Raw genomic sequence first — 115,343 nt, 5'->3', positions numbered from 1 at the left:
AGGAAGGTGACCACCCTGGGGTCCCTGTTGCACCGCCTCGAGGTGATGCACGCTGGTGGGGAGACCCGCAGTGGGGAGGCGGACCTGCAGAGCACAGCCCGAGGGGGGCCAGATGAACACGTATTTCGACTCGCAGCAAACCGGCGGCACGGCATGCGCCTGCCCGGAGCGACCCACACCCGCCCGGCCGCACGTGGCCGTCCTGCAACGTCCGCTCGCGCCGCCGGCGCGTTCGACCGCCGGCGCCTTGCCGCTGACCGCGGCGCAGCGCTCCATCTGGTTTGCGCAGCAGCTCACGCCGGACGTCCCGTACGTCATCGCCCACTACGTCGAGCTGAACGGGCCGGTCGAACTGGCTGCCCTCCGCGACGCCACCCGTCGCGCGAACCGAGAATTCGGCTGGGGATCGGTGCGCCTGGTGGACATCGACGGACAGCCGCATCAGGTCGTGGATCCGGCCGTCGACGATCGGGTACCCGTCACCGATCTGGGCGGGGAGGTCGATCCCGTCGACGCCGCGCACCGCTGGATGCGGAACGACCGGACCGCACGCACCGACATGTACGACGGTCCGCTCCTGGTCTCGCACATCCTGCGGCTGGGCGACGATCACTACTACTGGTATTCCCGCGCCCACCACATCGTGTCGGACGGGTACGCCGCGATGATGCTGATGAGCCGCACGGCCGAACTGTACGTCGCCGCCGTCGAGGGCAGGGAACCCCCGGATTGCCGGATCGACGGACCGGAACGTCTCGTGCGGGAAGACGCAGCCTACCGCGCCTCCACCCGGTTCGCCCGCGACCGCGACTATTGGCGTGAACAGGGCAGCGGCCCGGCGTCGGTCCTCGGCCTGAGCGGCCGCACGGCGCGACCGGAAGTCGACGCCCGGACAGCGACCGGGCACACGCCTGCGAGCGGCAGCACAAGGAATCCGACGGCCGTGACCGTCGCCGCCTTCGCGTCCTATCTCGCCAGGATGACCGGCGCCGAAGACGTGGTCCTGTCCCTGCCCGTGTCGGCGCGGACAACGGCCTGCCTCAGGCATGCCGGCGGCTCGGTGTCCAACGTGATCCCGTTGCGGCTGAACGGAATCGGCTCCTCGGCCGTGGGCCGTGCGGTCGACACCGCGGAGGCGTGTTTGGCGGCGGCACTGCGCCGGCAACGCTACCGCCGCGAGGACATCGGCCGCGACCTCGCCTCGGGTGGGGTCGAACTCCTGCATTTCGGGCCGGTGGTCAACGTCATGATGTTCTCGAAGGAGATCACGCTGGGCGCCGTGCAGGGGACCGTCCGGGTACTTACCACCGGTCCCGTCGCGGATCTCGCCGTCAACATCTATCCCGGGTCCGAAGGAGCCGCCGCCCGCATCGATTTCGAGGGAAACCCGGCACTGTACGACGACGCCGAACTGGCCGGGCACCATGCGCGTTTCCTCGCGTTCCTCGACCGCTTCACCGCAGCGGTCGAGTCGGACGCGCGGGTTGCCGACCTCGACGTCTTCTTCGCGGGCGAACGCGCGGAATTCGCACCCGCGCGCGGCCTTCCGGATACGGACGCCGTCACCCTCGATCGTCTCCTGACGGGAACCGTCGCGAACGACCCGGCGGCGATCGCGATCACCGACCGGGGGCGCGCACTGTCCTACGGCGACCTGGACCGGCTCGCCACCCGGCTGGCGCGCCTCCTGACAGTTCGGGGTATCGGGCCCGAGGACGTCGTCGCGGTGTCCGTTCCACGGTCGATCGAGTCGGTGCTGGCGCTGTGGGCGGTCGCGAAGGCCGGTGCGGCGTATGTTCCGATCGATCCCTCACATCCGCAGGCTCGCATCGCGTACACCCTCGGCGATTGCGGCGCGACGGTCGGGCTGACGGTCCGCTCCGAGCGCGCCCGGCTGCCCGGTGACATCGAGTGGCTGACCGCCGATGTCGATGAACTCGAAATTCTCTGTCGGAGCGACTCTTCCGACGTCTCGGCCGTCGTGGAACGCACACGCCCCCTGCTCGTGGACCATCCCGCGTATCTGATCTACACGTCCGGTTCGACCGGAACACCGAAGGGGGTCGTCGTCACCCATCGCGGTCTCGCCAACCTGGCCCAGGAAATCCGGGACAAGTATGCGGTGTCAGCGCGGTCGCGGATCCTGCACTTCGCTTCACCGAGTTTCGACACGGCGCTGGTCGAAGTACTCGCGGCCTGTATCGGTGGCGCGACGCTCGTCGTGACCCCGCCCGGTGTGTTCGGTGGTGACGAGCTGTTGCGACTGCTGCGTGACGAACACGTCACCCACCTTCTGACGACGCCGTCCGCGCTGGCCGCGATCGACTCCGGCGCGACGAACGACCTGGAGTTGGTGCTGGTCGGAGGGGAATCATGCCCGCAGGAGTTGGTGCGGCGGTGGGCAGGCAGGCAGGACATGCGCAACGCGTACGGTCCGACGGAGACGACGTGCAGCGTCACCCTCACCGATCCGATCTCACCGGACGAGCGAGTGACGATCGGCTCCCTGATGCGCGGCGTGGACGCGGTGGTTCTCGATCACCGCCTGCGTCCGCTGCCGCCGGGCGCCGTCGGTGAGCTCTACCTCGCCACCCCGGCACTCGCACGGGGCTATCACCGGCGCCACGGCCTGACCGCCGCACGGTTCGTTGCCGACCCGTTCGGCCGCCGCGGGTCCCGGATGTTCCGCACCGGGGACGTGGTCCGGTGGACGAAAACGGGGACGCTCGAGTTCCTGGACAGGGCGGACGACCAGATCAAGATTCGCGGATTCCGTGTCGAGCTCGGCGAGATCGACGCCGCGCTGACCGCGCAACCGGGTGTCGCGTTCGCGGCGACGGTGCTGCACCGGAACTCGGCAGGCAACCCGAATCTCGTGTCCTACATCATGGTCGAGCCGGGCGCCTCGATCGATCGTGAAATGCTGACAGCGCAGCTGGCACGATTCCTGCCCGACTACATGGTTCCGAAATCGATCATGCTGCTGAATTCGATCCCGCTGACACCGACGGGGAAGCTCGACCGGGCTGCGCTCCCGCTGCCGGAGTTCGGCTCGGACTCGGTGCCTCATCGCGACCCCGAGACGCCGGCGGAGCGTCGGGTCGCGCGTGCGTTCGCGCAGGTTCTCGGTGTCGACGCGGTCGGTGCCGACGATTCGTTCTTCGACCTCAGTGGCGACTCGCTGTCGGCGATCCGGGTGGTCGCGCGGATCAACGCCGAGCTCGGCACCGGCATGGGCGTGCGCGACCTCTTCGACGCACCGTCGGTCGCTGCACTGGCACTGAGGGTCGCGGAGGCCTGCGCACAGTCGCCGGCCATCCGCCCGCAGCGCGGGCCGAAGCTGGGTGCCACACCGTTGCCCGCCCTCGTGCCGCTGTCCCCGTCGCAGTTCTTCATCGACCGCACCGTCGTGGAACCGGCTCTCCACAACATCCCCTTCACCGTGCGCGTGCGCGGCGAATTCGACGCCGATGCCCTGCGCTCGGCGATGGCGGACGTCCTGGGCAGGCACCGGGCCCTGCGGACCGTGTTCCCCGACTCGCCGTCGGGGCCGTACCAGCACGTGCTCGACGTGGCCGACGCGATGCCCGATCTGCGCCCGGTGGTGACGAGCCCTGCGGAAGCGGAGGCCCGGATGACGGACCTGCTGTCCGCGGGATTCGACGTGCGGCGGGACCCGCCGCTGCGCGCCCGGCTGTTCCGGCTCGGCGACCGCGACCACCTGCTCGCGTGCGTCGTCCACCACATCGCCGCGGACGGCTGGTCGCTCGCGCCGCTGGCACGGGATCTCGCGGACGCCTACGCTGCCCGGTCTGCAGGTGGGGTGCCCGACTGGGAGCCGCCGGCCGCGACGTACACGGACTACACGGTGTGGCGGCGGGCGTTGCTGGGCGACGAGGACGACCCGGCGGGTGTCGCGTCGAAGCAGATCGCCCATTGGACGAAGGAACTGTCGGGGCTGCGCGGGGAGCTTGCGCTGCCCACCGATCGCCCCCGGCCGGAGCAGTGGACGTACCGGGCGGGGCGACTTCCGTTCTCGCTCGACGAGCATGCGCATCGAGGCCTGCTGGCCACCGCGCACGAGCACCACGCCAGCCTGTTCACGGCGCTCAGGTCGGCAGTGGCGATCCTGCTCGCCCGCCTCAGCGGCGATCCCGACATCGCGATCGGCACCCCGATCGCAGGTCGGGGAGACCCGGCGCTCGACGACGTGGTGGGCATGTTCGTCAACACGCTGGTTCTGCGGACCCGGGTCGACCCGAGCATGACGCTGTGCGACATCGTCGAAGGATCCCGCGGCGTGGAACTTCGCGCTCTGGCGAACGCCGACGTGCAGTTCGAACGACTCGTGCAGGTACTCGACCCGCCCCGGTCGCCGTCGCTGCACCCGCTGTTCCAGGTTGCGCTGTCGCTGAACAACTTCGCGCCCGCTGCCCTCACCGTGTCCGGGCTCGACTTCGAGGTCACTCCGCGTCCGCTCGACATCGCCAAGTGTGATCTGCACTTCCACTTCACCGAACGTCACGACGTCGACGGGAGGCCCGCCGGAATCGATGCCGAACTGGTGTATTCCGCCGACCTCTACGACGCATCCACCGCACAGGGTTTCGTCGACACGCTGCACACCGTCGTCGACCCGATCGGTAGGTGAGCGGACATCGGACGTGGTAGAGATGCCTGATGAGAGGCTTCCGGAGATCGATTCTGGTGTCACTGGTCGGCGGCGCCGTGCTCCTCGCGCCCGTCGCCTGCTCCGACCGGTCCGGCACGGCGGTGAGCGAGCCGTCGACCGTGTCCGACGCGGGACCGTCCACGACCGACCCGTCGACCGGTACCGCGACACCCGCGGGTGCGCCGTACACGGAGGCCGAACTGCAGGTCACCGGTTCCACCGGACGCGTCCGCTACGACGTGCTCATCCCGCAGATCGAGGGCGGCGACCCGGCGGTCACCGCCGAGTTCAACGAATCGATGCGCGCCGCGCTCCAGGACCAGATCGACGGCTCGGGCACCGACGCGTTCACGCTGAGCAGCCAGGAACACAGCGTGGCGCACATCGGTGAGCACGTGATCAGTGGACTGCTGGTGACGTCCTGGAACGCCGATCCACCCGGGGCGCATCCCACGCCGATCGTCGCGACGGTGGTGGTGAACTCCGACACGGCCACGCCGATCACGCTCGGCGACCTGTTCCCCGACCTGCCTGCCGGGCTCCAGGCGCTGTCGGACAGTTCCGCGCGCCTGCTCCCCGAGACGGTCGCCGGATCGGACTTCGATCGATCGGGCATCGAGCCGACCGAGGCGAACTTCGCCAACTGGCTGGCCACCCCGGCGGGCATGGAGATCCACTTCAACGACTACCAGGTGGGACCGCACGCCATCGGACTCGTCACCGTCACGGTGCCTTGGGAGGACCTGGCGGACGTTATCGACCCCGAACTGGCTCCCGTCGTGTCGAGTTAGACATCGCAGGGCTGTAAGTCCCCTTCTCTGCGTGGCGCCGCGCGACAAGTTGTTCGAGGGAGTGGCGTTGGTCGGGTGAGAGTTCGCGAGCGGTGATGGTGCCCAGTATCCGGGTGAGGTTTGCATAAAATTGAGCGGAATCCATTCCGAATGTGACCCATATTTCGCCGGTGGGGACACGGCCGTAGGGCGCCCAGCGTCGGGCGAGATTCAGTATCGCGATGTCGTCGGAGCTTGTTCGTAGCATGTCGTTGTCTCCTCGGGTTCAAGGAACGGGTCGTGTCAAGGTCGCGCGGTGAACGGAGCTGTTCGCGCTTGCCGGGGAATGCGCGGGTGGCGTAGTGGGCGGCGCCGATTCCTGAGCTGTCACAGTGCTCGGAAACAGCGTCGGTCGACTACACCGCTGTGCCCCCTCCTGCGCATCGAGGTGGTGCACAGTGCACACGCCGACGCCGTACTGCCGTGGCCAGACGGCTCAATGGTGCAGTGTGTTGCATCGGTGGCGGCATGTGGTGCACCTCGGCGTAGCGATCGGCTTCGACATCGCGCGAGTCTGGGACCGCACGAGATTCAGGTCACACGCAAGGAGAGGCCATGACCGTTCGCGACCTACTGTTCGCGGTAGCAGACCTGTGGATGATTGCCGTCGGGCTGATCTACGGGGTCAAGTTCATTCGGAACCATCAGAACTATCTGATCGGGCTCGAGTGGATCATCATGGGGGTGTCCGGGACGAATTTCCTCGTCTACGGCATGGTCAAGGCGGGCCACGATTCGCCGATGTTCCACATCGCCTACTTTCTGGACGCGTTCTCGCGGTCCATCGGCTTCACCGTGATCCTGGTATTGGGACTGTTGGCGGTCACTCACCGGTACACGCCGTCGATCGCCGTCGAGGTCGGTGCGTTCGCCGTCGGCGCTGTTCTCGGTGTGATGCTGTCCGAGTTCGCGGAGGAGATCGGGACCCCGGGGAAGGTGTTCTTCCTCGTGGCCGCGCTGGCGACCTCGCTGTTTCTGTGCTACTTCGCGTGGCGACTCTGGGCTGTCGGCGAGCGCATTCACGCGGTGTCGATGGGCGTTGCGACCGCGCTCAACATGGTCATAGCGTGCATCTACGATTTCTGGCCCATCCCCGGCGACGACGCGAACCACACCATCTTCTACACCCTGGCGCTGTTCACCTGGGGGCTGGCGATGCTCGTCATCTACAAGGCTTACGCAGCCTTCGACGCCCACAACCGGCGGGTCGACGTCGGTCCGAACGGCATCGCAGCTCCCGCCACGACCCATGGAGCCGAATTCGCATGACGACCACCTCGAACACGGTGTACAGCACCTTCACCGGGTGGATCGATCCGCCCACCGATGTTCGTCCGCCGTTGACCGAGGACCTCACCTGCCGGGTCGCGGTCATCGGAGGCGGCTTGGCGGGTATGTCGACGGCGCTGCGACTGGCCGAGCGCGGAGTCGACACCGTTCTGTTGGAGGCGGAATTCTGCGGGTACGGTTCGGCCTCGCGCAACGCCGGCCAACTGGCGAGCGCACCGGGCGGCGACATCCAGTTGCTGAACCTGTTCTTCCGTAAGCGGATGCCTGCGATCATCCGTCTCACCGAGAACGCGGCGCACCACGTCGAGGACCTGATCGAGACGCTCGGCATCGACTGCGACTACGAGCCCACCGGCAACGTCTTCACAGCGGTCTCGCGCGGCCAGATGGGGCGCGTACGCCGCGTGGCCAAGATTTTGCGCGGTGCGGGTGCCCACGTCGAAGAGGGTTCGAGTCGGGAACTGGGCGTCCCGCACGGGTTCGTCAACGGATTGCGCGAGGTGCACGGCGGAATCATGAACCCCGGCAAGTTTACTCGCGGACTGCGCGGCGCCGTGCTCTCCTCGTCTGCGCGGGTCTTCGAACAGTCGAAGGTCGCCGACATCGCGCGCGACGGTGCCGGGGTCGTCGTCTCGACTCCGCGTGGTGTGGTCCGTGCGCAGAAGGTGGTGCTCGCGACGAACGCCTTCGCCGGTGAGTGGGACATCGCGCCCAAGCGTCTCTCGTCGCCGATGTGGGTGGTCGAGGTGGAGACCGAGCCGATCGACCCCGAGCGGTTGGCGGCCCTGGGATGGACCAGCCGCTCCGGGCTGGTGACCCAACACAACATCATGGAGAACTACCGCCTGACCTCACGGAACACCATCGTGTGCGGGGTCCGGCGAATCGAGCGGGGCAAGAGCTACCCGCTACCCGAGAAGAGCCCCGACCCGGCGTTGGTCGCCGAACTCGCGGACGCTTTCGCAAGACGCTTCCCGACCCTGGCCGATGTGGCGGTGGACCGCGCCTGGGGAGGATGGATCGCGATCACGTCGACCTGGCTGCCGATCGCGGGGAAGATCGGCGACGACGTCTTCTACTCGGTCGCCTGCAACGGCCACGGGCTCGCCCAGGCTCCCTACCTCGGGTCCCTCATCGCGGACCTGATCGTGACCGGCACGCCGGCCGACGATCTCCGCACCGTCTGGATCGAGGAGCCGAAGTTCGCTCGCCCGATGATGATGGGCCGATTCGGATTACGAACGGTCTGGGCCGTCGACCGCGTCAACGACCTGATCAACGGAAGTCGACGGAACGCCCGAAAGGGTTTCACCGCGGCGCAATTCCGTCGACTGCCTTCTCGACCGTCCTGACCGAGCTGGATAAGTGGTGCATCGTGTGGCGCTACAGTGCGACAGTGGACTCACTGTGGCCGCGACCGAGCCGACGCATCGCTGAGCTGATGCGCGACATCGCCGAGCGCCTGCTGGCCTCGACGAGCGCGGCGGTCGACGCGGTGCTGGCCGCTGCCCACCAGGGTGCCGAGTACCGCGCGCCGGTGGAAGACCCGCAGCTCGCGGCGGCCGACCGTCATATGAGCAAGGCCTATTTCAGGCACTGGCTGTCGGCCATCCTGCACGAGCCTGGGACGCGAGTCGCGCCGTGCCTGGACCCGGAGGTCCTGCAGTTCGCCCGCGACCTGGTGCGACGCGGCCTGGACATGCACGACCTCGGCTCGTGGCGCGGTGCCCAGCACGCCGGGTGGGACCTGTGGGTCGACGCCTGTTTCGAGGCGACCGTCGACGTCGTGGAGCTGCGCGAGCTGATGAAGGTGTCCGAGCGGTCGCTGGTGACCTTCATCGACGATTCGATCGCTGCGCTCGACGAGTACGTCGTTCAGGAACGCGCTGACCTCGCGCGGGGCGCCAACGCCGAGCGGCACTCCACCGTCCAGCTCTTGCTCGAAGGTGCCCCGATCGGCCGGGCGCTGGCCGAATCGCGTCTCGGGTACGCACTGACGGGCGGCCACGTCGCCGCGATCATCTGGAGCGACTTCGCCAACGAGGCCACGGGTCTCGACGCGGTTGCCGAGGCGGTGATGAAGTTATGCGCGGCCCCGCGCCGGTTGACGCTGACCGCGAGCGCGACCGCGCTGTGGGTGTGGATGCCGGCGGACACGGTCCCGCCTGCCGAGACCGCGGAGGACGTCCTGTCGGCCTACCCGGGGATCCGTGTCGCGTTCGGGCGTTGCGGCCGGGATCTCGACGGATTTCGCCGTAGCCACATGGACGCCGCCACCGCGCAGCGATTACTGACGCGGATGGGCTCGGCACACCCCGTCGTCCGGTACGAGGACGTCGCGTTGGTGTCGGTGCTCACCGCCGACATGGCGCAAGCCGATCAGTTCGTCACCGACACCCTGGGTGACCTCGCGACCGCCGACCCGGTGCTGCGGCAGACGGTGCTGACCTACGTCCGGGAACGATTCAACGGCTCCGCCGCCGCGGAGCGGATGTTCACCCACCGCAACACGATCGAGCGACGGCTCGCCCGTGCCGATCAGCTGCTGCCCGTGCCGCTCGCCGACAACGCCGCCAGTGTGGTCGCCGCGCTCATGCTCGTGCAGTTGCGCGACTGACGGACGGCGTTCTGTCTTCTCCCTCTTCGGTGGGGGATGCCTCGACAGCACGTCGTCCGCCAACGGCATCCCCCGTTCCCCACCTAGGGGTGGGAACCGAATACGCCAGAAAGGGGCCGCGGGTTGCTGTAGGCCCTGGTCAGGCGTCGTTGTCGGCGAGTGCCCGGTAGAGCGAGGCGACCGAGGGATGCCGGCCAGCGTTCTTGCCGGTCTTGATGGTCAGGTTCTTCACGATGTCGGGCATCGGGGTGCCCTTCTCGCGTAGCGCGCGGGCGAGGAGCAGGTCGTCATCGTCGATCACCTTCGGCCGGCCGCCGTGGTTGCCGCGGGCGGCGGCGGCCTGCTGGCCTTCGAGGGTCTTCTCGCGGATGTAGTCGCGGTCAAGCTGGGCGGCGACGGCGAGCACGGCGAAGAGCATTGATCCCATGCCGCGCGGGTCGTAGATCCCGGTCAGCGGCCCGGTCAGCAGCTCCAGTTGCACTCCGCCGCTCTGCAGCTGGGCGGACAGGGTCATCAGCTCGGCGGCGTTGCGGGCGAGGCGTTTGAGCTCGTGCACGGTCAGGACCACCGGCTGGTCCGGCGCGGCTGTCTTGATCTCGTGGGCGAGGGAGAGTGCCTTCTCCAGCTCGGGGCGGATCTTGATGCGGGTGCTGATCTTCTCGGAGAACACTCGCGTGCAGTGCGCGGCCGCGAGCGCGTCGAGCTGGCTCTGCAGCTCCTGCTGGGCCGTACTGCAACGGGCGTACCCGATTCGGATCGGCGCCCCGGTCGTCTCCGGCGTCGCCGATCCGACCTGCGGTCGCTGTGTCCACTTCTTGCCGGGGCCACGGTCGCCCGGGACAGCGACGGTGAGCTCGTCGCGCAGCGACGGCACGAGGATGAACCGGGCCGTGTGGTACTTCGCGGCGGTCTTCCCGGCCCGTGTCCGGCACGGGTTTCCCGCCGGCGCCTCGCACTTGGGGCAGGGATGGCGTTCGACCGCGGCCGCGGCCTGTTCCGGGGTCAGGTCCATTCCCGATTCTCTCAGAACTCCCTCTCACAACACCGAGGTTGTGAGAGGGATTGTGCGAAGCTCGACCTGCACGAACGCGGCACGGTTCGGGTCGTTCGCAGAACTGTCACATCCGGTCATTTATGAGAGACACACGGCAGGTCCGCGACATGCAACCCCCAGTTGCCGAGTGTGGCACAGTCCGTCATCGGAATTCAGCCGGGCTAGCGACCGAGAATACGCACGCATACCGCATCGCGATGACGTAATACGCTGAATAACAGGATATCTCCCCGTTTCGGCGACACGCCGAGCCGCTATTGGTTCCCCTGCGGCAGCCATCCTGCGAACCTGCAGGTCACCGCTGGCGCTCGATCGCCGTGCCGAATTTGGGGCTTCTGGGGCTGATGTTTCCTGTGAGATTTCTGAGCGACATGGTTTACGTTGCGAAGGAGCGTCGGGCCCGCCGCTGACCGAAGTCCCCTCACAGAGACAGGTGTCAGATGGCTAACGCAACACAGAGTGTGGTTTCGCCACGCCCTAAACGTGGTTCACCGCTGAAATCCCTGATCGTCGCATCGTTAGCGGTGGGGATGATCGCGTCAGGCGGAGGGGCAGCGACGGCTCAACCAACGACTTCGCCCACACCGAGCACGAGCACCCCTGCGCCGGCGCCGGAACCAGCGGCGCCCGGGTCCTCGACAAGCACAACCACGCCGCCATCGGCGTCGTCGTCGACCACACAGGCCACGGCGCCGTCCTCGTCGGAACTCGAACGCAGTGCCGCACCAAGTGAGGCTCCCTCACCGAGCGCACAGGCGGAGAGCAGTACGCCGACGACGACACCACCGGAGTCTGCTCCGAGTACTACCTCCGCCGCACCGGCGGCCGGGAAGAAGATTCCCTACACGGGCAAACCGACTGAGAATCCCAACGAGACCCTGGTCCCGGGCAAGATGCGCTCGGACCGCGAAGAACTGCCGGAGGGTTGGACCAAAGAGCAGGCCGACAAAGCCGAGATGAAGGAAGCCAGGCTGCAGAAGGAGGCCCGGACCGGCCTGCAGGCGCGAGTCGCCCCGGGATGCCAGCTGTATTGGCCCTCTGAGTTCGAAGTCTGCGGCGCAATCCGCGACAAGTACAACTCCCTCGGCGCACAGTTCAGCTTCCTGCTCCTGCCCACGACCCCTGAGCTCATCAATCCGGACGGATTTGGCCGTCGCAGCCACTTTCAGAATGGACCCATCTACTGGTCCGCCGCCACCGGCGCGCACCCGGTCGTCAACGTCTTCCACCAGAAGTGGGGCGAGAAGGGATGGGAAGGCGGTTTCCTTGGCTACCCCAAGACCGACGAAGTCGTTCTCAACGGAGGCCGACTCCAGGACTTCACGGGCGCGACAATCTACTGGAGTCCCCTCACCGGCGCACACCCGGTCGGCGGAGCGATCCGCGACAAATGGGCCCAAACCGGTTGGGAAGGCGGAACCCTCGGATACCCCACCACCGATGAAAACGTCCTCCCCGGCGGTCAGGGCCGCATGAATGGGTTCCAACGGGGTGTCATCTATTGGTCTCCCAACACGGGGGCATGGGTTGTTCAGGGGAGGATTCTCGACATCTGGGCCGAAGCAGGCTACGAGACAAGTATCTACGGGTATCCGACAGGCGACCAAACTGCCGGGTCCTTGCCTGGATCAGCGAAACAGGCCTTCCAGAACAAGTACACAATATCCGACTACGGTTTGAAGAAGTTTGCGGACGATCCCCAAGGTAACGGTGAATATGTGTACGCAAATGGTTTGAAGGAAAAGGAATACACAGATTCAGTCGCTGACAACGGGATTCTTTGGACCAATGTGATTTATCCCGGTGACCTGCCTGCAGCGGACCCGTCACTCCCCGATCGTACCGACCATCCAATGGATTGGAAATACAACATCGCAGCTTCTGTGCAGTCTGTAATTGGCAACGCTGCAGTGGACTGCAGAGCAAACCGCTATTTCCGAGCCACTGGGCAGAAGGACAACACGCCACCCGGGTATAACTACGACGACCGGAACAAACCGGCGAATTACTCGTTCCATTCGCGCACAACGGGGCATCAGCTGGGGACCAGCTACATCCTCCAGATGAGGTGCACCTGGACCAGGGATGTCAGCCCGCAGGTCCGAGAGCGTGGGGAGACTGGATTCGAACTGAGATATAAGATCTACGACTTCAATCAACAGCCGTAGGGTTCCGCTGAATTGGTGAGGCCCCGGCTTGGCCGGGGCCTCACCAAGATGCAGCGCCTTCCGCAGGGAGGTGTATCAGGACGGACGTTATCCGGGGCAGAGATTCCCCATCAGGGCCACCGTATTTCCTTTTTTGTCGACCCAGCAAGCGGCGCCACGAACGATCCTGGAATAGAGGAGGCCAGTCTCATCATTCCAGGGCCATGCACATGCAAAATTAGTTCCAACTCGTGTTTGAACTACTTCTCCAAAAGCCTGAGTTGCCTCCGAGACGGATGCATCAGATTGAACTGCCACAGACTCGACTGTTCCAGTTCCCGATTTTCCATTTCGAAACTGTTGGAAGCCAGCACTCACATTTTCGTACTCGTCAATTTCTAAGATGAAGTGCAGATCAGAAACCTGCACAGTGCTACTGAATTGCCAGCAAGCTAGGTCGCGTGTGACAGACTTCATCGCAGATACCCAGGGGCTCGGTATGTCAGCAAACTCTCGCCCGCCTCGCAGGTCATCTGTAGGTATCACCCACTTCGTCATTGTCGACTCACCTTCTTGATCCTTAATCCCGCACTAGATTCCATCCGAGGCGGGAAAATGTATATCCGACAACGCCCCCCATTAGCGTATAAGCAAGAATGATTATCGCTACAAATGTGGGCAAATTTAGACCGGCAACGGTTACATGAACTTCTGTCCATGTCGAAAAGGCTCCAGAGGTACCACTCCGGTCACCGACGCCCTGTGGCCACAGCAATAACACCACGCCCGCCGCGAACAATCCAGCAATAAGTCCGACTGCACCAGTCAAAGCGACCATTTTGCGCATACAGCATTGTAACCCCGTATTTGCGTGGGCGATTCTTGTTCCGCCTGAAGTCTCGACCGAAGTGGCTGACGCAGCGTTTGTGAGACACCGACCGCGTGCTGCAAGGGCGCTGCTTGGCCGCGGCCGGGGGCCTGAACTGCGTCGCGTCGAGGACTATCGACGTCGCTGTATCGATGCTTAGCCCGGGATACGAGATTGTGAACGTCATGATCCCATCGGGGAGCGCGTGAACCGTGTGAAGTCCAGCCTGATCGAGGATGCACGGTCAATCCCGATCTCCCGGTACGAGATCGTAAGGACGGCCTCGCTGGAGCGTTCTGGCGTAGGGCTCAGAGAGTAGGTTGCGCCGGTTTCGGATTGGCGGCTGTTGTCTTTTCGCCCCTGTGGGTCCACAGCAGGCCTCGGCGCCTGACTCCAGCGCTCCGACCCTGTCCTAGGCTGTATCGAGATGCCCACGTCCCTGGCGACATCGTCGCTCGAAACCAAGCTTCGGGGAGTACCGGGCCGAGTCGGGAGCTCACGCGCGTGATCCGAACAGCACTCGCGGTTCCAGGTCCAGCCGGGTGACCGGCGCTTGTTCGGGTGGGGACAGATTGAGCACGAGGTCGCCCATGCGGCGGATGGTGTGCTGGATGTACGGGGTGATGGTAGCCAGATCGTCGGTGTCGACGGGATAGCCCTCGGCGGCCAGGCCGTTGGCGACGTCGGTGATGTCCAGCGCGGTCGAGTAGATCGCACAGTTGGCCAGCAGTTCATTGAACTTGACCACCCGTTCCTGGTGGTCGGGGTCGTTGTGGCCGATGAGCCTGCCGCCGATCATCAGCCATTCCGCGTAGCCGTGGAACGCCTCAGCCTTGTTGGTGACCGCCGTGATCTGCTCCCGCAGCCCGGGTTCGGAGAGGTACCGCAGCAATGTCACAGTCCGGATGACGCGGCCCAGTTCGCGGAACGCCCGGTACAGGCGGTTCTTGTGCGAGTGGTTCCCGAGGCGCCGCAGCAGCGTCACCGAGGACACCCGGCCCTCGCGGATCGAGATCGCGGTGCGCAGCAGGTCGGTCCAGTGCCGCTCGATCAGGCCCCAGTCGATCGCGTTGTCACCGAACGGCTGTCGATGTGGGAGTACCGGGTGGCCGGGTCGGAGCGGTAGAAGTTCAGGTCGTGCCAGTTGCGGATCCGCGGCAGCAGCTCGAACCCGAGCAGCGCGGCGAGCCCGAACACCGGCAGCGACTGCCCCTGGGTGTCGGCGTGGATGGTGTCCGGTTGGACGTCGGACTCGTTGCGCAGCAAACCATCGACGATGTAGACGGCTTCCCACGCCCCGCACGGCACGAAATGGGAGAACAGCGCGATGTAGGAGTCGGACACGAACCGCATCGCCAAACCCCCGTAGCCGCCGTAGCGGATGTGGGACTCGGCGAGCAGGTTGTTCTCCCAGGTATCGATCTGCGAGCCGTCGACGGCGACGATCCGCCCGTCGCCCCACATCCCGGCCACGTCCAGGGTGGTGAACGCATTGATCACGTCCGCCGAGCACCGGTGTACCTTGTCAGCGGTGGAGTGCTTGTTGCCCGCGGTGTAGAGCTCGTGGGCGGACACCTGGCCGCGCATGTGCCGGGCCACCTCGGTCGCGCCGAGGTTCGCGCCATAGGCGTAGGCGGTGAGCACGTACCGGCCCAGCACGTCGCCGCGGATCTTCGGGTCCGACCCGGACGCCGGTCCCAGGTGCCGCGGCCACCCGGTCAAATAGGCGGCGCGGGTGAGGATGTCGAGCAGGCTGCGCTCGGGCAGCCGCTGGTGCACCGCCTGCTCCAGTGCCAGCGCGGACGGGCGCCGGTCGACTCCCTTGCGGCGCTTGAGCATCGGCTTGCCGTCCTCGAGGAGCAGATCGGTGTTGGTCGGGTAGCCCGCGTCGACCGCGGCCGCGGTGCCGGCGAGCTGGTGGCGGTAGAACTCGACCAGCGCCGGGGCCTCGGCCGGGATGCCGGCCTGCTCGCAGAACTGCGTCGCCAGCGGTGCGCATTCGTCCCAGCTCATCAGCTGCGCGCCCAGGTCGGCGTAGGAATCCGACCCGACCACGGCGACATCGCCCGACCGCAACTCGGCGGCCAGGTGGGAGAACACGCACACCTCCAGGTGCCGCCGCGACAGCATCCCCGGCCGGTTCTTCCCGTCTCGCAGCACCTTGCGCCACATCACGCTCGCGAACGCGTCGACGTCCACCGTGACCGTGTGCTGCTGCCCGTCGCGGATGTGGGTGGTCGTCTCCTCGATCCAGTCACCGCGCCGGTGCCGGTTAGCGCGGATGAACTCCACCGCGTCCAGCACGCTGTGGTCCGCTGTCGTGGGCACCATGTCCAGGGCGTCGACCAGGGTGAACAGCGCGGGACGGTGCGAGCGGTAAAAGCCTTCCAGCAGCGGCAGGTAGTTGTCGCCGTGATATGCCGACACCGCCTCCTGCGCCGCGGACAGCTGCTCCAGCCCACCGGCGGATTCGAGTGTCTTGAGCAGCAGCCGCCCGGCCCGCTCGGCGACGTCGACCTCCGCGCCGGCGGCGGCTGCTGCGGGCGGCGGGCTGTCGCCGGGGTTCGGCTCGGGTGGGGTGGTCGCCTCGCGGGCGCCGGCCAGCACGTCGCCGAGCACGCCGATCAGCCGCTCCGTCTCGGAGCGGTGCGCCTCGCGCAGCTCCTCGAGGCGGTCGCGGCCCTTCTTGTGCAGGGCGGCCATGCGCTTGCAGAACATGGTCACCACCTCGTCGCGCGCCTCCACCCGCTGCTGATGCACCAGGGCGCCCAGCAACGTCACCCGCTTGGCCTCGCCGGTCTTGCGCATGTCATCGACGCCTGCGAGGCGCGCCTCACTGGCGAAGTGGGCGACCTTGCCCGGCGGAACGCCGTCGAGCCACGCCTCGGTCGGTCCGATCGCGTCCAGGGCCTGCACATGCGCCAGGCGCGCCTTGAACTTGCCCAGCGTCGCCGCCCGCGCCGGGGTCTTGATCCGGTCGAATTCGCTGCGCCGCGTCGCCGGGTCCACCACCAGCAGCCGGTCCAGCCGAGCCCGCTCGGCCCACGCCGGCCGCCCCGACACCAGGGCGAAGAACTCGCCGTTGACCTCCGCGCGGATCGTCGCGGCCATCGCATCCAGCGTGGTGTACCCCGGTAGTTCGCAGCGGGCCCGGACCAGTTCCTCGAGCGCCACGTTGATCAGATCGGCCGGGTTGTCCTTGGTCGCCGCCGCTACCCGGATCGCCTGTTCGGCGACCGCCCGCACCTTCGCCGCCTCGTACCTCACGCCCAGGTACTCCCGGACGAACTGACGGTGCCGTTTCGCGGTGCGGTCCGCGTCCGTCTCCGGGCTCACACCGCCGGGCAGGTCCAGCACGCCGCGCACGGTGTCGACGACCACGGCCGGGATGTCATCGAGCTTCGGGAAGTACCCGAGCCGCTGATATGCCTTCAGCCGCACCGCCAGGGCAAGCAGGTGAGGATCGCTCTGCGTCTTCTCGCGTGCCCACGCGACCTCGTCAGGAGTCGGCGCGAACGCCTCTGCCAGCTCCTGCGCGGACACCACCCGCTTGAACCGCGGGTAAGCGGTCCGATCGATCGACGCCACCCCGACACCCCAGCAAGATCACCATCCGGACCGCAAAACCTTATCCACACCCGAAACAGCCACAGCAGACCGCACCCGACCAGGACCTCCACCGGGCCGCGGCCCCTTTCCGGCGTATTCGGTTCCCACCCGACCTACATCGGCAGATCCGGCGAGTCGACGCCGACGACCCGATCTCCGCAGAACACCCGCACCGATTCCGCCGGACCGTGCCCGCCGATGCCGGACGGGCCCCAGAAACTCTGGGCGGAGTCGTCGCCGAGATCGGCGAGCTTCGCGCCGTTGACCCGCACCTCGCCGGACATGACCCGGGCACCGATCGCAATCGCGCGGTCGGTGTCGGTGCCGAACACATACGCGTCCAGGCCGGACGGGTGGGCGTTGGCGGCGTGCAGCGCGTCCTCGTCGGAATCCACGCCGTGCAAGGAGACGACCGGCCCGAACAGCTCGGCCGTCGTGCGGTCCGGGTCGGACCCGGTGGCTACCGTCGGCGACAGGAAGAAGCCCGTCAGGCCCGGCAGGTCCCCGGTCTGATCGATCTCGGCGCCGAGCCCGCGCAGGCCCTCGATCCGCTCGATCAGGGTCCGGAAGTGCGGCTCGTTGGAGATCGGGCCGATGTCGGATTCCTCGTCGAGCGAGTGACCGATCCGTAGCCGCGCGATGCGTTCACCGAGGGCCTCGCGTAGCGGCTGCACCAGCCGGTGCGGTGCCAGGACCTTGCCCGGCCCCTCGCACCATTGGCCGTTGAGGGTTGTCATGCCGGCGAGGATCCCGTCGGCGGTCACGTCGAGGTCGGCGTCATCGAGCACGAGCACGGGGTTGTTGCCGCCGAGCTCGAGCTGCAGAACCTTGAAGTCCTCGGCCGCGTCGCGGGCGATGGCCCGCCCGGCGCCCGGGCCGCCGGTGAAGGACACCACCTTGACCCGGCGGTCGCCTGTGAGTGCGGCGCCGATGTCGCCCGTGCCGTGGACGAGTTGCAGTGCACCGTCGGGTAGGCCGGCGTCGACGAAGCACTCGACGATCAGCTGTGCGCTGGCGGGGGCGTGCTCGGACGGCTTGAGCAGCACCGGGCATCCCGATGCCACCGCGCTGGCTACCTTTGCCGCCGGGATGAAGCTGGGGCCGTTCCACGGCGTGAGGATCGCGGCGGGCCCCCACGGGATGCGGTGCAGCCGGACGTCTCGCCCGCCCGCGGCGAGCGCGGTGACACGCGGGATCCTGCGGGCCTCGGCGGCGGCCCCGCGGATTCGGGCCGGGAGGAACGCGGCGAGTTTGCGGGTGGCGGTGATGGCTGTGCCGCTGGTGATCGCGTCGGTGCGGGCGATTTCCTCGAGCCGGTCCTCGACGTTCGCGGCGGCCCGTTCGAGCGCCTCGGCGCGTTCGAGCCGGAACTCGTCATCGGCCCAGTTGAGCGCTTCGTAGGCACGCTGGGCGTGCTGCAGGGCCCGCTCCAGGTCGGCGGGCGACGTGGTCACCATGCGGTGGACCGGTTCGCCCGTGTTTGGGTCGACGTTCCATCCGTCGAGCGTCTGGCAGGACACCCACTCCCCGGCGATGTAGCTCACCGGCTGCGCGAGGGACGTTGTCGGCGTCGCGGCGTTCATCGAGCCTCCTCCACGGTGGGGTTGGCGGAACAGATCGGCATGGCGACGACGATGCGGGTCACCTCGCCGGACTTCATCGCCTCGAACCCCTCGTTGATCTGGTCGAAGTCGATGACCTCGGTGACCATCTCGTCGAGCAGCAACCGGCCGTGCTGGTACAGCCGGGCGAACTGGGCGATGTCCTCGCGCGCTTGCCCCGACCCCATGTACGAGCCGATCAGATGTTTCTCGCTGAAGAAGAAGTCGGACGCGGGCAGGGTCAGCTCAGTGCCCGCTGCAGCGATGCCGACGAGGCAGGTCGTGCCCGTGGGGCGCACCACGTCGAGGGCCGCTGCCGCGGTGCGGGCGGATCCGACGGCCTCGAAGGAGTAGTCGACGCCGTCGCCCAGCAGGGCGACCACCGCGGCGGCGAGGTCGTCGGTGGCGCCGTTGAGGGTGTGGGTCGCGCCGTAGCCGCGGGCGGCGCGTAGCCGCTGCTCGTCGAGGTCGATCGCGACGATCGCGGATGCGCCCGCGAGCCGCGCGCCCTGGATGATGGCCGAGCCGACGCCACCGCAACCGATCACGGCCACCGTGGCCCCTGGCCGCACCCGCGCCCCGCGGAACACCGCGCCGACACCGGTGACGACACAGCACGACAGCAGGCAGCCGACCCGGGTGGACACGCCCTCGGGCAGCTTCACAGCCGCGTTCGCGCGCAACAGGATGTGCTCGGAGAACGCGCCCAGGTCGCCGAGCCGGGCGACCGGTGTCCCGTCGGGCAGGGTGTACGCGGGCCGCGGACGGCGCCGGATCTCGTCGAGCCGCTGGCACTGGGTCGAACGGCCGGCGTTGCAGTTCGCGCACTCGCCGCACGACGGGGTGAGCGCGCCGGTGACGTGGTCGCCCGGACGCAGGTCCGTGACGGCCGAGCCGACGGATTCGACGATGCCCGCCACCTCGTGCCCGACTACCACCGGCAGCTCGGTGGGGACGGTGCCGGTGATGTAGTGCAGGTCGCTGTGGCAGAGCCCGACGTGGGTGACGGCGATCCGCACTTCGTGCGGTTCGGGATCGTCGATGTGGATGTCGGTCAGGTGCAGCGGTTCGCCCAGCTTCGTGAGCACGGCCGCGCGGGTGGTGATCATCGGGTCTCCTCGGTGGAGCTGGTGGGTTTCTTGGCGCTCCAGAAGCCCTCGATCCCAGCGGTGAATGCGCCGCTGTGCCACGACGCGTCGGCGGCGGCGTCCTCCAGGACGAAGGCGCGTTCGATCTCTTCGGACGAGGGCCGCAGCAGCGCGAGGTGCAGGGCGGTGTTGTTGCCGCCCTCCGGCGTCCAGGAGTGGACGAGGTCGATCGCGTGGTCCAGCAGCTGGTCCGGCTCGACGATCTGGTCGAGCAGACCGATCCGCAGCGCCTCCTCGGCGCCGATTCGCTCGGAGCCCAGCACCATCCGCATCGCGTGATTGCGCACGATCCGGGTGAGGAGCACGCTCGACGCGTTGGAGATCGTGAGGCCGCGGGCGTTCTCCGGCTGGAAGAACGTGGTTTGTGGTGCGCCGAGGCGTGCGTCGCAGCACAGCGTGATCTCCGAAGCGCCGCCGACGGCGATCCCGTTGATCGCGGCGACGACGGGCACCTTGGTCTCGATCACCGCACGGGTGACGTCGTGGAAGGTCTCGAAGGTCTCGCGCATCTCGGCGAACGTGGTCGGTGGCGCGCTGAGGTCCTCGCCCGCGCTGAACGCGCGGCCCGTGCCCGTGATCACGATTCCCCGGGCGCGCTCGCCGGTGCCGTACTCGCGGATGAGCGCGGCGAGGCGCAGGCGCATCTCGACGGTCAGCGCGTTGAGCTTCGACGGCCGTCGCAGGGTGATCACGGCGATTTCGCGGATCACCTCGACGAGCACGTGCTCGGCCGCCATGTCCGACGGCGATGTGTCGGTCGATGCGGAGGCACCCGAGGTGGTCCGGTCGCGCAGATCGAAGGTAGTGCCGGGAGCTTCGGCCGCCCGAGCCTTCAGCGCGGGCTTCGACACCCGCTCCGACGGTGTTCGGGGGAAGTCCGCGACGAATTCGACATACCGCGGCACTTTGAACCGCGCGAGCCGCTCGGCAACCCGGCCGATGATCGCCTCGGCCGTCGCCCGGTCGCCGGTGCAGCCCGCCGCGAGTTGGACGAAGGCCTTGACCTCTTCTCCGAGCACCTCGTCGGGCTCGGCCACGACCGCGGCCGCGACGACGCGATCATCGGTTTCGAGTACTGCCTCCACCTCGGCGCTGGCCACGTTCTCGCCGCCGCGCCGCACCATGTCTTTGATGCGGCCGACCAGGCGGACCTCGCCCCGGTCGTCGGCGACCGCGAGGTCGCCGGTGTGCAACCATCCGTCCCGGAGCGTCCGCGCGGTCTCCTCGGGCCGGTTCCAGTAGCCGAGCATCATCGGCGTGCCGGACACGGTCAGCTCGCCCGGGGTCCCTGCGGGGACCTCGGCGCCGTCGGCGTCCACGATCCTGGCCCGCTTGGTCGGCACGGGCCGTCCGATGCTGCCGCTGCCGACGGTCGCGGCGTCGTCGAGTGGGCTGATCAGGTCGATTCCGCTCTCGGTCATGCCGTAGAGCTCTCGCCACGGTGCACCCCAGCGGTCCTCGAGCTGGGTGTGCAGCGCCGCGGGGATCGCGGAGCAGAACACCGCGCGCAGGTGGTTGTCCCGGTCGTCGGCGGCGGGCGGCTGCTTGAACAGCAGCGTGGGCATCGATCCGAGGACGTAGCAGAAGGTCACCCGGTGGCGCCGCACGTCGGCCATGAACCCCGACGCGGAGAACCGCGGCAGCACCACCAGCGGTGCGCCCGCAGTCAGGGCGAGCACCGTGTTCCACTGCGGGTCCATGTACGAGAAGGGCTGCGCCGTGAGCAGCACGTCGTCGCCGCCGAGGCCGGCCGCCCCGGCGCAGCCCCACGCGATGCGGGTCCAGTAGTCGTGGGTCAGCATGCACGCTTTCGGAAATCCCGTTGTGCCCGAGGTGTATTGCAGGTTGGCCAGTGTGTCCGGGGTGATCGCGACATCGGGGGCGGTGGCCGGGAAACTGGCGTCGGCTGCGTCGGCCACGTCGAGGATGCGGATGCCCGCGAGGGCGTCGTCGCCGGAGACCACCTCACGCACCAGCGGGAGGTGCTCGGCGTCGGTGACGATCACCCGCGCGCCGGAGTCGCGCAGCACGAACGCCAGATCGGCCGCGCGGTAGGCCGAATTGACGGGCACGGCGACGGCGCCGGCCTTGAGCACCGCGAACCAGGTGAGCGGCCACTGCGCGACATTCGGCAGCATGATCGCGACGCGGTCGCCCGGGGCCACGCCGTTGGCCTCGATCAGGCGGTGTGCCAGCCGCGACGACGATGCGTCGGCCTGCGCGTGGGTCCACGAAGCGTCGCCGAAGCGCAGCAGCTCGGCGCCGGGGGTGCGGGCGGCGCCGTCTGCCAGCAGGCCGGTGACCGTGCGCACCCGGGGCGTTGCCCCCATCTGGTCGTGGGTGACGGCGGGGCGCCGCGGTGTTTCGTCCCAGATCGTTGTCGCGGTTGTTGCGTCAGTGGACATACTCGATCTCCTGTCGTTTTCTCGATTCATCGACGATCCAGGCCATGGCCGGGTCGTCGCGTTCCATCCACTCGGGGTGCCACTGCACACCGAGGATCGGCGCGCCGGGCACCTCCACGGCCTCGACGACCCCGTCGGGCGTGCGGCCCGTGACGACAAGGCCCACGCCGCACCGGTCGACGGCCTGGTGGTGCCACGAGTTGGTGACGGCGCTGTCGCCGAAGATCCGCGCGGCCGTCGAGCCGGGTTCGAAGCTCACGCGGTGCTCGGCGTCGCCGTCGGTGGGCGCGGCCAGCGCCGACAAGTGCGGCACCGGGCCGGGCGGCAGGTCCGCGACGAGTGTTCCGCCCAGTGCAACGTTGAGCAGCTGCATCCCGCGGCACACCGCGAGCACGGGCAGGCCGCGGTCGATGGCGGCGCGGGCCAGGGCGAACTCGTAGTCGTCGCGTTCGGGGTCGTGCGCCTGGGGATCGAGCCGTGGGTCGACGCCGCGGACCACGGAGGTGTCGCCGCCCCACCGGGCCGGGTGCACGTCCTGCCCGCCGGTGATCACCACGCCGGACAACCACGCGCAGGTGTCCAGCGGATCGGCGTCGTACGGCAGGTGCACGGGCACGCCGCCCGCCTTCGCGACGCGAGTGGCGAAGGCGGACATGAACGAATCCATGCACGCCGCGCCGTAGCGGGCGTCCGCCCCGGCGATCAGGCTCAGCCGGAACCGGCGGCCGGTGATCCCGACCAGTGGCTTGCCGCTCACGGGAACTCGAAGTAGCGACGGGACTCCCACGCGGAGAGTTCGGCGTACGGGTCGCCGCCCTTGGTGTGGAACTCCATCCATTCCCACCGACGCGAGGCAACCCAGAAGTCGACGAACTCCTCGCCCAGGTACTCGCGTAACACCTCGTCGGCGTCCAGCGCCGCGATGGCCTTGGTGATCGAGTCCGGGATCCGTTCGACCCCGGTGTCGTCGGGCAGGCACCACGCCATGTCGTCGACCTGTGGCGGGGCCTGCATCCGCCGTTCGATACCGGCGACGACCCCGGCCAGCACCCCGGCCAGGGCGTAGTACGGGTTGACGTCCGAGCCGGGCAGCCGGTATTCGAGCCGCGAGTACTTGGGGTGCCCGACGATGGCTCGTACCGCCGCGGTCTTGTTGTTGACGCCCCAGGAGATGGTCGTCGGTGGGCCGCTGATGTCGACGAGGCGCCGGTACGAGGTGATCTGTGGCAGCGCAAGCAGGGTGTTTCCCGCCATCGTGGCCAGCAGCCCGCCGACGGCCTGCAGCATCACCTCGGACGGTCCGTCGGGGGCGAAGAACTGGTTCTCGCCGTCTCGGTGCAGCGAGAGGTTGATGTGGGCGCCTTGACCGAACCCGGCGGTCGGCTTGGCCATGAACGTCACCGTCCGGTCCTGTTCGAACGCGACTTCCCGCAACACCTGTTTGGTGCGCACCCAGGAGTCGCCGAGCGCCACCGGATCGGTGGGCGCGAGGTTCAGTTCGGTCTGACCCGGAGCGGCCTCGTCGGTCCACGCCTCCCAGGTGATGCCGAGCTCGTCGAGCCGGTCGGTGACGGCGTCCATGTAGTCGACCCAGTCCTTCGACCTCGCCAGGTGGTAGGTGGCGCCGGTGTCGCCGCCGAGGGGGGTGAGTTCGCGGTAGCCGCGCGCCCGCGCCTGCTGGACGGACTCCTCGAACAGCGTCGTTTCGATCTCCACCGCGACCGTGGCGGTGTAGCCGAGCGTCCGCAGGCGCTCGACCAGCCGGCGCACCATGTTCCGCGGACAGATCGGCACCGGCCGCCCGTCCCGGAGCCAGTAGTCACCGATGACGGCGTCGAGGCCGGGCTTCCACCGCACCAGCGTGTCCATGTCGGGGATCATCGAGATGTCGTAGAGGTTGCCGCGCCAGTCCGGGAAGGCGTCGCCGAACACGAGCCCCTCGCCCAGGTCGATCGCGAACAGGATGTCGGCGAAGGCGAAGCCCGACTCCTTGCCGGACGCGAACTTCGCCGGCGTGACGGTCTTTCCCAGGAAGCTCCCGTCGTGACCGGTGGCCTCCAGGCGGATCGCCTTCGTGAGCTCAGACATCGAAACGAACCTTCCACGAGGCGGCCGTCATGACCGACACCTGCGAGAGCGTCCCTTGGACCCGCAGGCCGGAGTCCAGGGAGGTGAGGAGATAGTCGGCACCCGTGAACACCCCTGCGAGCGCGTCGGGCGTGCCGACCATTCGGTAGGTCGTCGGGCCCGACCCGAACCGGGCCTCCTGGGGGCCGTCCGGCCCCTGCGCGACCGCGACGAGGACGTCGGGGATTCCGCGGATGCCGCGGGTCACCTCCCAGAAGCGCTCGGCGCCCTCCTGCCACGAAGGCAGTGGGTGCTGCAGGGCGCGCAGTACCCCGTCGGCCAGTTCCGCGTCACCGTCGGGGTCCTCGGTGAGCGCGAAACGGGCCTCGAGATCGACGACCAGCGTCGCGTCGGCCGGCGCGAAGACGCCACCGGTCACGGTGACGGCGCCGTCGCACAGCGTGACGCCGGCGGCCTGCGGGGTGTTGTGCGAGCGGACGGCGACCGTCCCGATGCCGCGATCGAACACCTCGGGCAGATGGCCGAGCCGGACCGCGTCGCGCAGGGTCCGGCCGAGCAGCCGGACGATGGGAGTGGCGTCTTCGTCGATCTGGATCCGGGCAGGCGCGCGCTGCGCCGCCGGGCCCGGTGCGATCGTCGGGGTTTCGGTCATGGTCATACCTTTCTTCGGTGGCGGGTGCGGTGATTTCGGGGCTGCGGACGCGACGGTCATTCGAGGGCGGAGTAGGTCTGCCGCCGACGCCGACGCAGGAGCGGCGCCCATGCGAGGCCGCTGGCGAACGCCCCGGCGATGACCGCGAGGAAGACGTAAGCCCCGGTGCGCGACCCGATGAGGAGCTCGAAGTTGCCGATGACGAGCACGAGGATCGCCCCGAGCGCGGCCAGCGACAGGACGGGGGCGACGGTGCCCGTCCACGCCGCGGCCGTGCCGGTCCTGCGGAAGTGCACGACGATCGCCGCGGAGGTCAGGGCCAGCAGCACGATCAGCCCGAGGGTTCCGGCGCCGCCGAACCAGGCGTAGATCTCGACGACGGGGTCGAGTCCGGTGATCGCCGTGGCCGCGAGCAGTGTGCCGATCACCCCGGAGGTCAGCAGCGAGGCCACGTGCGGCGACCGGTGCGTGGGGTGCGCCGAGCCGAGCGAGACCGGCAGAGCGCCCTGGCGGCCGAGGGCGAACAGGTAGCGGGCCACCACGTTGTGAGCGGTGAGCACGCAGGCGAAGAAGCTGCTGACGAGCAGAACCTGCATGACATCGTGGGCGGCGTGCGACAGGTAGCGGGTGGCGAGCCCGGGTGCGAGTCCTTCGGGGTCGTCGGCGGCGAGGTCGACGGCACGCGCGACACCGAGATCGTTGATCATGGCCCAGGACGAGAAGGCGTAGATCAGTGCGATCAGGACGACCGCGATGGAGGTGGCCTTCGGGATCGTGCGATCGGGGTCCTTCGCCTCGGATCGGAAGACGGCGGTGGTCTCGAAACCGACGAACCCGAAGACGGCGAACATGACCCCGGTACCTGCGGCGCCGGTGGTGAACGCGTCCCAGGTCAGCGGCTGCGCCGAGAGGCCGTTGTCGCCGCCGCGCAGCACGATGGCGAGGTCGACGAGGGCGACGATCCCGACCTCCGCGATGAGCAACGCGCCGAGCACCCGCGCGCTGACCTCGACGTTGCGGTAGCCCAGGTACCCGATGGCCGCGAGCCCGACGGCCGCGAGGCACCACCACGGCACCGACACGCCGGAGAACGTCACGAGCACGTTGCGCGCGGCAGCCCCGAGGTAGGCCGAGACGGCGACCATGAGGAGCACATAGGTGACCAGGGCGAGCGCCGCGGCGCCCAGCCCGGCACCGGTGCCGAGGCCGCGCTGGACGTAGGAGTAGAAGGCACCCGCGTTGCGCACTTCGGGAGTCATCGCCGAGTACCCGACGGTGAACAGCATGAGCACGATTCCGACGAGCACGAAGTCGACCGGGGTCCCGATGCCGTTCCCCGAACCGAGCATCAACGGGATGAGTCCGGCGAACACCGTCAGGGGCGCGGCCATCGCCACCACCATGAAGACGATCTGCGGGACGCCGAGCGTCCGGTCAAGGCCGGCCGGGACCTCCTGGGCCCGGTCGTCGCTCTGTTGACTCATGTCAACCACTCCATTCTGTGAAAACGGAAACGAATGCTCATGGGGCGGTGACGGACCGACGCCCGGATCGGTCAGCGTGGTCGCTGGGTTCGCCCGCGACGGACCCGCAATTCAGCACCTCCTGGACCGCGCGCTCCGCGGCGCGGACGGCACCGTCGAGGTAGCCCTGGTTGATCGTCGCGGTCTCGGTGCCTGCCCAGTGGATCCGCCCGACCGGCCGACGGTCGGCATCCGTGTACTGGGTCAGCGAGCCCGGGGCGCGGGAGCCGACGCAGCCGCTGATCCATGGCTCGTGTGCCCAGTCCTTCTCCAGGTACCCGGTCGGGTTCGCCGCTTGCGCCCCGAACAGCACGGTCAGGTCGCCGAGGAAGGCGGCGCGTCTCGCCGCGGGGTCGTCGAGGATCGCGTCGGGCCAGTGTTCGCCGCACCCGGCTCCGGCGGTGCCGAGGAAGGTCAGCAGGATCCCGACGCTGCCGTCGGGCGGGGAGTTGTCGACGACGTATTTGGCCACCGGCAGGTCGGTGACCGCCTGGCCGCTGAGACCCTGCTCCCGCCAGAACGGGCGGTCGTAGACGGCGAAGAGCTTGCTCTCCGCGCCGATGCTCCAGCGCCGCTGCAGCATCGAACGGCGGGTGGGCAGGTCGGGCGTGACGCGGATCCGGGCGGCATCCGCCGGCGACATCGCGACGATCACCCGGTCCGCGCGGACGTCGACGCGCACCGACCGGACCGAGACCCCGTCGGCGTCCTGCGCGACCTCGACGACGGGCGAGTCGACCACCACGGCGTCGCCCAGATCCTCGGCCAGGCGCTCCGCGATCCGGACCGTGCCGCCGACCACCCGCGACTCCTGCGCCCCGTCGGTGATGTTGACGGTGTGGTCGATCCCGCCTGCGCCCCGGATCCGCGCCAGCTGCACGAGCAGCGACGTGGAGTGCAGGCTCTCGGCGTTGGTCACCGAGAAGGCGGCAGTGAACATTTCCCTGGCCTCCTCGGTCATCGCGTTCGCGTCGAGCCAGTGTCCGAAGGTCGTGGCGTCCCAGGTGCGGGCGCGGCGCGCGGTCCACGGGGCGTCGAGCGGCACGGTCCTCGCCATCCGTTCCAGCCGCAGCTGCACCTGGGCGAAGTCGATGAGAGCGAGCGGGCTCAGCGGCGGGACGGTGCCGTCGTACCGTTTCGAGCGGCCGCGCCGGTGGTAGATCGATTTGCCGTCGACGTGGGTCTTGAAGGTGTCCAGCCTCAGCTCGTCGAGCATTGCGAGGATCCGGTCCTGGCCTGGTCCGACCCATTGGCCGCCGCCTTCGGTGATCACACCGTCGGCGACGTCGAGGTTCATCGTGCGGCCGCCGACCCGGTCACCGGCCTCGATGACCACGACCGACTGCCCGGCCTGCGCCAGCCGCCGCGCCGCGGTCAACCCGGAGACCCCGGCGCCGATGACGACGACGTCTGTGGTGCGTAACTCGGTCATACTGATGCCCTTTCGAGGTGTGCGACGACGTGGTCGGCGACGCGCAGCGCGAGCGCGTCGGGCAGGTGATGGCCCATGCCGGGAATCACGACGTGCCGCGTACCGGGAATCGCGGCCGCGATGGCGTCGCCCCCGGACGGCGCGACGATGAGGTCGCGGTCGCCGTTGATCACCAGGGTCGGGGCCGTGATGCGGGCGATCTCGGCCGTTCGGTCGCCCGAGGCCTGGATGGCCTGCACCTGCCGGGCGGTCCCCGCCGCACCGTCGCCGGCGGTGCGGTTCCACGTTTCGACGGCGTGACCCGCTTCTTCGACCTCGTCGATCGGGAACCCGGTGCCCGCGAGGTGCGCTGTCATGCGGAGGTGCGCGCGGACGGCCTGCACCCGGTTCCGCGGCGGCGGGGCGGCGATCAGCGCGATGGTCGACGCGGCAGGCTGCCCGACCTTCGGATCGCCCGTGGTGGAGTACAGACAGGTCAGCGACGGGGTGAGTTCGGGGTACCGCGCCGCGACGGTCTGCGCGATCATCCCGCCCATCGAGCGCCCGACGAGGTGCGCCGGTCCCAGTCCGAGGTGCTCGATGAGCTGCGCGGCATCGGCCGCCATGTCGGCCAGCGTGTACGCGTCCGGACGGGGTCGGGCGAGCAGTTGCCGCAGCGTGCTTGGTGGCGGAGTGCTCGCGTAGGTCGAGCGGCCGCAGTCCCGGTTGTCCATCCGGATCACCTGAAAACCGGTCGCGAAGAGCGCGGAGACGAATCGCTCGGACCACGTCGTCAAGTCCTCGGCGAGGCCGGCGAGGAGCAGGACCGGCGGGTCGGCGGGGTCGCCGTCGATTCGGTAGCAGACACGCGTGCCGCCCGCAAGGGTGACGAGGCGGTCCTGGGCGTCGTCACGCATGGAGCGCCTCCCCTGCGGTCGAGCGGGCACTGTCGTCGGTGCTGGAGCCGAACTGCAGCGCGTCATCGAGCAGCGGGCCGCGGAGCAGCTTGGCGTCCTGCGGGTACGACATCGACATCTGCCACATGCCGGTGCCCTGCTTCGGAGTGCTCTCGCGGGCCCGTTGCGCGTAGCCCGCGCTGAGGTCCATGACCGGGCGCGTCTCCATACCGGGATCGGCCTCGACGACGACACGGTCATAGCCGAAGGCATCCATGTGCTTCACCAGGTTGCAGAAGTAGCGGCACAGGATGCCGACCTTCAGCGTCCACGACGAGGTCGTGTAGCCGATGGCGATGGCCAGGTTGGGGATCCCCGAGAGCAGGGTGCCGCGGTAGACGACGGAGTCGGCGACGTTCACCGGCACGCCGTCGACCGCCAGGTCGATGCCGCCGACCAGCCGCACGTTCAGGCCGGTCGCGGTGATGATCACATCGGCGTCGAGGTGATCGCCCGATTCGAGCCGGATCCCCGACTCGGTGAAACGCGAGATCCGGTCGGTGACGATCGAGGCGCCGCCGTCACGCAGTGCGGCGAAGAAGTCGCCGTCGGGCGACAGACACAAGCGCTGATCCCACGGGTCGTAGGGCGGGTTGAAGTGAGTGTCCACGTCATAGCCCTCGGGCAGCAACTTCTTGTTGATGCGCCGGATCAGCGCGCGACCCAGGCGAGGGAACGTGCGCAGCGACTTCACCACGCCACGATCGATCCAGATGTTGTTGAACCGGGTGATCGCGTAGCCGCGTCGTTCGCCGAAGAGCCGGTTGAACAGGAGCGCGAGGGAATCGACCTTCGGCCAGGGCATCACGTAGGTGGGGGTGCGCTGGAGCATGGTCACATGGGCGGCGGCGCGCGCACCGGTCAGCATCGACGGGACCAGCGTCACCGCGGTCGCGCCGCTCCCGATCACCACGACCTTCTTGCCCGCGTAGTCATAGCCCTCGGGCCACTGCTGCGGGTGGATGATGTCGCCGGCGAAGTCCTCGCGACCCTCGAAGTGCGGTGTATAGCCCTCGTCGTAGCGGTAGTACCCGGTGCCCGCGAAAATCCAGTTGGCGGTGATTGTCTTGTCGCCGTCGGCGGTGTGCACGTCGATCGTCCAGCGCGCGTCGGCGCTCGACCATTCCGCGCGCTGCACGCTGTGCCCGAGGCGGATGCGCCCGCCCAGATTGTTCTCCTCGACCGTCTCACACAGGTAGTTCAGGATCTGGGGGCCTTCCGCAATGGCGGCGCGGTCCTTCCAAGGCTTGAACTCGTAGCCGAAGGTGTGTAGGTCGGAGTCGGATCGAATGCCGGGGTACTTGAACAGATCCCAGGTGCCGCCGATATTGTCGCGCCCCTCGAGCACGACGACGCGCTTGCCGGGAAAAGCCTCGACAATGTAGCGCGCGGCGCCGATGCCGGAGACGCCGGCGCCGATGATGACGATGTCGAATTCCTCGGGTCGCTGCTTCGATGCGTTCATCGTCGGGCCTTTCAGTGGGGGTCACGTCGGTGTGTGATTCCACGGTGCCCGCCACGGCGACCCGCGCTCTACGCCGCGGTGCCCCGTCCTTCAGCGTGACGTGGTGCACAGTGCACTGCCCGCGCCCTTCGAGATGCCGATCGCACGGCCACGTGGTGCAGTGTGTTGCAGGTGGCGCTACACGTGGTTGCACGTCGGCGGAGCGGGGGACCTCGTGGGCACGCCACTGTATCGGTCGCAGCTTTTGTGCTCGGACTCATCTGGGCGCAGTTCGTCCGCCTCGATGAGTGCGGTGTGACGCGTCTTCGGCTTCGATCGCGGCTTGCGTCCGATGCTGCCGTGGGGATCGGACGGCCACGACGCTGAACTTTGAAGCGGTTGGGCAGCAGAGAGTTTCGAATCGATGCTCGGGATTTGTTCAGACGAATGGGTGCCGGCAGTGGGATACCCGCGGCGGAGCTGCGGATACGCTCCGCCGCGGTCTTGCGTCGCTACGTGTTCGTGCTGAGCTCTTCGGCGGCAACGCCTTCGAGTGAACGGTTGGTGGTGCGGGGTCCGAATGCCGAGACGACGAGTGCGAACGCGATGTAGCAGGCCGCGGCTGTGATCATGACGCCGCCGAGACCCCATGCGCCGTAGAGTGCCGCACCCAGGACGCCCGAGACGGCGCCGCCGAACCGTCCGACGCCGATGATGATCCCGCTTCCGATGCCGCGCGCTCCCGTGGGAATCGCTTCGGGGATGTAGGCGTAGAACACGGTGAGGACGAGCCCGGTGGTGATGGCTGCGGCGCCGCCCGCTGCCGTGACGATCCAGCTGCTGGTCGATATGCCCAGCAGCATGAACGGAAGTGCGCTGACGAGGGAGGTGACGAGGATCAGGGTTTTGCGTTCCACCTTGTCCATGACCAGGAGTGCCACCAGGGGGGTGACGCAGTAGACCACGTTCCAGATCAACTGGACTTCGTACGCGCGGGTTTCGGAGTAGCCGAGACCGTTGATGAGCGCGTAGAGCGCCCAATTGCCGAACAGGTAGTAGCCCAGGGTGGCACCGAAGTAGCCCAGGGATACGACGGTGATGACGCGGAGCACCCGCCGGTTCCCGAGGATCTGGCGGAGGGACTGCTGCTCGGTGTCGGTGCCGACGACCACCGGCGGGTCACTGAGCGGTCCGCGGCGGCGGGCGCGGGCCTCGAGTGTCTCGACGATCTGTTCGGCCTTGTCGATCTGTCCGCGCGAGATGTACCAGCGGACCGATTCCGGCAGGACCAGTCGCGCCAGGGGAGCGATCAGCAATCCGACACTGCCGATGATGAACAGATGCCGCCACGTGTCGGGTCCGCCGCCCGGGATCGTGACCAGGGCGAGCAACGCGACGAGCGGGGCGACGATCACGAATCCCGTGGTCAGGATCGATACGAACCGGCCACGTGTCTTGCTCGGGAACATTTCGGCGACGTACACCAGCAGGACCGATGTCGCTGCCTGCACACCGACCCCGGTGACGAAGCGCGCGAGGATCATTGCCTCGAAGTTCGGTGCGAACGCGGTCGCGAGTGCCCCGAATGAATAGAGGACCGTGGACCACACGAGGACCTGCCGCCGGCCGAGCCGGTCGGACAGCCACCCGCCGGCCAATGCGCCCGCTACCATCCCGACGAAGAAGGCGCTGCTGACGGTCCCGAGCTGTCCCAGGCTCAGGCCGGTGCTGTCCGCGATTGCCGGCATGGTGTAGGCGAACAGGGCGTTGTCGTAGTACTCGAGTGCCAGATTGACGGCGAGTATCGAAATCCAGACGATGTGTGGCGCCATGACCGGCAGGTGGTCGAGCCGGGCAGGCACGTCCAGAGATTTCCTCGTTGGGACATTTTTGTCCGCAGAATCCAACAGATCCATTGTTCTGCCTTTCGTGCGACGGCATTTCGCCCTTGCGGACGAGGAGAAGGAGGAGAAGGAGGAGGAGGTGACACGTGCCTCGTGGCGCGGGAAGCGTTGTATCCGATCGACTCGGTTCGAGGCCGTCACGTCAGAGTGACACGGATCACCGTATCCCCGGAGGATGTTTTGCACAACGGATGTTCTGTAAAATCTGTGACACAATCGGAGAGTGCTGAAGAAGCAGATCGGACAGGTGAGCGGCAACGGCGACACCGAGTTGCCGTCGCGGCGGGGCCGCCCACCGGGGGACCCAGAGGTGAAGCGTGCAGAGTTGCTGAAGGCGGCGACATCGGTGATCGCGCAGGAGGGCTACGCCAGCGCATCGCTGCGCAAGGTGGCCCAACGCGCGGGGTACACCACCGGGGCGGTGACGTACTACTTCGCGAACAAGGAAGAACTGATCCTCGCGTTGGTCGAGAGCCGGTTCGACCGCTACGACGCGATGATCGACGACATCCAGGCAGACACCGCCATCGAAGGGCTCTTCGAACGCTGGCTGCGGCTGACCACCGGTGACCCGGAGTTCTGGCCGGTGATGTCGGAACTGCTCGCGCACGCACGGCACGACCCGAAGCTCGCTGCGGTCTACAAGCAGCGCTACGCGCGATTCCGCGATGTGTACACCTCGATCCTCGCTGCCGGGCAAGCGCGGGGCACCGTCCGGGACGACATCCCCGCGGACCTGCTCGCCGACCAATTGAGCGCCATGGGCGACGGCTGGGCGCTGCTGTTCCCTCTCGAACCGGAGAGGTTCACTCCGAGCCGGGTCAAGGAGCTCGTCGCCGCCGCCATCGCTTTGATCGCCCCGGTCCCCGGCACGCGGCGCTAGCCGGGTGCCCCGGCTGGTGCGGTGACCGCCCGCACCAGCCGGATACCGCGCTTCCGGTGTCGACGTCTATGGGCTCCGATCAGCGTGGTGCGTTGGCCAGTGCTCGTGCGATCTCGCGGGCTGTCCTGGTGCCGGTCTCGATCGCGCCGTCGATGCCGCCGATACCGATCTCGGCGATGTCACCGCCGGCGAAATGGATGTGGCCGTGGGGATCCCGCATCCGCGGCACCGCCTGGGTGAGGTTCCCCGGTCGGTGGTGAACCCACGCGCCCTGGGAGAACTCGTCGGCCACCCAGTCGTGACAGGCGGTGTCGACCACCTCGATGTCGGGGACGAACAGCCGGAGCGCGTGTTGCACCGCTTCGCGATCTCGGCCGTCGATAGCCGACGCGTCGGAGCAGAAGCACACGACCAGTGTGTCACCTTCGTGCCGGTACTCCACCCGGGCGGTGTTGATCGGATGCTGCCCGGCCGGGGCGAGGGCGGCGAAGGCTTCGATCTCACCCTTGACGCGCGCCCAGATCTTGAGATTCTTCATCGGGTGCTTCTGATCGACCATCATGCGGACCTGCTCGGTGAGCGCTGGGGTGATGGTCACATCGCCCAGCGTGTTGAGCGGGACCGCGGAAATCACGTACCGTGCGCCCAGTGTGTCGCCCGCACGTGTGGTGAGCACGACTCCCCATTCGGTATCTTCGATCGCCGTCACCGGAGTGGACAGGCGCAACTCGGCCGTCGACTCACCGTTGATCGCGTCGAGCAGCCGTTTGGTCCCGCCCACGATCGGCCAGTGGCCGGCCGCTTCCTTGAATGCGTCCCAATGGCCGCAACTGATCGAAGCCCACAACAGGAACTGCGCAATGCCTTGCTCGCTCTCGGAGTGGACCAGCGACGACATCGCGCCCGCGAGCACATCGCGATCATGGGTGGACAGGTTCAACGAGTCGATTCGGTCGGCGAGTGTCTGCTTTTCGATCACACCGGCATCTGCGGCAGTATCGCCCGGTCGCGGAAACCACTCCCGCGAATCCCACAGGCAACGAGCAGTCAGCGGGTCGGCGACGCCCGCGTACTCGGCTGAGGTTCCCGAGTGCACGACTCCATCTGCGAGCCAGTAGATCTTCGCGAGTTCCAAGGGTGTGGCCAGGCCGAGGCCGTAGCGCCTGAGTTCGTGCCAGACGTGCGCCTGAGTCCAGTGCACATAGGTGCCACCGAATTCCACCGACCGGCCGAACGCATCACCGAGAAACGTTCGGCCGCCGATTCTGTCGCGCGCCTCGAGCAACACGACCGAGTGGTCCTCGAGGCTGAGATCCCTGGCCGCGGTCACACCGGCAAAGCCGGCACCGACTACTGCAACGTCGAAAATTTCCTTCACGAGAAACCTCTCAGGGTTCAGGCACCAGATGGTGACGGGATGAGCGGACTCAGCCGCGACGGTCGGTGAACCGATCTGCCAGCCATGCCAGCTTGATTGTGTGCGAGTTAACCAGTCCGGGAGCGAATTTCGGTTTCGCCCGCCACACAGCTCTCAGGTCGTCGTGCATGTCCTTGCCGCAGATGTAATCGGCCACAAGACTTCCGAGATACGGTGCTTGAGCCAAACCGTGGCCGTTGCACGCGCTGTTGTAGACGACCCGCGGAGACGCATATCCGGCTACCGGCAGGATCGACGGAGTCATGCCGATCCATCCGGCCCACGCCTTCGCCGGCTGGACATCGTGCAATGTGGGAAACCGTGTGCGGAACGCCCGTACCAGGTCGGCGACGATCGCTTGATCAGGTTGGCGGTCGTCGATCTTTCCACGCGTCGTCTGCAGCTTTCGGGTGGTGACGACAATCGTGCCGCGGGCTGTGGTTCGATAGCTCTCCATCACCATGTGCCTGGTCACCATCGGGGTACGGCTCGTCCAGCCGGCCGCATCGAGGAGACTGGGCGCCACCTGCTCGGTCTCGATGGCGGTCACCCGCACGGGGGTGGAGAGCCATCGTGGGGTGATCGACAATTCGTTCGCGTGAGCGTTGTTCGTCAGCACCACCTTCTCGGCGTGGACGAGACCATCGGACGTGTCGAGCGTGACCGAGTTGCCCGTGTCTGTGACGTCGAGGACCCGACTCTGCTCGAACGTCGTGACATCCGATGCCAGGACCGCATCGCGGATCCCGAGAGCGAACGTGCCCGGATTCATGATCCCACCGATGCGCGCGTAGATGCCGCCCAGGAAGGCATCCGGAACGCTCATGTCACGACCGTCGACAATCACCGAGTCCATGCCGGCGTCGATGAGTAGCCGGGCGCCGGCTTTCACCGCCTCGAACTGGGACGGTGTCACGGCAGAAGCGAGAATGCCGGTTTGCTCGTAGTCACAGTCGATCGAATGGTGGTCCATCAGGTCTTCGGTGAAGCGAACCGCAGAGTCGGCGAAGCGCACCAAGCCGCGGAAACGATTCCGGTAGTACTTCGCGAGGATGCGTGGGTCGCTTCCCACGGCGCTCGACAGGTAGCCCGCATTGCGTGCGCTCGCGCCCCAGCCGCAAAGGTCGGATTCCAGTAGGGCGACGTCACGACCATGTTCGGCCAGTCGTAGCGCCGTGAGCATCCCGCCCACGCCACCACCGACCACGGCGATGTCACAATGGTGCTCGCCCTGAACGGGCGCCTCGAGACCCGTGGGACGGTCGACCCAGCCCGTGTGCGGGTAGTACTGCATCGGCGATGTGAGAGTCTTCATCGCGTTCCGTGCGTTCTGCCCAATTCGTGCTGCTGCCGGGCCGCGACGGCGACGACGCGGATCTCGACGACGAACTCCGGCCGGGCGAGCTGAGTGACGCCGACTCCGGTCCACGACGGGTACGGTTCGCCGATGTACTGATCCTTCACCTCCCCGAAGCCCGGGCCGTCCCCGTGCAGATCGGTGTGGAAGGTCGTCAACTCGACGATGTCGTCCAGAGATGAACCCGCCTCTTCCAGAACCTGTTTGACACCTTCGAACGCCAGTCGTGCCTGAGCCTGCGGATCTTCGGGAATCTCGCCGGTGGCACGGTCGAGACCTACTTGCCCGGACACCCAGATGAGGTTTCCGGCCCGGGTCGCCTGCGAAAAGTGCAGCCGCTCGTAAGTGGCCACGGTGGTGTCGAGATTGATCGCTTCGCGCTTCATGGTCTTTCGTGTCGTCCTCTGCTCGCGGGTGGTCATCGGAGCTGGCGGAAGATCGGCGAGCGGAACGGGTCGCCGTCGTTGAGCTTGGCCATCTCCTCCTTGAACAGCGCCCCGTTACGGGCGTAGTGCGGGTTCGATTCGGGCAGAACACGGAACGTTGCGTCGTCACCGAAAAATCGGAGGACCAGGGTGTGGCGCGTCGGGGTCTCGTGATCGACGCCCGCGCCGCCGTGCAGCGACGAGGGGTGCAATGCGACGATGTCGCCTGGTTCTACCGTCCACGACATGACATCCCAGGAATTGGGGTCCTGGACGAGGTCGCGGTCGATGTGCGGCAGGCGTGGCAGCGTGCCGTCGCCGAATGCCGGGTCGGTCGGATCGTCCGGGTTCGAGAAGCTCGCGCCGTCGTACCTGACGCCGTGATGGCTCCCACGAATGATCTCCAGGGAGTTCTTCTTCGGGAGATTCTGAAAGCTGATCCAGGCGTTGCCCCAATGCTCGCCCGCCAGGGGCATCACGGAGGTGTCCTGGTGCCAGGGACCGCGACCGCTGGCGCCGCCGTCCTTGAGGAACACCTCTTCGGCGTAGTACCAGACGTGCTCGGAACCCCAGAGTTCGGCATACAGGTCCGCGAACGGCATCTGGGACACCAGCTGGTCGAACTTGTCCTTGGCGTGGGGGTTCGCATTGTCGATGTGCGTCTGCAACTCGGTGCCGTCGAGCCGGTTGAACACGTGTGGACCGGGGTTCGCGACGTTCCACAGAAATGCGTCGTGGAGTTCGCCCATCTGCTCTGGGTTCAGCCAGTTCTTGATCAGGGTCGCTCCGTCTTCGCGGAACTGCTGCTTGGTTGCCTCGTCGATCATGGTTGCTCCAACCCGTGGTTGATGTGGTGACGAGCGTCACGGTAGGGGATCGGCGCGATTAACACAACGGTTGTTGTGAGAATTGCGGGAGATTCTTATAACGACCGTTGTCTGAAAAGGATCGGGATCGTAGACTGACGTACGCCCCTACAGGGCGGAGAAGACGCCCGCGGTTCGGCGGCACGGTGGTGAGGGTCTGGCGTTCCCCGCGGACGGCTCGTGTGGACGGCATTCACGGCGTGGGCGTCGGCTAGTTCGGTGGAGGAGATGCGTCCGCGCTGCCCGACCGCTCACCGGGAACGAACCTGTAGCTGCCCGGGTGCTCCGACCTACCGTCCCAGACAGGCCTTTGCTGCCGAAATGTGTCTGTCGAATGGGAGAGGAGCGCGCCCGTGAGTGCACGCACCGAAGTTGATGCTCGGGCGAATCGGATCGGCGACGTGGACGCGGTCGTCGTCGGCGCGGGATTCGCGGGGCTGTACGCCGTCCACAAACTGCGGAGCCTGGGCCTGACGGTCCAGGGTGTCGAGGCCGCGGGCGGCGTCGGCGGAACGTGGTACTGGAACCGCTATCCCGGCGCCCGGTGCGACGTGGAAAGCGTCGACTACTCGTACTCGTTCTCGCGGGAACTCGAGCAGGAGTGGGACTGGAGCGAGAAGTACGCCACCCAGCCGGAGATTCTGGCGTACATCGATCACGTCGCGGACCGGTTCGACCTCCGCGACCGTTTCCTGTTCGGCACCCGCGTGATCTCCGCGGAACTGGACGAGGACACGCTGCGGTGGGAGGTGCGCACCGACCGCGGCGACGTCCTGTCCGCGCGGTACTGCGTCTTCGCGACCGGGGCGTTGTCCACCGCGAACATGCCGAACATCCCGGGGCGCGAATCCTTCACGGGCGATACGCATCACACCGGGCACTGGCCGCACGAGGGTGTCGACTTCACGGGCCGGCGGGTCGGGATCATCGGCACCGGATCCTCGGGCATCCAGTCGATTCCCGTCATCGCCGAGCAGGCGGATCACCTGTACGTGTTCCAGCGCAGCGCCAACTACAGCGTCCCGGCGGGCAACGAGACGTGGGACGACGAGATGCGGCGCGCGATCAAGGCCGGGTACGACGAGCGCAGGCGGCTGTCCCGGGAGAGCGGCGGCGGGTCGCCGTACAACGCGTACCCCAAGTCGGCGCTGGAGGTGTCCGAGGAGGAACGCCGCGACGCCTACGAGACGCGCTGGAAGCTCGGCGGGGTGCTGTTCGCGAAAACCTTTCCGGACCAGACGAAGACCGAGGCCGCCAACGCGACCGCGCGGGCGTTCGCGGAGGAGAAGATCCGCCGCCTCGTCGACGACCCCGCGGTCGCGGACAAGCTGATCCCGAACGATCACCCCATCGGGACCAAGCGGATCGTCACCGACACCCACTATTTCGAAACGTACAACCGGCCGAACGTCACCCTGGTGGATCTGAAGGCGGCGCCGATCGAGTCGATCACCCCGTCGGGGATCACCACCGCCGACGCCGATTACGGACTCGACACGCTGGTGTTCGCCACCGGGTTCGACGCCATGACCGGAGCCCTCGACCGCATGCGGATCGTGGGCCGGAACGGCGTGTCCCTCGCCGAGTACTGGAGTGAGGGACCGAAAACCTATCTGGGTCTGGGTGTTCCGGGGTTCCCGAACCTGTTCGTCGTGACGGGGCCGGGCAGCCCGTCGGTGCTGGCGAACATGGTGCTCGGCGCCGAGCAGCACGTCGACTGGATCGCGGACTGCATCGCGCACCTGTGGGAGAAGGACTACGACGCGGTCGAGGCGTCGGTCCCGGCCACCGAGCAGTGGGTGGAGCACTGCCGCGAGCTTGCCGCGCAGACCCTGTTCCCGCTGGCGAACTCCTGGTACATGGGCGCCAACATTCCGGGCAAACCCCGCGTGTTCATGCCGTACATCGGGGGCTTCGGCGTGTACGGGCGGATCTGCGCCGACGTCGCGGAGGAGGGATTCCGCGGGTTCGAGTTCAGCCGGTCCCGCACGAGGCTCGCCGACCCGGTGGGGTAGTCGCCCAGACATTGGTCAGCCGCGCAGGCAATTGCCTGCGCGGCTGACCAATTTGTAGGAAACAGGTCATTCGTGGGACAAGGGCAGCGCGTACGTGGCCCAGGCCCGGGCGAGCACGTCCCCGTCGAGCGTGCACGTGACGGTGACGTCGGTCATGCGCACACCGTCCTGGACGTACGTCTGCTGCAGCGAAGACGTGAAGTCCGCCTCGGCCGGCACGGCCCGCCGGATGCGGGTGCGGAACCTGCGGAGGTCGCCGGGGAACTGCTCGGCGCAGTGGCGTTCGAGCAGGTCGGCCGACCGGTCGTCCGGTGTCGCGGCACCGGTGAAGCTGTTCGTCCAGAACTCGAAGACCAACTGCTCGTCGCGGTTGCGGAAGCGGATCAGCAGGTCGTGATCGTCCGCCCTGCAAACCTGCGCGAACAGGGCGTCGTCCGCGGTCGGGTGCGGTCGGAGCAGCAGGAAGTCCTGCTCGACGGCGGCACCTGGTTCGGGGGCGACGACCATCCCGTCCGGGACGGCGTCGGCACAGAGCCGGCGGATCTCCGCTGTGTGCGCCTGAGGCTGCGAAGAGATGAGTGCGGCCATCGTTCCTCCCAAATCACGGGGTCTGTAATCCGCACGGTAGTCGCCGCGGCCGGGAAACGGGGGCCGTGGTCCCTGTGATCGGGACGCAGAAAAACCGCCGTGGCCACTCGATACGAAAGCCTCTCGCTCAGTGGGAGAGTCGGGTACCGGAACGGACCGTGTGCGCCGACTATGAGCTACACCACACCCCGAGGGTGTTCTTGACGTACAGCGAGGCGGAGGTAGACATGGCGCGCAACAGTGCCGTTGACGGCGACGAAGTCCGGATGATCGAAGTGGGGTCGGCACCAACGCGTTTCGCGCGAGGGTGGCACTGCCTGGGTCTGGCGAAGACCTTCAGGGACGGCACCCCGCACCAGATCGACGCGTTCGGCACGTCGTTGGTGGTGTTCGAGACGTCCGACGGCACCCTCAGCGTGCTCGACGCCTACTGCCGCCACATGGGCGGCAATCTGGCGCACGGCACCGTGAAGGGCGACTCCATCGCCTGTCCGTTCCACGACTGGCGCTGGGGCGGCAACGGGAAGTGCACCGGAATCCCGTATGCGCGCCGCGTCCCGCCGCTGGCACGGACCCGGGCGTGGACGACCATCGAGCGCAACGGGCAGCTCTACGTCTGGAACGACCCGCAGGGCAACCCGCCGCCCGCCGACGTGACGATTCCCGAGATCGAGGGATTCGGCTCGTCGGAATGGACCGACTGGACTTGGAATTCACTGCTCGTCGAGGGTTCGCACTGCCGCGAGATCGTCGACAACGTGGTCGACATGGCGCACTTCTACTACGTCCACTTCTCGTTCCCGCGCTACTTCAAGAACGTCTTCGAAGGGCATGTGGCCACCCAGTACATGCAGTCGACGCCCCGCCACGACATCTCGGTGGGCACCAGCTACGACGACCCCAATTCCACGCTGCGCTCGGACGCGTCGTACTTCGGCCCGTCCTACATGATCGACAAGCTGTGGAGCGAGGCGAACGGCATGATGATCGAGACGGTGCTGATCAACTGCCACTACCCAGTCAGCGCCGATTCGTTCGTCCTGCAGTGGGGCGCCATGGTGAAGAAGCCCGAGGGGCTGTCGGACGAGATGGCGAACGGCATGGCGGCCCAGTTCGCGGAGGGCGTGGAGCTCGGGTTCAAGCAGGACGTCGACATCTGGCTGAACAAGTCGCGCATCGACAACCCGCTGCTGTCGGAGGAGGACGGGCCGGTGTATCAGCTGCGCCGCTGGTACCAGCAGTTCTACGTGGACGTCGAGGACATCACCGAGGACATGACCAAGCGCTTCGAATTCGAGATCGACACCACCAGGGCGGTGCAGAGCTGGGAGGCGGAGGTTGCCGACAACCTCGCCAACGGCGTCGTCCCGCTCGACACCAACGCCTGAGCCGGCTCAGAGAAGAAGGACACGACAGATGACCCACGAGGTTCTCGACAACATCATGGCGATCGCGGACCAGCTCCGCGATCAGGCGCCCGAGGCCGAGCGGATCGGCCGGCTGCCCGACGAGACGGCGAAGAAGCTCCGCGAGGCCGGCCCGATCAAGCTCCTCCAGCCGGGCACGTACGGCGGATTCGAGGCGCATCCGCGGGAGTTCGCGGAGACGGTGATGGCCGCGGCGTCGCTCGACCCGGCCACGGGATGGGTGTGCGGCATCGTTGGGGTGCACCCCTGGCAGCTGGCGTTCGCCGATCCGAAGGTGCAGGAGGAGGTGTGGGCGGCCGATTCCGACACCTGGATGGCCTCGCCGTACGCACCGACCGGGATCGCGACCCCCGTCGACGGCGGCTACCTGTTCAGCGGACGCTGGCAGTTCTCCTCGGGCACCGATCACTGCGACTGGATCTTCCTCGGCGCGATGCTCGGCGACAAGGACGGCGCCATGGCGCTGCCGCCGAAGATGCTGCACATGATCCTGCCGCGCAGTGACTACGAGATCGTCGAGGACTCGTGGAACGTCGTCGGGCTCAAGGGCACCGGGTCCAAGGACATCATCGTCCGGGACGCCTTCGTCCCCGACTACCGGGTGATGGACGCCGACGAGGTCATGAACGGCACGGCGGTGCAGAAGTTCGGGCGCACCGAGACCCTGTACAACATGCCGTGGTCGACGATGTTCCCGCTCGGAATCTCCTCCGCCGTGGTGGGAATCGCGGAGGGCGCCCTGGCTGCCCACCTCGACTACCAGCGCGACCGTGTCGGTGCGCAGGGCACCGCGATCAAGGACGACCCCTACGTGCTGTTCGCGGTGGGTGAGGCGGCGGCCGACATCAACGCCGCCCGGCAGGAACTGCTCGCCAACGTCGACAGGATCTGGGACCTCGTCGAATCGGGCAAGGAGGTCACGTTCGAGGACCGCGCGGCGGGACGCCGCACCCAGGTGCGGGCGGCGTGGCGGGCGGTCACCGCTGTCGACCAGATCTTCGCCCGCTCGGGCGGCAACGCGCTGCGCATGGACAAGCCCCTGCAGCGGTACTGGCGGGACGCGCACGCCGGCCTGGCGCACGCGATCCACGTGCCGAGCACCGTGTACCACGCATCGGCGCTCAGTTCGCTCGGCCTCGACCCGGCCGGCAACCTCAAGTCGATGATCTGACCGCCGACCGATCTCGAAAACAGCAGAAGGACAACACATGACAGACATCAAGGGCCTGGGCTACGTCAAGATCCAGACCAACGACCTGGAGCGCTGGCGCACGTTCGCATTCGACGTCCTCGGATTCGCCGAGGGGTCGGGACCGGACGAGGACGCCCTCTACCTCCGCATGGACGAGCGGGCGGCGCGCATCGTGATCGTGCCGGGGGAGACCGACGAGGTCGTGACCATCGGGTGGGAGGTCCGTGATCATGCGGGCCTGGTCCGCGTCCAGGAGGCGGTCGAGGGCGCAGGCATCGCCGTCAAGCCGCTGTCGGTGGAGGAGGCCGACGCGCGGCGCGTCGAGGAGGTCGTCACGTTCCAGGACCCGACGGGCGCGACGATCGAGATCTTCCACGGCGCCGTCCTCGACCACAGCCCGGTGGTCACCCCGTTCGGGGCGAAGTTCGTGACCGGGGCGCAGGGCCTCGGCCACGTCGTGCTGCCGGTGATGGACTTCGGCGGAGCGTTCGACTTCTACACCGAGGTGCTCGGCTTCCTTCCCCGCGGCGCGTTCCGCATCCCGGCGCCACCGGAGTTCGGGCCGATGCGGGTGCGCTTCCTCGGCGTCAACGAGCGGCACCACAGCCTGGCGCTGTGCCCCGCACCGCACGGTGGTGCGCCGGGTCTGGTGCACATCATGGTGGAGGTCGACACGCTCGACGCCGTCGGGCAGGCGCTCGACCGCGTCGTCAAGGACGGGTTCTCCGTCTCCTCGACGCTCGGCCGGCACACCAACGACAAGATGGTGTCGTTCTACGTGCGCGCGCCCGGTGGCTGGGACGTCGAGTTCGGCACCGAGGGCATGAAGGTCGACGAGAAGTACTACTCCGCGGAAGAGATCACCGCCGACAGCTACTGGGGCCACGACTGGTCGGGGAGTGAGCCGCTGGCGGCGATGTAAGGGGTGTCCGGGCCCGGTGTGCGTATCCACTCGATGCGCGCACCGGGCCTTTCGGCTGTTCGGGGGCTGTGCCACGAAGCACTATTGCAAATAGGTATATGCCTATTTATAGTAAGTGTCGCCAGTCACACAGCGCGGCGCCGCACCGAGCAACGCCGCTACGGAGGTCCCCATGACGACGACACTCAGCCCCACCCCCACCGCCGGCCTCGATCGCGCCGCCCTTCTCCTCGACGCCTTCGACGGCCCGGGCAGGCTCACGCTCGCGCAGATCGTGCGCCGCACGGGGCTTCCGCGATCCTCCGCGCACCGGATGCTCGAGCGTCTCGTCCAGCTGCGGTGGCTCCGCCGGGAGGGCCGGGACTACGAACTCGGCATGCGGCTGTTCGAACTCGGGTCCCTCGCCGTGCACCAGGACCGCCTGCACCGGGCCGCGCTGCCCTTCCTGCATGAACTGCACCGCCTCACCGGGCACGCCGTGCACCTCGCGGTGCTGGAGGGGATCGACGTCGTCTACCTGGAGAAGATCGCCGGACGGTTCGGCGTCGGGCTGCCGTCCCGCGTCGGCGGCCGCCAGCCCGCGCACTGCACGAGCGTCGGCAAGGTGCTGCTGGCCCACGCACCCGAATCCGTGGTCGACCGTGTCGTCGAGGCCGGTCTGCCGCGCAGCACACGATTCAGCATCGACTCACCGGCCGCGTTCCGCGCCGAACTGCAGAAGACCCGCGAACGCGGGGCGGCATACGACCGCGAAGAGGATCTCGTGGGCGTCAGCTGCGTCGCGGTGCCCGTGGGCACCGACGACAACGTCGTGGCCGCCATCTCCGTGTGCGGTCCGAGCAGTCAGATCAAGCTCGATCACCGTCTGACCGCGCCGATTCGCATGTCCGCCAAGGGCACCTGGCGCAACTACATGTCGACCGCGACCCCCGCCGGCGGCCGCGCCGACCGGTACTCCGCCTGAGACGGGACCGAGGAGCGCAGATGCCGCTGGACGAGCAGGCCGAGACCATCCTCCGGGGACTCAACGAGAACTTTCCCCGGGTCGAGACCATGACCGGCGCCCAGGCTCGGGCGGCGACGAAGGCGGGACGCAAGGCCGTCGCCGACCCCGAGCCGGTCGGTGAGGTGCGCGACCGAGAGATCCCCGGTGGGTCCGGATCGATTGCGGTACGGATCTATTCGCCCGCCGGGACCTCCGCCGGACCCTGCCCCGTCGTCGTCTTCTTCCACGGCGGCGGGTTCGTGATCTGCGACCTCGACAGCCACGACGGCTTCTGTCGCGCGATGTGCAACGGGATCGGCGCCGTCGTCGTCTCCGTCGACTACCGCCTGGCCCCGGAATCGCCGTGGCCGGCCGCGGCGGACGACGCCTACGCCGCGACGTGCTGGGTGGCGCAGCATGCGCCCGAGTTCGGCGGCGATCCGGACCGTCTGCTCGTCGCCGGTGACAGCAGCGGGGGCAACCTCGCGGCCGTCGCGGCGCTGATGTCCCGGGATCGGGGCGGTCCCGCCGTCGCCGGACAGGTGCTGATCTACCCGGTCGTGGAACCGGACTTCGACACCGAGTCCTACGTGGAGTTCGCGGAAGACCACTTTCTCACCCGCGCTGCGATGCAATGGTATTGGGACCAGTACCTGCCTGCCCACCGCGAGACGGTGCCCACCTACGCGGCCCCGGTCCGGGCCGAAGACCTCGGCGGTCTCCCGCCCGCGGTCGTGATCACCGCCGAACGCGACCCGCTCCGATACGAGGGGGAGAAGTACGCCGCGGCGCTTGCCGACGCCGGCGTTCCCGTGCAGCTCGAGCGGGTCCCGGGAATGTTCCACGGCTTCCTGACGATCGACGCGATGACCGCGGCGCAGCGGGTGCGGGAACAGCTGTGGCCGCAGCTTCGGAATCTGGTGGCCGAACGGGTGCACACCCCGTCCGACTAGGTCTCGGTCTCGTCGCCCGAATCCTGCGCCGCCTTCATGGCGGCCTGGTACTCCTGCTGCGCCGCCCGGGAACGCCGGATCGAATGCGATCCGGTCGGTTTCGGCACACCGGGATGTTCCGGCGTCCCTTCGCCGTGCATCCGCTCGACGGCCTCGTCGATGTCGGCGAGCATCTGCTTCGCGAGTTCGCTCTCGGCGGCGTAGTAGCGCTCGGACCATTTGTTGACCATGTGCGCGAACGCCCACTCGGGTTCGACGGCGGAATCGCGGGCGTCGAGCGCGGCCTGCCTGCTCATCCCCTCCACATACGAGATGTGTTCTTCGAGAGCCTCTTTGAGCTGCTCCGGCTCCGTCAGGTGGCCGAGCCACATGCGCAGCATCACCCCGTGCTTGAGGACGGGCGGATCGATCGGCGCCTCCCGCGCCCAGCTGCGCATGACGGCCATACCGGCGTCGGTGATCTTGTACAGCCGCTTGGGTTTCACCCGCGCCTCGTCGTCGACGACGGTCCGCGACGTCACGTATCCCAGGTCTTCCAGCTTCTTCAGCTCCGAGTACACCTGACTGAACGACGGGCTCCAGTAGAAGAAACGCACACTGTACGAGGCCCATTTCTTGAGGTCGTAGCCGGACAGTTCCTCGCCGAACGACAGGATGCCGAGTACCGGCCAGCTCGTGGATCGGAGGCCGGCGAACCCGGAGCTCTGGGTGGGGTCGGACGAAGGCATTTCCCGAGCCTATCAACCGTGCGCCGCCGGCCGGTCGGCGCGAAACCCTGCCGCTGGGCGGGACGGGGCATTTCCCGCCCGCACGTGCCGCGGCCACGCTGAACGCAACCCGTCGATCCGAGGAGACACGATGACCCGAACCGAAGAACCCGCGCCGCCGGTGGTGCGCCGCATCGACCCCGCCGACCTCAAGTCGGTGCTCGGGCACTTCTGCACCGGCGTCACGGTGATCACCGCGCACGACGGCGAGACCCCGCACGGCTTCACGTGCCAGTCTTTCGTGTCGCTGTCGCTGGACCCGCCGTACGTGTCGTTCAGCCCCGCACGGACGTCGACCAGCTGGCCACGGCTGCGGGCGAGCGAGCACGTGTGCATCAACGTCCTCGCCCACGACCAGCGGGACGTGTGCGGGGCGTTCGCGACGAGCGGCGCCGACAAGTTCGCCGGCGTCGGGTGGTCGCACGCCGGCAACGGCGCCCCCGCGCTGGACGGAGTGCTGGCCCGGGTGCAGGCGACCGTCGAATTCGAGCACGACGCCGGCGACCACACCATCGTCGTCGCGCGCGTGACCGGACTGGACGTGCTGCGGGACGTGCCGCCGCTCCTGGTGTACCGCGGCGGGCTCGGCATCTTCACCGCCGCCACGTAGCCGATCCTTCTCCCGCTCGGCGTCGGTGCCGTTGTCTCCCGCTCCGCGTCGGTTCCGCCGTCTCCCGCTCCGCGGGAAGGGCTGTGGGAAAGAGCAATTGACACCGGCAGGATGTGATCGAGACCACTTCGGAAGGTGTGCACGATGAGCGTAGACGAGCAGAACTGGGACCGGGAGGTCGATCTCCTGGTGATCGGCAGCGGTGCGGGCGGCATGACCGCCGCCCTCGCCGGGGCCGAGCGGGGACTCGACACCCTCGTCGTCGAAAAGTCCGGCGTGTACGGCGGTTCGACGGCGCTGTCGGGCGGCGCCCTGTGGATTCCCAACTCGCCGATCCTCGTCCGTGAAGGCCGCGCCGACGACCCCGCCGACGTCCGGAAGTACCTGGAGTCGATCGTAGGCGACAGTGTGCCCGGCGAACGCCTCGACGCGTACATCGAGCAGGGCCCGGCGATGATGCGGTTCTTCGAACAGCACTGCCCGCATCTCCGCTTCTCCTGGTGCGAGGACTATTCCGACTATCACCCCGAGAACGTGGGCGGACGGTCGAAGGGGCGGACGGTCGAACCGCTGCCGTTCGACATGAACCAACTCGGCGCCGACGGCGAACAGCAGCGCCCGAACTCCCTCGCCATGCCGGGCGGGCTCTACATGACGTCCACCGAGTTCCGGCACCTCAACATGTTCTTCCGCACCTGGGCCGGCCGCAGGACCGCACTCGGTGTCGGCTGGCGTTCGGTGGTCGCGATGGTGCGGCGCAGGCGGATGGAGACCCTCGGGCAGGCCCTCGTCGGCCGGCTGCGGCTCAGTCTCCAGGAAGCCGGCGTCCCGCTGTGGCTGAACTCCCCGCTGAAGAGGCTGATCACGGACGAGTCCGGGGCCGTCACGGGCGCGGTCGTCGAGTCAGGAGAGCGGGAGTTGCGCATCCGCGCCCGCCGCGGCGTCATGATGGCCACCGGCGGATTCGAGCAGAGCGAGGAGATGCGGAAGCGGTACCTCCGGGAGGGCGGCAAGGACAACTACAGCGCCGGATCGCCCGACAACACCGGCGACGGAATCGTGGCCGGCGAGCAGGTCGGTGCCGCCGTCGACCTGATGGACGACGCCTGGTGGATGCCGTCGTTCCGGCGCCCGGACGGCATCATGCACGTCCTGGTGTCGGAGCGGTCGATCCCGCCGTCGCTGATCGTCGACCAAAACGGCAAGCGGTTCACCAACGAGGCGTCCCCGTACGTGTCGTTCGTCCACGACCAGATCGCCGGCGGGCACGATCCGGTGTGGTTCGTGTTCGACTCGAAGGCCAAGAGTCGTTACCAATTCGGTGGTGTGATGCCCGGGCAGAAGTTCCCGGCCGAATGGTTCTCCACGGGACTGATGCTGCGCGCGGAGACCCTCGGCGAACTGGCGCAGAAGATGAGCGTGCCCGCCGACGCGCTGTCCGCCGAGATCACCCGGTTCAACGGGTTCGCCCGGGCAGGAGTCGACGCCGACTTCGGTCGCGGCGACAGCGCGTACGACCGGTACTACGGCGACCCGGGGCTGCCCAACCCGACCCTGGACGAGGTGGATAAGGCCCCGTACTACGCGGTGCGGATGGAGGCAGGCGACCTCGGCACCAAGGGCGGACTCGTGTGCAACGAGCACAGCCAGGTACTGACCGGCAGCGGCGAACCGATCCCCGGGCTGTACGCCACCGGAAACACGTCGGCGTCCGTGATGGGCAACGACTACGCGGGCGCCGGCGCGACGATCGGCCCCGCCATGGTGTTCGGCTGGGTCGGTGCACGGCACGCGGCAGCCACTGCAGAGGCGGTGAGCTGAGTGCTTCCCGTCGAATGCCGGCGCTGCGGTAACGCGGTGCTCGTGGAGAAATACAGCGAGGCGCACACGAGCGTGCAGTGGCTGGGTGACGCCGAGCAGACCTGCCCGGAGTTCGCGCTGCGTGCGCAGGAGGGGGAGCACTCGATGTTCGTCCCCACCTGCGGCGCACTGCGCCGATCGATCGACGACGCGGTGGAGGACGGGCGGGTGGGGCTCTCCCTGCGCAGCTACCCGACCCCCGGCCGCCTGGACTAGAGGGGACAACCGATGTCACGGATGGCAGGCAAGGTCGCCTTCATCACCGGTGCCGGAAACGGCATGGGACGCAGTCATGCGGTCCGGCTCGCGGAGGAGGGCGCCGACGTCGTCACCGTCGACCTTCCTTCGGCCGCAACCGATCTCGACGAAACCCGAAGGCTGGTGGTCGAACTCGGCCGCCGGGCGGTCGTGGCCCACGCCGACGTGCGGGACCCGTCGGCGCTGCGGGCGGCCGTCGACGCCGGAGTCGCCGAACTGGGGCCCCTCGACGTCGTCGTCGCGAACGCCGGTGTCTGCGACAACCCCGGCCCGGCCTGGACGATCGACGACGAGATCTGGAACCGGTCGCTGGACGTCAACCTCACCGGCGTCTGGAACACGGCGACCGCCGCGGTCCCGGCGATGCGCGACGGCGGCGGATCCGTCGTGATCGTCAGTTCGACCGCAGGCATCAAGGCGGTGGCCGGGGCCGCCCACTATTCGGCGTCCAAGACCGCCGTGGTCGGGTTGGCCCGGACCCTCGCCAACGAACTCGGACCGCAGTTCATCCGGGTCAACGTGCTGCACCCCGGTGCCGTCGGCACCCGCATGACCTTGAACCCGGAGACGATGGCACGGCTGCGGCCGGACCTCGAGAACCCCACCCGCGACGACGTCGTCCCCGTCCTCGCGGCCAACCACGTCCTGCCAGTTCCGTGGCTGGACTCGCGGGACGTCAGCAATGCGCTGCTGTTCCTCGCCTCGGACGAATCGCGATACATCACCGGCACACAACTCGTGGTCGACGCCGGACTGACCCAGAAGGTGTAGAGATGACAGGTCGAGTGAACGGAAGAGTCGTCCTGGTCACCGGTGCCGCGCGCGGGATCGGCCGGGCGCAGGCACTGCGGTTCGCGCAGGAGGGCGCGGACGTCGTGGCCGTCGACCTGTGCGGGCCGGTCGGCACGGTGGTGACGCCCCCGGCGAGCCCGGAGGATCTCGAGGTGACCGCGAAACTGGTCCGGGACACGGGCCGCCGGATCGTGACGGCGCAGGTGGACGTACGCGACGGAACGGCGCTCGCCGACGCGGTGACGGCCGCGGCCGGGGAACTGGGCGGGCTGGACTTCGTGTGCGCCACGGCGGGCATCACGTCCTCGGGTGCTGCGCTCGAACTCGATGTGCAGACGTGGCAGACGATGCTCGACGTCAATCTGACGGGGGTGTGGCAGACGTGCAAGGCGGCGGCCCCGCACCTGATCGAGCGGGGCGGCGGGGCGATGATCCTGACGAGTTCCATCGCCGGTCTGCGCGGACTCGTCGGCGTCGCGCACTACACCGCGGCCAAGCACGGCGTGGTGGGCCTGATGCGGTCGCTGGCCAAGGAACTCGCGCCGCACCGGGTGCGGGTCAACAGCGTGCATCCCACCAACGTGGACACGGACATGATCCAGAACGACATGGTGCGGCGGGCGTTCCGGCCCGACCTCGAGCACCCCACCCGGGAGGAGTTCGCGGCGGCCGCGGTGACGATGAACATGCTGCCGATTCCGTGGATCGAACCGGTAGACGTGGCCAACGCCGCGCTGTTCCTGGCCTCGGACGAGGCGCGGTACATCACGGCGGTCGCTCTGCCGGTCGACGCGGGCAGCGTCAGTAGATAGCAAATCCCCGAGTCCGCCCCGACACCTGCCGATCCGTGGTAGAACAGGTGTCAGTTTTGGGGGCGGACGAAGGGTGAATGCCGTGGATCTCGAGGCCGTCGTCGCGATCAGTAGGCTCAAGTACACGTATCTGCGGGCCCTGGACACGAAAAGCTGGGACGAGTTCGCCGACGCCCTCCTTCCCGACGCGACCGCGAACTACGGCGAGCATCTCGCGTTCGAGTCGCGGGACGCGCTGGTCGAGTTCATGAAGTCGAATCTGGGGCCGCAGACCATCACCGAGCATCACTGCGGCCACCCGGAGATCGACGTCGACGGCGACACGGCGACAGGGCGGTGGTTCCTGTCCGACACCGTGCTGATCCCGGAACACGACATGGTGCTGCGCGGGGCGGCATTCTACTCCGACCGCTACGTCCGCGGGCCGGACGGGCAATGGCGGATCGCCCACACCGGCTACGAACGCACATATGAGGCGGTGATGTCGCTGGCCGACATTCCCAGCTTCCGGCTGACGGCCAACCGGTGGGCAGCCGACACGGAATCAGCGAGAGGGGACGCGTGATGGGGACGCTGGACGGCAAGGTCGCGCTGATCACCGGCGCCGGTCAGGGCGTGGGTGCCGGGATGGCGTTCGCGCTGGCCAAGGAGGGTGCGCGGATCGCGGTGGTCGGGCGCACGGAGGCGAAACTCGTCGACACGTGCGCCGCCATCGCCGACTTCGGCGGCGTGGCCGAGCCGATCGTCTGCGACGTCAGCAAACGCGATCAGCTGGGTCCGATGGTCGACCGCGTCGTGGAGGTCTTCGGCGGGATCGACATCCTGGTCAACAATGCGAACGCGAGCGCGCTCGGACCGCTCCTGGAGATCACTCCGAAGCTTCTCGACCGCGCGATGGCCGTCGGACCGGTGGCCACCCTGTTCCTCATGCAGCTGTGCTACCCGCAGCTCAAGGCGCGCGGCGGCGGCTCGATCATCAATCTCGTCAGCTCGTCGGCGGTGCGCTGGGACACGAGCGGCTACGGGCTGTACGCGGCCACCAAGGAGGCGATGCGTTCGCTCACCCGGACCGCGGCCAGCGAATGGGGTCCGGACGGCATCCGCGTCAACGCGATTGCGCCGCACGCACTGTCCCCGGGCCTGAAGTGGTGGACGGAGACCAATCCGGAGGAGGCCGCGGAGTTCGTGAAGTCGATTCCGCTCGGCCGGATCGGTGATTGCGAACGTGACATCGGGCGCGCCGTCGTGTTCCTCGTGGGTCCCGACGCCGGTTACCTGTCGGGGGCCACCATCCCGCTGGACGGCGGTCAGGCGCGTTGGAGCTGATCGCGCGCGATTGCCCCGCGCTTGCTCATTTCCCTCCTATCCGGTAGGAATTGCTTCGTGCATACGACTCACCTGGTGCGACGCCTGACCGTCGACCTGTGCCGTACGTGCGCCAACATCTGTTGTTGCTGATGGCCCCGGCGCGCGTACCGCGTGCTGTCCACTCCTCGGTAGCCTCCGGCATCCGGTAATTCCTCACGCATCCTCTGCGTTCGCAGGTCCGGGCCGGTCCTCCCGTACCCAGGCACGACCCACCTTTCGCGGAAAGACATCATGAGCACTGCATTCGAAACCAGGACTGCGTCGCTGACGCTCGACAAGTTCGGCCCGTCGTTCGGGGCCGAGATCATCGGACTGGACGTCGCGTCCGCCACCGACGCCGAGGTGGCCGCGATCCGGTCGGCGTTGACCGAGCACAAGGTGCTGGTCCTGCGGGGTCAGTCGCTCGACGACTCGGGCCACATCGAGTTCGGTCGCCGGCTCGGCCGGCTGACCGCGGGCCACCCCGTCCACGACAGCGGCAACGTCGCCCGGGAGGTGTACGCGCTCGACAGCCAGGACAACGGTTTCGCCGACGTGTGGCACACCGACGTCACGTTCATGAAGCGGCCGCCGCTCGGGTCGATCCTCCGTCCCGTCGTCCTCCCACCGCACGGCGGCGACACCAACTGGGCCGACAGCCAACTGGCGTACGAGTCGCTGTCGCTGCCGATCCGGCAGATGATCGACCAGTTGACCGCGGTCCACGACGGCAACCGCGAATTCGGGTACTACCTCGCGCAGAAGCGCGGCGGCAAGGGAAACATCTGGGACGGTGAGGAAGTCACGGCACTCGTGCCCGTCGAGCATCCCGTCGTGCGGGTGCACCCGGAGACGGGCCGCAAGGGCATCTTCGTGAACCCGGGCTTCACGTCCCACATCGCCGGAGTGTCCGAGGCGGAGAGCCGGGGCATCCTCGACTTCCTGTACGCCCACCTCACCAAACCGGAGCACGTGGTGCGGCACCGCTGGCGTCTCGGCGACCTCGTGCTGTGGGACAACCGGAGCACCGCGCACTACGCCAACCGCGACTACGGAACCCAGCACCGCGTCATGCACCGCATCACGCTGGAAGGCGATGTGCCGGTGGGCCCGCAGTAGGGCAACGTGCGCATTCACCGGGCGGGCGGTGTCCGCAGCGACTAGCGTCACGATCCGTGACCCCGGCATCGGACATCTCACGACGCAAGTTCCTCGCCTCCGCCGCAGCGGCAGGCGGCGCCGCATTCCTCAGTTCGTGGGCGGGCCCGGTGATCGACCGGGCGTACGCGCAGGATCCGGGTGGCAGCGGGTCGCTCAGCGACATCGAGCACTTCGTCTACCTCATGCAGGAGAACCGCTCGTTCGACCACTACTACGGCACGCTGTCCGGGGTGCGCGGGTTCGACGACCCGTCACCGGCGTGGCAGCAGTACGGCTGGACGCCGGGCGCCGGGCCCACCCCGACCGGGTTCCTCAACCCATTCCGGCTCGACACCACGCAGGGCACACACCTCGACGGCGAGTGCATCAACGACCCCACCCATGCGTGGGGTCCGCAGCACGACGCGTGGAACGGCGGCGCGATGGACCGGTGGATGCCGGTGCACATCGCGCACGAGGGGCCGCTCAACGGTCCCGCCACGATGGGCTACTACACGCGAGCCGACATTCCCGTGCACTACGACCTCGCCGACGCCTTCACGATCTGCGACCACTACTTCTGCTCGGTGCTCGGGCCGACGGACCCGAACCGGCTGTACTGGATGACGGGAACCATCGACCCGGACGGGCTGGCGGGCGGTCCGCTCGTCGAGACACCGACGGTGATCCCGAGGTTCGCCTACTCCTGGCGCACCTATCCGGAGAACCTGCAGGAGGCCGGCGTCAGCTGGAAGGTGTACGCCAACAAGGACCTCGGACCGGTGTCGAGTGTCGCGCTCGACGGGATGCTCGGCTGCTTCACGCAGTACAGCGACCCGAATTCGGAACTCGCCCACCGCGGCCTCGATCCGACGTACCCGAACGACTTCCGCGCCGATGTCGCGAACGACACCCTGCCCGCGGTGTCCTGGATCGTCCCCAACATCTTCACGTGCGAGCACCCGGCGCTGCCCCCGGCCGCGGGCGCGGTCGGGATCGTCGAGGTGCTCGACATCCTCACGTCCAACCCGGCGATCTGGGAGAAGACGGCGCTGATCATCAGTTACGACGAGAACGGCGGCTTCTTCGACCACGTCACCCCGCCCACACCGCCGCCGGGCACGCCGGGCGAGTACCTGACGGTCCCGTTGAACACGGTGTCGGAGAGCGAGAACAATCCGGGTCCGATCGGCCTCGGTTTCCGGGTGCCGTCGCTGATCATCTCCCCGTACAGCCGCGGCGGACTCGTCGCGTCCGACACGTTCGACCACACGTCGCAACTGAGACTGCTCGAGAAGCGGTTCGGTGTTCCCGTCCCCAACCTCACCGATTGGCGTCGCGGCGCGGTCGGCGACATGACGTCCGCGTTCGACTTCTCGTCGGCACCGAACGCCGGCGTTCCCGCGATGACCGATCCCGGGCCACGCCTGCAGGCGGCGATCGCCCAGTGCGGGCCCAACGTGGCCGCGGGAACGCTCAACGCCGGTGCGCCCTACCCGGTTCCGCCGAATCAGATGCCGGTGCAGGAACCGTCGCCGCTGCGGCGTCGGCCCAGCGGGCTGATCGTGTAGCGACCCGCGTTCAGAGGCGGACGTCGACCGTCTCTTCGTCGGAAGTCGTGGGATCCGGCGCCTCGTCGGTGACCTGGCGGGTCCGCTGACGGTAGATCCCGATTCCGACCACGACGGCGGCGAGTCCCATTGAGACGTACATCTGACTCCTGGTCTCCGGCAGCACGAGCATGCCGATGCAGAGCACGATGATGGCGGCGATGGTGCACCACGTCAGATATGGGAACAGCCACATCTTCAGCGTGAGGTCCTTGCCCTCCGCCTCGAGGCGGCGCCGCATGCGCAGCTGCGACACCGAGATCGCCAGCCACACGAACAGGGCGATCGCGCCCGACGAGTTGACGAGGAACAGGAACACGGTGTCCGGGTACAGGAAGTTCAGACCCACGGTCAAAAATCCGACGACCGTCGAGACGAGCACGGCCTGGCGCGGAACGCCCGACGACCCGATCTTCGCCAGCGAGGCCGGGGCGTCGCCGCGACGGGAGAGCGAGAAGATCATGCGGCTCGCCGTGTACAGGCCGGAGTTCAGGCAGGACAGCACGGACGTGAGCACGACGACGTCCATGATGTTGCCTGCCGCCGGGATGCCGAACGAGTCCATGACCGCGACGTACGGGCTCAGCGCGACGGAGGCGTCGTCCCAGGGGAGAAGCGTCACGACGATGGCGATCGACCCGATGTAGAAGATGAGGATGCGCCACACGACGGACCGCACGGCGTTGCGCACCGCGGCGACGGGGTTCGCGGATTCACCGGCCGCGATGGTGGCGATCTCGGCGCCGAAGAAGGAGAACACGACCACGAGCACTGCCGCAAACACGGCACCGGCCCCGTTGGGGAAGAACCCGCCGTGCCCGGTGAGGTTGGTGAGTCCGGGTGCTTCGACACCGGGCAGGAACCCGCAGATCGCGAGGATGCCGAGCCCCAGGAAGATGACGATCGCCGCGACCTTGATCGACGCGAACCAGAACTCGAACTCGCCGAACGACTTCACGGACGCGATGTTCGTCAGCGTGAGCAGCACCATCAGGATCAGTGCCCAACTCCACTGCGGGACGTCGGGGACCCAGCGGTTCATGATGACGGCGCCCGCCGTCGCCTCGATGCCGAGGACGATGATCCAGAACCACGCGTAGAGCCAGCCGATGCTGAATCCCGCCCAGCGGCCGATCGCCTGGTCCGCGTACGCGGAGAACGAACCGGTCTCGGGGTTGGCGGTCGACATCTCGCCGAGCATGCGCATCACGAGGATGACGACGATGCCGGCGAGTGCGTAGGCGACCAGAACGCCGGGGCCCGTCTCGCGGATCGCGACCCCGGAGCCCACGAAGAGGCCTGCTCCGATCACCCCCGCGATAGCGATCATCGAGAGGTGCCGCTTCTTCAGCGTGTGCTGAAGCTGTGGATCGGTGGTTCCTGACATGGAGAAATCCCTTCGGCGCTACTCCGGATGTGATGTGCGTCGCTGATTCGAGAAAGTGTGGACGAGTCAGTGCGGCCGCGGAACTGCCGATTCGGTGAATTTCGGGCGGGTGGGATAGACGAAACGGCAGTACCCACGCATCTGCGCGGCCTTGACAACGCGGAAACGCTATGGCTACCGTCACATTATTCAATCAGCGGACACGCGTTCGGCATACGAACGGCTAGGTCCGGCACCAACCTGGACGGGACATCGGAATGAGCGATCACGCCTTCACCCCGGCGGCCGAGAAGCAGGCGCGCAGAGCAGCGCTGAGCAGCTTCGTCGGCGCGGTCATCGATTGGTACGACTTCCTGCTCTACGGCCTGGTAGCGGCACTGGTCTTCAACTCGGAGTTCTTCCCGAACGTCAGCCCGGCGATCGGAACGCTCGCCGCGTTCGCGACGTTCGGCGTCGGATTCCTGTTCCGCCCGCTCGGCGGCGTGGTGTTCGGCCACTACGGCGACCGCATCGGACGCAAGCGGATGCTGATCCTCACCGTGCTGATCATGGGCACGAGCACGGCCCTGATCGGATTGTTGCCGTCCTTCGCGTCGATCGGCTGGTGGGCGCCGGCCCTGCTCGTCGCGTTGCGCGCCATCCAAGGCTTCGCCGTCGGTGGCGAGTGGGGTGGGGCCGCGCTGATGGCCGTCGAGAGTGCGCCGCCGAAGAAGAAGGCGTTCTACAGCAGCGGCGTGCAGGTCGGATACTCGGTCGGACTCATCCTCGCCACCGGATTCGTCATGCTCATGAGCAACCTGACCACCGAGGACGCGTTCAGCCAGTGGGGTTGGCGTGTTCCGTTCATCGCCAGCGTCGTCCTGGTCGGAATCGGTCTGTGGATCCGCGCCGGAGTCCAGGAGAGCCCCGATTTCGTCGAGAAGGTAGAGAAGGTCGAAGAGGCGAACCCGGAGGAGAAGAAGCGGATCCCGCTCGTCGAGGCACTGCGCAACCACCCGAAGGCGTTCCTCCAGATCATCGGCCTGCGTTTCGCCGAACTGTTCTCCATGTACATCGTGACCACGTTCGCGCTCAGCTACTCCACCCAGGAACTGGGGATGGAGCGCAACTTCATGCTCAACGTCGGTCTGCTCGTCGGCGCCGTCGGCATCGGCACCATCCCGCTGTTCGCCTGGCTGTCCGACAAGCACGGCCGTCGCCGCGTCTACATCCTCGGCGCACTGATCGGCGCGGTGTGCGCGTTCCCGTTCTTCATCTTCCTCGAGCACGGATCGATGATCGGCACCGTCATCCTGGCCGTGCTCCTCGTCAACATCTCGCACGACATGGTCGTCAGCGTGCAGCAGCCGCTGTTCACCGAGATGTTCGGGGCGGAATACCGGTACAGCGGTGCAGGCGTCGGATACCAGGTGGCCAGCGCGATCGGCGGCGGCTTCACCCCGTTCATCGCAGCGGCCCTGGTCACCGCGAGCGGCGGGTCCTGGCACCTCGTGGCCGTGTACCTGGCAGGCGGCTGCGTCGTCAGCGCCCTGATCGCGTGGCGACTTCAACCCGATTCGAGTGCCGACGCGGCGGACGCCGCCACGGCCGCGAAGCTCGAGAACGCGCACTGAGCCGGTAGACGAGGAGGCGACGGTCATGGCAGCACAGTCGGTGCTCTGCGGACTCATCGGAGACGGGATCGACGGTTCGTTCTCGCCCGCACTGCACGAGGCCGAAGGGCACGCGCAGGGCATGAACTACGTGTACCGCCTCCTCGACCTCGAGCGTCTGCACGGAGCGGCCGCCACCGTCGAGGGCATCATCGACCTCGCACGGCAGTGGGGGTTCGACGGGCTCAACGTCACCCACCCCTACAAGCAGCAGGTGATGGCGTACCTCGACGAATTGTCGCCGGACGCAGCCCGACTCGAGGCCGTCAACACCGTCGTGTTCACCGGGGGCAGGGCCGTCGGACACAACACGGACTGGACCGGATTCGGCAGCAGCCTGGGCCGCGAACTGCCGAGTGCGAGCCTCGACCGGGTCGTGCAGATCGGGGCCGGCGGCGCCGGGGTCGCCGTCGCCTACTCGGCGCTCACCCGGGGCGCCGGGCACCTCACCGTGACCGATGTCGACCTCGACCGTGCCGAACACTGCCGGGACACGATGCGAAAACTGTTTCCCGGCAGTGTCGTCGACGCGGTCCCGGCATCGGAGATCGCCGGGCCGCTCGCGGAGGCGTCCGGTCTGATCAACGCCACCCCCATCGGCATGGTCGGATTCCCCGGCACCCCCGTCCCCGTGGAACTGCTGCGCCCCGACCTGTGGGTCGCCGACGTGGTCTACCGGCCGATCGAGACGCCACTGATCCGGGCGGCCCGCGCGCTCGGTGCACCCACCCTCGGCGGCGCAGGCATGAACGTCTTCCAGGCCGCCGACGCGTTCCAGCTGTTCACCGGTGTCACACCGGATTTCGAGCGCATGTACGCGCACGTGCTGACGCTCGTCGAGCAGCAGTCCCTGCGCGCCGCGTAGGCGGTCAGCCCAACGACAGGTCGGAACCGATCCGCTCCGCCGTCGCGACGAGTTTCGGCACGACCGTCGCCTCGACGTCGTCGCGCGTGTACTGCGTGCCCTGCAGCGAGGAGTTGAGGGCGGCGACGACGGCGCCCGTCCGGTCGCGGATGGGAACGGCCGCACCGCGGATGCCGACCTCCAGTTCGTTCTCCGACATCGACCAGCCGTCCGCGGCGACCTCCCCGACCGCGGTGCGCAGTTGGTCGGCGTCCGAGATCGTCTGCGGGGTGAACGACTGGAACGTGGTGGTCTTCAGGTAGTCGTCGAAGGCGTCGGCCGACAGACCCGCCAGCAGCACCCGCCCCGTGGACGTCGCGTACGCGGGGAAGCGCATGCCCACTGTGATGGAGATGCGGATGATCCGGGGTGAGCGGACCCGCGCCACGTACACCACGTCGGGGCCGTCGAGGATGGTGACGGAGATGGTCTCGCCCAGTTCCTTCGCGAGAGCCTCGATGTGCGGATCGGCGACCTGCGGCAGTCGCAGCGCGGCGAGATACGAGAAACCGAACCGCAGCACCCGGGGTGTGAGCGAGAAGTTGCGGCCGTCGAGACGCAGGAAACCCTTGTCCACCAAAGTGAGCAGAATGCGGCGCGCCGTGGAGCGGGTGATCCCGACGCTCTGCGCCACCTCACTGAGGGTGCGCTCCCGGTGCTCCTCGTCGAAGCATTCGAGGACGCTCAGACCGCGGTCCAGGGACTCGAGGAAGTACCGTTCACCCGATGCCGGCTGCTCGGCCACCTCAGCAGCCACCTGTTTCGCACACGCCGTCATGGTACCGGTCTACAGACCGGTCTCCGCGGGAAGCCGCCCCGACTTCACCGCCGCCCGCAGCGCGTCGTGATCCTTCTCGGACTGGTCCGCATACAGGCGGGCCCAGGCGGTGATCGCCAGGTCGAACGTGTCCCCGTTGCCGAGATATCCGGCGACGAACGCTGATCCGGGGCTTTGACTGTGCGCGCGGGCGAGCATCGTCCCGCACAGTGCCGCATACCTCACCGACTGCGCCGGTTCCAGGGTCTGCAGGTCGACGGACCCCTTCATGTCGCGGAACTGCCGCAGGTAGAAGTCGCGCCGGTGTCCGTCGTCGCCCTCGACGTCGCGAACCCACCCCAGAAACGGGTCGGACTGCGCCTGGAGAATTCGCTGCGCGCCGACGACGCGGGAGCCCTGGCCCTTCTCCGCGACCGCGCGAATGATCGAGTCCGGTGCGGTCGCGACCTTCCCGTGCGTCTCCAGAACCGACCGCGGTGCCTCCTTGGCCTGCAGGAAGAGCGGCTCGCCTGCCGGTCCCTGCAACAGCAGCAACCAGCAGCGGGTTCCGACGCTGCCCACACCCACGATGCGCATCGCGTAATCGACCACCTCGTACTGCGTCAGCAACAGTCGAACGTCCGCGCGCAGGGTGTCGAGATACAAGCGGTACAACTCGGTGATGCGGTCCAGGTCGTATTTCGTCGAATGTCGGATGACGGGGAACTGGTCGACGATGTACGGCTTGCCGTCCGCTTCCATGGTGGTCAGCTTCCGGAGGACCTGGTCGGATGTCCGCTTGCGGGCCTTCTCGGTGACCGCCCGGATCTGTTGCTGCTGCGCGCCCGCGTCGTGCTCGAGGACGTCCGTCTCCTCCTGGAAGTAGTACCGCTCCGTGGCGGTCAGCCGGAACAGTGTCCTCAGGGTGTTGCGGTACGAGCGGACGGCGGCGCCCGTGGCGTCGGCGCACTGCGGCTCGGTGTACGAGTTGGCGCGCCCGTGGATCCAGACGCTCGCGGCGAGCCGGCGCACATCCCACTCCCACGGTGCCGGATATGCCTCGTCGAAGTCGTTGAGGTCGAACAGCATCCGGCGTTCCGGTGAGGCGAACAGCCCGAAGTTCGCGAGGTGCGCGTCGCCCGAGGCGATGACCTGACACCCGGTGACCGGTGAGTCGGCGAGATCGTGCGCCATCATCGCGGCCGACCCGCGGTACAGCGCGAACGGTGACTCGAGCATCCGTCCGACCCGGATCGGCACGAGGGACTGCAGCCGGGTGGTGTTCTGCTCTTCGATCACCGCCACCGGGTCGCGCTCCGGAAGGGCGAATGCGCCCTGCGCTTTGCGGGAAAGCGATTCGCGTGCGGCCTTACCGGCCGAACGTCGGGCATCGATCACCGTGGTCCTACCGGCTCGGGAAGACGTGGCCATGGTTCGAGTCTAGGCACCGGCCGCCGCCTGCTGCGCAATATTCGAGGGCGAGGGCTGCCGGCCGTCACCTCCCCATGTGAGTGGCATTGCGTGCTCGAAGACACTTTGCCACTCACCTGGGGGAGTATGGACAGGGTGAGGTCGCGTGACGGGAGGACATCCATGGGACAGCGACTTTGCGCGGCCACCGCGGCACTGGTGGTCGTCGCGTGCGCGGCCTGCCAGTCCGAGGGGAGTTCGGCGCAGGTGTCGCCGACCGGCGCGGCCGCCGCGCCGTCCGCAGGCGAGCCGGCCGTGGTCGCGTCCGATCTCGACGTGCCGTGGGGGATAGCGTTTCTGCCGGACGGGACGGCGCTGATCGCGGAACGGGACAGCGGCGCCATCCGGCACCTGCAGGCGGACGGGAGCACCACCGTGATCGGCGAGGTGCCCGGTGTGTCGGCGCAGGGCGAATCGGGACTGCTGGGCCTGGCCGTCTCGCCCGACTACGCGACGGATCGGACGATCTACGCATACCTGACCACCGGCGACGACAACCGGGTGGTCTCCCTCAGCTTCGACGGTCGTGGCCTCGGCGAGCCGGCCCCGATCCTCACTGGCATCCCCGCCGGATCGATCCACGACGGCGGCCGCATCGCGTTCGGCCCGGACGGCAAGCTGTACGTCGCCACCGGTGAAGCCGGCGACCGGCCGCGCGCCCAGGACCCGTCCTCGCTCGGCGGCAAGATCCTGCGCATCGACCCCGATGGATCGATCCCGGCCGACAATCCGACTCCCGGATCACCCGTGTGGTCGCTCGGGCACCGCAACGTGCAGGGCCTCGCGTGGGACGCCGCCGGCAGGCTGTGGGCCACCGAGTTCGGCGCGAACACCTGGGACGAGCTGAACCTGATCGAACCCGGCGGCAACTACGGATGGCCGGAGGTCGAGGGACGGGCAGGCGAGGCGGGCTTCGTCGACCCGGTGATCCAATGGTCCACCGGCGAGGCGTCCCCGTCCGGTCTCGCCTTCCACGACGGCGCGCTGTGGGTCGCGGCGCTGCGCGGCGAACGACTGTGGCGGATCCCGGTCGGCGCAGACGGTGCGCTCGGTGAACCGCAGTCGCTGTTCGAGGGCGAATACGGGCGGCTGCGGACCGTCGTCGCGACACCGGACGGCGCCGTCTGGTTCAGCACCAGCAACCGCGACGGCCGCGGCGATCCGGGGGAGTCCGACGACCAGATACTAGAGATCTCGTGAGTACTTCTTAACCGCCGGCGGTTAACAAGTACTCACGGGGGCGGTCACGTCCAGGGCTGGACCGGCGGCGTGACCCACATGATCTTCTCGTCGCGGTGCGCCGGGGTGGCGGCGGGATGGTCGGGGTGGCGCTGCGCCCAGTCCGTCTTCTGCTCGAGCAGTTCGACGACGGTGAGCCAGGTTTCCATGGTGCTCGGCGGGTTGGACCCGGCCGCCCGGGCGAGTTTGCGCAGCGTGCTGTCGGTGAGGTCGAGCAGTTCCTGACCGCTGATCCCGCGATCCCACACGTACCGTGCGAGTCCCATCGCCTTCTCGCGTCGCCGCTTCGCCGCGCCCTCGGTGTGCGCGAAGTCGACTTCCTGAGGTTCCATCGTCTTCCCTTCTCGTGCGCATCTCCACGGTAGGGCACCCGCACGGCGACCGGTATCGTGGGAGGACGATTCTCGCAGCAGACGCGAGTGGGCGGCGCGAGCAGTAGGGACGACGGACGATGGGCAGGCAGCGCGGCGGTCGGGCTGCCCGGACATCCGACGGGGGTCCGGTGCCCGGCGTGTACCCGATCGACACGGGGACGTGCGAACTCGCCGTGGACAACGTCAACCCGCACGGCTGGGTGCTGAAGGTGAACGGCGTCGAGAGTTCGCACATCGACCTGTCGGACCCCACGTATCTCGATTTCGAGTACATGCGGTGGATCGCCGAACTGGTCGCCTCACACTGGAGCACGGATCGGCGGGTGCGTGCCCTGCACCTCGGGGGCGGCGCCTGCTCGCTCGCCCGACATCTCGCCGCCCGCTATCCGGACGCCCGGCAGGTGGTGGTCGAACTCGACGGCAAGCTTGCCGAACTGGTCCGCGACTGGTTCGACCTGCCGCGGGCCCCGCTGCTGCGACTGCGGGTGGGGGAGGCGCGGGCGGTCACCGAGACGTTGACGGAGTCGAGCCGCGACCTGATCGTTCGCGACGTGTTCGCCGGCAACACGACTCCGGCATCGTTGACGACGACGGAGTTCACCGGGCACGTGCGGCGGGTGCTGGCACCCGGCGGGATCTACGTGGTGAACTGCGGCGACACCCGCGACCTCGTCCTCGCACGCCGGGAGGCGGCGACCATCGGCAGCGTGTTCCCGCACACGACGGTGATCGCCGATCCCGCGATGCTGAAGGGCCGCCGGTACGGCAACATCGTGATCGCGGGCAGCGACGTGCCGATCGGCGACGACCCCGCCCTCGTCCGCACACTGCTGGGCGGCGGTGTGCCCGCGCATGTGTGGGACGACGGGCAGGTGCGGACGTTCGCCGGGGCGGCGCGGGTGCTGCGCGACGCGGAGTCCGGCAGTTAGACGAGCACCCAGATCAGCGAGGCCATCGCGAAGCCGACGATCGAGAGGATGGTTTCGAGCACCGTCCACGTCTTCAGGGTGTCTTTCACCGACATGTTGAAATACCGTGACACGATCCAGAATCCGCCGTCGTTGACGTGGCTGGCGATGATGGATCCGGCCGACACGGCGATGACGATCAGGGCGATCTGCGCGGAGGTGTAGTTCCCCGCGGCGATGGACGGTTCGATGACGCCTGCGGTGGTGACGATGGCGACGGTCGCCGAACCCTGGGCGATGCGCAGTGCACAGCTGATCAGGTACGCGGACAGGATGACCGGAAGCCCGAGGGCGTCCATCGAATCGGCGAGGGCCTGCCCGACTCCGGTGGCGCGCAGGACCGCACCGAAGAACGCGCCTGCGCCGACGACGAGCAGGATCATGCCGACCGGTTTCAGTGCGGCCGCGGACATGCCGCCGATCTCCTGCGCGGAGATTCCGCGGCGGATGCCGAGCAGGTACAGCGCCAGCAGGACGGCGATGGTCAACGCGATCGTGGGGGTGCCGAGGAAGATCAGGACCGACAGGGCGGTGCCCTCGTCGAGCACCACGTTGCCGACCGTCGCGCCGAGGATCAGCACCATCGGCACGAGGATGATGAACGAGATCAGCCAGAGCGGCGGCCGGTTCCTGTCCGCTTCCTTCTCCTCCGGGTTGAACTCGTCCGGCTCCTCCGGGATGAACTCGTCCGGCACCTCGATGATCACGCGCTTGCCGATCCAGGTACCCCAGACGACGCCACTGACGAACCAGGCGGGGATACCGCACGCGAGACCCATGATGATGATCCAGCCCATGTCGACGTGCAGCAGACCGGCCGCGGCGACGGGGCCCGGGTGCGGGGGCAGGAACGCGTGCGTCATGGACAGGCCGGCGAGCATCGGCATCGCGTACATCACCAGCGACTTGCCGCCGCGCTTGGCCGCCACGTACACGAGCGGGGCGAGGATGAAGATGCCGATGTCGAAGAAGACGGGGATGCCGAGCACGAGACCGGTGACACCCATCGCCAGCGGTGCGCCCTTGGGCCCGAACAACTTCAGCAGACGCTCGGTCAGCACGTCGGCGCCGCCCGAGCGTTCCATCATCGCGCCGAGGACGGTGCCGAGGCCGATGATCGGGGTGATGTGCCCCAGGATCCCGCCGAAGCCCTTCTCCAGTATGGAGTCGGCCGCCGACGTCGGGGTGCCGACCAGTTCGACCACCGACACTCCCGCGATCAGAGCGACGCCGACGCCGACGACGATCAGGGCGATGAACGGCTCGAGCTTGAGTTTGATGATGAGGACCAGCAGCACGGCGATGGATATCGCTGCAAGAGTGAGGAGTCCGGCTGTGTCGTGCTGCAGCCAGTCGACGAACGACGTCATTGCGTCTCCAGGGAGAAGGGGAAGGGTGCTCAGGCCGAGAGCGCGGTGACGAACGCGCGGGCGCGGTCGGTGATGTCGGTCCAGTTGCCTGCCGCGACGCTGGACGGTGGGACTACGCTGGTGCCCGCGCACACGGCGAGTGCGCCGGCATCGAGGAACTCGCGGGCGTTGGCATCGTTGATCCCGCCCGACGGCAGGAGTTCCACGCCGGGATACGGGCCGTGCAGGTCGGACAGGTAGCCGGGGCCGAGTCGCTTGGCGGGGAAGATCTTGACCGCGGCGGATCCGAGGTCGACGGCCATCGCCACCTCGGTGGGGGTGAACGCGCCGAGGAAGACGGGAATCGACCGTCCCGTGGCGACTTTCGCGACGTCCGGGCGGATGCCGGGGGTGACGAGGAAGCGGGCGCCGGCGTCGATCGCGGCCGCGGCCTGGTCGCCGGTCAACACGGTTCCGACGCCGAGGATGCTGCCCGCCGCGGCGGCGGCGTCGGCGGCGCGGCCGAGGTGATGGAGCACGTCGGGGGTGGTGAACGTCAACTCGACCGTCCGGATCCCGCCCTCGGCGAGCGCGTGACACAGGTCGGCGGCGTCGGGGATGGTCTCCGCGCGCACCACCGTCAGGACCCGGTCGGCCCGCAGAATGTCGATCTCGGTCATCGGACTGCTCCTCCTTCTTCGCGGCGCAACGCTCTTCCGGCGGTCGCGCCGGTGAGGCGGCCGTCCTCGAGGGCGAGGCGGCCGCGGACGAATACGTGTGAGAAACCGGCCGCAGCCTGACGTGGCCGGGCGTAGGTCGCGGTGTCGCCGACCGTGTCCGGATCGAACAGCACCAGATCGGCGGCGTATCCGGGCCGGACGAATCCGCGGTCGACGAGCCGCAACCGGGTCGCGGCGCGGCCGCTGAGGTGACCGACGCACTCCTCGAGGGACATCAGGCCGAGGTCGCGGCAGTAGTGTCCGAGGTAGCGTGCGAACGTTCCCCAGCCGCGGGGGTGCGGTTTCGCGCCGACCAGCAGTCCGTCGCTGCCGCCGGTGTGCCGGGGGTGCTGCATGATCGCGCGCACGTTCTCCTCGTGCCCGACGTGCTGCAGAATGCCGCTGCCGAGTTGGTCGCGGAGCAGGATGTCGATGCACACGTCGAAGGGGTCGCGGTTCTCCTCGGCGGCGATGTCCGCGACCGTCTTCCCGACGTAGGCGTCGAGTTCCGGGTTCTGCACGCCGCTGATCTCGAGGGTGTGCCACTCGGCGATCACGCCGTGGCAGCCGTCGGATCCGGTGACCTCGAGATGCTCCCGGATGCGTTCGAGGGCAACGGGATCCCGGAGCCGGTCGAGGGTCTGCTCCATGCTGCCCGCCGACGCCCAACTCGGCAGGATCGCCGACAGCGTGGTGGCGCCGGGAAGATACGGGTAGGTGTCGAGACTGATGTCCGCACCGTCGGATACGGCCGAGTCGAGCAGGGCCAGCAGTTCCGGGGCGCGGCCCTTGTTGGGTCCGAAGTTCAGGGTGGCGTGCGCGAGATGCAGCGCGCACCCGGCCCGCGACGTCAGGTCCACCATCTCGGCGTAGGCCTCCATGGCGCCGGCGCCATACGACCGGTGGTGCGGGGAGAAGTAGCCGCCGTACTCGGCGACGGTCCGGCACAGTGCCAGCAATTCCTCGTTGTCCGCGTACATCCCCGGCGTGTAGGTCAGCCCCGCGGACAACCCGACGGCGCCCTCCACCATGGACTGCGCCACGATCCGCTGCATCTCTGCGATCTCCGGCGGCGTCGCCGGGCGATCGTCCCAGCCCACTACCAGCGCCCGGACCACCCCGTGCGGGACGAGATACGCGACGTTGGTGGCGATCCCGCGATCGAGCCTGTCGAGGTACTCACCCACGCTCCGCCAGGAGAAGTCGAAGCCCTCGGGATCGGTGTTCCATCCCGCGATCTTGCGCCGGACCACGGCGAGGACGTCGTCGGTGACCGGTGCGTAGGACAGTCCGTCCTGACCGAGTACCTCGGTGGTGACTCCCTGCGTGATCCGCGACGGGTGCTCGGGGTTCAGCAGGATCTGCAGGTCCGAGTGGGCGTGCATGTCGATGAATCCGGGCGCGAGCACCAGGCCGTCGGCGTCGATCACACGATCCGCGGCGGGGAGTTCGGTCGCGGAGTGATCTGCCTCGGGCCGGATATCGGCGATCCGGTCTCCGTCGACGAGCACGTCGGCGCGGTACCTCGGCGCCTCCGACCCGTCGACGACGGTGGCGGAACGGATCAGAGTGGTCATGGTGTGAGTCCTCGGCGGGGGATCAGAAGAAGGTGCGGATCAGGTCGACGACGACGGGATCGTCGGAGTCGTCACCGACGACGGGTATCCACCGCCATTTGTCGAAGGCGGTGCACGGGTGGGAGAGACCGAGCCGGACGACGTCTCCGACGCGCAGATCGTGTTCGGGCCGTGCGGGATCGAGCCGGAGGAACGCGTGCTGGTCGTTGACGGCGGTCACTTCGGCGCCGACGAGGGGCTGCGGCGCCGCCCCGAGCGCGCCGGCGACGGCCTGCGCGGTGGGCAGTCCCTCGTCGAACGGGACGTCGCGCTTGCCTGCGTCGAGCAGGGCCAGGCCCGGCTCGGGGCGGGACACCACCCGGGCCCACGTGTGCATCGCCGACGTGAGGTGACGCTCCTGCTCGTCTCCGCCGCGGCCGAACGGGGTGATCCCGGTGTAGAAGCCGTCGTCGTGGATGATGTACGCGCCGGCGCGGACCACCACTTTGGTTCTGCCACCCGCGAGTTCGGCGAGCACCTCCGCGACGACGTCGAAATAGGCACTGCCGCCTGCGGTCACGTAGACGTCCCGACCTTCCGGGTAGCGCCCCTCGGCCTCGAGCCGGCGGTGCAGTTCGGCCATCGACCGGAGGTACGCCCGGACCCGGGCGAGGGACTCCTCGGACGCGTCGTGGGCGAGTGCCCCCTCGTAGCCGGAGACGCCGGCCAATTGCAGTGCGGGGCTCTCCCCGATTCGTTCGGCGACCGCCACGGCCTCGTCCACCGATCGTGCACCGGTGCGCCCTCCCTCTCCGCCGAGTTCGACGAGCACGGGCAGCGGCCGGACCACCGTGACGTCCGCCAGTGCCGCGGTCATCGCGTCGACCGTCTGCGGGGAGTCGGCCCACATCAGGACTTCGAGTTCGGGGTCCGCTTCCATCTGCTCGGCCAGCCACCGCAGGGCGGTCGGGTCCACGAGCGAGTTCGCGATCTGCACCCGGCGCGCCCCGAATCGCACCGCCACCCGGAGCTGCCCGAAGTTCGCGAGCGTGATCCCCCACGCGCCGCCGCGGATCTGCCGGTCCCACAGCACCGGGGACATGGTCGTCTTCCCGTGTGGAGCGAGGTCGACTCCGTGCGCCCGGCACCACGCCGCCATGGTGTCGAGATTGCCGGCGATGGCCGTCTCGTCGAGCACCATCACCGGGGTGCTGAACGCGGACAGCCTCGGCCGGGTGGCGAGGAACTCGGCCTTGGTCTGGCCGTTCGCCGCGGAGGGGAGGGCCTTGTCCACGTCGGACAGGCGCAGCTCGTCGAGCTCCGCCAAGGCGCCGGAATCGAGTGCGTCCGTTCCGCTGATCGTCATGGTCGATCCTGTCGTTCGGGGTTCTGTGGGGCTGGCCGGCTTCAAAAGAAGGGCCGTGAAGTGCTACGTTGCGCTCTATGCAACGGTGATTGCGTTTTTGCGTCTCCTATGTCTAGCATTGGGCTGGGTCATCGTCAACGGTCCGATGCGGCACGCATCACCGCGGCGAGGGCTCTCGAAACCCAACCGCCGTGCCGGTCCGAGCAGTCGCAGAGGTAAGAAGTGCAGGAATCGACCCCCACCCCCGAGTCCGGTGTCGCGTGCCTCGGTGAGGCGATGGTCCTGGTGGCCCCGGACTCGACACTCCACCTCGCAGGCGCGGAGGCGAACGTCGCCGCGGGACTCGCCGCACTCGGTGTCCCGGCCGCCTGGGTCGGACGACTCGGCGACGACGACTTCGGCACCCTCATCCGCACCGAACTGCAGGCGCGGGGTGTCGACGGCCGTGCGATCGAGGTCGATCCCGCGCGGCCCACCGGTCACTACTCGAAGACCACCGCCCTCGACGAGCACGGCGAGCCGCGCACCGACAGCCTGTATTCCCGGGCGGGTTCGGCGGCGTCGGCCATGGACCCCGGATTCCTCGACCGGCCGGCGGTCGCGGAACTGTTCGGCCGCGCCGCCGTGGTCCATTGCAGCGGAATCACACCGGCCCTGTCCGATTCGTGCCTCGCGCTGATGCGGAGACTGCTCCGCGACAGGCCGGGGATCTCCGGAGTCGTCAGCTTCGACGTCAACTGGCGTGAACAACTGTGGCCGGACGGCGACCCGCGGATGGTCGTGGAACTGGCGAATCTCGCCGATCTGGTGCTCGTCGGCGCGGATGAGGCCCTGCGCGTGCTGGGCACCGCGGATCCGCACGAGTTGCGGTTGATCCTGCCGGCGCCCGCCACCGTCGTCGTCAAGGACGGCGCGCACCGGGCCCTCGCCGTCGACCGCAGTGGTCGCAGCATCGCCGTTCCCGCGCTCCGCGTCGACGTCGTCGAACCCGTCGGCGCGGGCGACGCGTTCGCCGCCGGATATCTCAGCGGTGTCGTGCGCGGCGAGGATCAGGCGCGCTGCCTGCGCCGCGGGCACATCGGTGCCGCCGCGACCCTGACCGTCGCCGCCGACTCGGCGCCCCCGCCGCCCGCCGCTCTGCTCGACGCGCTGCTGCACTGTTCCGAATCGGACTGGGCGGCAACGAGCGTCACCGCCGACGGCTTCGCCCTCCGAGGAAGTGGAGTGAACGGATGAGTCAGAGTGTCTCCCGCGCCCTGCACCTGCTGGTGCAACTCGGCAACGGCCCCGCCAACCTCGACCAGTTGGCCGAATCGACCGGAGTCCACAAGACCACGGTGCTCCGGCTGCTGCGAACGCTATCAGACGAGCGGTTCACGTTCCGCGACAACAGCAACCAGTACCACCTCGGATCCCGCATCTTCGAACTCGCCGCACAGGCCACCGATCAGCGGGAGGTGCGGCGCATCGCGTCACCGCACCTCGTCGCGTTCAACCGCGAATACGGGCGCACCACGCACCTCGCGGCGATGGAAGGCGGCGACGTGGTGTACATCGACAAACTCGAATCGCACGATCAGATCCGGATGTATTCGCGAATCGGGCTGCGCGCCAATCTCAATTCGACCGCGGTCGCGAAGGTGATCCTCGCCGACCTGCCGGATTCGGAACTGCGGACCGTCGTCGACTCGATGGACTTCTCGTCGCGCACGGCCAACACGATCACGACGCCCGAACGCTACCTCGAGGAGATCCGCCTGGTCCGCGAGCAGGGCTGGGCGCACGACCAGGAGGAGAACGAGCCGTCCGTCAACTGCATCGGAGTGCCCATCCGCGGCGCGTCCGGTCGCGTCGTCGCCGCTGTCTCGGTCTCGGTGCCCGACGTCGTCCTCAGCTACGAACGCGTCCTCGACCTGCTCGAACCCCTCCAGGCCGTGGGGGCGCGGATCTCCCGCGACTGCGGATACCGCGCCCAGCCCTGACCGTCCCCCGTCCACCCGAAAAGTAACGACACACAGGAGAATCGATATGTCCGACACCACCGTCATCCGCACCGAAGGCGCCCCCGCCCCCGCGCACACGTTCAGCCAGGGCATCAAGAAGGGCAACATGCTCCAGGTGTCGGGGCAGGGCCCGATGGACCCCGTCACGAACAAGTACATCGCCGAAGGCGACGTGCGCGAGCAGACCCGCCGTACTCTCGAGAACGTCAAGGCGATCCTCGAGGCCGGCGGTGCGAGTGTGGAGGACGTGCTGATGTTCCGGGTCTACCTCACCACCCGGGACGACTTCGCGGCGATGAACGACGTGTACGGCGAGTTCATCGCGGAGAACGTCCCGAGTGGTCAGCTGCCGTGCCGCACCACGGTTTTCGTCGATCTCCCGCACGAGGTCATGCTCGTCGAGATCGACGCGCTGGCAGTGACCGGCTAGGGCGTGTCTCCCAATGATTTGGGATGTTGTGCGGCAGCATGTTTGCTGTGACAGAGGTGACGGATCGATATCAAGTGTTGACCGAGAAGCAGTGGGCGTTGCTTGCGATGCTGTTACCCAGTTCGGATGGGCTGCGGGGGCGGAAGTTCCAGAATAACCGGCTCGTGGTGGAGGGGATGCTCTACCGGCTGCGTACCGGGCTCCCGTGGCGGGATCTACCTGCGCATTTCGGCCCCTGGAAGACGGTGTGGAAGCGGCATCGACGCTACGCCGGGGATGGAACATGGGATCGGGTACTCATGGCCCTGGCCGCGATGGCCGATGCCGGTGGCGACCTGGATTGGGCGGTGTCGGTGGATTCCACCGTGGTGCGGGTGCACCAGCACGGCGCCAACGCCGCGCGTGACACAGGGGGATCTGCCGAATTACACAAATCTGCTTGACGAACCGGTCGATCACGGCATCGGCCGGTCCCGCGGCGGGTTGACCTGCAAAGTTCACCTGGCGTGCGATGGCGACGGACGTCCGTTGTCGGTGCTGGTGGGTCCTGGCCAGGCCGGCGACAGCCCGATGTTCGGCCCACTCCTCGACGGCATCTGCGTGCCGCGCATCGGTGGCGGCGCACCCCGCACGCGCCCGGACGAGGTCCGTGCCGACAAGGCGTACACATCCAAGGCCAATCGAGAACTGCTACGCAGCAAGGGCATCAAGGCGGTCATTCCCGAGAAGTCCGATCAGGTGGCCAACCGCAAGAACAAGGGCAGCGCGGGCGGGCGGCCACCGAACTTCGATGCCGAGTCGTACAAGGGCCGCAACGTGGTGGAAAGGGCCTTCAACAAGGTAAAACAGTGGCGAGCGGTGGCAACCCGGTACGACAAGCTTGCCCTGACTTACCGGGCAGGATTCCTCCTCGCCGGCATCGTCGAATGGCTCAAACTATTGGGAGACATGTCCTAGAGCCGTGCGGGCTCACGCGTGCCGGGGGCGTACGCGCGGGCGGAGCGGCCGGGACCGCGACGCGCCAGGAGCAGGTAGATGGGTCCGGTCACCACCAGCCCGGCCACCCAGGACAGGTCGGCGCCACCGAGGAACGCCGACACCGGCCCGGTGTAGAGGGACGTAGCCATGAACGGGATCTGGACGAGGATGCCGAGCAGGTACGCGGTGATGGCCGTCCAGTTGAACCGGCCGTAGATGCCGCCGTCGAAACGGAAGATCGAGTCGAGGTCGTAGACACCTTTGTGGATGATGTAGAAGTCGATGAGGTTGATCGCCGTCCACGGCACCAGGACCACCAGGAGCACGACCACCAGATCGACGAAGTGCGAGACGAAGTCGGCCGACAGCGCGATGGCGACGACGGACGCCGCGACGAGGATGATTGTCGAGAGGATCACCCGGGCGCGGGCGGTCGGAATCCAGCGCGCTCGGAACGTCTGGATCGACGTGATGATGGCGAGGACGGCGCCGTAGAGGTTCAGCGCGTTGTGGCTGATCACGCTGAGCAGGAACAGCACCAGCATGACACTGCCGAGGCTTCCGGTGGTGGCCTTGACGCCGTCCATTGTGCCCATGCCGACGGGTGCGGCGAGGGTGACGACCGCGCCGAACGCGAACGCGAGGAACGAGCCGAGGGTGCAGCCGAGGTACGTCGCCCAGAACGTCGACGGGACGCCCACGTTCTTGGGGAGGTACCGCGAGTAGTCGGAGACGTAGGGCGCGAACGCGATCTGCCAGAGCGCACCGAGCGACACGGTGGCCAGCCACCCGGCGAAGTTGAAGTCGCCGCGCGTGAGGAAGTCCGACGGCAGGTCGCCGGTCAGGATGGCGAAGAACCCCACGAGGATCCCGATTCCGAGAACCCAGGTGCCGATGCGGTTGAGGATGTGGATCAACCGGTAGCCGATGATGCAGATGACGGCGGAGCCGAGGGCGCCGGCCACGATCCCGACGTCGACGGGGATGCCGTCGACGATCCCGTGCATCGACTGGCCTGCCAGGACGATGTTCGACGAGAAGAAACCGAGGTACATGACGGCGGCGATCACCACGATGATGAGCGCGCCGAAGGTGCCGAACTGTCCGCGGCTCTGGATCATCTGGGGGATCCCCATCTGGGGTCCCTGCGCCGAATGCAGCGCCATCAGCGCGCCGCCGGCGAGGTGTCCGACGACGAACGCGACGAGACTCCACCACAGCGAGAGTCCGAACAGGCTGGGCCCGAGGGCGCCGGTGACGATCGGGAGCGGCGCGAGGTTGCCGCCGAACCACAACGTGAACAGGTCACGGACCTTGCCGTGGCGATCGGATTCCGGGACGAACCCGATGGTGTGCTTCTCCAGCATCGGGGCGATGTGGTTGTCGGGCATCAATCCTCCGAACGGTGCGCATGTGCGCCCTGTGGTCGAGTAGTGCAGACCACAATGGTCGGAGGTATTGAATCTGTACAGAACAACTAACTGATGCGTTGCATCACTTCCGCAGATTCGGCAGGTCGGAGCGGAAACCGCCGCGAGCGGTAACCCGAATGTAACCGTAACGCCAGGTCAGCACCGATTCCCGGCCGCGGTCTAGCCTGGTCCGGTGCGCACCGTGGGAGTCGACCTGGCGGCCGAGCCGAAGAAGACGGCTATGGCCGTCGTCGACTGGTCCGACGGGGTGGCCCGCGTCGAGTCCATCCGGCTGGGAGTCGGGAACGATGCCGTCGCCGAGGCCGTCCTGGCGTGCGACAGGGCCGGCATCGACGCACCGTTCGGCTGGCCCGACGCGTTCGTCCGGATGGTGTCCGAGCACCACGCCGGCCGACTGCCGGCGACCGGCGGTCTCGCGAACCGCGAGGGACGTCGTCCGCTGACCAAGCGGCGCACCGACCTCGTGGTGCAGGCCGCGACGGGAATCGCACCGCTCAGCGTGTCGGCGGACCTCATCGCGCACGTCGCCTTGCGCTGCGCCGGCATCCTCGCCGAACTCGGCGACCTGGGCGCCGACGTCGGCCGCGTCGACGGCCGGGTGGTGGAGGCGTATCCGGCGGCGGCGCTGCGCACCTGGGGGCTGGTGTCGCGCGGATACAAGAGCGTGCAGAACCGGGTGACGCTGGGGGAGTTGGTCGACGCGTTCCTCGCGGCCGCGGACTGGATGGATCTCGGTGCATTCCAGACGATCTGCCGGGAATCGGACGACGCCCTCGATGCCGTGCTGGCCGCCGTCATCGCGCGGGCCGCGGCCCTCGGCCGCACGGCGCTACCCGAAGGCGGCGACCGCGACGTCGCCGAGCGGGAGGGGTGGATTCACGTGCCGACGGCGGACCTGCAGTCGCTGCGGCCGTGAAAGGGTCACGACAGGGGCCCGACGTAAGCTGGGCGCGACGTCGGGCGGAGAAGGAGAGGAGATCGTTGTGGCGACTCGTGCGGTACCGCAGGCCAGTGTCGGCGACGTGATGGCGGAACTGGCGGCCCTGGAAGATCCGAAGATCCGCGCGGTGAACGAACGCCACGGCGACGATCACGGGGTCAACCTCACCAAGCTGCGCGCGGTCGCCAAGAGTCTCGAGACCCAGCACGACCTCGCCGGCGAACTGTGGGGGACGGGCGACACCGCGGCCCGTCTCGTCGCGATCCTGATCTGCCGCCCCAAGGCGTACGCCGCGTCCGAGTTGGACGCCATGCTCCGCGACGCCCGCGTCCCCAAGGTGCACGTCTGGCTCGTCAGCTACGTCGTCAAGAAGAGCCCGCACGTCGAGGAACTGCGCGTCGCGTGGTTCGCCGACGCCGACCCGGTTGTCGCGAGCGCGGGGTGGGCGCTGACCAGCGACCGCGTGGCGAAGGATTCCGGCGACCTCGATCTGCCCGAACTCCTCGACCTGATCGAGGCGCACATGAAGGACGCGCCGGACCGCCTGCAGTGGGCCATGAACGAATGCCTCGCCAACATCGGCATCCATCACCCCGACCTTCGGGCCCGCGCGATCGGCATCGGCGAACGCCTCGAAGTCCTGAAGGACTACCCGACCCCGCCCAATTGCACGTCCCCGTACGCGCCGATCTGGATCAACGAGATCGTCCGCCGCCAGACGCAGAACTAACCGCGTGCGACTGCGCTGGTAGACCGACCGCGGCGACGTCCGCGCGCGAAACCTGGCAAATTGGACACCACACGCACCGTGCGTGGGCACGTGAAGAAGGAGTCCAATGGCTTTCTGGGATCAGCTGAAGGCAAAGGCGTTCGAGATGAACGGCCAGCTCAAGACCAAGACTGCGCAGTTCCAGAACAAGGAGTTCGCCAACGCCTCCATGGCCATGTGCGCTCTCATCGCCGCAGCGGACGGCACCATCGACCCGTCCGAGCGGCAGAAGACTGCGGGGCTGATCACCAGCAATGAGGCGCTCAGTGTGTTCCCGTCGGACGAGCTGAGCCAGAAGTTCGACTGGTACTGCAGCAAGCTGCAGTCTGATTTCGAGTTCGGCAAGATCGAGGCCACCGCCACTATCGCCAAACTGAAGACCAAGCAGGATCAGGCTCGGGCCGTCATCCAGATCGGCATCGTCATCGGCGGCGCCGACGGCAACTTCGACCAGAACGAGCGAAACGTGGTGCGCGACGCCTGTTTCGCGGTCGGTATCGCGCCGGCCGAATTCGAACTCTGAGGTGAGTGGTGACGCGCCCGGTGCGGGCGCGTCACCGACGCTCAGTAGGCGGTGATGATCGGCGCCGGATTCCACAGTCCCGAACGCTGAGTCTGGGTGGTGTCGATCTCCGCGGCCGTCGCACCGGTGTCGAGGGGGGAGTACTGCTCCACTCCGCCCCAGTCGCGGTCCCAGTCGTTTTTCAGATACGACGGTATGGTTCGGCTCGCCCAGGTCATCTCGATCCAGCCGAGAGGGCCGCCGCCGTACCGGTCCTGCCACAGGCTGGTCATGATCGCGCCGGGACGGTCCGGGAGAATCCGGTACTCGGGCGCCTCCGCGACACCGGCCCGGTGATCGAACGGCCGCTGGCACGGAAACGCAAGGCCCACAGCCCAGTCGATCATGACGGGCGATTCGGATCCGATCACGGCGTTCAGTGTCTGCGTCCGCGGAACCCGCGGCGGTGTCACCGCCAGCCACTGCTGCGGATCGCTGTCCGTGTCCGAGGCCACCAGCCGGATGACGTCCGTATCGCCCGGCAGGGAATCGAGCGGAACACGCAGATTGCGCCACGACGGCGCCGGGCCGATGTCGATCGGCGTCACCCGTCCTCCCACCGCGACCGTGCCGTCCTGCTGCGCGGTGCCGTACTCCACCTCGAGGTTCTGGCCGTAGGTGACGACGCCGTCCGCGTCGACGGAGCGGATGCGACCCGCCGCGGCGATGGAGACGAGGTCACCCGCACCGGTGTCCGATTCGGCACCGGGCAGTCGGTACCAGCCGGTGGTCAGCGACGCGTCGCCGTCGCTGCCGTCGCTGCCGAGGACCGGGGTGCGCGCGGGGTCGAGTCCGAACGGCAATGCCACGGCGCTGCCGTTGACCCCCACCGCGCCGGCGCCGCCGCCGGTGCCCGCGGCGTTGCTCGACGCCGTCTGCTCGGTGTTGTCGGTCTTGACGGAGTTGGCGACACCCGCATCCGACGATTCCTCGTCGGCGCTCAGGTCTCCGGCGACACCGTTCGGGCTGAAGCCGACGCTGCCGGTGCCCGCGAGGGTGGTCGCCGCGTCACCGGACAGTGGTTGCAGCAGTGACGCGTTGGGATCGGTTTCGAGCAGGACGTCGTTGGCCAGGCCGCACGGCGCGCCGGTGACGGCGTCGACGTTGGAGCGGGCGAGGGAGAACGCCGGGTACTGCGCGACGGCGCCCTTCGCCATCGACAGCACCTCGAACAGCACCATCGCGGCGGCCGCGACCGTCAGCGGCGGGAGCGCCCACACCCGGCGTCGTCGCACGGCTTCGTTGCGCGTGTAGGGCTCGCGGAAGTAGCACCACGCCGCGATCAGCAGCATCACCAGGGTGGCGCCGAGCAGGATCGTGCCCGCTCCGAGGCCGCCGATCGACACCGGCTTGTCCCACCACGGGACGCTGTAACTGGACACGTACCACCACCCGTTGGTGCTGGTGAAACACATCGCCAGCAGGAACAGCACGGCGGCCGCGAACAGGGCGCGGTTGCGCGGCGAGCGCACGACCGCGGTGCTCACCGCCACGGACGCCAGGACGGCGAGCGACCCCGCGAGACCCGCATAGATGCCGAAGTGGTGCGTCCACTTGGTGGGCGTGAACATCATCAGCCCCATCGCGGCGAGCGTGATGCCGATGAGCCGCCGCGACGGTCCCGTCGCGGTTCCGGGAATCCGGCCACCCTTGCGCAGCATCACGAGCACCGTCACCGCCAGGCACAGCACCATCACGAACACACCGAACCGGCGCGACAGCGAACCGTCGACGGAGATGTTCAGCAGGTACTGGTAGCGGAGGTACTCGTCGAACCAGGGGACGTTGGGGCCGATGGCGTGCACGTGCTGCATCTCCATCACGGCGGCGAGGGTCTGATCGGCGAACACCGCCACCAGGATCACGGTGCCCGACGCGACGAGCGGCGCGAGCAGTGCCAGATAGCCGACGGTCTTGGCCCGCGCGATCACGATCTGCAGGATCGGCCGGGCGCCGGCGACGAGGGCGCCGAAGCAGATCAACCCGGACGGGCCCGCGGTCAGCGTGGCCGCACCGACCAGGATCGCCACCGCGGCGGGCAGCAGCCGCCGGGTCGCGACGGCGCGTTCCACCGAACACCACGTCAGCAGCACACCCACCGCGACGATCGGTTCGGGCCGCAGACCGTTGTTGTAGGGGAGCCAGAACGCGAGGAACACCAGCCCGCCCGTCCACAGCGCGAGCCGGTTGCCCCGGACGGCGGCACCGAGTCGCGGCGCGACCTCGCGGCTGATCACCAGCCACGCGACGATGCCGGCGAGCAACGCGGGCAGGCGCACGAACGGGCTGGCGGGGGTGATGTTCGCCAGCACCGCGAGGACGTCGTAATAGGGCGACCCGAACGGCGCCTCGGGGACGCCGTACCAGCGGAAGTAGTTGGCCATGTAGCCCGCGGCCTCGGACGTGCGGGCCATGTTGAACTGGTAGCCGTCGTCGGAGGTGGAGGCGCCGATGAAATGCCACAGCACCAGCGTGCCGAGGACGACGGCGTCGACGGCCCCGAACGACCACCAGCGGGTGGGCAGGAATCGGCGGGCCCGGCGACCGTCCACGTTGTCGAGACGGTGCAGCGCCACCAGCGCCAGAATGGTGGCCAGCGCACCCACCACCATGGCCACGAACTTGATCGTCGACGGCGTCGACGAGAACCGGCTGTCGATCTGCGCGGTCACCTGCAGGCCGTCGGGCACCGGACCGTCGAGGTCGCTGAAGATGCCCACCATCTGCGGGCGGAGGTCGCCGTCGACGACGGTCGGTGCGTCCTGGCCTGCCGTCACCAATCCGGCGGCGGTCCGCGTCGGATCCGAGGACACCACGAGCGTGCAGTCGGCGGGTAATCGGTCGAGCGGTGACGACAGCAACACCTTGTTTCGTAGCACCACCTCGACGCCGGCAGGACCGTCCGCGGTCGCCGGATTCACCTTCGCGACCAGTCCGTACCTCGCGGCGTCGGCGGCACCCGCGGGGGCGGTGGAGGTCAGCAGCCCGCCGCGGTCGGCGAGACTGCCGACCGTCGAACAGGGAATTCGCACGTCGAGGCTCAGCGGCGCGTAGGAGACGAGCGGTGCCTCGACGCTTCCGGTGCTGCCGTTCTGCGGCCAGGTGAGGGTCGCGCTGTCCTGCTCGACCGGAAGGAACGGGAGCGACAGCGTGAGCAGCGCCCCGAAGAGGGACGCGACGATGGCGAGGAGACGGGCGGAGCGGACCGACCGGCCGAGAGGAGACGACTGGGGCGAGCTCCCGATCGGCGACTCGTCCGAGTCGTCTCTGGACACATTCGCCGATTCCAGCCTGCTGTCAGTCACGACGTCGGATAGTACCCATCTGCGCCGATGGTTAGCGAAGGAAAGGATTAGCCCTGGTGGGAGGGTTTCCGGCTCCCGATCATCACGTGAGGAGGTGTCTCATGATCCGCACCCGGCGCCCCGGCCGAGTGAGGAGATGATGGTGATGCCGCGGGCCGCGGCGGTGCCGAACCTCGGAATGCACTTCGCGGATGATCTCGAACATGCCTCCGCCCTCCTCCTGCGCGACCACGTCTCTCCCGACCGTAGGTCGGGCCCGGGGTGAGCCGATTCACCCGGTGCGGGTGAACAAGGTCACCCCGTGACGGGCTGCACCGACAGTTGCTTCACGCCGGTCTGCGAGCAACCGGTGGTGGGGTAGGGGAGGAACACCGAACCGGTGTCGTTCGGCGGGTACACCCGGAAACCCGCGACCGGCGTGGGGCCGCACGTGTCGGCGGGATAGTTCTGCACGACCGTGGCACGCACCGCGGCGGTGGCCCGCGCGCCGGGAGCGACCGTCACGGGAGTCTCCGTTCCGCCGTCCCTCTCGGCCGCCGCACCCACCTGAGGACCGTCCGGTGCCGCGACGTACGACACCCCGGGGTATCCGTGGAGGATGCAGTCGCGGGTGCCGGTGTTGGTGAAGACGAGCGGGATCTCCTGCGATCCGGCGGCCCCGCTGGGCTGGCCGAGCGTCACCTGCAGTTCGCCAATCAGGCAGCGGTCGGGGTGCGGAGCGGTCGTCCCGGTCGGCGACGTGGCGGCGGCGGACGACGTCGGCACGTCGGCGGTGGTGGTCGCGTCCGACGTCGTGACGGTGACGGCGCCGGGCGAGGGTTCGGCGGTCCCCGACTCGTCCGTCGAGCCACACGCCGAGACGGTGAGTGCGGCGGCGATCCCGAGTACTCCGAGAAGGGTGCGTGCCGGTGACTGCGTGCGCATCTGATCGCTCCTCCTGCTGACTGTGCGGCGTACGTCGATGGTCTGCGATCGGCGCCGTCCCGGTGGGTGGTTCGGGGAGATCGCATTCGCCCCGAACCGGCGGGCTCCGGTCGTAGGCTGCGGGTCGCAAGGTTTCCGCGACACTTTCACTGGAGGCAGACCGATGAGCGAAGTTCTGGACCGGACCAAGATCTACATCGACGGATCCTGGGTCGATTCGCAGGGGACGGGCCGGATCGACGTGGTCAACCCAGCCACCGAGGACGTCATCGCGGTGGTCGCCGAGGGCACCCCCGACGACGTCGACCGCGCCGCGAAGGCCGCGCGGGCTGCCTTCCCCGCATGGTCCGCGCTCAGCGGCACGGAACGCGGCGAGTACCTCCGGAAGGCGGCCGCCCTGATCAAGGAGCGCCTCGACGACTTCACCGCCCTCGTGTCCCGCGACATGGGCATGCCGCTCGGATTCGCGAAGCCCATCCAGATCGGCATGCCCCTCACGAACCTCGCCGCGTTCGCCGAACTGGCCGCCACCTACGACTTCGACGCCCACGAGGTCGGCAATTCGCTGATCGTGCGCGAACCCATCGGTGTCGTCGGTGCGATCACCCCGTGGAACTTCCCGCTCCACCAGGTGGTGCTCAAGGTCGGCGGTGCGCTGGCCGCGGGATGCACCGTGGTGCTCAAGCCGACCGAGGTCGCGCCGCTCGCCACCTACGCGCTCGCCGACATCTTCGACGAAATCGGCCTGCCCGCAGGCGTGTTCAACCTCGTCAGCGGATTCGGGCCCGTCGTGGGCGAGGCGATCGCCGGCCACCCCGAGGTGGACATGGTCTCGTTCACCGGCTCCACCCGCGCGGGTAAGAGGGTCGCGGTGGTCGCGGCCGAGACGGTGAAGAAGGTGGCACTCGAACTCGGCGGCAAATCCGCCAACGTCATCCTCGACGACGCCGACCTGACGAAGGCGGTCACCGACGGAGTGGCCAAGTGTTTCCTCAACTCCGGCCAGACCTGTTCGGCGCTCACCCGGATGCTGGTCCCCGCGGACAAGGTGGACGAGGCCTCCGCCATCGCGGCGAAGGTCGCGCAGAACTACTCCGTCGGCGACCCGACGGCCGCGACGTCGGTACTCGGGCCGCTGGTGAACTCGAACCAGCTGAAGCGGGTGCGCGGCTACATCGAACAGGGCATCGCGGAAGGCGCACGCGCCGTCCTCGACGGCCGGGAGACCGGACAGGACTCCGGCTACTTCGTCGGCCCCACCGTGTTCGCCGGGGTCACCGAGGACATGACCATCGCCAAGGAGGAGATCTTCGGTCCCGTCCTGTCCATCATCGGATACCGCGACGAGGAGGACGCGGTGCGAATCGCCAACGCCACGGAATACGGGCTCGCCGCCGGCGTCTGGTCCGGTGACCAGGACCGGGCCGACCGCGTCGCGAGGCAGCTGCGCGCAGGCCAGGTCGAGGTGAACGGCGGCGCGTTCAACACCAACGCCCCGTTCGGCGGGTACAAGCAGTCGGGCATCGGTCGCGAGGCCGGAGTCCTCGGCTTCGAGGAGTTCCTGGAGATCAAGTCGATCCAGCGGTAGGCGGCTTCGCCACCCGTGCGCCTTTCTGGTTGTTCCAGCTACCAAAAAGGCGCACGGGCGCGGAGCGCAATTGGCCTCACGCTGAACCGAATCCGTGACTCTGTAGCGTCGTGGTCCTACCCTCGAATCGAGGGGTGGACAGCGGAGATGAGGAGAACACAATGGATCTCGGTCTGAGCGGCAAGCGGGCCGTCGTCACCGGCGGCAGCCGCGGAATCGGTCTCGCGATCGCGCGCAGCCTCGCGTCGGAGGGGGTCGACGTGGTGCTCGCGGCCAGGGGTGCCGAGGCACTGGAACTGGCGGCGAAGACGCTGTCGCAGGAGACCGGCCGTCGGGTCATCGGGGTACCCACCGACACCGGCGACGACGAGTCGGTGCGCGCCCTCGTCCAGCGAACCGTCGACGAACTCGGCGGCGTCGACATTCTCGTGAACGCCGCGGCCACACCGTGGAGTGCGGGCAAGCCGAGCGACTTCGCGTCGACCACCGACGACGTGGTCCGCGGCGAGTTCGAGATCAAGGTGCTCGGTTACCTGCGCACCGCCCGCGCGGTGGCACCGCACCTCGTCGAGCAGGGGTGGGGACGGATCATCAATATCAGCGGGCTCGGTGCACGCCAGGCCAACTCGATCGCGCAGACCGTCCGGAACGTCGGGGTGTCGGCGCTGACGAAGAACCTCGCCGACGAACTCGGACCGCACGGCGTCAACGTCACCGTGGTCCACCCGGGGCTGACGCGGACGGAACGACTCGTCGACCGGCTGACGGAGCAGTCCGAGGCGGAAGGGGTGCCCGTCGCCGAACTGGAGTCGCGGCTGGCGACCAACTCGATCCACCGGCTGATCGATGCGAGTGAGGTCGCGGACGTCGTCACGTTCCTGGCGTCGCCGCGCAGCGTCGGGATCACCGGCGACGCGGTTGCCGTCGGCGGAGGAGCGCCGGGCGCCGTCTACTACTGAGCTCGGGCGGGTGACAGCACGCCGTCGCGCTGGGTCACTTCCAGCGCGGCGCGTTCGCCGGAGCGGACGGCGCCGTCGACCCAGCCGCACATCACGGACGAACTTTCCGTGCCCGCCCAGTGGATGCGACCGCAAGGTTCGCGGAGGGCGTGGCCGAACTGGGTGAGTACTCCCGTCGGCGCGTGACTGAGCATGCCGCCGCCGGAGTACCGCTCGACGCTCCAGTTCTGTTCGACGTAGTCGACGGGGGAGGCAGCCCGGGCTCCGAACCTCGCGGTCAACTCCCCGAGCACCGCCTCTTTCCGCTCCGCTTCCGGCAGTGTCCCCAGCGTGCGGGCGATCGGCCCCTCGACGATCACGCACAGAACTCCGGGACTTCCGGTGTCGGTGCACGCGTCGATGGTGATCGTCGCGGGAGAGTCGGGTGCGGCCGACTGCCCCGACAATCCGTCGGCGCGCCAGAAGGGTTCGTCGTATACGACGGCGATCTTCATGACGGCACCGCTCGGCATCCGCTGGTGCAGGAAGGACCGATCCATCGGAAGCAGAGGCTCGTAGAGGATCTGACTCGCGATGGCGAGGGGGACCGCGACGATTGCTCGCCGGGCGCGCACGGCCAGGTCCGCGGATCGGACGGTCACGCCGTCGCCGTCCTGCGCGATGTCCCGGACGGGTTGCGACAGGTGGAGTGCGTCGCCGATCTCGGCTGCCATCGGGCGGTAGATCGCCCCCATCCCGCCGACCGGCCGCGCATCCTCGGCGGCGTCCTTCACTCCGAGAACGAAACCGGGACCGCCGCCGGACGCCATCTGATACAGCACGAACAGCATCGACACCTCGGACGCGGCGGACGTGTAGCAGCCGGCGACCGCGGTCTCGAGAAGGTCGTGGGCGGGCCTGGACAATGTGTTGCCGCCGAGCCATTTCGCGAGACTGATCGCGTCCCACTTCGCGGCATTCTTCGCCTCCCACGGCGCCTCGAGCGGGATCGTCTTGCACATCTGGCCGAGTTCGAAGAATACGGCGCCGAGATTCGCCGTGACCCAGGGACTCATCGTCAGGGGAATCGTGCCCTTGTACCGATACTGCTTGCCGTCGACGACCATCATGGCTTCGCCGTCGGTGTACTGCTTGTAGGTCTCGACGCCGAATTCGTCGATCAGGGCGTAGATCCGGTCCTGCCCCGGCCCGATCCACGCGCCACCCCGATCGATCCACGAACCGTCGTCGCGGGCCTCGGTGAACGTGCGCCCGCCGATCCGGTCACGGGCCTCCATCAGCGCGACCGTGTGCCCGGCCTGTTTCAGACGCAGCGCCGCCGTCAGTCCGGCGAATCCGGCTCCTACGACGCAATAGTCGACTTCGATGTTTGCCATGACGAATCCCCTCGCGTTCTTCGATCCTTACTCGCGGCGAGGGGTCCGGTCAAGGGCAGCACCCGTGAGTACTTGTTAACCGCCGGCGGTTAACAAGTACTCACGGGTCGGGACCAGCGGGAACACCTGCTCGGCGATTCGCTCGAGTTCCTCGTGCGCGGGGGAGCACTGGATGAGCAGCAGGGTGAGGCCGGCGTCCTGGTAGGCGCGGATCTTCTCGGCGACCTGTTCCGGTGTGCCGACCAGATCGGGGCGCAGTCCACGGGTGCCGACGGAGTATTCGCGCCGGGACAGTTCGACGTCGAGTTCGGAGTTCTTCACGAACTCCTCGAACGACGCGTACCCGGGCGAGTGCGGGTCGACGGTGGTGATGCGTTCGAGTTCGGCGCGGGCCTCGGCTTCGGTGTCGCGCACGATGATGTAGGTGGACATGCCGAATTCGGCCATGTCCCGCTGGTGGATTCGCTGCGACCGCGCGTTCATGTCGGCGATCTTCGCGCGCACCTCGTCGACGGTGCCGCCGTGCAGAACGTACGAGTCGGCGAACGTCGCGATGGATTCGCGGCCGCTCTCGCTCTCCCCGCCCGCGAAGACCGGGGGATGGATTCCGGGTTTCGGCGACAGGATCGAGTCGCGCACGCTGAAGTGCTCGCCCTGGTAGGTGAACGGGGTGTCTTCCCAGAGTCCGCGGAGCACGTCGACGAATTCGGTGGCCTGCCGGTAGCGCTCGTCGTGCCGGGTGAACGCGCCGCCGTACTGCCGGGCTTCTTCCTCCCACCAGGCGGCGACGACGTTGAGTGCGAACCGTGCCGCACCGGCGTCGGTGGTGCCGGCGATGTCGGTGATGGTGGCCGATTCCTTCGCGGTGACCGCCGGCAGGTGGAATCCGGGTCGCACCGCCGTCATCACCCGGAGCTGTTCGGTGACCGCGAGGATCGCCGACGACAGCGACCAGGCCTCGAGGCTGGGCGCGTCGACGCCCTTGCGGTCGTTGAGGTAGAGCTCGGGGACGAGGGTGGTGTGGTACCCGAGCCGGTCGGCCAGTTGCGACAGCTGTTTGACGTAGTCCCAGGTGGCGGGCATGCCTTCGTCGCCGAGGTTGCGCAGGAAGCCGCCGTAGATGGGCGTCCAGTAGCCGAAATGCATGTCATTCCTCCGTGATGGCGTCGAGCGACGCGCGCAGATCGTCGACGAGGTCTTCCAGGTTTTCCAGTCCGACGGACAATCGGACGGTGCGGTAGCCGAATCCGGCGTCGCGGAGTTGCGTGTCGTCGAGGTGGCTGTGCGTGGTGGTGGCGGGGTGCACCACCAGCGAGCGGGCGTCGCCGATGTTGGCGACGATGGCGAACAGTTGTAGCGAGTCGACGAACTTCGCGACCTTCGAGTCGTCGACGGCGAGATCGAAGGAGAACACCGAGCCGGCGCCCCGCGGCAGGTACTTCCGGGCGGCGTCGTGCCACCGGTTGTGCGGCAGGCCCGGGTAGTTGACCTTCGCGACCGCGGGATGACCGTCGAGGAATTGGGCGATGGCCAGCGCGGAGCCGACGTGCCGTTCCAGCCGCAGGTCGAGCGTCTCCAGCCCCTGCAGCAGTTGGAACGAATTGAACGGGGACAGTGCGGGTCCGAGGTCGTGGACGATCTTCGTCTTCGCGTACACCAGGTACGCGCTCCGGTCGCGACCGAATTCGTCCCACAGCACGAGGTCGCCGATCCGCGGGTACGGCTCGGTGAACTGGGTCCACCGCCGCGGTTCCGCGCCGAAGTCGAACGTGCCGAGGTCGACGATCACCCCGCCCAGCGACGTTCCGTGCCCGCCGATGAACTTGGTGGCCGAGTACACGGCGATGTCGGCGCCGAAGTCCTTGGGGCGGAGCAGGTACGGGGTGGCGATCGTGTTGTCGACGATCAGCGGGACCCCGGCCTGGTGCGCGATGTCGGCGACGGCCCGGACGTCGAGGACGGAGGCGACGGGGTTGCCGATCGTCTCTGCGAAGAAGGCCCGGGTCTCGGGGCGCGCGGCCGCACGCCAGGCGTCGAGGTCGTCCTGGTCGACGAGGGTGACGTCGATCCCGAAGTCCGCGAACGTGTCGGTGAGCAGGTCGACCGTTCCGCCGTACAGTTGCCGCGCCGCGACGATGTGCTGCCCCGACTTGGCGAGCGTGAGGAGTGCGACCGCGACGGCGGACTGCCCGGATCCGGTGGCCAGCGCGGCGACACCGCCATCGAGGTCGGCGAGACGCTGCTCGAACACGGCTTGGGTGGGGTTCCCGGTGCGGCTGTACAGGTTTCCCTTGCGGCGCAGGGAAAAGATGTCCCGCGCCTGGTCGAAGCTGCCGAAGTCGTAGGCAACCGATTGGTAGATCGGGGGGATCGCGGTGTTCTGCGGCGTGCCGGGCTGATAGCCGGTGCGTACCTGCCGGGTCGCGAACCCTGTGGTCTCGGGCATCGGTGTGCCTGTCCCTTCGTCGATACTCTTGTTTGGCCGGGGTCGATCACAAAACGAATATGTTCGGAACAAAACACGAAGTGCGACGAGAAGACACGCGTTTTGTTCTGCTCGAGCATTACTCTTGTTCCACCGCGCACGGGTGAGTCAGGGTGACGCAGTCAATCCTGCGAACAACCACCCCGAGTGAGGTAATCAGTGGACATCGACTGGCTGGAACCCGAAGCGACCGCACGTGGCTCGGTGATCGTCGTCGCCGGCCGAGGTGAGCATGCTCACGTGTACCGCAGGTTCGCCCGGCGGATCGCGTTCGACGGTTACCGCGTCGCGGTGGTGGAGAACGATCCCGCCGCGGCCGCTCGGGTGATCGCCGACGCCGAGTCCGGTCTCCCGCTCACCGTCGTCGGGTCGGACACTGGCGCGCTCACCGCGCTCGACCTCGCCGCCACCCATCCGGCCGTGTCCGGGGTCGTGGCCGCCGGGCTTCTCGTTTCGGGCACCGACGCCGTCACCGGAGGGTGGGAAGGCGAACTCGAGATCCGCTCCGCGTGTCCGGTGCACCGGAGTGTCCTGTCCGCGGACGGCGCTCTCGACCGCGGCACGCTCGGCGCGGAGGCGCCGGTCGCCACGGCGGATTCGCTGACCCACGTGCAGGTTCCCGTCCTCGTCGTCCACGGCGGCGCCGACGTCCTGAGCCCCGTGGCGAACGTCCTTGCGGTCACGTCCGCGTTGCCGGGCGCCCGCGTGGTCGTCGTCGACGACGGACGGCACGACATTCTCAACGACGTGTCCCACCGGTCCGTCGCCGCCGAGATCGTGCAGTTCCTCGAGCGTCTGCGACTGCCCGGCACGCCCGACATCCTCCTCCGCGACCCGGCGGGCGCACTCGCGCAATGACCGGGGCGGGGCCGGTAGGGATTGTCGATCGAAGGGGTGTGGATGTCAGCGGTGCTGGAGTCGGAGACGATTGCTCCGGAGTGGTTGCTCGAACGAATCGACGGCCGCACCGCGGAACTCGCCGATGCCGTCGCCGACCTGATCCGGTCGGGTGAGCTGAGCCCCGGCGACCGCTTGCCGACCGTCCGCGCACTCGCGAAGGCGACCGATCTCAGTGTCGGTGCGATCGTCACCGCGTGGGGCCGGCTGCAGGAGCAGGGTTTCGTGCAGACCCGCCGCCGCGGCGGCACCGTCGTACTTCCGCCGCTCGACAGTGTGCCCGAGCGTGGCATCCCCGACTGGCGCGGCGTCGACCTGGCGCAGAACGCACCCGACCTGGCGTTGCAGCCGTCCCTGTCCGACGCTCTGCTGTCCAGCCTGGACGCCGAGACGTTGAATGTGTTCGGCCGGGAACTGATGACCGAGCGTCTGCGCAACGCCGTCGCTCCGGGGTGGCCGTTCGAACCGGAGGCCTGGGCGACCGCGGGCGGTGGCACCGAAGCGTTGCTGCTGGCGGTGGAGGCGGCGGCGCCGCCCGGGTCCCGGGTGGCGGTCGACGAGCCCCTCGGCCCGGGGGTGCTCGACACCCTCCGCGACCTGGGTCTGGACGCGGTGGGCGTCGGCGCCGACCACGACGGTCCCCGGCCGGACGCGCTCGACGAGGCCCTGACGGCCGGTGCGGTCGCGTTCGTGTTCCAGCCCGGGGCGCCGTTCGCCGTCGACCACGCGGTCAGCGCGCGGCGCACCCGCGAACTCGCCGACGTGCTGCGACGGCATCCGGCGGTGTGGGTGGTCGAGGACGATTCGATCGGACCGCTCGAACCGGACCAGCCACCGTCGCTGGGATGCGAACTGCCGCAGCGTGTCGTCCGGATCCGCAGCTACTGCAAGGCATACGGGATCGACGTGCGGACCTCCGTCCTCGGCGGCTCCCGCGAATTGATCGAGAAGGCCATGAAGGTGCGCAGCCACGGCGTCGGCTCGAACAGCCGGATCCTGCAGAACACCCTCGCCCACCTGATCGGCAGCGCCGACGCCGAACACGCGGTCACGGCGGCGCACGAACGCTACGCGGCCAGGCGCGCGACGCTGCTCGAGGCCCTGATCGACCGCGGCATCGAGGCTTTCGCCGGCCCGCACAGTCTGGTCGTGTGGGTGACGGTGTCGGACGAGACCGCGGCGCTTGTCGCGTTGGCGCGGCAGGGCATCTCCGTGGGGGCGGGATCGCGGTCGTTCGTGCGGTCACCCGCACGCCAGCTCCTGCGCCTGTCTGCCACCCAACTGCCCGACGACGGCGAGCTGATCGGGCAGCTCGCCGACGTCGTCGCGGTGGCTGTCGCGGAGTCGTCGCGGGAGTTCTTCGACTGATCGGACTTTGTTCGGCAGCACTGCGGGACATACGAAATATGTTTTGAAACATCGAGAATTTAATACTCTGCACGCGTCTGTTTGCTCCATACACTTCAACGCGGCGTGCCGAGGCAGGTGCCTGACGGCGGACGACGAAGGAGCGAGAACATGACGAGACGGCAACTGAAATTGGGAGCTGTCCTCACCCCCACGGGTGGTCCCGGGCACCCGTACACCTGGCTGGACCCGGAGATCCCCGGCGACGCCAGCGTCGACATCGACTGGTACATCAAGTACGCGCGTCTGGCCGAGCAGGCGCGGTTCGACCTCGTGTTCATCGTCGACAGCCAGTTCATCACCCCCGACTCGCCCCCGCACTATCTGAACCGGCTCGAGCCGCTGACGCTGCTGTCGGCGCTCGCCGTAGCCACCGAGCACATCGGACTCGTCGGCACCCTCACCACGTCGTTCAACCAGCCGTTCAACCTCGCGCGACGGTTCGCGTCCCTCGACCTGATCAGCCGCGGCCGCGCCGGCTGGAACGTGGTCACCAGTGGCGACTCCGGCACCGCCGGAAATTACGGCCTCGAGGAGCATTACGACTACGCCACCCGCTACGGCCGGGCACTCGAACACGTCGAGGTCGTCAAGGCGCTGTGGGATTCGTACGAGGACGACGCGTTTCCGCGTGACCGGGACGCCCGCCGCTTCCTCGATTCGGACAAGCTGCACACCCTCGACCACCGGGGCGAGCACTTCTCGGTGGTGGGCCCGCTCAACATCGAACGCTCACGGCAGGGACAGCCGGTGATCTTCCAGGCCGGTGACTCCGACCAGGGCCGCGACCTCGGAGCGCGCATCGCCGACGGGATCTTCACCCACGCACCCAGTTTCGAGGCGGGAGCGGCGTTCTACGCGGACATCAAGACCCGCGCCGCGGCGTACGGGCGCGCCCCTGAGGACATCGTGGTCCTGCCGGGCGTCACCGTCACCGTGGGCGACACCGACGCCGACGCCCGTGAGATCGAACTCACGACCCAGCTGGCGGACAACGACTTCGGCAGGTCCCTGCGGGAACTCGGCCGCCCCTTCGGCTGGCACGACTTCCAGCAGTACGACCTCGACGCGCCGTTCCCCACCGAGGCCTTGCAGCACGCCGAGCGGAGTTTCTACACGCAGGCGAAGAAGATCACCGACCTCGCCGTCGGCCGCGGGCTGACACTGCGGCAGACCGTCGAGGCGCTCAGCGCGCCGAAGACGTCGCCGTTCACCGGCAGCGCCGAGACCGTCGCGAACGAACTGCAGCGCTGGCTGGACGGTCACGCCCTCGACGGCATCAACATCCACATCGGGCACCCGGCGCAGTTCCGCCGCTTCGTCGACGAGGTGCTGCCGATCCTGCGTGAGCGCGGGGTGGTCCGGGAGGACTACGAGCAGGACACCCTGCGCGGCAACCTCGGTCTGCCCTTCGCGGAGAACCGCTACACCCGTGCGCGGCGCGAGGGAATCGACCCCGCCCCGCTGCCCGGCACCACAACGTCGCTGTCCGCGAGCGTCTGAATCACCACCCCCCTCTGCATGGTCAGGAGCACCCAGTGAGCAAGAAGAGCCGGCGGATCGCCGGCGCCGTAATACTCGGAGTGATCGTCGGTCTCGTCGCCACCGCATGCGGCGGTGGCAGCAGCTCGAACGGCGCCGAGGTCAAGTGGGCGTTCAACCTCCCCACATCCTGGGACCCGGTGACGAGCCGGACCGGAAACGACATCAACACCATCAGCCTCGCGTATGCGTCGCTGACCCGGCTCGACGCCGAGGGCAACGTCGAACCGTCGCTCGCCGAGAGCTGGAAGTACAACGCCGACGGCACCGCGGTGACATTCAGCCTGCGTGACGGTCTGACGTTCTCCGACGGGACCAGCCTCGACTCGCAGGCCGTGAAGGCGTTCTTCGATCGGGGCAAGACCCAGGACGATTCGTTCCTGCGCGATCAGCTCGCCGGCGTCACCGAGGTCACGGCGGACAGCGCCACCGACGTCACGCTGCACCTGGCCGACGCCGACTACCAGATCCCGTACCTGGTCGCCGGGCGCACCGGCGCGATCGCCAGCCCGACGGCGGCCGCCGACCCGCAGAAGCTCAGCGTGTGGCCGGTCGGGGCCGGTCCGTTCACGATCACCGATTTCGTCGCCGAGGATCACGCGTACTTCGAGAAGAACCCGAACTACTGGGACGCCGAGAACATCCACATCGACCACTTCGAACTCAGCGTCGCCCCGGACCCGGCCACCCTCGTCGCCGGTGTCCAGTCCGGCTCCATCGACTTCGCGACGCTGCCTGCGTTGCAGTCCAAGGAAGCCGAGGCCGCCGGTCTCGACGTGACCGTGAAGCCGTCGCTCGCCGCGAACGACGTGTCCATCAACCTCAACAAGGCGCCGTTCGACAACCCGAAGATCGTCGAGGCGTTCCGCTACGCATTCGACCGCCAGGCGTTCGTCGACGTCGTCACGAACGGGCTGGGGAGCACCACCAGCCAGCCGTTCCCCGACGGGTACCTCGCGTTCAACCCGGAGATCGAGAAGCTCTGGAACTACGACCCCGACAAGGCATCTCGTCTCCTCACCGAGGCGGGATACGCGCCCGGGCAGTTGTCGATCGAGATCACGGCGCAGTCGGCGGCCACCAACCGCGCGGAACTCGTGCAGTCGCAGTTGAAGAAGATCGGCGTCGAGTCCACGATCAAGGTGGTCCCGCCCGGTTCGTCGACGTGGCAGAGCGAGGTCTACATCGCGAAGAACCCGCAACTGGCCACGGACGGCACCATCGGACGTGAATCCCCGGTGCAGAACCTGCTCGCCGTCTACGGTCCGGAAGGCATCATGAACCTCAGCGGCCCGCACGCGTCGCCGGAGTTCACCGCCGCACTCGACGCCGTGCGCCGCACCCCGCTCGAGGACCCGGAATACAAGCCGCGGTTGTGGCAGGCCGTCAAGGTCGGTGTCGAGCAGTCGCCGACGAACTACCTCTTCAGCAACCCGTGGATCATCGTGTCCAACCCGGATCTGAAGAACCTCAACATCCTGCCGTCCCAGGTTCGCTGGGAAGGCGTCACGGTCTCGTGACCACCGCAGACATCGAGGCCGCAGGCACCGGGAGAACATTCGCTCTCCCGGTGCCTGCGGGCGCGCTCGGCACGGCAGCGCGGGTCGTGCTCGGCACCGTGCTGATCGTGGTCCCGGTTTTCCTGTTCTCCACCCTGATCACGTTCCTGCTCGGTGCGGCCAGCGGGCTGAATCCGGCCGCCGGCATCGCCGGTGACGCCGCGACCCCGGAGACGATCGCCCGGATCAACGCCGAGTTCGGGCTGGACAAGCCGGTCTGGCAGCAGTACGTCGACTGGATGTCGAGCATGCTGAGCGGCGACCTCGGTGTCTCGTGGTTCAGCAAGATCCCGGTCAGCGAGTTGATCGGTGAGCGGCTTGCCGTCAGCGCCTCCATCGCCGGTGTCGCGCTGGTCATCGGACTCGTCCTCGGCGTCGGACTCGGGGTGCTCGCCGCCGTCTACAAGGGCAGCCTGCTCGACCGGGCGATCACCGCCTACACGTCGGTGGCGTCGACGCTGCCGCCGTTCGTCATCTCCATCGGACTGATCCTCGTCTTCAGCGTCGGGTTGCACTGGCTGCCGTCGGCCGGGTACGTCCCACCGGACGAGAACTTCGGCCGCTGGCTGTCGCTGATCATCATGCCCGCCATCGCGTTGAGCATGGACGTCGTCGCCGACATCGCGCGGCAACTCCGCACCGGACTGGTGGCGGAACTGGATCAGAACTACGTCACCGGCGCGGTGGTGCGGGGCATCGGTCCGTCACGGATCCTGTTCGTGCACGCGCTGCGTAACGGCAGCGGTCCCGCACTGTCGATCCTGGGCATGAAGATCCCCACGCTCATCGGCGGCGCCGTCGTGATGGAGACCATGTTCTCGATGCCCGGCTTCGGTCGGCTCGCCGCCGACTCCGCGCTGCGCGGAGACGTTCCCATAGTCCAAGGAACGCTCGTCGTGGCGATCGTGTTCGTGCTGTTCTGCAACATCGTCGTCAACATCGCCCAGAGCGTCCTGCAGCCGGCCACCAAGCGGAGAGACTGACACCCCATGCTCACAGCAATTCTGCGCTATCACTCCGCTCGCGCCGCGGTGATCGTCCTCGGGCTGATCGTGGTGCTCGCGGTCTTCGGGCCCGCGCTTGCGCCGTTCGACCCGCTCGAGCAGGACACGGCGGCAATCCTGCAGGGCCCGAGCGGAACTCACTGGCTCGGCACGGACAACGTCGGGCGGGACGTGTTCAGCCGGTTGCTGGCGGGTTCGACCGTGTCGGTGCTGTCGGCGCTGCAGTGCGTCGTCGTCGGCTTCCTCCTCGGCGTGATCCCGGGCTTCCTGTCGGTGTATCTCGGGCGCAGCGTGGAATGGTTCACGCTCCGGCTGATGGATGCTCTCATCACGCTGCCGTTCCTCGTGTTCGCCGTCGCGATGACCGCGCTGCTCGGAAACGGGCTCGCGCAGGCGATGTTCGCCGTCGGCATTCTCATCGCGCCCGCGTTCTACCGGGTCACGCGTGCCGCCGCGCTGACCGTGGCCAACTCCCAGTACGTCGAGGCCGCCGAACTGATGGGCGCCGACACGTCCTGGATCATCCGCCGTCACGCGGTGCGCAAGGTGCTGCCCGCGGTCGGGGTGACGTTCGCCGCCATGACCGGGGCCAGCCTCGTCATCGTGTCTTCGCTGACCTTCCTCGGGATCGGCGTCGTCCCGCCCGACCCCACCTGGGGCGGACTCCTCGCCAGCGGACTGCAGTACCTCTACCAGGTTCCGTTCGGCCCCGTCGTCCCCGCGCTGCTGATCGTGGCGACCGTGTGGGCGCTCAATGCCATCGCCGACGCACTGCGGGACGCGACCGGCCGACCCACACGACGCGCCCCCAGGAAACAGGAGGTCACCTCGGATGTCCACTGACACACTCGATGCCACTTCGGCACCACACACTTCGCGCCCCCGCAGGCCGGTGCTCACCGTCAGCGATCTGCGGATCGCCCTCGACGACGGAACCGAACTGGTCCACGGCGTCGACTTCTCCCTCGCGCCCGGCGAAGCGCTCGGGATCGTCGGCGAATCGGGAAGCGGCAAATCACTGACCTGCCGCGCCATCCTCGGAATCCTGCCCGGCGGAATCGACGTCACCGCAGGCTCGATCGACTTCGACGGCATCGAACTCACGGACCTCGGGCGCAAACAGTGGCGCCCCCTGCGCGGCACCCGCATCGCCGCGGTGTTCCAGGACCCGGCGTCCTACCTGAACCCGTCCATCCGCGTGGGCGAACAGCTCGCCGAGGCACTCCGGTCGACACTCGGACTGTCCCGCGCCGACGCCAAGCGGCGCGGGCTCGAACTGTTCCGGAAGATGGGCCTGACCGACGCGGACACCGTGTACCGCCAGTACCCGCACGAACTGTCCGGGGGAATGCTCCAGCGGGTGCTCATCGCGATCGCGGTCTCCGCGGAACCGGAACTCCTGATCGCGGACGAGGCGACCACCGCCCTGGACGTCACCGTTCAGGCCGAGGTCCTCGACCTCCTCGAGGACCTGCGCGAAGAACTGGGCCTCGCCCTCGTCCTGGTCTCCCACGACCTCGCGGTGGTGGCCCAGGTCTGCGACAGCGTGATCGTCATGCGGGACGGCGCCGTCGTCGAGTCGGGGCGGGCGGAAGACCTGCTCACCGCGCCGCAGCACGAATACACCCGCCAACTCGTCGACAACCACCGCGCATACGGCCTCGAGTCGTTCACCGGGCAGGAGGCCGCTCGTGTCTGAGTCGTTGCTGCGCATGACCGATGTCCGGGTGGAGCGGGGGCTCCGCGGTGCCCGCAAGCAGATCCTGCACGGCGTCGACCTGACGATCGACACCGGCGAGAAGGTCGGTCTGATTGGTGAAAGCGGTTCCGGGAAAACGACACTGGCCCGAACGATTCTCGGTCTGATCACCCCGACGGCCGGGTCGGTCGAGATCTGCGGGCAGCGCGTCGACGACCTGCCCGCCGCGCAACGCCGGGCCCACCGGCGCACGGGGACCGTCCAGTACGTGTTCCAGGACCCGCTGCTGAGTCTCGACCCGGACATCCCGGTGGGCGAGTCGATCGCCGAGGGGCTGATCGTGCGCGGCGGGCTGGACCGTGGCGTCGTGCGGTCGAAGGTCGCGGCGGTGCTGAGCAGTGTCGGACTGGACGCCGACGTCGCGGTGCGGATTCCCGCGGAACTGTCGGGTGGGCAGCGTCAGCGGATCGCGATCGCGCGGGCCCTCGTGCTGGATCCGGCGCTGCTGCTGCTCGACGAACCGGTGAGCGCCCTCGACTCGGTCAACCGCATCCAGATCCTGAAACTGCTCACCGAACTCGGGCATTCGCGGCAACTCGCTCAGCTGTTCATCTCCCACGACCTGGGGGCGGTCGCGTCGCTGGTCGACCGGATCGTCGTGCTGTACCGCGGCAACATCGTCGAGGACGGACCGACCCACCAGGTGATCTCCGATCCCCAGCACCCCTACACCGCGCTCCTCGTCGGATCGGCTCCCACTCTGAGCGGCGGCGCCGTGACTCGCGAGCGTCGCCGGGAGTTGAGGCTCCGCCTCCCGTGAGTACTTGTTAACGTCGGGCGGTTAACAAGTACTCACGGGTGCCGTAGGCGCAAGGGTTTCGATCGGTGTGATTCGAAGACGCGCCGCCGATTTATGTTCCTGCCCTGCATTATTCGACCACGGCCGCGGAGTGCTCTAGGGTGGCGGGGTACGCATGCGAGAGGTGATGAAGCAATGAAGGTAACGGTAGTGGCCGGCAATCCCAAGCCCGGTTCACGGACGCTGGACGCGGCCGGTCTGGTCGCGGCCGCGGTGACGGGCGCCGCCGTGGATTCCACGGTCGACGTGATCGAGCTCGGTGCGGGACTGCTCGGGTGGGGCGACGAGAAGGTCGCGGCGGCGGTGGACACGGTCGCGTCGTCGGATCTCGTGGTGTTCGCCAGCCCCACGTTCAAGGCGTCGTACACGGGCGTGCTGAAACTGTTCCTCGACCAGTTCGCGACCGGCGACGGCCTGAAGGACGTCGTGGTGGTGCCGCTGATGCTCGGGGCCGGGCCCGCGCACGCCATGGCGCCGGACCTGCTGCTCAAGCCCGTGCTCGTCGAACTGGGTGCGACGGCTCCCGCGCCGGGCCTCTACCTCATCGACACCGCGTACACGACCGACACACGCATCGCCGACTATGCCGAGCGGTGGGGTTCGATCCTCACCGCGGCGGCCCGGACACGGACGGAACTCTCATGACACAGGCTGACGGCACGGTGGACAAGGCTTCGCTGCGGGAGGCGTTCGGACATTTCCCGAGCGGTGTCGTCGCCGTCTGCGCCGAAGTCGGCGGTGAGCGCATCGGGATGGCGGCGAGCACGTTCGTGCCCGTGTCGCTGGAGCCGCCGCTGGTCGCGTTCTGCGTGCAGAACACGTCCACGACCTGGCCGAAGCTCGCGGACCTCGAGCACGTCGGGATCAGCGTGCTCGGGGAGGCGCACGACGCGGCCGCCCGGGTCCTCGCCGCGAAGACCGGTGACCGGTTCGCCGGCCTCGACACCGAGACCACCGACGGCGGTGCGTTGTTCATCGACGGCGCGTCGGTGTGGCTCGACACCACCGTCACCCAGCAGGTGCCCGCGGGCGATCACGCGATCGTGGTCCTGCGGATCAACGAACTGCGGGTGCAGTCGGAGATCGAACCCATCGTGTTCCACCGCAGCCGGTTCCGCTGGCTCCGCACCGTCGCGTCGTAACCGACTGCGATGACCACGGAACTGACGGCCCCGGCCGAGACGGACGTCCATCCGCTGGACGACGCGATTCGTCAATCCCTGCGCGGCGAGCACGCGCACTTCGCCCGGTGGTCGGGCAGGGTGGCGCGGTACCACCCGGACGTTGCGCCGCACGTCGGCCACCCGGACACCCTGGTGGACGAGGACTGGGCGGATCTGGCCGCACTGCTCGGCTCGTCGGCGACAGCGGCGCTCCGCGGATTCGGTCACACGCCGCCGCCGGGCTGGGAGGTCCTGGACACCTTCGGCCTGGTCCAGATGGACGGCACCGCGCTGGACGTCGCGCCCGACCCGGACGCCGAAGTCCTCGGCGCGGACGATGTTCCCGAGATCCTCGACCTGATCGGCCGCACCCGGCCCGGACCGTACCTGCCGCGAACCATCGAAATGGGGACCTACCTCGGGTTCCGCGTCGACGGCGAACTCGTCGCCATGGCGGGAGAGCGGCTGCATCCGCCCGGCTGGACCGAGATCAGCGCGGTCTGCACCGACGAGCATTTCCGGGGCCGCGGATTCGGTGCCCGGCTCGTCCGCGCCGTCGGAGCAGGCATCCGCGCCCGCGGGGAAACCCCGTTCCTGCACGCCGCGCAGGCGAACACGACGGCGATCCGGCTGTACGAGAGCCTGGGTTTCACCCTCCGCCGGCAATCCGCCCTCACCGTCGTCCGGACACCGGCGTAGCGCCCTCGAAGCGGTCGCGCAGCGTGGACTCCGCGTACTCGTGCCGGAAGATCCCCTTCTCGCGGAGCAGCGGCACGACGTGGTCGACGAAATCGGTGAGACCGGAGGGGAATCCGTCCGGCATCAGATTGAAACCGTCCGCCGCGCCCGCCACGAACCACTCTTCGATGGTGTCGGCGATCTGTTCGGGGGAGCCGACGACGAGCCGGTGCCCGAAACCGCCGGCCTTGCGCAGCAGTTCGGACACCGAGTACCGGCTCTCCAGTGCCAGCCGCACGACGGCTTCCCGGAACCCGAGGGAACCGGAGAACGACGGGTCGACGGGCGCCAGCAGCAGGTCCTCCGGGATCGGCCGGTCGGGGTCGAGCGAGGTCAGATCGACGCCGAGCATCCCGCCGAGGCGTTCGGCGGAGAAGCCGCCGACGGCCTTGGACTCCCAGTCCTCGTAGCGGGCGACGGCCTCGGCCTCCGTGCTGCCCACCACCGTGACGAGACCGGGCAGGATCTTCACCGCCCGGGGGTCGCGACCGGCCGCGCGCGCGACGTCCTTCACCTCCCGGTAGTGCTGCCGCCCGGCGTCGAGGGTGAGTTCCGCCGAGAACACCGCGTCGGCGCTGCGTCCGGCCAGCGCGCGGCCCTGCGGTGAACCGCCGGCCTGCACGAGCAGCGGGTGACCCTGCGGCGACGGCGGCACGGGCAGCACGCCGTGCACGTGGAAGAACTCCCCGTCGTGGTGCACCGGAGCACCGGTGGCCGCCGATTCCCACAGCGCCGTGACGACGTCCACGAACTCGGTGGCCCGGCGGTACCGCGACTCGCGGTCGGGGATCCTGGTAAGACCGAAGTTGTGGGCCGTCCCGGCGTGGAACGTGGTCACCACATTCCACGCCACCCGACCGCCGGACACGACGTCGAGGGACAGGAACCGGTCCGCGAGGTCGAAGGGATCGTTGAACGTCGTCGACGCCGTGCCGATCAGCCCGAGGTGTTCCGTCGCGCTCGCCACCACCCCGAGAACGGTGGTGGGTTCGAGCGCCCTGGTCGGCTTGACGGCGGGATCCTCGCGGAGCGCGGGCCCGTCCGCGAGGAATAGCGCGTCCAGCGTGCCGCGCTCCGCAATCTTCGCGACTTCGGTGTAGTAGTCGGGGTCGATGAATGACGTCGGGTGCAGATCGGGGGCCCGCCACGCGGACGGGTGGAAACCCACGTCCAGCACGTTGACATTGAGGATGACCTCTCGTTGCGCGGGCATCAGCCGGCGGGCTTCGCGCCGGCGCCGTCGACGTTCGTCTGGGTCCGGTCGGTGGCCCGCGCCGATTCGATGCTCTGCGCCACCCGGGAGAAGAACGGGTCGCTGTCGATCAGCTGGCCGATCCGCGGGTCGTGGTAGGTGTCGAGAAGCGGCGCGAAATCCGGGTTGTCCTTGTTCTTCTCGTTGATGACGACTTCGATCCAATACAGTTCGTAGGCGGGGGCGTTGAAGACGATCTTGTCGTCGGGCACGTCGGCGAGATCGAAGTTGGACCGCCAGCCCAGCGCCAGGTCGACGTCGGGGAGCGTGCGCGGCAACTGCGCCAGCGCGGCCTCGGTGAACTCGAACGACTTCGGGTTGTCCTTCACGTCGCGGATGGTCACGCGGGACGGATCGACACCGTCCTTCAGGGTCAACTGGCCGAGGTCCTGCAGCGTCTGCAGGGCCTGCGCCTGGTTCGACGGGTCGTCGGGGACGGCGACCTTCGCGCCCTTGGGGAGATCCTCGAGCTTGTCGTACTTCTCGGAATAGCCGGAGAACTTCAGGACGTACCAGTCGCCGGCCGCATACAGTCCGAGGTTGCCGTCCTCGTTCTGCACCCGCATCCACTCCTGGTGCTGGCTGTGGTTGGCGTCGATGTCGCCCTGGGAGACCGCGAGGTTCTTGAGCTTCGAATCCTCGATCTGCACCGGTTCGACGGTGATGCCGTGGTCGGGGGCGAGTTTCGCGACCTCCTTGGCGAGTTTCTCGTCCAGGATCGATCCGGCGGTGTACCCGATCTTGAACGTGGTCTGCGGGCCGTCGCCCTCGGTGCGGTCGTTGCCCCCGCCCGCGCCGCACGCGGTCAGGAGGAGCAGCAGTGTGGCCGTCAGTCCGCCTGCCGCGGCAGCGCGGGCACGCGTCACCGAGCGGGGTCGAGTCGTCATGGGTGTAGTCCTCTGATCTGGGTGGGAGTGAAAGGCTCAGCGACGGTTGGTGAGGCGGGCGGCCAGATCGCCGACGAGTTGGATGACCTGGACCAGCACCACGAGCGCGATGACCGTCGTGATCATCACGGTGTTGTCGAAACGGTTGTAGCCGTATGCGATGGCGAGGTTGCCGATGCCGCCGGCTCCCACCGCGCCTGCGATCGCCGACATGTCGAGGATGCCGATCAACGCGATCGTCAGGGCGCCGATGATGGTCGGGACCGCCTCGTGGAGTTGCACTTTGCGGATGATCTGGAAGTTCGACCCGGCCGACGCGCGTCCCACCTCCACCACCTCGGGCGGAACGTCCCGCAGCGAATTCTCGATCAGCCGCGCGACATACGGGGTGGCGGCCAGCGTCATCGGTACGGCTGCCGCCTGCACTCCGAGCGAGGTGCCGACGACGAAGCGGGTGAAAGGGATGATGGCGGCCATCAGCACCAGGAACGGCAGTGATCGGCCGAGATTGACAACCCAGCCGGCCACCGTGTTGACCGCGGGGTTGGGAAACAGCCCGCGGGGAGCGGTGTTGTGCAGGACGACCGCCAGCGGAGTGCCCAGCAGGATGGCCAGGATCACCGTGATCCCGACCATCTGCACGGTCTGTTGCAGGGCGGGCAGGAACAATTCGGGAAGTTCCTCGACCGGGGTCGAGATGGCCAGGACAACAGTGCCGGCGCTCATGCTGCCGCCTCCTCGGTCGCCGGGGCGGAGGTGTTGTCGTCGACCCGTGTCCCGTGCAGACCCCACGAGGCCAGAAGCTCCCCGACGGACGGATGGTCACCGGCGACCGAGATGGTGACCCGGCCCGCCGGGCGTCCGCCGACCGACTCCACGGTCCCGGACAGCACCCCGATCGACCGGCCGGTGGCCGTGCCGAGAAGTTCGATCCAGTTGGTGGGGACGGTGTCGGACCCGTACGTGACGTGCCACAGCACGTCCCGGTCGTCCGCGGTGATGTGGGAGCGGTCCGGGAGCAGCCCGACACCGAGTTCGGAACGGGGGTCGCGGAGGAGGTCGATAACCGGGCCCGATTCCACGACCCGTCCCGCGTCGAGGACGGTGACCACGTCGGCGACCTGGCGGACGACGTCCATTTCGTGGGTGATCAGCACGATCGTCAGCCCGAGGTCGTCGCGCAGTTCGCGCAGCAACGCGAGGATGGATCGGGTGGTGGCGGGGTCCAGTCCGGACGTCGCCTCGTCCGACACCAGGACCTTGGGGGCCAGTGCCAGCGAGCGGGCGATCCCCACGCGTTGCCGCTGCCCGCCGGACAGTTGCCGGGGGTAGAGGTCGGCCTTGTCGGACAGGCCCACCCGCTCGAGGAGTTCCGCCACCCGTGCCCGTCGCTCGGCCCGGCCGACGCCGGCGAATTCCAGCGGCAACGCCACGTTCTCCGCGGCGGTCCGGCGGGCGAGGAGGCTCGACGCCTGGAAGATCGTCCCGATCGCGCGGCGCTGCTCCCGCAACCGCCGCTCGGACAGCCCGGAGACGTCCGTCCCGTCGAGGAGGATACGGCCCTCGGACGGACGCTCGAGCAGACTGATGATCCGCGACAGCGTGGTCTTGCCCGCCCCACTCTGGCCGATCACCGCCGCGATCTGCCCGGTGCCGACGGAGAAGTCGATGTCGTGGAGCACCTCGACGGAACGGGCTCTCTTCCCGAATCGTTTCGTGACGGAACGGACTTCGATCATGCTGCACCACCTGTATCGGATGACGGCACCGCGGGTCGGCCGCCGGGAGGGAGTCCTGGCCTGTGGGTAGGCCAGTGGGCTCCCGAAACGATAGGCGTGGGTAAACGGAAAGTCATGTCTAAGAATCGACTTGATCAGAACGTGCGCTCACTATCCGGGATATACCGGGCGGCGGTGGGCCGGTGCCGGCGCCGGATCGGGCAGCCGCAGCGTCGCCCGGAGCGACCGCTGCCGGTACCCGCGGGGCCTGGACGGCTTCGACCATGCGGAGAAGCCGGCGTCGAGGTCGGTGACGGTCGCGATGTGGCCGTCCACCCCGGTGGCGTCGGGATCGTCGACGACGAACAGCAGGGCGCGCTCACGCACGGCCGGTCCGTGCCGGGTGACGTCGCTGCCGGCCAGCACGACGATGTCGGAAACTTCGGCGGCGGAGACGATGTCGTCACCCTCCTGCGCCCACCACGCGACGGGGATCTTCTGCTGCGGCGGTGTGGGGACGTTGAGGGGGCCGGCGATGTCGAAGATCCCCTGGTGGTCGGCGTAGACGATGCGGTCGGAATCGGCGAAGCGCACATCGCCGGGGCGGCCACGGATCGTGTCGGCCGGCCAGCTCTCCCACAGTGTGCGGGAGGCGTGGATCGCGTCGGTCGTCACCGCGGAACTGGGCCCGGGCTCGATCCACACCCCTTCCCGGGCCAGGTTGCCCGGTGCCGTCCGGTCCTCGACGCCGGTGAGCCAGCCGACGCGCCCGCGGCTGGTGTGATCGAGCGAGGCCAGGCGGCGGGCCAGGTTGTACGGGTGGTCGAGGTGGGGGACGGCGGTGACGAACACGCCGACGTCGGCGGTGGCGGCGATCAGCGCCGCGGCGGACACGCTGGGGGACAGGGCCGCGGTCGGCCGGGGAGCGGTGCGCGACACCCGTTCGACGCCGACGAGGACGAAGTCCGCCCCGGTTCGGTCGACGAATGCTGCAAGTTCGTCGACCCGGCCGCGGCGGATGGCGTCGACGAGCACGTGCTCACCGAGCGCGAGTCCGTACAAGGTCCTGCTCCGCTGGATCACACTCATCGGGGGTCTCCCGTTCTCGATTCGAGGGTCGGCTGTCGTGGTGTCAAGGGGTATCTCCTGAGAAGAGGGGGACGATCGCGAGGGCTAGGGAGGCGAGTCCCAGCGCGACCAGGAGCATCAATACGGACGCACTGCGCCGAAGGACGCTGGCCCGCGGATCCTGTGGGTCGTACCACAGCCAGAGGACCTGTCCGGCAACGAATTCGTTCCTTCCGGAATCGGACACGGCGGCGCCGAGTACCGGCCCGGGGTCGAATGTCGTTCGCCGGCCGGTGAACTCGTCGCCCCCGACCCGGTACGCGTAGGTGACCGCGGGTCGTACGTCGACGACCGAGCATTCGGACCCGGTCCACGACCGGGACCGCCACAGCGCGACGACGCCCGGAACCCCACGGAACAGGAGGAACGCACCCGCGATGATCCAGACGGTGACCACACGGGCGACGTTACGGCCGCGACGGTGGGGTCGTACAGCCTTCCCCGCAGCGTGAGCCGAACACCGTTATTCGACACGTGGACCGGGAACAAATGAGTACTGCTGTGGAGCACTGTGTTTCATTTGCTCACACGTCACAATCAGACTGAGCGCAATGCTCGTCCCGGGCGCGACGCTCTGGGAAGGTAAGGGCAATCGCGGAGAGGGGAACCGTCATGAGTCGTCATTCCGTCGTCGGGCTGCACCTCGATGCCGCCGTCGTCACGCACGTGCTCCACCCGAGGCAGCAGGCGCGGCGAGAAGAGTTCGGGCGCAGCATCGACGCGTCGGGAATCGATTTCCTCGTTCTCGGCGGTGACCGCGTGGACGCGGGGGAATCGAGCCACACGGCGATCGATGCGACGGTGGCCGCCACCGTTCTGGCCCGACACACGAGCGCGGTGGGACTGGTGGTGGCCGGCGGCGTCGTCCGCGATCACCCGTTCAATCTCGCGCGCCGGCTCGGCTCCCTCGACCACGGGTCCCGCGGCAGGGCCGGATGGCTGGTCGAGACGCCCGACCGTCCTGCCGGAAGCTGGGCGACGGCGGACCCGGTGGACATCGCGGTCGATGCCGTGTCGGTGGTCCGGAAGCTGTGGGAGAGCTGGCCCGGCGACAGCATCGTCGACGACGCCGAGCGCGGCATCTTCGCGGACTCCGAACGGATCGTCCACATCGATCACTCGGGGATCTTCTCCGTCTCCGGCCCGCTCAACGTTCCCGAACCGCCGCAACGCAAGCCGCCCGTCTTCTGGCGCCCCGCGACCGCGGCCGAACAGGTCGCGGCGCGGCGCACCGCCGACACGGTGATCCTCCCGGACGAGGAGTCGGTGCGCCCGTACCGGGCGCACTTCGACGCGGACGCCGCCCGGGATCAGGTGGTGCTCATCGACCGACAGCGGACACATGGCAGCGCCCCGCCTGCGACTGGGGCCGACGGCGTGATCATCCGCGGGTTCACCGCGCCCGATCTGCCCGCCGTGCTCGACGCGGTTCGGCGCGAGCCGAACCTCCACGACCCGCGGCGCACCCTGCGTGACCGTCTGGGTCTGCAGGCGGCGGAGACCGTGCTGTCCGGTGGCCGCAGCGCGTTCCCGGTCAGCTGACCATTTCATCGAAGACAGGAGAATCACCATGACAGCGGTATCCGAGGCCCCCGCACCGGAGGCGGTCCGTCCGCCCGCACGCGGCTCCGCCGAACTTGCGGCCGTGATCGCCGAGATCGCCGACGACGCCGCCCGGCGGCGTGCCGGTGGCGGGACCGAAGGACCGCGCCGGGCCGTCGAGTTGATCCGCAAGCACCGCCTCGGGGCCGTCCGCGTGCCCCTCGAGCACGGCGGCGGCGGGTACACCCTGCAGAACCTCTTCGACCTGGTGATCGACCTCGCCGAGGCCGACCCCGACGTTCCGCACATCATCCGCGTCCACTATGCCTTCGTCGAGGAACTGCTGCGGGTGCAGCGCACCGAGCGGAAGGACGCATGGTTGCCGGAGGTCCTGTCGGGCAAGCTGTTCGGCGGTGCGTCCTCGGAACTGAGCACCCGCGCCGTCGGCTCCTACAGTTTCGAATCCACGCTGACTCCGCAGTCCGGCGGGTACCGCCTCGACGGGGTGAAGTTCTACAGCACCGGGTCGCTGTACTCCGATTTCATCCGGGTCTCCGCCAACCTTCCGGACGGAAAGGCGCTCAGCGCCATCGTGCCCGCCGACCGCGCGGGGATCGTCCACGAGGACGACTGGGACGGAATCGGCCAGCGTCACACCGGCAGCGGGACGACGGTGTTCGAGAACGTCGCCGTCGCCGAGTCCGAGACCCTGCCGTTCCGGGGTGGCGACGAGGAGACCCGGCCGCGTCAGGCGCTTCCTCAGCTGTACCTGCACGCGATCGCGGCGGGCATCCTCCGCGCCGTCACGACCGAGGCGGCCGCGCTCGTCCGCGGCCGCAAGCGCAGCTTCGTGTTCGCTGTGGCCGAGGAACCACGGCACGACCCGCAGTTGCTCGAGGTGATCGGAACGCTGTCGGCGGCGGCCTTCGCGGCGGAGTCGGTGGTCCGCGCGGCCGCCGCAGCCCAGGATGTGGCCGCCGACGTCGCTCGCACGTCCGGGGTCGACGCCCGGCTCGAGCAGGACGCCGCGGTCCTGGCCGCCAAGGTGAAGGTGTCCATCGAGGACGTCGCGCTCCGGGCCGCCACCCGGCTGTTCGAGGTGGGCGGCGCCTCGGCCACCCGGGAGTCGGCGCACCTGGACCGGCACTGGCGGAACCTGCGAACCCTGTTCTCCCACAACCCGACGGTGTACAAGGCGCGGGTGATCGGCGACCTCGTGGTCAACGAGACACCGCTCCCCGACACCGGATTCTTCTGATTCGGAAGGCAATGCCGTGAGTAGCTCCCGACGCCAACTGGTGCTCAACGTGAACGTGCTCGACGTGGGCATCGCCCCCGGGGCGTGGACGCTCGACGACGTGCACGCCCACTCGTTCGTCGATCTCGACCACTTCACCGCGGTCGCGCGGATCGCCGAGCGCGGCACCCTCGACGCGTTTTTCCTCGCCGACGGTCCCGGCTTCTGGGAGAACCCCCGGGTGAAGCCGACCCGGGCGCTGGAACCGTCGGTGATCCTGGCGGCCGTGGCGACGGCCACCGAGAATCTGGGTCTGATCGGGACCGCCTCCACCACGTTCAACGACCCGCGCGATCTCGCCGAACGCTTCCTCTCCCTCGACTACCTCAGCGGCGGTCGGGTGGGGTGGAACGTGGTCACCACGTATTCGCCAACGGCCGCAGCCAATTTCGGCTTCGACCAGATCCCGGACCGCGACTACCGCTACCGCCGTGCCGAGGCGTTCGTCGGCGTGGTCACCGCGCTGTGGGAGAGCGCCCGCAGCGGTGTCCCGGTGTCGCACCACAGCGAGTTCTTCGACGTCGACGGCGTGCTGCGGGCGCCGGCGTCGGAGCAGGGGCAACCGCCGCTCGTGCAGGCGGGCGGATCGCCCGCCGGGCGTGAGCTCGCCGGACGCACTGCGCACGGCGTGTTCTCCGCAGAACTGACGCTCGACTCCGCACGCAGGCACTACAAGCACGTCAAGGACGTGGCCCGGGCGGCAGGCCGCAACCCGGACGACGTGAAGATCCTGCCCGGGCTGATCACCGTCATCGGCTCGACGGAAGCGGAGGCCGTCGCACGCCACGAGCAGCTCCGCGAACACGTCCCCGCCCGGTTCGGCTGGGACCGGCTGAGTCTGACCCTCGGCGTCCCGCTCGCGGACCTCGACCTCGACCGGCCGATCCCGCAGTCGCTGCTGGACGGGCCGCCCGACCCGGCGACGTTCTCGGGTTCCCTCGGCTTCCGCGAATCGGTGGTCGGGCTGGCCCGTGAGCGGAACCTGACCGTGGCCCAGCTTCTGCGCGAGTTGAACGGCGGCGGCGGGCACCGAGCCGTCATCGGCACCCCGGAACAGGTGGCCGACACCATCGAGGCGTGGTTCCGCGCCGAGGCGGCCGACGGATTCAACCTCATGCCTGACGCGTTCCCGTCCGGCCTCGACACCTTCGTCGACGAAGTGGTGCCCCTGCTGCGCAAGCGGGGACTCTTCCGCCACGAATACGCGGAGACGACCCTGCGCGACCGCTTCGCGGTGCCGCTTCCCGAATACGGCGCCGCGCAGTCGGCCTGACTGCGTCCAGACGGTAAGGAGGCCTGGTGAATTCACCGCGGTCGGGGTCGCAGGCGGTCGAACGGGCGATCGCGGTCCTCGCCTGCTTCGAGGGCGGCGCCACCGACCTGACGGTCAGCGCGCTCGCCGCCCGCACCGGATTGGCCGTCAGCACCGCGTACCGCATCGTGCAGGCCCTCGTCCGCGGCGGATTGCTCGAACGCGACGAGCACACCGACTGCTACCGCGTGGGGCCGAGCCTGATCTCCCTCGCCGTGCCGTCGCTGGGGCGGCACGACGCCGAAGCGTTCGCCCCGCACCTGTATTCGCTCGCCGCGCGGGTGAAACTGACCGCCTCCCTCTCGGTCGCGAAGGACGATGTCGCGGTCACCGTCTTCTCCGCGCGCCCACCGGAACGGTTCTGCACGCATCAGCTGCCCGGTGTGCGTCAGCCGCTGCAGACCAGCGCGATGGGGATGGCGATTCTGGCGTTCGGCACGGCGTCCGCCCGGCGAGGCAGTTCGGTGCCGGCGTCCTCGAGCCTCGAACAAGTCCGGCGGCGGGGGTACGCCGCAGCCTTCGCCGCCGAGAACCGGGACGTGCTCGCCGTCGCGGTTCCCGTTCTCGACGCCGACGGACGGCCCCGCGGCGCGCTGGGAGTCCAGGCGCTCCGCCGTCGACTCACCGACGATCTGGTGCGGGAGATCGTGCCACCGATGCGGGGCGTCGCGGCGCGGATCGGTGCCGGCGCCGGAACCGCATTTCCCGCATTCCGGTAGGGAAAAACTCAGGGTGAACCTTTTTCGCATTGTGAAAAAAGCGTTGTAGCAACGTGGTTCGGGATTCGATGATGATCGCGACGTATCGATTCAGCCCGAAACTCAGGAGTACCCATGACCCTCACCACCGCAGCGCCCACCGACTCGGATCGGTCCGCCGACACCGCGCTCGAGGTCCGTCCCGTCGCCGGGCACATCGGCGCCGAGATCTCCGGGCTCGACCTCCGGAAAGAACTGGCCGACAACGAGGTAACGCAGGTCCGCGACGCCCTGCATCGCTACAAGGTGCTGTTCTTCCGCGACCAGGAGATCGGGCACGCCGAACAGATCGCGTTCTCCCGCAAGTTCGGTGACGTGACGCCGTCGCACCCGTACGACGACGAAGCACCCGAGGGCTTCCCGCAGATCCTCGCCGTCGACAGCCGCAAATACGAGAAGCGGTTCGGGCGCAAGAAGTACAGCTACGACAACAAGTGGCACACCGACGTCACAGCGCTGATCAACCCGCCGGCAGGCACGATCCTGCGCGCGCACCTCGTCCCGGAGCAGGGCGGCGACACCCAGTGGACGAACCTCGTCGCCGCCTACGAGGGTCTGCCGGAGTCGCTGAAGCGCCTCGTCGACGGCCTCCGCGCCGAGCACCGGTTCGGCGGCAGGCACCCGCAGTGGGCCGAGGACAGCAGCTACGCCCAGAAGACGCGGGAGAACCCGCTGGTCACCGAACACCCCGTGGTCCGGGTGCACCCGGTGACGGGGGAGCGTGCCCTGTTCGTGACGCCCGGGTTCACCGCCCGGATCGTCGGAGTGTCGCCGTCCCAGAGCGACCGCCTGCTGGACCTCCTGTTCGCCGAGGTGACGAATCCCGCCTACACGGTGCGCTTCCGGTGGGCGCCGGGCAGCCTCGCGTTCTGGGACAACCGCGCCACCGCGCACCTCGCACCCACCGACCTCGACCACCTCGACGTCACCCGGGTCCTGTACCGCACCACCCTCGAGGGCGACGTTCCCGTCGGCCCCGACGGCAAGGAATCCACGTCCATCGCCGGTGCCGCGTTCCGCGGCGAGAAGTAGGCGGCTCCGCCGCCCGTGCGCCTTTCTGGTTGCTCCAGCTACCGGAAAGGCGCACGACTCTATCCAGGAGACAAGAAATGACAGTTATCGACGACCGTCCCGGCGTCGCCACCGCACTCCGGATCGCCCCCATCGCCGGCTATATCGGCGCCGAGGTCAGCGGTGTGGATCTCGCGGATGACCTGGACGAGGCCACCGCCGCACGACTGCGGCAGGCGTTGCTCGACCACAAGGTGCTGTTCTTCCGCGACCAACCGCTCGACCACGCGGCGCAGATCCGGTTCTCCCGGCACTTCGGGAAGGTGACACCCGCCCATCCGTACGACTACAACGCCCCCGAGGGCTACCCGGAAATCCTGGAGGTGGACAGCCGCAAGTACGCCGCCCGCGGCGGGGCCCGCAAGTACAGCTACGCGAACTTCTGGCACACGGACGTGTCGGCGCTGGTGAACCCGCCGGCGATCACGTTCCTGCGGTCGGAACTGGTGCCGGACGTCGGGGGCGACACCACCTGGACCAATCTCGCGGCGGCGTACGCGAATCTGCCCGAATCGTTGAAGTCGTTCGTGGACGGCCTACGCGCCGAACACCGCTTCGGGGGACGGCAGAAGCGGTGGGAGGCGGGCAGTGACGCGGAACAGAACGTCACCACCAAGCCGATCGTGACGGAGCATCCGGTGGTCCGCGTGCATCCCGAGACCGGTGAGCGGGGGCTGTTCGTCACCCCCGGCTTCACGAGCCGCATCCTCGGTGTCTCCCCGGCGCAGAGCGACCGGATCCTCGACCTGCTGTTCGAGGAGGTCACCAACCCGGCGTATACCGTCCGAGTTCGCTGGCAGAACAACAGCATCGGGGTGTGGGACAACCGCATCACCGCGCACCTCGCACCGGCGGATCTCGATCACCTCGACGTCGTGCGGGTGCTGTACCGCACCACCGTCGAGGGTGATGTTCCCGTCGGCGTCGACGGTCAGCCGTCGCGGTCGGTGGCCGGCAGCGCGTTCCACGGCGCCGACTGAGCCAGGGGGACGACATGAGGGCTGAGTCGCCGATCGGGTTGCGCCGTAACAGGTCGTTCGCCGCCGCGGTGCTGGTCGCGGCCGTGGCGCTGGTAGTCGCGGCGTGTGGTGGGTCGTCGTCGGGCGGCGGAACGACAGCGGACGGCAAGACGGTGCTGCGGTACGAGGGCAGCCCGGCCAGTGTCACCTTCCCCGAGCTCGCGGAGGATCTCGGATACTTCGAGAAGGTGCAACTGGAGTGGCTGGGGGACACGACGAGTGGTCCGCAGAGCATCCAGTCCGCGGCCACCGGGGAGACCGACTTCGGGGCGGCCTTCAACGGCGCCATCGCCAAACTCGTCGATGCCGGGGCGCCGCTGACCGGCGTCGTGTCGGTCTACGGTTCGGACGGCGACACCGAGGCCGACAGCTTCAACGGCTACTACGTCCTCGACGGCAGCCCCATCCGGTCGGCCCGCGATCTGATCGGGAAGAAGGTGGGCATCAACACCCTCGGCGCCTACCACGAGTACGTCATCAAGGAATGGCTGTTCCGTGCCGGCCTGACCAACGACGAGATCAACCAGGTCGAGCTGACCGTGGTGCCGCCGAACAACACGGAACAGGCACTGCGGTCGGGGCAGATCGACGTGGGGAATCTCGGGGGGATCGTCAAGGATGCCGCACTCGGCCGGGGTGGGTTGACGCCGCTGTTCACGGATGTCGATCTCACCGGCCCGCTGGGGATCGGAGCCGTGGTGTTCCGGAACGACTTCATCTCGAAGAACGAGGACTCCGTCCGCGACTTCGTGCAGGGCGTCGCGCGCGCCGTGCGGTGGACGCAGACGGTGCCGAAGGAGGAGGTGGTCGATCGCTTCGTGAAGATCGTCGAGGGTCGTGGCCGGAACGAGTCCACGGAATTCGTTCGGCAGTGGAAGAGTGCCGGCGTGCCCGCGGCCGGGGGAGTGATCGATCCCGGGGAGTTCCAGATCTGGATCGACCAGGGGGTGCGGTTGGGGGTGCTGAAACCGGGCGGAACGACGGCGGAGGGCCTGTTCACCAACGAGTACAACCCGTACGCGAACGGCACGTATCCGCCCGGCAGCGACGCCGACGGAAACCCGGTGGTCGCCGCAGGCTGAGCGGCTCCGCCGCCCGTGCGTGGTCAGCGAGTCCCTACACTCGCCGGCCACTCACGGGCTGTGGAGTGCCCGGCGGACGGCGTCGGCGAACGCGGCGTGGTCGTGGATCAGCCAGCCGTGGCCGCCGGTGACGGTGTGCACCGGCGGATTGCGCAGCGCGTGCCGCAGCGACTCGAAACTGGCGAGCGGGATCATCCGGTCGCCGCGGCCCCAGACGAGCGACACCGGGAGGCCGCGGTCGGCGAGGACGCCGAGTTCCCGGCGCAGGTCAGCCCGCCTGGCCAGGTGCGCGGTGCGCCAGACCGCACCCGGATCCCGCACCGTGTTGGGCAGGAAACCGTTGACCAGCGATGCCGTCGTGTGGGCTATCGACCGGATCGACAGCGCCTCGCCCAGCATCGACGCGCCCCAGTCCCACAGTGGTCGCTCGCCGATGGGCCGGGTGTGCCAGCCGTCGGACGACCAGGCGCCGCCGCCGACCGAATTGACCAGAACCAGGCGGGCGACCCGCTCCGGAAGGTCGTGGGCGGCCTGGATGGCGACGCCGCCGCCGAAGGAGTGGCCGACCAGGGTGACCGGTTCGCTGATTCCCGCGTCGTCGAGGAACCGTCCGAGCCAGGCCGCGTAACCGGCGAAGGTGCGGTCCTCGGGCGCATGGTCGGGAGTGCCGCCGAAGCCGGGGAGCGTCGGCGTGACGACGCGATGCCCCTGCTGAGCGAGCATTGCCAGGCTGCGGCCGTACACCTGCGGGGTGAGTCCCCATCCGTGCAGGAAGACGACGGGCGCGCCAGCACCCACGACGGTGAGGGTCGTGGCGTCCGCACGTGCGGGTTCCCCGAAGATCTCGGGTTCAGAGTTCTGGGTCAGTGACACGCACACAGCGTGGACGACGGGGATGCCGTCGGTAACGGGCTGAATTACCCGAACGCATACCTGTTTCCGGGGTTTCGTGCCGGACCGGTCGGTTCGATATAGAATCGTTATGTACCTGTATTGCAAAAACAGGTATGTGTATGGGCCATTCGGCCGTTGCCCGCTGAGTCCGTGACCGGGATGTTATCTAACGTCTCGTCCGAACGGCACGGATGCCGCCGGACCCTCAAAAATTGAAGGACTCAGCTCAATGGCCAAGCATAGATTGCGTCGGGGCAATCGTCTGCAGTTTTCGACCGGCGGTCTTCTGATCGCCGCCGGTGTGGGAGTGGGAGCGTTCCTGCTTCCCGTCGCTCCCGCTGCAGCGGAGCCGATCACCATCCCAGGAATTGGGACGTTCGAGGTCCCGGGTGTACCGCCCGTACCTCCGGTTCCGTCCGCTCCGGCTCCGAACCCCGGGCCCCTGCCGGGACCGCTCCCGGCCCCGCCGGCGATGCCGTCCACCCATGGCAGCCAGGCTCTCGCCGCCGCCGAGTCGAAGATCGGCTCGCCGTACGTCTGGGGCGCCACCGGGCCGAACTCCTTCGATTGCTCCGGCCTCGTGCAGTGGGCGTACAAGCAAGCGGGCATCTCGGTGCCCCGTACCACCTACGACCAGTTGAACGGAGGATCGCCCGTAGGCAAGGGCAACCTGCAGCCGGGTGACCTGGTCCTGTTCAACGGGGCGGAGCACGTCGGGCTCTATGCCGGCAACGGCACGGTCGTCCACGCGCCCACCGCCGGGCAGCCCGTCAAGCAGTCGCCGCTCGATTCGATGCCGTTCTACGCGGCGCGCCGCTACTAGGCGGCTCCGCCGCCCGTGCGCCTTTCTGGTAGTCAGAGCTACCAAAAAGGCGCACGGGGCGCGAAGCGCCCTACGAGTTCCGGATCAGATCCGACGCCCGCTCACCGATGAGGACCGACGGTGCGTGGGTATGCCCGCGGATGATGGCGGGCATGATCGACGCGTCCGCGACCCGCAGTTTGTCGACCCCGCGAACCCGCAGGTCGGGTGTGACGACACTCGCGTCGTCGTTGCCCATGCGGCACGTCCCGACCGGGTGGTAGAGCGTGTGCGCGTTCTCCTGCAGTGCCCGCTCGAGGATCTCGTCGATCGGGGTGCTCGGCTCCACGGCCGGGCGAATCAGATTGCCGAGCCGCGACTTCAGCGCCGGCGCCGACGCGAGGGCGTCGCACAGGCGCAGTCCCTCGAGCATCGCCCGTCGGTCGACTCCGCCGCTGTCGCTGAGATAGCGGGGATCGATGATCGGCTTGGCGAGGGGGTCCGCCGACTTCAGCGAGATCTCGCCGCGACTCTCGGGTTTGACGAGGATGGTGCCGATCACCGCGGCGTGCCCGGTCGCCGGGATGAGGCCCTCGTCGAAGAACGGCGCCGGCCCGAAGATCATCTCGAGATCGGGCAGGGCCAGATCGTCCCGGCTGCGCGTGAAACCGTACGCCTCGGCCACATTCGACGTCAGCATGCCGCGTCGGCGGGTCAGGTAGTTGAGCAGTTCCGGGATCTTCTCCGCAGCAAACAGCGAGTCTGAGTCGACGCTGTAGCCGAGGAACGACACCAGGTGGTCGAGCAGGTTCTTCCCGACCTCCGGCAGGTGCTGCTGCACCGCGATGCCGTGCGCCCGCAATTGCGCCTCGTCGCCGATGCCCGACAGCATGAGGAGTTGCGGGGAGTTGATCGCCCCGCCGGCGAGGATCACTTCCTTCGCGGCGCGGACAGTGCGCCGCACCCCGTCCTTCTCGTATTCGACGCCGACGGCGGCGGAGCCCTCGAACAGCACCCGGGTGGCCTGGGCGCCGGTGAGGACGGTGAGGTTCTTCCGCTTCAGCGCCGGCCGCAGGTAGGCGTCGGCCGTGCTCCACCGCGCGCCCCGCTTCTGCGTGACCATGGTCTGTGAGAAACCCTCGGGTCGAGTGGTGTTCGCCCGCTCGACGGGATACCCGGTCTCCTCGGCGGCCGCGAGGAACGACGCGGTGAGGGCGCGGGGGCTCCGCTGGTGCGAGACGACGATCGGTCCGCCGATGCCGCTGTCGGCGTCCGACGCGTCCTGGACGTTCTCGATGCGGCGGAAGTATTTGACCACTTCCCTGAACGACCAGGTGTCGTCGGAGAGTTCGGCCCACTCGTCGTAGTCGGCCGCGAATCCGCGCACCCACATCATCGCGTTCATCGACGACGAGCCGCCGAGCATCTTGCCGCGCGGCCAGTAGATGGTGCGACCGCCGAGCCCGGGTTGCGGTTCCGTCAGGTAGTCCCAGTCCAGTTCGCTGCGAAACAGTTTCGAGAAGGCGGCGGGGATGTGCGCGAACTTGTCCTTGTCCTCACCGCCGGCCTCGAGGACCACGACCTCGCTGCCGGAGTCGGCGCTGAGCCGGTCGGCGAGCACCGCACCTGCCGAACCCGACCCCACGATCACGTAGTCGGCCACAGACAGTTCCTGATTCATCGTTCATCTCCACTTCGACGGGGTGACGGGACGAGGACGCGCAGCCCTCACCCGCGCAGCGCGGACGCGAAGATCGCCGGCAGCCGGGTCCATGAGGGTGCACCGGCAAATCCTGTCAGCGATCGGCCCGTCGTGGCGGCGGTTCGGTTGGTGACGAACCACGGGGGCTTGGGCGAGATGGACATCTCGCGGTTCAGGATGGACCGCGGCGACGGACGGAACGGGCCGCGGACGACGGTGCGCTCGGGCCGGTCGATGAGGAGCGCGTTGTGCACCACGCCGATGCCGCTCTGCACGTCGTTCAGGGTGTGGCCGGGGAAGGCTCCCCAGGTGGCGGTGGCGGTGAGGTAGCCGACGCCGGTCCACGCGTTGACGGCGATGGTTCCGTAGCGGAGGCTCTCGAGCAGGGAGTCGAACTCGGCGCCCATCTCGCGGATGGTCTGCGGCGCCGCGACGATGTTGATGCCGAGGGTGCCGACGAAGTCCGCGTTGACGAGGTCGGCGGCGTGGGCCGCGAACTCGGCGCCGCCGTGGGGAAGGTCGATCACGCCGAGCACCGGGGCGAAGTACTCGGTCTGCAGCAGCGGGGTGTAGGCGCCGGGCTCGAGATCGGTGACCAGGACGCGTCCGCCGTTCTCGCCGAGGCGGGCCGCGGTGGGGAACGACGCGACGGCGCCGGCGACCCGGGAGTCGCTGCCGGGGTAGTACGCGGCGCGTTCCGGCGCCGTGTCGAGCGCCTCCTTCAGGGCGGCCACGAACTCGTCGCGCTGCTTCCACTCGGACGACACGACCACCGCCTGCGACGCGACGCAATTGTAGCCGCCGTTGTGCAGTCGTTGCGTCGCAATGTGTTCGGCCTGGAACTTGATGTCGGCGCGGCTCCATTCGCCGGGCAGCACGATGGTGGGGGACACGCCGCCCAGTTCACTGGAGATGGCCTTGCCGAGGAGGGGGTCGTTCGCGGCCTTGCGCCGCGCACCGTCCTCGCCGGTCCCGAACACGATCGCGTCGTGGGTGAGCGCGCTGCCGGTCATGTGCACGTGGTCGACGAGGTCGTGGTGCACCAGATACGTTCCGACGTCCGCGCCGCCGGTCAGCAACCGGACCGCGCCGATCGAGATGAGCGGTTCGAGGACCCGCGTCAGCACGGGCAGCAGGCGGTCGGTGACGGGGTTGAGCTTGAGTGCGACGACGCGGTTGTGCGCGATCAGTTCGTACAAGGTGTCGAGCGGGGCGATCGAGGTGATGTTGCCAGCGCCCAGGACCACGCCGACGCCCTGCGTCCGCGACGGGTCCCGCTGGGCTAGGCCGGCGTCGCGCTGTGCCGTCGCACGATCGATTCCCGGCTGCAGCCACACGTCCGCGCTGAATCCGCTGAGCAGCAACCGGTCGAAGATGTTCAGGGGCAACGCCTTGACGGTGGTGCGGCCGCCCGGCGCAGTGCCGAACGTGGCGCCGTCCAGTGGGCTGGTGCCGGCGTCGAGTTTCGCCAGGCTTGCGGACAGTGCCGCGGTGCCGGTGGCCAGCGGGTACGGTCCGGACATCCATTCCTCGCCGACCAGCGGCGACTTCGGGTCCAGGCCCTTGATCGCGACCGCGGCGTCCACCCAGTCGGCGGCATGCTGCACCGTGAGGTCGTGCACCTTGTCGAGGAGTGTCCTGCGGTCGGTGAGGGAGAGGTCGGCCCAGGTCTTCTCGCCCTCGGCGAGGTCGGTGAGGGCAGCGTCGACCTCAGGGTGCGGCGAGGTGGCCTCGGGTTCTGAAGTGCTCACGGTGGACAGCTCCGCTCGAGTCGAGTACATGGTGGACCGCGCCACAAAACTGTGGCGTAGAACACCGATTCTCGTCCCCGATCCGGGCGCCGCGCCATAGGCAGCGGCTGTCAATGTGCCCACCGGGGCTATGCCGTCGCACAAAAAGGGGATGGCGCCGATTACGTCCGGTGGATAGTCTTGCCCGATGACTGTCAGCCCGGATGTCGCGCCGTCGCCCACCGATCTTCTGGGCTCCATGCTGGAGTCGGTGGACCAGTTGTCCGAGGAACTCGTCTCGCGCATCCTGTCGGCCGAGCACGGCTACGTCGAGGCGACCCTC

The 115,343-nt window shown here is 68.2% G+C and carries 98 protein-coding genes (1 of these 98 cut by a window edge); 55 read left to right on the top strand and 43 right to left on the bottom strand.

Annotation, left to right across the window (positions count from 1 at the left end; genetic code table 11):
• Positions 1–112 precede the first annotated feature (112 nt).
• From CA951_RS17655 to CA951_RS17635, 5 genes are all read left to right on the top strand, one after another.
• Positions 113–4,651: a non-ribosomal peptide synthetase gene (locus CA951_RS17655; protein ID WP_087558065.1), complete on the top strand. Its 4,539-nt coding sequence runs from the start codon at positions 113–115 to the stop codon at positions 4,649–4,651.
• A 29-nt stretch (positions 4,652–4,680) separates the two neighbouring features.
• Positions 4,681–5,463, top strand: a complete 783-nt coding sequence (locus CA951_RS17650; protein ID WP_087558064.1) for an RsiV family protein — start codon at positions 4,681–4,683, stop codon at positions 5,461–5,463.
• A 594-nt stretch (positions 5,464–6,057) separates the two neighbouring features.
• The gene (locus tag CA951_RS17645; protein ID WP_087558063.1) at positions 6,058–6,771 is read left to right on the top strand and encodes a transporter; all 714 of its coding nucleotides are present in this window, start codon (positions 6,058–6,060) and stop codon (positions 6,769–6,771) included.
• Positions 6,768–8,144 (top strand): FAD-binding oxidoreductase, encoded by a 1,377-nt coding sequence (locus CA951_RS17640; protein ID WP_087558062.1) that lies wholly within the window; start codon positions 6,768–6,770, stop codon positions 8,142–8,144. The genes CA951_RS17645 and CA951_RS17640 overlap by 4 nt, the downstream gene beginning before the upstream one ends.
• Before the next feature lie 44 nt (positions 8,145–8,188).
• The gene (locus tag CA951_RS17635; protein ID WP_256973895.1) at positions 8,189–9,409 is read left to right on the top strand and encodes a helix-turn-helix domain-containing protein; all 1,221 of its coding nucleotides are present in this window, start codon (positions 8,189–8,191) and stop codon (positions 9,407–9,409) included.
• 139 nt (positions 9,410–9,548) lie between these two features.
• Here the strand turns inward: CA951_RS17635 and CA951_RS17630 are convergent, their stop codons facing one another.
• A complete protein-coding gene (locus CA951_RS17630; RefSeq protein ID WP_087558061.1) occupies positions 9,549–10,421 on the bottom strand; it encodes a recombinase family protein in 873 nt (290 codons plus the stop codon).
• Between the two features lie 482 nt (positions 10,422–10,903).
• Here CA951_RS17630 and CA951_RS17625 point away from each other — a divergent pair, with 482 nt between their 5' ends.
• Positions 10,904–12,631: a hypothetical protein gene (locus tag CA951_RS17625; RefSeq protein WP_256973893.1), complete on the top strand. Its 1,728-nt coding sequence runs from the start codon at positions 10,904–10,906 to the stop codon at positions 12,629–12,631.
• Positions 12,632–13,974: 1,343 nt separating this feature from the next.
• Here the strand turns inward: CA951_RS17625 and CA951_RS44300 are convergent.
• From CA951_RS44300 to CA951_RS17565, 13 genes are all read right to left on the bottom strand, one after another.
• Complete coding sequence (locus CA951_RS44300; protein ID WP_256973907.1) at positions 13,975–14,529, bottom strand: transposase; 555 nt, start codon at positions 14,527–14,529, stop codon at positions 13,975–13,977.
• Entirely contained in the window at positions 14,529–17,066 is a 2,538-nt protein-coding gene (locus tag CA951_RS17620; RefSeq protein ID WP_256973892.1) for a Tn3 family transposase, read from the bottom strand. The genes CA951_RS44300 and CA951_RS17620 overlap by 1 nt, the downstream gene beginning before the upstream one ends.
• 134 nt (positions 17,067–17,200) lie before the next feature.
• Positions 17,201–18,670 (bottom strand): aldehyde dehydrogenase, encoded by a 1,470-nt coding sequence (locus CA951_RS17615; RefSeq protein WP_087558060.1) that lies wholly within the window; start codon positions 18,668–18,670, stop codon positions 17,201–17,203.
• Positions 18,667–19,797, bottom strand: a complete 1,131-nt coding sequence (locus tag CA951_RS17610) for a Zn-dependent alcohol dehydrogenase (RefSeq protein WP_087558059.1) — start codon at positions 19,795–19,797, stop codon at positions 18,667–18,669. The genes CA951_RS17615 and CA951_RS17610 overlap by 4 nt, the downstream gene beginning before the upstream one ends.
• The gene (locus CA951_RS17605; RefSeq protein ID WP_087558101.1) at positions 19,794–22,166 is read right to left on the bottom strand and encodes an AMP-binding protein; all 2,373 of its coding nucleotides are present in this window, start codon (positions 22,164–22,166) and stop codon (positions 19,794–19,796) included. Before CA951_RS17605 ends, CA951_RS17610 begins: the two co-directional genes overlap by 4 nt.
• A 64-nt stretch (positions 22,167–22,230) precedes the next feature.
• Positions 22,231–22,998 carry a gamma-glutamyl-gamma-aminobutyrate hydrolase family protein gene (locus CA951_RS17600; protein WP_087558058.1) on the bottom strand — a complete coding sequence of 256 codons (768 nt, stop codon included), beginning with the start codon at positions 22,996–22,998 and terminating at the stop codon, positions 22,231–22,233.
• Positions 22,995–24,329: a glutamine synthetase family protein gene (locus tag CA951_RS17595; protein WP_087558057.1), complete on the bottom strand. Its 1,335-nt coding sequence runs from the start codon at positions 24,327–24,329 to the stop codon at positions 22,995–22,997. The genes CA951_RS17600 and CA951_RS17595 overlap by 4 nt, the downstream gene beginning before the upstream one ends.
• Positions 24,322–24,981: a hypothetical protein gene (locus tag CA951_RS17590; protein ID WP_087558100.1), complete on the bottom strand. Its 660-nt coding sequence runs from the start codon at positions 24,979–24,981 to the stop codon at positions 24,322–24,324. Before CA951_RS17590 ends, CA951_RS17595 begins: the two co-directional genes overlap by 8 nt.
• Positions 24,982–25,037: 56 nt before the next feature.
• A complete protein-coding gene (locus CA951_RS17585) occupies positions 25,038–26,465 on the bottom strand; it encodes an APC family permease (protein ID WP_087558056.1) in 1,428 nt (475 codons plus the stop codon).
• A 37-nt stretch (positions 26,466–26,502) separates the two neighbouring features.
• Positions 26,503–27,936: an FAD-dependent oxidoreductase gene (locus tag CA951_RS17580; RefSeq protein ID WP_087558055.1), complete on the bottom strand. Its 1,434-nt coding sequence runs from the start codon at positions 27,934–27,936 to the stop codon at positions 26,503–26,505.
• Positions 27,933–28,832: an alpha/beta fold hydrolase gene (locus tag CA951_RS17575; RefSeq protein WP_087558054.1), complete on the bottom strand. Its 900-nt coding sequence runs from the start codon at positions 28,830–28,832 to the stop codon at positions 27,933–27,935. Before CA951_RS17575 ends, CA951_RS17580 begins: the two co-directional genes overlap by 4 nt.
• Positions 28,825–30,336, bottom strand: a complete 1,512-nt coding sequence (locus CA951_RS17570) for an NAD(P)/FAD-dependent oxidoreductase (protein WP_087558053.1) — start codon at positions 30,334–30,336, stop codon at positions 28,825–28,827. The genes CA951_RS17575 and CA951_RS17570 overlap by 8 nt, the downstream gene beginning before the upstream one ends.
• 491 nt (positions 30,337–30,827) lie before the next feature.
• A complete protein-coding gene (locus tag CA951_RS17565) occupies positions 30,828–32,177 on the bottom strand; it encodes an MFS transporter (protein ID WP_256973888.1) in 1,350 nt (449 codons plus the stop codon).
• Positions 32,178–32,442: 265 nt separating this feature from the next.
• Here CA951_RS17565 and CA951_RS17560 point away from each other — a divergent pair, with 265 nt between their 5' ends.
• Complete coding sequence (locus CA951_RS17560) at positions 32,443–33,102, top strand: TetR/AcrR family transcriptional regulator (protein ID WP_087558051.1); 660 nt, start codon at positions 32,443–32,445, stop codon at positions 33,100–33,102.
• A 79-nt stretch (positions 33,103–33,181) separates the two neighbouring features.
• Here CA951_RS17560 and CA951_RS17555 read toward each other — a convergent pair whose 3' ends face one another.
• The 4 genes from CA951_RS17555 to CA951_RS17540 are packed head-to-tail and all read right to left on the bottom strand — an operon-like array spanning position 33,182 to position 37,128.
• The gene (locus CA951_RS17555; RefSeq protein ID WP_087558050.1) at positions 33,182–34,480 is read right to left on the bottom strand and encodes an NAD(P)/FAD-dependent oxidoreductase; all 1,299 of its coding nucleotides are present in this window, start codon (positions 34,478–34,480) and stop codon (positions 33,182–33,184) included.
• Between the two features lie 49 nt (positions 34,481–34,529).
• Positions 34,530–35,834, bottom strand: coding sequence for an FAD-binding oxidoreductase (locus tag CA951_RS17550; RefSeq protein ID WP_256973887.1), 1,305 nt, complete (start codon positions 35,832–35,834; stop codon positions 34,530–34,532).
• On the bottom strand, positions 35,831–36,262 hold the full coding sequence (locus CA951_RS17545; protein WP_087558049.1) for a RidA family protein: 432 nt from the start codon (positions 36,260–36,262) through the stop codon (positions 35,831–35,833). Before CA951_RS17545 ends, CA951_RS17550 begins: the two co-directional genes overlap by 4 nt.
• A 32-nt stretch (positions 36,263–36,294) precedes the next feature.
• Positions 36,295–37,128, bottom strand: a complete 834-nt coding sequence (locus CA951_RS17540) for a phytanoyl-CoA dioxygenase family protein (RefSeq protein WP_087558048.1) — start codon at positions 37,126–37,128, stop codon at positions 36,295–36,297.
• Between the two features lie 431 nt (positions 37,129–37,559).
• Between CA951_RS17540 and CA951_RS17535 the strand changes: the two genes are divergently transcribed.
• Positions 37,560–39,182, top strand: coding sequence for an NAD(P)/FAD-dependent oxidoreductase (locus CA951_RS17535; protein WP_179220226.1), 1,623 nt, complete (start codon positions 37,560–37,562; stop codon positions 39,180–39,182).
• 66 nt (positions 39,183–39,248) lie between these two features.
• On the opposite strand, the gene CA951_RS17530 is transcribed toward CA951_RS17535, so the two are convergent.
• Positions 39,249–39,770 (bottom strand): hypothetical protein, encoded by a 522-nt coding sequence (locus tag CA951_RS17530; RefSeq protein WP_087558046.1) that lies wholly within the window; start codon positions 39,768–39,770, stop codon positions 39,249–39,251.
• Between the two features lie 227 nt (positions 39,771–39,997).
• On the opposite strand from CA951_RS17530, the gene CA951_RS17525 reads away from it, so the two are divergent.
• The 5 genes from CA951_RS17525 (at position 39,998) to CA951_RS17505 (ending at position 45,249) form a co-directional block, all read left to right on the top strand.
• Entirely contained in the window at positions 39,998–41,158 is a 1,161-nt protein-coding gene (locus CA951_RS17525) for a Rieske 2Fe-2S domain-containing protein (protein ID WP_087558045.1), read from the top strand.
• A 28-nt stretch (positions 41,159–41,186) separates the two neighbouring features.
• Positions 41,187–42,368, top strand: a complete 1,182-nt coding sequence (locus tag CA951_RS17520) for an acyl-CoA dehydrogenase family protein (protein WP_087558044.1) — start codon at positions 41,187–41,189, stop codon at positions 42,366–42,368.
• Positions 42,369–42,405: 37 nt separating this feature from the next.
• Positions 42,406–43,311 carry a biphenyl-2,3-diol 1,2-dioxygenase gene (gene bphC, locus CA951_RS17515; protein WP_087558043.1) on the top strand — a complete coding sequence of 302 codons (906 nt, stop codon included), beginning with the start codon at positions 42,406–42,408 and terminating at the stop codon, positions 43,309–43,311.
• A 172-nt stretch (positions 43,312–43,483) separates the two neighbouring features.
• The gene (locus tag CA951_RS17510) at positions 43,484–44,275 is read left to right on the top strand and encodes an IclR family transcriptional regulator (protein ID WP_087558042.1); all 792 of its coding nucleotides are present in this window, start codon (positions 43,484–43,486) and stop codon (positions 44,273–44,275) included.
• A gap of 20 nt (positions 44,276–44,295) precedes the next feature.
• On the top strand, positions 44,296–45,249 hold the full coding sequence (locus CA951_RS17505; protein WP_087558041.1) for an alpha/beta hydrolase: 954 nt from the start codon (positions 44,296–44,298) through the stop codon (positions 45,247–45,249).
• Here the strand turns inward: CA951_RS17505 and CA951_RS17500 are convergent.
• Positions 45,246–45,977, bottom strand: a complete 732-nt coding sequence (locus CA951_RS17500) for a PadR family transcriptional regulator (protein ID WP_087558040.1) — start codon at positions 45,975–45,977, stop codon at positions 45,246–45,248. The two genes, CA951_RS17505 and CA951_RS17500, sit on opposite strands and share 4 nt — an antisense overlap.
• Before the next feature lie 130 nt (positions 45,978–46,107).
• On the opposite strand from CA951_RS17500, the gene CA951_RS17495 reads away from it, so the two are divergent.
• The 9 genes from CA951_RS17495 to CA951_RS17455 all read left to right on the top strand — a co-directional run bounded on the left by CA951_RS17495 (position 46,108) and on the right by CA951_RS17455 (position 54,406).
• Complete coding sequence (locus CA951_RS17495) at positions 46,108–46,626, top strand: flavin reductase family protein (protein WP_087558039.1); 519 nt, start codon at positions 46,108–46,110, stop codon at positions 46,624–46,626.
• Between the two features lie 144 nt (positions 46,627–46,770).
• Positions 46,771–48,447: an FAD-binding protein gene (locus CA951_RS17490; protein WP_087558038.1), complete on the top strand. Its 1,677-nt coding sequence runs from the start codon at positions 46,771–46,773 to the stop codon at positions 48,445–48,447.
• On the top strand, positions 48,448–48,702 hold the full coding sequence (locus tag CA951_RS17485; RefSeq protein WP_087558037.1) for a hypothetical protein: 255 nt from the start codon (positions 48,448–48,450) through the stop codon (positions 48,700–48,702).
• Positions 48,703–48,714: 12 nt separating this feature from the next.
• The gene (locus CA951_RS17480; RefSeq protein WP_087558036.1) at positions 48,715–49,515 is read left to right on the top strand and encodes a mycofactocin-coupled SDR family oxidoreductase; all 801 of its coding nucleotides are present in this window, start codon (positions 48,715–48,717) and stop codon (positions 49,513–49,515) included.
• Between the two features lie 2 nt (positions 49,516–49,517).
• Positions 49,518–50,348, top strand: a complete 831-nt coding sequence (locus tag CA951_RS17475; RefSeq protein ID WP_087558035.1) for a mycofactocin-coupled SDR family oxidoreductase — start codon at positions 49,518–49,520, stop codon at positions 50,346–50,348.
• 82 nt (positions 50,349–50,430) lie between these two features.
• On the top strand, positions 50,431–50,913 hold the full coding sequence (locus tag CA951_RS17470) for a nuclear transport factor 2 family protein (protein ID WP_087558034.1): 483 nt from the start codon (positions 50,431–50,433) through the stop codon (positions 50,911–50,913).
• On the top strand, positions 50,913–51,674 hold the full coding sequence (locus CA951_RS17465; protein ID WP_087558033.1) for an SDR family NAD(P)-dependent oxidoreductase: 762 nt from the start codon (positions 50,913–50,915) through the stop codon (positions 51,672–51,674). Before CA951_RS17470 ends, CA951_RS17465 begins: the two co-directional genes overlap by 1 nt.
• A gap of 273 nt (positions 51,675–51,947) precedes the next feature.
• Positions 51,948–52,814: a TauD/TfdA family dioxygenase gene (locus CA951_RS17460; RefSeq protein ID WP_087558032.1), complete on the top strand. Its 867-nt coding sequence runs from the start codon at positions 51,948–51,950 to the stop codon at positions 52,812–52,814.
• A gap of 56 nt (positions 52,815–52,870) precedes the next feature.
• Positions 52,871–54,406: a phospholipase C gene (locus CA951_RS17455; RefSeq protein WP_087558031.1), complete on the top strand. Its 1,536-nt coding sequence runs from the start codon at positions 52,871–52,873 to the stop codon at positions 54,404–54,406.
• A gap of 10 nt (positions 54,407–54,416) precedes the next feature.
• On the opposite strand, the gene CA951_RS17450 is transcribed toward CA951_RS17455, so the two are convergent.
• The gene (locus CA951_RS17450) at positions 54,417–55,832 is read right to left on the bottom strand and encodes an amino acid permease (RefSeq protein ID WP_087558030.1); all 1,416 of its coding nucleotides are present in this window, start codon (positions 55,830–55,832) and stop codon (positions 54,417–54,419) included.
• 257 nt (positions 55,833–56,089) lie between these two features.
• Between CA951_RS17450 and shiA the strand changes: the two genes are divergently transcribed.
• Positions 56,090–57,445: a shikimate transporter gene (gene shiA, locus CA951_RS17445; RefSeq protein WP_087558029.1), complete on the top strand. Its 1,356-nt coding sequence runs from the start codon at positions 56,090–56,092 to the stop codon at positions 57,443–57,445.
• A gap of 25 nt (positions 57,446–57,470) precedes the next feature.
• Complete coding sequence (locus tag CA951_RS17440) at positions 57,471–58,349, top strand: shikimate dehydrogenase (RefSeq protein ID WP_087558028.1); 879 nt, start codon at positions 57,471–57,473, stop codon at positions 58,347–58,349.
• 4 nt (positions 58,350–58,353) lie between these two features.
• On the opposite strand, the gene CA951_RS17435 is transcribed toward CA951_RS17440, so the two are convergent.
• Together CA951_RS17435 and CA951_RS17430 are read right to left on the bottom strand one after the other, a co-directional pair.
• Positions 58,354–59,166 (bottom strand): IclR family transcriptional regulator C-terminal domain-containing protein, encoded by an 813-nt coding sequence (locus CA951_RS17435; RefSeq protein ID WP_373413909.1) that lies wholly within the window; start codon positions 59,164–59,166, stop codon positions 58,354–58,356.
• Positions 59,167–59,175: 9 nt separating this feature from the next.
• A complete protein-coding gene (locus CA951_RS17430) occupies positions 59,176–60,576 on the bottom strand; it encodes a DUF2252 domain-containing protein (RefSeq protein WP_179220224.1) in 1,401 nt (466 codons plus the stop codon).
• 162 nt (positions 60,577–60,738) lie between these two features.
• Between CA951_RS17430 and CA951_RS17425 the strand changes: the two genes are divergently transcribed.
• Entirely contained in the window at positions 60,739–61,815 is a 1,077-nt protein-coding gene (locus CA951_RS17425) for a sorbosone dehydrogenase family protein (RefSeq protein ID WP_087558026.1), read from the top strand.
• A gap of 44 nt (positions 61,816–61,859) precedes the next feature.
• Here CA951_RS17425 and CA951_RS17420 read toward each other — a convergent pair whose 3' ends face one another.
• On the bottom strand, positions 61,860–62,186 hold the full coding sequence (locus tag CA951_RS17420; protein ID WP_087558025.1) for a hypothetical protein: 327 nt from the start codon (positions 62,184–62,186) through the stop codon (positions 61,860–61,862).
• 119 nt (positions 62,187–62,305) lie between these two features.
• On the opposite strand from CA951_RS17420, the gene CA951_RS17415 reads away from it, so the two are divergent.
• Complete coding sequence (locus CA951_RS17415; RefSeq protein ID WP_087558024.1) at positions 62,306–63,157, top strand: spermidine synthase; 852 nt, start codon at positions 62,306–62,308, stop codon at positions 63,155–63,157.
• Here CA951_RS17415 and CA951_RS17410 read toward each other — a convergent pair.
• From CA951_RS17410 to CA951_RS17395, 4 genes are read right to left on the bottom strand one after another with little or no spacing between them, the layout of a single operon-like run.
• Positions 63,154–64,566 (bottom strand): GntP family permease, encoded by a 1,413-nt coding sequence (locus tag CA951_RS17410; RefSeq protein WP_087558023.1) that lies wholly within the window; start codon positions 64,564–64,566, stop codon positions 63,154–63,156. The two genes, CA951_RS17415 and CA951_RS17410, sit on opposite strands and share 4 nt — an antisense overlap.
• A 29-nt stretch (positions 64,567–64,595) precedes the next feature.
• Positions 64,596–65,225 carry a bifunctional 4-hydroxy-2-oxoglutarate aldolase/2-dehydro-3-deoxy-phosphogluconate aldolase gene (locus CA951_RS17405; RefSeq protein ID WP_087558022.1) on the bottom strand — a complete coding sequence of 210 codons (630 nt, stop codon included), beginning with the start codon at positions 65,223–65,225 and terminating at the stop codon, positions 64,596–64,598.
• Positions 65,222–66,841 (bottom strand): amidohydrolase family protein, encoded by a 1,620-nt coding sequence (locus CA951_RS17400; protein WP_087558021.1) that lies wholly within the window; start codon positions 66,839–66,841, stop codon positions 65,222–65,224. Before CA951_RS17400 ends, CA951_RS17405 begins: the two co-directional genes overlap by 4 nt.
• 22 nt (positions 66,842–66,863) lie before the next feature.
• Positions 66,864–68,186 (bottom strand): amino acid deaminase, encoded by a 1,323-nt coding sequence (locus tag CA951_RS17395; protein ID WP_087558020.1) that lies wholly within the window; start codon positions 68,184–68,186, stop codon positions 66,864–66,866.
• 222 nt (positions 68,187–68,408) lie between these two features.
• Between CA951_RS17395 and CA951_RS17390 the strand changes: the two genes are divergently transcribed.
• From CA951_RS17390 to CA951_RS17375, 4 genes are all read left to right on the top strand, one after another.
• On the top strand, positions 68,409–69,422 hold the full coding sequence (locus CA951_RS17390; protein WP_087558019.1) for a sugar kinase: 1,014 nt from the start codon (positions 68,409–68,411) through the stop codon (positions 69,420–69,422).
• A complete protein-coding gene (locus CA951_RS17385; protein WP_087558018.1) occupies positions 69,419–70,168 on the top strand; it encodes an IclR family transcriptional regulator in 750 nt (249 codons plus the stop codon). Before CA951_RS17390 ends, CA951_RS17385 begins: the two co-directional genes overlap by 4 nt.
• A 46-nt stretch (positions 70,169–70,214) precedes the next feature.
• Positions 70,215–70,619 (top strand): RidA family protein, encoded by a 405-nt coding sequence (locus tag CA951_RS17380; RefSeq protein ID WP_005251231.1) that lies wholly within the window; start codon positions 70,215–70,217, stop codon positions 70,617–70,619.
• A gap of 38 nt (positions 70,620–70,657) precedes the next feature.
• Positions 70,658–71,576, top strand: a protein-coding gene (locus CA951_RS17375) for an IS5 family transposase (RefSeq protein WP_256973187.1) whose coding sequence is annotated in 2 segments (ribosomal slippage) — positions 70,658–71,017 and positions 71,019–71,576 — 918 coding nt in all. Because the reading frame shifts where the segments join, the coding sequence is not laid out codon by codon here.
• Here CA951_RS17375 and CA951_RS17370 read toward each other — a convergent pair.
• Positions 71,573–72,988 carry a cytosine permease gene (locus tag CA951_RS17370; protein ID WP_087558017.1) on the bottom strand — a complete coding sequence of 472 codons (1,416 nt, stop codon included), beginning with the start codon at positions 72,986–72,988 and terminating at the stop codon, positions 71,573–71,575. The genes CA951_RS17375 and CA951_RS17370 overlap by 4 nt on opposite strands.
• 214 nt (positions 72,989–73,202) lie before the next feature.
• On the opposite strand from CA951_RS17370, the gene CA951_RS17365 reads away from it, so the two are divergent.
• The 3 genes from CA951_RS17365 to CA951_RS17355 all read left to right on the top strand — a co-directional run bounded on the left by CA951_RS17365 (position 73,203) and on the right by CA951_RS17355 (position 75,262).
• Entirely contained in the window at positions 73,203–73,946 is a 744-nt protein-coding gene (locus CA951_RS17365) for a DUF429 domain-containing protein (RefSeq protein ID WP_087558016.1), read from the top strand.
• A gap of 109 nt (positions 73,947–74,055) precedes the next feature.
• Entirely contained in the window at positions 74,056–74,700 is a 645-nt protein-coding gene (locus tag CA951_RS17360) for a DNA alkylation repair protein (protein ID WP_087558097.1), read from the top strand.
• A gap of 106 nt (positions 74,701–74,806) precedes the next feature.
• Entirely contained in the window at positions 74,807–75,262 is a 456-nt protein-coding gene (locus CA951_RS17355) for a tellurite resistance TerB family protein (protein WP_072944086.1), read from the top strand.
• A gap of 41 nt (positions 75,263–75,303) precedes the next feature.
• Here the strand turns inward: CA951_RS17355 and CA951_RS17350 are convergent, their stop codons facing one another.
• Entirely contained in the window at positions 75,304–78,576 is a 3,273-nt protein-coding gene (locus CA951_RS17350) for an arabinosyltransferase domain-containing protein (RefSeq protein WP_087558015.1), read from the bottom strand.
• 324 nt (positions 78,577–78,900) lie between these two features.
• Positions 78,901–79,530 carry a DUF4232 domain-containing protein gene (locus CA951_RS17345; protein WP_087558014.1) on the bottom strand — a complete coding sequence of 210 codons (630 nt, stop codon included), beginning with the start codon at positions 79,528–79,530 and terminating at the stop codon, positions 78,901–78,903.
• 163 nt (positions 79,531–79,693) lie between these two features.
• On the opposite strand from CA951_RS17345, the gene CA951_RS17340 reads away from it, so the two are divergent.
• Positions 79,694–81,118 (top strand): aldehyde dehydrogenase family protein, encoded by a 1,425-nt coding sequence (locus CA951_RS17340; protein WP_087558013.1) that lies wholly within the window; start codon positions 79,694–79,696, stop codon positions 81,116–81,118.
• A gap of 161 nt (positions 81,119–81,279) precedes the next feature.
• Positions 81,280–82,077, top strand: a complete 798-nt coding sequence (locus CA951_RS17335) for an SDR family NAD(P)-dependent oxidoreductase (RefSeq protein WP_087558012.1) — start codon at positions 81,280–81,282, stop codon at positions 82,075–82,077.
• Here the strand turns inward: CA951_RS17335 and CA951_RS17330 are convergent.
• The 3 genes from CA951_RS17330 to CA951_RS17320 all read right to left on the bottom strand — a co-directional run bounded on the left by CA951_RS17330 (position 82,071) and on the right by CA951_RS17320 (position 85,899).
• Entirely contained in the window at positions 82,071–83,453 is a 1,383-nt protein-coding gene (locus CA951_RS17330) for an FAD-dependent oxidoreductase (RefSeq protein WP_087558011.1), read from the bottom strand. The genes CA951_RS17335 and CA951_RS17330 overlap by 7 nt on opposite strands.
• A 75-nt stretch (positions 83,454–83,528) precedes the next feature.
• Entirely contained in the window at positions 83,529–84,599 is a 1,071-nt protein-coding gene (locus tag CA951_RS17325) for an LLM class flavin-dependent oxidoreductase (protein ID WP_087558010.1), read from the bottom strand.
• 1 nt (position 84,600) lies between these two features.
• Positions 84,601–85,899 carry an O-acetylhomoserine aminocarboxypropyltransferase/cysteine synthase family protein gene (locus CA951_RS17320; protein WP_087558009.1) on the bottom strand — a complete coding sequence of 433 codons (1,299 nt, stop codon included), beginning with the start codon at positions 85,897–85,899 and terminating at the stop codon, positions 84,601–84,603.
• 198 nt (positions 85,900–86,097) lie between these two features.
• On the opposite strand from CA951_RS17320, the gene CA951_RS17315 reads away from it, so the two are divergent.
• The 11 genes from CA951_RS17315 (at position 86,098) to CA951_RS17265 (ending at position 96,767) form a co-directional block, all read left to right on the top strand.
• Positions 86,098–86,796: an alpha/beta hydrolase gene (locus tag CA951_RS17315; protein ID WP_087558008.1), complete on the top strand. Its 699-nt coding sequence runs from the start codon at positions 86,098–86,100 to the stop codon at positions 86,794–86,796.
• A gap of 42 nt (positions 86,797–86,838) precedes the next feature.
• Positions 86,839–88,203 (top strand): aminotransferase class I/II-fold pyridoxal phosphate-dependent enzyme, encoded by a 1,365-nt coding sequence (locus CA951_RS17310; RefSeq protein ID WP_087558007.1) that lies wholly within the window; start codon positions 86,839–86,841, stop codon positions 88,201–88,203.
• 150 nt (positions 88,204–88,353) lie between these two features.
• Positions 88,354–89,745, top strand: a complete 1,392-nt coding sequence (locus tag CA951_RS17305; protein ID WP_087558006.1) for an LLM class flavin-dependent oxidoreductase — start codon at positions 88,354–88,356, stop codon at positions 89,743–89,745.
• A gap of 35 nt (positions 89,746–89,780) precedes the next feature.
• Positions 89,781–91,304 (top strand): ABC transporter substrate-binding protein, encoded by a 1,524-nt coding sequence (locus CA951_RS17300; protein WP_087558005.1) that lies wholly within the window; start codon positions 89,781–89,783, stop codon positions 91,302–91,304.
• A complete protein-coding gene (locus tag CA951_RS17295; RefSeq protein WP_087558004.1) occupies positions 91,301–92,326 on the top strand; it encodes an ABC transporter permease in 1,026 nt (341 codons plus the stop codon). The genes CA951_RS17300 and CA951_RS17295 overlap by 4 nt, the downstream gene beginning before the upstream one ends.
• A gap of 6 nt (positions 92,327–92,332) precedes the next feature.
• Positions 92,333–93,190 carry an ABC transporter permease gene (locus tag CA951_RS17290; protein WP_087558003.1) on the top strand — a complete coding sequence of 286 codons (858 nt, stop codon included), beginning with the start codon at positions 92,333–92,335 and terminating at the stop codon, positions 93,188–93,190.
• Positions 93,180–94,046, top strand: a complete 867-nt coding sequence (locus tag CA951_RS17285; protein ID WP_087558002.1) for an ABC transporter ATP-binding protein — start codon at positions 93,180–93,182, stop codon at positions 94,044–94,046. Before CA951_RS17290 ends, CA951_RS17285 begins: the two co-directional genes overlap by 11 nt.
• Positions 94,039–94,866 (top strand): ABC transporter ATP-binding protein, encoded by an 828-nt coding sequence (locus CA951_RS17280; protein ID WP_087558001.1) that lies wholly within the window; start codon positions 94,039–94,041, stop codon positions 94,864–94,866. Before CA951_RS17285 ends, CA951_RS17280 begins: the two co-directional genes overlap by 8 nt.
• A 174-nt stretch (positions 94,867–95,040) precedes the next feature.
• The gene (locus CA951_RS17275) at positions 95,041–95,550 is read left to right on the top strand and encodes an NADPH-dependent FMN reductase (protein ID WP_087558000.1); all 510 of its coding nucleotides are present in this window, start codon (positions 95,041–95,043) and stop codon (positions 95,548–95,550) included.
• A complete protein-coding gene (locus CA951_RS17270; protein ID WP_087557999.1) occupies positions 95,547–96,047 on the top strand; it encodes a flavin reductase family protein in 501 nt (166 codons plus the stop codon). Before CA951_RS17275 ends, CA951_RS17270 begins: the two co-directional genes overlap by 4 nt.
• 9 nt (positions 96,048–96,056) lie before the next feature.
• On the top strand, positions 96,057–96,767 hold the full coding sequence (locus tag CA951_RS17265) for a GNAT family N-acetyltransferase (protein ID WP_087557998.1): 711 nt from the start codon (positions 96,057–96,059) through the stop codon (positions 96,765–96,767).
• Here CA951_RS17265 and CA951_RS17260 read toward each other — a convergent pair.
• From CA951_RS17260 to CA951_RS17235, 6 genes are all read right to left on the bottom strand, one after another.
• A complete protein-coding gene (locus CA951_RS17260; protein WP_087557997.1) occupies positions 96,742–98,019 on the bottom strand; it encodes an NtaA/DmoA family FMN-dependent monooxygenase in 1,278 nt (425 codons plus the stop codon). The genes CA951_RS17265 and CA951_RS17260 overlap by 26 nt on opposite strands.
• A complete protein-coding gene (locus CA951_RS17255; RefSeq protein WP_087557996.1) occupies positions 98,019–98,945 on the bottom strand; it encodes a MetQ/NlpA family ABC transporter substrate-binding protein in 927 nt (308 codons plus the stop codon). Before CA951_RS17255 ends, CA951_RS17260 begins: the two co-directional genes overlap by 1 nt.
• Before the next feature lie 36 nt (positions 98,946–98,981).
• Positions 98,982–99,671, bottom strand: coding sequence for a methionine ABC transporter permease (locus tag CA951_RS17250; protein WP_087557995.1), 690 nt, complete (start codon positions 99,669–99,671; stop codon positions 98,982–98,984).
• Positions 99,668–100,684 carry a methionine ABC transporter ATP-binding protein gene (locus CA951_RS17245; RefSeq protein ID WP_087557994.1) on the bottom strand — a complete coding sequence of 339 codons (1,017 nt, stop codon included), beginning with the start codon at positions 100,682–100,684 and terminating at the stop codon, positions 99,668–99,670. The genes CA951_RS17250 and CA951_RS17245 overlap by 4 nt, the downstream gene beginning before the upstream one ends.
• Before the next feature lie 150 nt (positions 100,685–100,834).
• Positions 100,835–101,752, bottom strand: coding sequence for an LLM class flavin-dependent oxidoreductase (locus tag CA951_RS17240; RefSeq protein WP_087557993.1), 918 nt, complete (start codon positions 101,750–101,752; stop codon positions 100,835–100,837).
• A gap of 43 nt (positions 101,753–101,795) precedes the next feature.
• Complete coding sequence (locus CA951_RS17235) at positions 101,796–102,188, bottom strand: DUF3592 domain-containing protein (RefSeq protein ID WP_087557992.1); 393 nt, start codon at positions 102,186–102,188, stop codon at positions 101,796–101,798.
• Between the two features lie 215 nt (positions 102,189–102,403).
• Between CA951_RS17235 and CA951_RS17230 the strand changes: the two genes are divergently transcribed.
• The 7 genes from CA951_RS17230 (at position 102,404) to CA951_RS17200 (ending at position 109,872) form a co-directional block, all read left to right on the top strand.
• On the top strand, positions 102,404–103,333 hold the full coding sequence (locus CA951_RS17230) for an LLM class flavin-dependent oxidoreductase (RefSeq protein ID WP_087557991.1): 930 nt from the start codon (positions 102,404–102,406) through the stop codon (positions 103,331–103,333).
• 28 nt (positions 103,334–103,361) lie between these two features.
• The gene (locus CA951_RS17225) at positions 103,362–104,591 is read left to right on the top strand and encodes an acyl-CoA dehydrogenase (protein ID WP_087557990.1); all 1,230 of its coding nucleotides are present in this window, start codon (positions 103,362–103,364) and stop codon (positions 104,589–104,591) included.
• Between the two features lie 16 nt (positions 104,592–104,607).
• Positions 104,608–105,903, top strand: coding sequence for an LLM class flavin-dependent oxidoreductase (locus CA951_RS17220; RefSeq protein ID WP_087557989.1), 1,296 nt, complete (start codon positions 104,608–104,610; stop codon positions 105,901–105,903).
• A 26-nt stretch (positions 105,904–105,929) separates the two neighbouring features.
• Positions 105,930–106,661 (top strand): IclR family transcriptional regulator, encoded by a 732-nt coding sequence (locus tag CA951_RS17215; protein WP_087557988.1) that lies wholly within the window; start codon positions 105,930–105,932, stop codon positions 106,659–106,661.
• A 114-nt stretch (positions 106,662–106,775) separates the two neighbouring features.
• Positions 106,776–107,732 carry a TauD/TfdA family dioxygenase gene (locus CA951_RS17210; RefSeq protein ID WP_087557987.1) on the top strand — a complete coding sequence of 319 codons (957 nt, stop codon included), beginning with the start codon at positions 106,776–106,778 and terminating at the stop codon, positions 107,730–107,732.
• A gap of 77 nt (positions 107,733–107,809) precedes the next feature.
• On the top strand, positions 107,810–108,751 hold the full coding sequence (locus tag CA951_RS17205; RefSeq protein ID WP_087557986.1) for a TauD/TfdA family dioxygenase: 942 nt from the start codon (positions 107,810–107,812) through the stop codon (positions 108,749–108,751).
• Positions 108,752–108,765: 14 nt separating this feature from the next.
• Positions 108,766–109,872 carry an ABC transporter substrate-binding protein gene (locus tag CA951_RS17200; protein ID WP_087557985.1) on the top strand — a complete coding sequence of 369 codons (1,107 nt, stop codon included), beginning with the start codon at positions 108,766–108,768 and terminating at the stop codon, positions 109,870–109,872.
• A 51-nt stretch (positions 109,873–109,923) separates the two neighbouring features.
• On the opposite strand, the gene CA951_RS17195 is transcribed toward CA951_RS17200, so the two are convergent.
• Positions 109,924–110,751 carry an alpha/beta fold hydrolase gene (locus tag CA951_RS17195; RefSeq protein WP_179220223.1) on the bottom strand — a complete coding sequence of 276 codons (828 nt, stop codon included), beginning with the start codon at positions 110,749–110,751 and terminating at the stop codon, positions 109,924–109,926.
• Between the two features lie 244 nt (positions 110,752–110,995).
• On the opposite strand from CA951_RS17195, the gene CA951_RS17190 reads away from it, so the two are divergent.
• Entirely contained in the window at positions 110,996–111,589 is a 594-nt protein-coding gene (locus CA951_RS17190; protein ID WP_087557984.1) for a C40 family peptidase, read from the top strand.
• Positions 111,590–111,659: 70 nt separating this feature from the next.
• Here the strand turns inward: CA951_RS17190 and CA951_RS17185 are convergent, their stop codons facing one another.
• On the bottom strand, positions 111,660–113,249 hold the full coding sequence (locus tag CA951_RS17185) for a GMC family oxidoreductase (RefSeq protein WP_087557983.1): 1,590 nt from the start codon (positions 113,247–113,249) through the stop codon (positions 111,660–111,662).
• A 47-nt stretch (positions 113,250–113,296) separates the two neighbouring features.
• Positions 113,297–115,021, bottom strand: coding sequence for an aldehyde dehydrogenase family protein (locus tag CA951_RS17180; RefSeq protein WP_087558095.1), 1,725 nt, complete (start codon positions 115,019–115,021; stop codon positions 113,297–113,299).
• Positions 115,022–115,208: 187 nt separating this feature from the next.
• Here CA951_RS17180 and CA951_RS17175 point away from each other — a divergent pair, with 187 nt between their 5' ends.
• Positions 115,209–115,343 carry the beginning of a CdaR family transcriptional regulator gene (locus tag CA951_RS17175; RefSeq protein WP_087557982.1) on the top strand. 1,047 nt of this gene lie beyond the right edge of the window, so 135 of the gene's 1,182 nt are visible here — the first part of the coding sequence; it begins with the start codon at positions 115,209–115,211; its stop codon lies off the right edge, out of view.

Origin of the sequence: Rhodococcus sp. NCIMB 12038 (assembly GCF_002165735.1) — a bacterium.
Lineage (GTDB): Bacteria > Actinomycetota > Actinomycetes > Mycobacteriales > Mycobacteriaceae > Rhodococcus_F.
Note: the sequence above shows the minus strand (reverse complement) of the source record. Positions and strands in the feature narration are given on the sequence as shown.

Excerpts from the sequence above, each read along its gene's own strand:
- CA951_RS17655 (WP_087558065.1), top strand. The coding sequence starts at position 113 with ATGAACACGTATTTCGACTCGCAGCAAACCGGCGGCACGGCATGCGCC.
- CA951_RS17650 (WP_087558064.1), top strand. The coding sequence starts at position 4,681 with ATGAGAGGCTTCCGGAGATCGATTCTGGTGTCACTGGTCGGCGGCGCC.
- CA951_RS17645 (WP_087558063.1), top strand. The coding sequence starts at position 6,058 with ATGACCGTTCGCGACCTACTGTTCGCGGTAGCAGACCTGTGGATGATT.
- CA951_RS17640 (WP_087558062.1), top strand. The coding sequence starts at position 6,768 with ATGACGACCACCTCGAACACGGTGTACAGCACCTTCACCGGGTGGATC.
- CA951_RS17630 (WP_087558061.1), bottom strand. The coding sequence starts at position 10,421 with ATGGACCTGACCCCGGAACAGGCCGCGGCCGCGGTCGAACGCCATCCC.
- CA951_RS17625 (WP_256973893.1), top strand. The coding sequence starts at position 10,904 with ATGGCTAACGCAACACAGAGTGTGGTTTCGCCACGCCCTAAACGTGGT.
- CA951_RS17615 (WP_087558060.1), bottom strand. The coding sequence starts at position 18,670 with ATGAACGCCGCGACGCCGACAACGTCCCTCGCGCAGCCGGTGAGCTAC.
- CA951_RS17610 (WP_087558059.1), bottom strand. The coding sequence starts at position 19,797 with ATGATCACCACCCGCGCGGCCGTGCTCACGAAGCTGGGCGAACCGCTG.
- CA951_RS17605 (WP_087558101.1), bottom strand. The coding sequence starts at position 22,166 with ATGGGGGCAACGCCCCGGGTGCGCACGGTCACCGGCCTGCTGGCAGAC.
- CA951_RS17595 (WP_087558057.1), bottom strand. The coding sequence starts at position 24,329 with ATGTCTGAGCTCACGAAGGCGATCCGCCTGGAGGCCACCGGTCACGAC.
- CA951_RS17590 (WP_087558100.1), bottom strand. The coding sequence starts at position 24,981 with ATGACCGAAACCCCGACGATCGCACCGGGCCCGGCGGCGCAGCGCGCG.
- CA951_RS17585 (WP_087558056.1), bottom strand. The coding sequence starts at position 26,465 with ATGAGTCAACAGAGCGACGACCGGGCCCAGGAGGTCCCGGCCGGCCTT.
- CA951_RS17580 (WP_087558055.1), bottom strand. The coding sequence starts at position 27,936 with ATGACCGAGTTACGCACCACAGACGTCGTCGTCATCGGCGCCGGGGTC.
- CA951_RS17575 (WP_087558054.1), bottom strand. The coding sequence starts at position 28,832 with ATGCGTGACGACGCCCAGGACCGCCTCGTCACCCTTGCGGGCGGCACG.
- CA951_RS17570 (WP_087558053.1), bottom strand. The coding sequence starts at position 30,336 with ATGAACGCATCGAAGCAGCGACCCGAGGAATTCGACATCGTCATCATC.
- CA951_RS17550 (WP_256973887.1), bottom strand. The coding sequence starts at position 35,834 with ATGAAGACTCTCACATCGCCGATGCAGTACTACCCGCACACGGGCTGG.
- CA951_RS17545 (WP_087558049.1), bottom strand. The coding sequence starts at position 36,262 with ATGAAGCGCGAAGCGATCAATCTCGACACCACCGTGGCCACTTACGAG.
- CA951_RS17540 (WP_087558048.1), bottom strand. The coding sequence starts at position 37,128 with ATGATCGACGAGGCAACCAAGCAGCAGTTCCGCGAAGACGGAGCGACC.
- CA951_RS17530 (WP_087558046.1), bottom strand. The coding sequence starts at position 39,770 with ATGGCCGCACTCATCTCTTCGCAGCCTCAGGCGCACACAGCGGAGATC.
- CA951_RS17525 (WP_087558045.1), top strand. The coding sequence starts at position 39,998 with ATGGCGCGCAACAGTGCCGTTGACGGCGACGAAGTCCGGATGATCGAA.
- CA951_RS17520 (WP_087558044.1), top strand. The coding sequence starts at position 41,187 with ATGACCCACGAGGTTCTCGACAACATCATGGCGATCGCGGACCAGCTC.
- bphC (WP_087558043.1), top strand. The coding sequence starts at position 42,406 with ATGACAGACATCAAGGGCCTGGGCTACGTCAAGATCCAGACCAACGAC.
- CA951_RS17510 (WP_087558042.1), top strand. The coding sequence starts at position 43,484 with ATGACGACGACACTCAGCCCCACCCCCACCGCCGGCCTCGATCGCGCC.
- CA951_RS17505 (WP_087558041.1), top strand. The coding sequence starts at position 44,296 with ATGCCGCTGGACGAGCAGGCCGAGACCATCCTCCGGGGACTCAACGAG.
- CA951_RS17500 (WP_087558040.1), bottom strand. The coding sequence starts at position 45,977 with ATGCCTTCGTCCGACCCCACCCAGAGCTCCGGGTTCGCCGGCCTCCGA.
- CA951_RS17495 (WP_087558039.1), top strand. The coding sequence starts at position 46,108 with ATGACCCGAACCGAAGAACCCGCGCCGCCGGTGGTGCGCCGCATCGAC.
- CA951_RS17490 (WP_087558038.1), top strand. The coding sequence starts at position 46,771 with ATGAGCGTAGACGAGCAGAACTGGGACCGGGAGGTCGATCTCCTGGTG.
- CA951_RS17480 (WP_087558036.1), top strand. The coding sequence starts at position 48,715 with ATGTCACGGATGGCAGGCAAGGTCGCCTTCATCACCGGTGCCGGAAAC.
- CA951_RS17475 (WP_087558035.1), top strand. The coding sequence starts at position 49,518 with ATGACAGGTCGAGTGAACGGAAGAGTCGTCCTGGTCACCGGTGCCGCG.
- CA951_RS17465 (WP_087558033.1), top strand. The coding sequence starts at position 50,913 with ATGGGGACGCTGGACGGCAAGGTCGCGCTGATCACCGGCGCCGGTCAG.
- CA951_RS17460 (WP_087558032.1), top strand. The coding sequence starts at position 51,948 with ATGAGCACTGCATTCGAAACCAGGACTGCGTCGCTGACGCTCGACAAG.
- CA951_RS17450 (WP_087558030.1), bottom strand. The coding sequence starts at position 55,832 with ATGTCAGGAACCACCGATCCACAGCTTCAGCACACGCTGAAGAAGCGG.
- shiA (WP_087558029.1), top strand. The coding sequence starts at position 56,090 with ATGAGCGATCACGCCTTCACCCCGGCGGCCGAGAAGCAGGCGCGCAGA.
- CA951_RS17440 (WP_087558028.1), top strand. The coding sequence starts at position 57,471 with ATGGCAGCACAGTCGGTGCTCTGCGGACTCATCGGAGACGGGATCGAC.
- CA951_RS17435 (WP_373413909.1), bottom strand. The coding sequence starts at position 59,166 with ATGACGGCGTGTGCGAAACAGGTGGCTGCTGAGGTGGCCGAGCAGCCG.
- CA951_RS17430 (WP_179220224.1), bottom strand. The coding sequence starts at position 60,576 with ATGGCCACGTCTTCCCGAGCCGGTAGGACCACGGTGATCGATGCCCGA.
- CA951_RS17425 (WP_087558026.1), top strand. The coding sequence starts at position 60,739 with ATGGGACAGCGACTTTGCGCGGCCACCGCGGCACTGGTGGTCGTCGCG.
- CA951_RS17420 (WP_087558025.1), bottom strand. The coding sequence starts at position 62,186 with ATGGAACCTCAGGAAGTCGACTTCGCGCACACCGAGGGCGCGGCGAAG.
- CA951_RS17415 (WP_087558024.1), top strand. The coding sequence starts at position 62,306 with ATGGGCAGGCAGCGCGGCGGTCGGGCTGCCCGGACATCCGACGGGGGT.
- CA951_RS17410 (WP_087558023.1), bottom strand. The coding sequence starts at position 64,566 with ATGACGTCGTTCGTCGACTGGCTGCAGCACGACACAGCCGGACTCCTC.
- CA951_RS17405 (WP_087558022.1), bottom strand. The coding sequence starts at position 65,225 with ATGACCGAGATCGACATTCTGCGGGCCGACCGGGTCCTGACGGTGGTG.
- CA951_RS17400 (WP_087558021.1), bottom strand. The coding sequence starts at position 66,841 with ATGACCACTCTGATCCGTTCCGCCACCGTCGTCGACGGGTCGGAGGCG.
- CA951_RS17395 (WP_087558020.1), bottom strand. The coding sequence starts at position 68,186 with ATGACGATCAGCGGAACGGACGCACTCGATTCCGGCGCCTTGGCGGAG.
- CA951_RS17385 (WP_087558018.1), top strand. The coding sequence starts at position 69,419 with ATGAGTCAGAGTGTCTCCCGCGCCCTGCACCTGCTGGTGCAACTCGGC.
- CA951_RS17380 (WP_005251231.1), top strand. The coding sequence starts at position 70,215 with ATGTCCGACACCACCGTCATCCGCACCGAAGGCGCCCCCGCCCCCGCG.
- CA951_RS17370 (WP_087558017.1), bottom strand. The coding sequence starts at position 72,988 with ATGCCCGACAACCACATCGCCCCGATGCTGGAGAAGCACACCATCGGG.
- CA951_RS17360 (WP_087558097.1), top strand. The coding sequence starts at position 74,056 with ATGGCGGAACTGGCGGCCCTGGAAGATCCGAAGATCCGCGCGGTGAAC.
- CA951_RS17355 (WP_072944086.1), top strand. The coding sequence starts at position 74,807 with ATGGCTTTCTGGGATCAGCTGAAGGCAAAGGCGTTCGAGATGAACGGC.
- CA951_RS17345 (WP_087558014.1), bottom strand. The coding sequence starts at position 79,530 with ATGCGCACGCAGTCACCGGCACGCACCCTTCTCGGAGTACTCGGGATC.
- CA951_RS17340 (WP_087558013.1), top strand. The coding sequence starts at position 79,694 with ATGAGCGAAGTTCTGGACCGGACCAAGATCTACATCGACGGATCCTGG.
- CA951_RS17335 (WP_087558012.1), top strand. The coding sequence starts at position 81,280 with ATGGATCTCGGTCTGAGCGGCAAGCGGGCCGTCGTCACCGGCGGCAGC.
- CA951_RS17330 (WP_087558011.1), bottom strand. The coding sequence starts at position 83,453 with ATGGCAAACATCGAAGTCGACTATTGCGTCGTAGGAGCCGGATTCGCC.
- CA951_RS17325 (WP_087558010.1), bottom strand. The coding sequence starts at position 84,599 with ATGCATTTCGGCTACTGGACGCCCATCTACGGCGGCTTCCTGCGCAAC.
- CA951_RS17320 (WP_087558009.1), bottom strand. The coding sequence starts at position 85,899 with ATGCCCGAGACCACAGGGTTCGCGACCCGGCAGGTACGCACCGGCTAT.
- CA951_RS17310 (WP_087558007.1), top strand. The coding sequence starts at position 86,839 with ATGTCAGCGGTGCTGGAGTCGGAGACGATTGCTCCGGAGTGGTTGCTC.
- CA951_RS17305 (WP_087558006.1), top strand. The coding sequence starts at position 88,354 with ATGACGAGACGGCAACTGAAATTGGGAGCTGTCCTCACCCCCACGGGT.
- CA951_RS17290 (WP_087558003.1), top strand. The coding sequence starts at position 92,333 with ATGCTCACAGCAATTCTGCGCTATCACTCCGCTCGCGCCGCGGTGATC.
- CA951_RS17285 (WP_087558002.1), top strand. The coding sequence starts at position 93,180 with ATGTCCACTGACACACTCGATGCCACTTCGGCACCACACACTTCGCGC.
- CA951_RS17275 (WP_087558000.1), top strand. The coding sequence starts at position 95,041 with ATGAAGGTAACGGTAGTGGCCGGCAATCCCAAGCCCGGTTCACGGACG.
- CA951_RS17270 (WP_087557999.1), top strand. The coding sequence starts at position 95,547 with ATGACACAGGCTGACGGCACGGTGGACAAGGCTTCGCTGCGGGAGGCG.
- CA951_RS17265 (WP_087557998.1), top strand. The coding sequence starts at position 96,057 with ATGACCACGGAACTGACGGCCCCGGCCGAGACGGACGTCCATCCGCTG.
- CA951_RS17260 (WP_087557997.1), bottom strand. The coding sequence starts at position 98,019 with ATGCCCGCGCAACGAGAGGTCATCCTCAATGTCAACGTGCTGGACGTG.
- CA951_RS17255 (WP_087557996.1), bottom strand. The coding sequence starts at position 98,945 with ATGACGACTCGACCCCGCTCGGTGACGCGTGCCCGCGCTGCCGCGGCA.
- CA951_RS17250 (WP_087557995.1), bottom strand. The coding sequence starts at position 99,671 with ATGAGCGCCGGCACTGTTGTCCTGGCCATCTCGACCCCGGTCGAGGAA.
- CA951_RS17245 (WP_087557994.1), bottom strand. The coding sequence starts at position 100,684 with ATGATCGAAGTCCGTTCCGTCACGAAACGATTCGGGAAGAGAGCCCGT.
- CA951_RS17240 (WP_087557993.1), bottom strand. The coding sequence starts at position 101,752 with ATGAGTGTGATCCAGCGGAGCAGGACCTTGTACGGACTCGCGCTCGGT.
- CA951_RS17230 (WP_087557991.1), top strand. The coding sequence starts at position 102,404 with ATGAGTCGTCATTCCGTCGTCGGGCTGCACCTCGATGCCGCCGTCGTC.
- CA951_RS17225 (WP_087557990.1), top strand. The coding sequence starts at position 103,362 with ATGACAGCGGTATCCGAGGCCCCCGCACCGGAGGCGGTCCGTCCGCCC.
- CA951_RS17210 (WP_087557987.1), top strand. The coding sequence starts at position 106,776 with ATGACCCTCACCACCGCAGCGCCCACCGACTCGGATCGGTCCGCCGAC.
- CA951_RS17205 (WP_087557986.1), top strand. The coding sequence starts at position 107,810 with ATGACAGTTATCGACGACCGTCCCGGCGTCGCCACCGCACTCCGGATC.
- CA951_RS17200 (WP_087557985.1), top strand. The coding sequence starts at position 108,766 with ATGAGGGCTGAGTCGCCGATCGGGTTGCGCCGTAACAGGTCGTTCGCC.
- CA951_RS17190 (WP_087557984.1), top strand. The coding sequence starts at position 110,996 with ATGGCCAAGCATAGATTGCGTCGGGGCAATCGTCTGCAGTTTTCGACC.
- CA951_RS17185 (WP_087557983.1), bottom strand. The coding sequence starts at position 113,249 with ATGAATCAGGAACTGTCTGTGGCCGACTACGTGATCGTGGGGTCGGGT.